This window comes from Sphingobacterium nematocida (assembly GCF_900168125.1).
GTDB classification, from domain to species: Bacteria; Bacteroidota; Bacteroidia; order Sphingobacteriales; family Sphingobacteriaceae; genus Sphingobacterium; species Sphingobacterium nematocida.
Genome location: NZ_FUZF01000019.1, coordinates 1 through 104,685 on the forward strand (window position 1 = coordinate 1; position 104,685 = coordinate 104,685).

Consider the following 104,685-nt stretch of genomic DNA (forward strand, 5'->3'; position numbering starts at 1 on the left):
CAGTAGAAGAAAGAAAAAGAAGTTGAATATCCCGTTTGTAGACAGTTCATTCAATGCTTCCGGACCAAATGCTATGGTGATCAACATCCCCAGAGCGACATAGATTACGATAATAAATAATCCGTAGAGAAAGGCCTGGGATATCGCTTTGGAGCGGCTGCCCGACTTCTTGGTAAAGAAGCTGACCGTAAGTGGTACCATAGGAAAGATACAGGGCATAAAGAATGCCGCAAATCCGCCTAAAAGACCGGCTATAAAGATTCCCCACATGGATTTGTCTTCGGTAGAAGCACCATTTGTAGGCACAGCACCGGCCGTTTCGCTCTGTACAGCGGTACTATCTAGCTGTGTAGTATCTTGTCCATCAGAGAATACTAGCTCTTCAGGCACTTCGCTCCCTTGAGAACTGTCCGATACACTACCATCGGTAAATGTAAGACCTGAAACATCAGCCAGACTATCCGCCTCTTGGCCGATAGCTACCCCTGAAAATAGCAGTAACAGAATAGAAAAAACATACAATAATGCTTTCATAATTTTAGCTTAAAGAGATTAGTTTTTATTAAACCAACTTAAGTGAGGACCACCGGGATCCGAAAACCCCGGTTTACCACACAAACACAAACAACACCTAAATAAATTTAGGTTGAAACAAATTCTTATAACATGTTCGATCCGAACAAAGGCTTTTCTAAACGCGCAATAGGTTGGAATCCAGAAAAATTCAATCCTGTAGAGATATAACCCTCTTTAACAGGCTGTTCTTTAACAAGATCAGTACTTAAATATTTTTTATTATCATCACACAAAAGTGTAACCACAACTGCGTCGTCACCCAATTCTTCTTTCAACTTGATCGCACCGATTACATTTGCACCCGAAGAAATACCAACAGCCAGTCCCAGCTGACCCGCTAATTTTTGAGCCATAATGATTGAATCTCCATCAGAGGCACAAACTACAGAATCTAACTCATCCAATTTAACAATGGCAGGTATAAATTCATCTGAAATACCTTGAATGCGGTGCGCTCCTACTTTATAACCAGTAGTCAAAGTAGGACTTTCCTGTGGTTCTAAAGGATGTATTTTAACAGCAGGATTATAGTTTTTCAATTGCTTACCCACTCCCATAACTGTACCTCCTGTACCTACACCGGCTACAAAAGCATCCGCCACCAATCCTTTGGAAGCTAATTGCAATGCAATTTCTTTACCAGTGGTAAGTTCATGTGCTTCTGCGTTGTATTCATTTTCAAATTGTCTAGGCAAGAACACTCCACCTTGAGCAGCAAGCTCTTCGCTAAGACTGATACTTCCAAGAAAACCACCTTCTTCTTTACTAATCAATTGAATCTCCGCCCCCATACTTTTGATAATATCGATACGCTCTTTACTCAACCAATTTGGCATAATGATTTTTACGTCATGCCCTAAAGCCTTACCAATAGCAGAGAACGCAATCCCTGTGTTACCACTAGTAGCTTCTACAATCATATCTGTCGATTTGATATCGCCATTCGTATATGCCTTATAAAGGATGTACAACGCCATACGATCTTTGATACTTCCAGTAAGATTATAATTCTCACACTTCACATAGATCTTACCCGGCTTACCTTTGTACACATATTGCAATTCTAGCATAGGTGTATTCCCAACTAAACACCACAAATGCTTAAAGCGACTTTCCAATTCTGGTGATAAACATTTACTGAAAGTAGTTTCCTCTATCATTATTTATTTAATAAATTATATTTTTAGATATTTTCGAATATAATATGGCCTTTCTACCAAACAGCACAAAATTCCAACAAAACAAAATAATATTCAACACAACACAATCAAATCGATAATTTTTATCGAATACAAAAACAAAACCAATAAAAAATACAGATTAAAATAGTAATTTAGCGGCGTCACCAAAAAAAATACGTAATGGAATTGGATCAAACGGATATGAAGCTCCTTAAGTTACTTCAAGAGGATGCGACCCTTAGCAACAAGGAATTATCACTAAAGCTACATAAATCTATAGCCGCCGTACATGAAAGAGTAAAAAAACTTAAAGCAGCGGGATATATCAGAAAAACTGTCGCTATACTAGATCGACACAAAATAGGAATTGGGCTAATTTCTTTCTCACAGGTATTTTTAAAAGCACACACCTATGAAGTTCTCAATGAGTTTGAACGGGAAGTAGCCAAATTTCCAGAAGTAATGGAATGTTACCAAATGGCTGGCTCGTACGACTTCATGTTACGTATAGCCACCAAAGATATGGATGCCTATCACTTATTTTTAAGACATAAACTAGCCGTACTCCCTCACGTAAGTACAGTACAAACCTATTTCGTACTCTCAGAAACAAAGAGTGAAACTGCTTACTCCTTCTAATAGCAAATGAAAGCAAAATCCACTATTAAGATATACCATAACGAAATGTGCAGTAAAAGCTGTGCTGCACTACAACTTTTGGACAAAAATGGAGTAAATCCCGAGATCGTATCTTATCTAGACGGAACACTGGATACAGAAGAACTAAAGAACATATTAACGTTGCTCAAACTAAAACCCTACGATCTCATCCGTACCAATGAACCCCTATTTCAGGAGCAATATAAGAACATGGTAGCAAGTGATGAACAATGGATTGAAATCATGCTGCAACACCCTATACTTATTGAACGTCCAATCGTCATCAGAGACAATCAGGCAATCATCGGTCGTCCTATCGAAAGATTAGTAGATCTTCTGAAAGAAACGTCTTAAATATAAAACAACAAGAGGATACTAATAATAGCATCCTCTTTACAAACATTATAAATCAAACAACCTTAATTTTTCTTAAACTCTTTTAAACTTCCGTCTGCATTAAAGTATCCTGAATATTGCCCCCGTGTCCCCTGCACACCCGTCATCCACTGTCCTTCTTGCTTCATCACATTCAGATTATAGTAAATATGACCATCAATCTTTGCTCCTTCTACATCTTTGGATTTTTCTTCCAATTGTTTATAAATATCAGCTACGGTCTCAAATTTCAGACTATTCAAAGAAAATACATTTGATTTCATATCTCCTCCACCAGAAATCTGAACCGGTTGGGGTTCCTGCCATTTGCCACCTTGGAACAGATAATCATCAATATTCTCCGGCTTCGTCGGGTCTTGAAGAGCCAACTGCACACGACCATCCTCGTAAAAATGAATATTTTGAAAAACCTGAATATCTTTACCTTTTAATTTAGCCATTTCTTTCAATTGTGTTTCGGCAGCCTTCAAAGCGTCACGATCCGTCAAGAAGTTCGCAGATTTTTCAGACTCACCTGTAGCAGGCCTGGATTCAGTTTTACCGTTCTCCTGCGTAGTCTGTGTATTATCAGTAGCCTTCTTGTTACTGTCACCACAGGCCGCAAATAATAAAGAGGAAAGTACGGCGATTGTCAATAGTTGCTTTTTCATTTTCTTATCATTTTAGTTTTTAATTCTTCATCAATAAATTACTAAAGCAAAACTAAGCAGACAACGCATCGAAAAGAATCCCCGAAACCAGTGGTTTTTATAGGAGGGCTAGGACCGCGGGGCTAATTGAACCCCAGATTCTCTTCCTTGCCCCTTGTAAACGAAAAAAGCCCTAACTTTTGTTAGAGCTTTTTGTGTCGGGGTGGCAGGATTCGAACCTACGACCTCCACATCCCAAATGTGGCGCGATACCGGGCTACGCTACACCCCGAAAAGGTATCACCTTTGAAAGTGATGCAAATATACATCGTTTTACAATTAAAACAAGTACTTTTTTTCATAAACAAACTAACATACTGATTTGGTGTAAGATATTTTTACAAACAACGGGTATCCAGTTGTGGAAAATAATCAAAGCCCTTTATCGTCTAGTTTATTTTTTTTTTATACCTTTGCACTCGCTCTGAGGATCGGAGTAGAAGATTTTTAAAAAAGATTTTTAAATTAAATAAAAAAGCTGTAATATTGCATTCCGATTTTTACAGGATATAAATCGTTTATAATTACTCAAAATCATGGATTTAGTAAAATTTGTAGAAGAACAAGCGGTCGTAAAGAATGAGATTCCCGCTTTCAAAGCAGGAGATACCATCAGCGTGCATTATAAAATTCGCGAAGGAAACAAAGAGCGTGTTCAGGTGTACCAAGGTGTAGTCATTCAATTAAACAGCGTAGGTGTTAACGCTACTTTTACCGTTCGTAAAATCTCTAACGGTATTGGGGTAGAACGTATTTTCCCTGCAAACTCTCCGAACATTGATAAAATTGAAATAAACAGCTACGGTAAAGTTCGTCGCGCTAAGTTATTTTACTTACGTGGACTTACTGGTAAAGCAGCTCGTATCAAATCTAAACGTATTTCTAAATAATTTAGATTTACGATATAGTAAAGCAAAAAAAGGATGCAAACAATGTTTGCATCCTTTTTTTGTTGCCCCTCGCCCAACAGTTTCGCTAAATTAATTCAACATTTTAATATTTAAAACAGGTTTATTACGTATATTCATACCGATTATTGATTATGCTAAAACCTTTTTATACACTCATCGCTTTCTTAACCATCGGAGCATATACCTATGGTCAGGAAAATCTTGCGCAAATCTTAAACATGCAGTCTTCTCCGAAGATATATGCAGCAAAAAAAACACAAGAACCTATTCTCATCGATGGCATAGCTAACGAAGCTGCCTGGGAAGAGGCTCTTTGGTCAGACGACTTTGTCGATATTGAAGGGAATATTAAACCTAAACCAAGATTCGACACCAAGGTAAAAATGCTATGGGATGACAAATACCTTTACATCTATGCACAATTAGAGGAACCTCATATATGGGGCACCTTGACAGAGCATGATGCTATTATCTACCACGATAATGATTTCGAGGTATTCATAAAACCGAGCGAACATCAGTCTTTATATTATGAGATTGAAGTGAATGCACTAAACACAATTATGGATCTCATGATGGCAAAACCCTACCGGCTAGGGGGCGAGGCTATCATGCACTGGGATGTCAAAAATCTAAAATCTGCGGTACATATAGAGGGCACCCTGAACAATCCCAATGACATAGACCAATATTGGAGTGTCGAGATGGCTATACCTTTTACATCTATAAGTTCATTCGGAAGAACCTCCACCCCAAAGGTTAATGACTTTTGGCATATCAATTTTTCAAGGGTACAATGGCAACACTCGATCCAAAATGGACAATACAAACGAAAAGTAGAAAACGGAAAACGATTAGCAGAAGATAACTGGGTGTGGTCTCCCATAGGAATAATCAATATGCATTATCCCGAAAAATGGGGATACATTCAGTTTACGGATAACGTGAAAACCAACGATCTAGCAAAATCACATCGAATCGAACAAGTCGCTTGGGATATTTATTATCTTCAACAACTATATTCCCAAAGCACCCGTGCAAAGTATAGTGGAAAATTAGAGTCATTACCTGGCTTCGACAAAGTTCTGAAAAGCAAGATGGCAGGCATTAAACACACTATAACCATCAATAAAAGCAAGACACTTTACAAAATAGAGTTAACGGATACAAATAATCACCTCAAAGTTACCATAGACAACTTTGGCAATTATACCATATCTGATGAAATATCCATGTAGCAGAATCTACAAAAACACAGATAAAAACACGTTGGACATTTTATCCCGACCAGTCGGAATAAGTTAATGTCAAATAAAAAACAGGTTATAAACATATGAATAGTAGAAGAAACTTCATTAAAGCTGCCGGCCTGGGGTTGGCTTCATTACAACTTACGCCACAGCAACTACTGGCAAAGGATCAGTCTACACCATTATTATTTGATTTTTGGTTATGGGCGCGCCCCAATGCGTCTGAATCAGAATCTGTACTAAAGAAAAGATATCAAAGTTACAAAGATGCTGGTGTACGTGGGATATTTTTCGAGAGCTATATTCCCAAACATTTTCAATTGGCAAAACAATACGGCTTAGAAACACATCGCTGGATGTGGACCATGAACCGCGGTGAAAAAGAATTACTAAATGCACATCCAGAATACTACGCTGTCAGTAGATCGGGTAAATCCTGCGCCACCAATCCTCCTTATGTGGATTACTATCGTTTTCTGTGCCCATCTCATCCCGATGTACCAAAATATCTCGAAGAGAAAGCCCGAGAACAGTTGGAGAAAGAAGATGTGGATGGACTACACCTTGACTATATTCGGTATCCGGACGTGGTACTTCCGGTCAACCTCTGGGGCAACTACAATCTAGACCAATCCACAGAACTGGCTGATTATGACTTTTGCTACAGCAAATTCAGCAAAGATGCTTTCCTGAAAGAAACCGGTATAGACATCGACAAAGTAGAACGTCCAGAACAGAGTCTTTCGTGGAGATCATTCCGATACAGGCAGATCAACAAAGTGGTAAATAGAATTTGTGACGCTGCTAAAGACTATAAGAAGCCCGTTACAGCTGCCGTATTCCCTACGCCAGATCTAGCTCGTCGCATTGTGAGACAAGACTGGACAAACTGGAACTTATCCGGGGTATTCCCTATGATCTACCATGGCTTCTACAAAGAACCTATACACTGGATAGGCACGGCAGTCGCTGAGGGCGTAGAAGGGCTCCATGGCAAATTCCCGCTTTATGCTGGCCTATATCTACCTGATTTCAAAAACTTAACGGAACTCAAACAAGGCATAGTTCTGGCTAAAGAAAACGGAGCTGCAGGTATCTCTCTATTTGGCGAGACGGATTTTGATGCGCAAACTATCGCTTTGTTACAATCTATTCGTTAAGAAACATTTTTATATTTCTGTGTATTGGCTTTGCCCCAATACACAGTCCATTCTTAGAACAGATAGCGTTAATAAATTTCAAGATTATTTTTTAAATAACTCCAATCCCGAAAAATATAGTATCTTTGTACCCCGTACATAAGGCAGATGTTTGGATACTAATTTCATTCATCTTTCGTAGAAAATTCCATTAATTGCTATGACTAAATACATCTTTGTTACGGGCGGCGTAACCTCGTCGTTAGGGAAAGGTATTATTGCAGCTTCCCTTGCTAAACTTTTACAAGCACGTGGCTTTAAAGTTACCATTCAAAAGTTCGACCCTTACATCAACATCGATCCAGGAACACTTAATCCCTATGAACATGGCGAGTGCTATGTTACAGAAGATGGTGCCGAGACCGATTTGGATTTAGGTCACTACGAGCGCTTTTTAAATGTCCCTACGTCTCAAGCAAACAATGTTACTACAGGCCGTATCTACAAGCACGTTATTGAAAAAGAAAGAGAAGGCGCTTACCTCGGAAAAACCGTCCAGGTCATCCCACATATTACAGATGAGATAAAACGTCGCATGCAGCTTTTGGGGCAAAATGGCGGGTATGATATCATCATTACAGAATTAGGTGGCACAGTTGGTGATATCGAGTCTCTTCCTTTTATAGAGGCTGTACGTCAGCTCCGTTGGGAATTAGGCAACAATGATTCTTTAGTTATCCATCTAACTCTAGTACCTTATCTTGCTGCAGCTGGTGAGTTAAAGACTAAACCTACACAGCATTCTGTAAAGACCTTATTAGAATATGGTGTACAACCTGATATTTTAGTATGTCGCACAGAACATAAACTGACACCGGAGATCCGCAAAAAACTGGCTCTATTTTGCAATGTAAACATAAATGCCGTAGTTGAATCGATCGATGCATCTACCATTTACGATGTACCATTATTGATGCTGAAAGAACAGTTGGACAAAACGGTATTGACTAAACTGAAGCTTTCAACTAAGAATGAACCAGATTTGGACAACTGGAAAACATTCCTTGGTCGTCTTAAAAACCCAACCACCGAAGTCAATATCGGTTTAGTCGGTAAATATGTTGAACTCCCTGATGCCTACAAATCAATCGTAGAAGGATTCATCCATGCAGGATCTGCAAATGAGACGAAGGTAAAAGTTAAATACATAGCTGCAGAAAGCGTGTCTCCTGAGAATGTGGTAGACAAATTAAAAGGTCTGGACGGTGTATTAGTCGCTCCAGGATTTGGCGAACGTGGACTAGAAGGAAAACTAACAACGATTAAATATGTTCGAGAGAACAAAATCCCTTTCTTCGGAATTTGCTTAGGTATGCAATGTGCCGTTATTGAATTTGGCCGTAATGTACTGGGATTGACGGGAGCGAACAGCTTCGAGATGGACGAGAACACACCATACCCTGTCATTAATTTGATGGAAGAACAAAAGAACATTACAAACATGGGTGGAACGATGCGCTTAGGAGCATACGACTGCGATATCAAAAAGGGGACAAAAGCTTTTGCCATATACGGTAAGACAAAGATCTCAGAACGTCACCGCCACCGCTATGAATTCAATAATGCCTATTTAAAAGACTATGAAAAGGCAGGAATGATAGCCTCTGGATTCAATCCAGAAACCGGATTGGTAGAAATAGTAGAACTTAAAGACCATCCATTCTTTGTTGCAGGACAATTTCATCCAGAATTAAAGTCAACTGTTGCAAATCCTCACCCACTTTTTGTTAGTTTTGTAGCCGCTTCTTTGGCAAACAAGAAAGTGGTTACGAAGTAATCCGCTTTATTCTAATTGACAAAAAGCAGAAAGAGAAAAATAGAAATGGAATAATTTATAATAGATGGATAGAAATAACATTATAGGACTAGTGCTGATTTTTGCAATTTTTGCAGGTTCATTTTATTTTTTAAAACCTACAGAACAAGAACTCAAAAACGAGCAAAAACTTCAGGATTCCCGAAAAAATGCAGAAAATGGCATAGCGCCGACCGACACGCTAGCTACTTCTAAAACAAACGAGCTACTCGATTCAGCGGCACTAAGTAAGCCTTTTGGCACAGCTAAAGTCGGACAAGAGCAATTAATCACCTTAGAAAATGAACAATTAATTGTTCATTTATCTTCTAAAGGAGGAAAAGTAAAATCGGTACAGCTCAAAGGCGAAAAGAATTTTGACGGTGCTCCACTTTATCTTCTTGAAGGCGATAATAATAATTTTGGTTTTCTTTTTAATGCAAGTGGTCAGAACATCAATACTAATGATCTGTATTTTGCGCTTAACGCATCTTCCCAAAATACGGCATCATTCCGTCTGAAATACAATGACAACCAATACCTTGAATATAGTTATTCGTTACAAAATGGATACAACTTAGCTCTACAGGTCAATGCTGTTGGTATTCAGAACCTAATTGATGTAAAACAAAAAACAATTCTTTTGGATTGGGAGACCAATCTGCTTCAAAAAGAGCAAAACATAAAATCTGAACGTGAAAAGTCTACGATCTTTTTCAAGGACACGGAAGGTACTATAGACCATCTATCTGAAACGGGTGATGAAGAAGAAAAAGTAGAAAAAACGAAAGTAGAATGGATTGCATTCAAACAGCACTTCTTCTCTTCTATCCTGTCCTCAAAGCAAGCTTTCGAAAACACGAATTTAAAGGTCACTTTCTCAGACCAAGAAAATGTTGTTAAAAATTATAAAACAACGGCTGAATTAGCTTTTAACACACAGTCAAACAATCATTTTGAATTTAGCTTCTTCTTCGGTCCTAATCAGTATAAAACATTAAAAGCTGAAGGCAACAATTACGAAAAGATTATCAATATGGGATGGGGGCCTATGGGCTGGATCAACAGATTCATTACTGTGCCGTTGTTTGATTTCTTAGACGGTTACCATATGAGCTATGGTATCGTGATCTTAATCTTAACCTTACTTTTAAAAGGTGCCATGTTCCCATTAACACGTAAGTCTTACCTTTCTATGGCTAAGATGCGTGTTTTAAAACCACAGTTAGACCAGATAAAAGAAAAAGTTGGAGAGGATAATCCGATGTTGTTACAACAGGAACAAATGAAACTGTATAAACAGGCGGGTGTTAATCCATTAGGAGGCTGTCTACCCATGTTATTGCAGATGCCTTTTACCCTCGCTTTCTTCTTCTTCTTCCCGAATTTATTCGAATTGCGAGGACAAAGTTTTCTTTGGATGAAGGATTTATCTACGTACGATACATTCATCACCTTTAGTCCTATCTTCGGAATCAATCACATTTCATTGATGTGTGTGTTGATGACCGCAGTAACCCTACTGACAACTTGGTATAACAATGCGACCTCTGGAGCAACTTCCGGTATGGGTAATCAAATGAAGTATATAGGCTACATCATGCCGTTGTTATTCTTCTTTATGTTGAATAGCTTCCCTTCAGGATTAAACTACTACTATTTCTTAGGAGCTGTTTTCACCTTCTTAACGCAATTCATTATTCGTCAATCCATCGATGATGAAAAGATATTAGCGAAGTTGGAAGAAAATCAGAAAAACCCTAAAGTAGCTAAAAAATCATCGTTCCAGACAAAAATGGAAGAAATGATGAGGCAACAACAAACAGCCCAACAAGCTAAGAAAAAATAACATAAAAAGAGAGGCATCTAAATTAGATGCCTCTCTTTTTTCAGCTAAACGCTGCGCTTATTTTTCTGGTTTTTTAAATCCATCTTTCTCTGCACGCTTGCCCATCTCTGCTACACGTTTTTCGGTATCTGGATGTGATGAGAACAATTTTTTAGTAAAGCTTTCTTTACCACCACCGGACAACTCAACCAATCGTTCAAATGCCATAGCCATGTACCATGGGTTGATATTATTTGCTTTCAAAAACTGATAGCCATACTCGTCGGCCATACTCTCCTGCTTGCGCGAAAAGCTCATGTTCGCGACCTGCTCCCCTACCTCGCCCAACTGCGAATCGGATAGCGCCGCTGCTGTACCACCTTGTGAAGAAACACCGTCTTTTAATGCTGAAGTAAGTAATGCTGTCCGAAATGCATCTTTGGAATCTTGATTCTTAACATGGCCTATCTCGTGTCCAATGACGCCCAAAACCTCATTATCTGTCATAGACTCCATTAATCCGGCACAGACCCTTACACTACCATCCGCACAAGCAAAGGCATTGACATCCCGTACCAAATAAACTTTAAAATTAAGATTTTGTCCATCGTAATTGGTTAATCCTGAAGTTAGTTTCACCAAACGCTGAGCCAACTCATTGTCCGCAGGTGCAACTGGATTATTAGCATCCATCCAATTAATATACTCTTTTGTATAGCTGATTACATCTTCATTGGATAATGTCGCTGCCTTTACAGCTTTTGCAGCAGATCCGATAGATTTCGTGTTAATCTTGATTTGAGCTTGAGCGGCATAAGTCCCTAGCCCAATAAGCGCCGCGGTCAACAATGTTTTAGTTACGTTCATATGTATTTAATTAGTTCTTCGATTGTCAGCGCTCCACAGAAGATGACAACCAAATTGATCTGTTATTAACAAATCTGTTACAATAAACATACCAAAAGACAACTGAAAATGAAACTCAGAGATCTAACAGCAATTACACAAAAGCACTATACCCGGTAATACTTCGTCCCACAATTAAGGAGTTGATTTCTTTTGTACCTTCATAGGAATAAATAGCTTCTGCATCCGCCAGAAAACGAGCAACATTATATTCCAGAAGAATCCCATTACCCCCCATGACCTCCCTAGCTCGTGACACAATATCACGGGTGCGCAGCGTACAGAACACCTTGGCCAAAGAAGCGTGCTCGTCTTTCAGTTTTCCTTCGTCCTGTAACTCCGAAAGACGAAAAACCAAAGTCTGCATAGCCGTTAAATTGGACAACATCTCTACCAGATGGTTTTGAATCAATTGAAAAGATGCAATAGGTTTGCCAAACTGCTCCCTCTCGAGCGTATAGGCCAATGCATTCTCGTAAGCACCACGAGCGCAGCCTACCGCCATCCATGCAACTCCTGCTCGTGTCATCTGCAATACCTTTGCAGTATCTTTGAAAGACTGTGCGTGAGGTAATCGATCCGACTCTGGAACCAAGCAATCCTTCATAGTAATTAATCCATTTTGTACGATCCGTAAAGCCATCTTCCCCTTTATTTTTTCAACGGAGAAACCAGGGTTATCCTTTCTTACAATAAATCCTTTGACTTGATTATCGTCCAAATCTCTAGCCCAGATGATGGTAATATCAGAGAATGTAGAATTTCCGATCCATTTTTTTTGTCCGTTCAACACCCACCCGTTAGCTGTACGTCTACAAGTCGTTGTTAAGCCTCCGGCGGTTCCAGAACCTACTTCTGGCTCTGTCAAGCCGAATGCACCGATAATTTTTAACTGTTGCATTTTAGGAAGCCATTCTTCTTTTTGGGCATCAGATCCGCACATATATATAGATCCCATGGCCAGTCCACTTTGAACACCTAGAAAAGTCGCTATGGAAGGGTCTATGCGGCCAAACTCACTAGCAATGATACCATCCATTAGGGATGTACCTCCCGCACATCCATATCCTTGGTATACATATCCACATACATTTAACTCAGCCAGTTTAGGAATTATTTCGAACGGAAACTCATCATGTAGCCAATACTTGTTTACTATAGGCTTTATTTCTGCTTCCAGAAAGGAACGAATCCGTAACTGAAGCGCACGATCTTCGGCTGACAATTTTTCGGATACGTCGTAAAAATCGGCATCAATAGGTGGCGGATCTTTCTTTTTCTTATTTCCGGTCAACAATTTCATCGCCATCTGCAGTTGCTTTTCATCCATTTTAGAAACGGCATTCATTACTTCCGAAAGATCTACTTTCTTAGAAATCTTCTCAATCTGCTCAAAATCAACTGTTTTTATGAGTTTAAATATATTCTTAATCTTTCCTAACATAAGCTCTATTTATAGAATAACAACATTTTTAAATTAAAATAGTTTTTTATTGTTGCATTTCAACAAAACAATACTATATTTGCATCCGAAATAAAAATTTAAACATTTTTAACAACTGTAAATCAAGGCGTTAATATTAAAATAAAAAATTTTTATTTTTTGGGTTACCTTTTCAGGTTACCGGTATTAAAGGATATAAAAACAATATTTGTTTCAATTAAATAGAAAATTAAAAAGATGAAAAATTTATTCGCATTCGGATTTTTAGCATTAGCTTTAACAGTAGCTTCATGTGGTAACAACGCTTCTAAAACTGAAGAAACTGCTGATTCTTTAAAAGGAATCGTTGATTCAACAGCTGGCGCTCTTACTGATTCAATCAACAATGTTGCTGATTCAGCTAACAAAGTAATCGATTCAACTGCACAAGTTATCGATTCTACTAAAAACGCTCAATAATCCGAAAAAGAGTTAAAATACTCCTACAAAGGCCTGTGTTCTTAATGACACAGGCTTTTTTGTTGGTCTATAATTCTAAAAAAACTTCTTCTTTTTGTATTTTTGCAAAACTGGGTTCGGCAAGACAATAACTTGCATTACTTTATGTAAAGTATAACACCCTAGCTTTAACCGATCCAACAACTGCGGGATCATCTTTGAAATATATTTGACTTTTTTAATTTTCACATATAATGACACTATCAGCACTAACAGCCGTCACTCCTATCGACGGACGATACCACAATAGCACCCAAGAACTTTCGAACTACTTCTCCGAATTTGCATTAATCAAATATCGTGTATTGGTCGAAGTAGAATATTTCATTGCTCTAACCCAATCGGGGATTCCTCAATTAGCACACTTTGATGGATCTCTTAATGAAAAGCTTCGTAGAATTTACCAAGAATTCACATTGGAGGATGCTCAATGGATCAAAGACACAGAGAAAGTAACAAATCATGACGTCAAAGCAGTTGAATATTTTCTAAAAAACGAATTTGAAAAATTAGGTCTACATGACTCGTTAGAATTCATTCACTTTGGGTTAACGTCTCAAGATATCAATAATACAGCAATCCCGTATTCCTGGAAAGAAGCCTTGAATAAGGTCTACCTACCGAGTATTGAAAATGTAGTCCGTGAATTAAGTAGTCTTGCAGAGCAATGGAAAGACATAGCTATGCTAGCCCGTACCCATGGACAACCGGCTTCACCCACTCGTCTAGGTAAGGAGATTAAAGTTTTCACCGAAAGAATAGAAAAGCAGATTGCCAATCTAAAAACAGTGTCCCATTCTGCAAAATTCGGAGGAGCAACGGGTAATTTTAACGCACATTTTGTAGCCTACCCAACACATGACTGGGTTGCCTTTGGAAATAGCTTTGTAAACGAACAACTTGGTTTAGACCGCTCTCAAACAACTACCCAAATCGAACATTACGACAACTTCGCTGCTAGCTGTGATGCATTAAAACGTATCAACAATATCCTGATCGACCTATGCCGTGATATTTGGACCTACATCTCGATGGATTATTTCAAACAAAAGATCACAGCGGGACAGATCGGCTCATCGGCGATGCCTCACAAAGTAAATCCAATAGACTTTGAAAATGCAGAAGGTAATCTTGGACTTGCAAATGCTTTATTCGAGCATTTAGCAGCGAAATTACCTATTTCGAGATTGCAACGCGACCTCACTGATTCTACAGTACTTCGGAATATCGGAGTTCCAATGGCACATACTTTAATAGCAATCAAATCCACGTTAAGAGGATTAGGCAAGTTAATTCTGAATGAAACAGCTCTTCAAAAAGATTTAGAAAACAATTGGGCTGTAGTAGCCGAGGCTATTCAAACAATCTTGCGTCGTGAAGGATACCCTAAGCCCTACGAGGCTCTAAAAGACCTTACTCGAACAAACACACAGGTCTCGCAAGATACTATCGCCACATTTGTCGACAATCTTAACGTATCTGAGGAGGTAAAGCAAGAAATTAAGAATATAAGCCCATCGAATTACACGGGAGTCTCGCTGTAACTGGGCTTAGATTATATATGCTTTTTAGGTTTTACGAAATAATGACGAGTATCAAACACATATACACTATCTTTGAAGCAATAAAATAGAAACAATGGCTACAATAAACGTATATACTGAAAGTACACCAAATCCAGCAACCATGAAGTTTTTGGTCAACAAATTACTTATCAATGGTAGTGTGGACTATCCAGATAGAGAAAAAGCTCAGGAGTCTCCATTCGCTAGAGAATTGTTCAAATTCAATTTTGTAAATGGCGTATTCTTCGCAAGTAATTTCGTTACGATCACAAAATCAGAAGATGCTGAATGGGAAGATATCGAAGCCCTATTGAAAGACTTTGTTAAAGGTGCTGTAGAATCCGAGCTGAAAGTACAGGAAGTTATCAGTGACGAAAATGTTTCCTTTGAGGGAACTGAAACTGAAATAAAAATCCAACAGGTACTACACGACTATGTCCGTCCAGCTGTAGAGCAAGACGGAGGTGCTATTGCATACAAATCCTTTCAAGAAGGTGTTGTCACCGTAGAATTAAGAGGTTCTTGCAGTGGTTGCCCTTCTTCAACTATCACACTGAAAGCTGGAATAGAAGGACTCCTCAAACGCATGGTACCAGAAGTACAGGAAGTTGTTGCGGAAGCATTATAATCTATCCTCAATATAAGATACGAAAGAGCTCAATGACATAAACATTGAGCTCTTTGTCTTTAGACTACTACTTTGCGAGCCATCAATTTTTATTATCACAAAAAAAGAGTATTTTTAAGAGAAAGTATCTAAAAACAACCAGTTATGAAATATCCATATTTTACAGACTACACAAATACGAATGACCGCGATGCAGCATGCACACCAAATACAACAATTCGTGCATAATAGTGTTTGGATATTCCATATGGCAATTGAAAATCAAACCGAGCTTGCGAGCTCATCGAAGATAATTATATACTTATGAAATATACCTTTTTTATTCTTTTAGTTGCGTTTTTATTCACACGTTGTACCAGTAATACGGAAGTAGATCTTATCGTATATAACGCTAAGATATATAGTGTAGACTCGACGTTTAGTATAAAAGAGGCATTTGCTGTAAAAAATGGCATTTTTATAGATATAGGCTCCTCAAAGGATATCCTGCGACGTTACAAAGCAAAAGAAACCATAGATGCCAACCTATCGCCTGTCTACCCTGGATTCTATGACGCACATGCGCACTACTTCGACCTTGCAAATCTGTTTCAGGAGGTCGATCTCAACGGTGCTAAATCTATGGATGAGATTGTAGATAGATTAAAGAAATACAGAAACACCCATCCAGATAAGAAGTGGATCGTGGGAGGAGGATGGGATCAAAACCTTTGGGCGAACAAAGCATTCCCAACAAAAGACAGTTTGGACAAATATTTCCCAGATATCCCAATTTACCTCTTGCGTGTTGACTATCATGCAGCCCTAGTCAATTCTGCTGCATTACGAACTGCACATCTGGACTCGGTGTACGACGTGCAAGGAGGGCTTATTTCCAAAGACACAAACGGCAAACCTGACGGATTACTTATTGATAATGCCATGACCTTAGTGAGTAAGCACCTTCCAAAGTACGACGAATCCAATACATTAAAAATTCTGCAACAGGCACAAGATTCTCTTTTTGCTGTAGGATTGACGAGCATTGTAGACGCAGGACTCACGGATGAGCAAATCGATTTTTTGAAGACTTTTTATTCGAAAAATTTATTAAAAATCAGAGATTATGCAATGATTCTTGCGGAACCTACTCAGGTCGATCGTTATATCAAAGAAGACCCATTTGATAGTGACCGGTTAACCATAAAATCCATAAAACTATTGGCAGATGGCGCATTAGGCTCGAGGGGAGCATGCCTTCTTGAAGATTATCATGACGCACAGACAAAAGGATTTCTCTTACACACAGCACAACAATTCGATGATGCTATCAAAAAGTTAGCCGACAGTAAGTTTCAGGTCAATATACACGCCATTGGCGACTCCGCAAACCGATTAATATTAGACTTATATGGCAAATACCTTAGCGATAATAAGGCAAGAAGGTGGCGTATTGAACATGCACAAATCATCGCAGCGAATGACTTCGCAAAATTCAACACATTCCAAATTATACCATCCATACAACCCACACACGCTACCTCAGATATGTATTGGGCAACACAAAGACTTGGTGAGGAACGAATTAAAGGTGCTTATGCCTATAAAGACTTGTTAAAGCAATATGGAAAGGTAGCGATAGGTTCGGATTTTCCAATAGAACATTTCAACCCTCTTTATGGATTCCATGCAGCTGTAGCGCGTGTGGATAAAGAGGGCTTTCCACTGGGGGGCTTTCAATTTGAAAATGCATTATCCAGAGAAGAGGCATTGCGTGGGATGACTATATGGGCAGCTTATTCTTGTTTTCAGGAGAAAAAGAGAGGTTCCATAGAGAAGGGCAAAGATGCCGACTTTGTAATTCTAGAAAAAGATATCATGGAAATTCCTGCCGAGGAGCTACGAAAAGTAAAAACTTTACGTACAGTCATTGCTGGTGAAACTGTGTTTACCAATATAAACAACAACAAAAAATGGAGATAACAAGTTCGTTATCTCCATTTTTTATATTCTGTACCATATAATTTTATTGCATATCGAACAGGTGCTTTTCAGCATGATAAGACGAACGGACTAATGGTCCGGACTCTACATATTTAAATCCCATTTTCAGACCAATCTCTTTATATTTATCAAATTGTGCAGGCGTAACCCAATCAACAACAGGATGGTGTGCTTTTGTAGGTTGTAGATACTGACCCAAAGTCAAAATATGCACGCCTACATTATACAAATCCTGCATAGCTTCAATAACATCTTCCTCGGTTTCACCTAAGCCTAGCATAATTCCTGATTTGGTTCTTAAGCCAGCTTCTGAAATACGACGTAGACATTCCAACGAACGATCATATTTAGCTTGGATACGTACCTCTCGAGTAAGACGACGAACAGTCTCTAGGTTGTGCGACACCACTTCTGGTCTCACTGCTATAACACGGTCTAAATTATCCCACTGCCCCTTAAAATCAGGCAATAATGTTTCCAATGTTGTCTCTGGACTTTCCTTACGAATGGCTAGGATTGTCTCTGCCCAAATTGTTGAACCACCGTCCTTCAAATCATCACGATCGACTGAAGTAATTACACAGTGTTTGACCCCCATCAGCTTCACCGAAGTAGCAACTCTATTTGGTTCATCTACATCTACCGGAAGAGGTCTTCCAGTTGCTACCGCACAAAACGAGCAGGAGCGTGTGCAGATATTACCCAAAATCATGAAAGTCGCCGTACCAGCTCCCCAACACTCTCCCATGTTCGGACAGTTCCCACTTTCACAAATTGTATGAAGCTTATGCTCATCGACTAAGCTACGCACATGTCTGTACTCTTTCCCTACTGGAAGTTTCACACGTAACCAATCGGGTTTACGCTGAGTTGGATTCACGGGTATAACAGGTAATTCTATCATAGCACAAAGATAAATATTATTCGCTTAATCTAACAGACAAGATTTGTTAGTCTTGTATCATATTCACTTTAAAACAAAAAGCCCCTTGGATTTTGTCCAAAGGGCTGCTGTTATACGTTTGTATAGATTAGAATTGGAAACCAACTCCAAATGATAACACGCGGTTTGATCTGCTATCGCCACTATTATTCAATGCTGTCAAGCCTAAACCATACCCTGCATTAATTAAAAATCCATTTGACAATTTATAACCGGCCATAAAGTTTGCTCCTGCTTCTACACGTTTCGTTTCATCGTCTGCAGAACCGAACTTAACGTCCGAGTCGCCTGATGCAGAGCCTATAGGTGTGGTACCATCCCACTTATCTTTACCAGAAACATTGAAACCTACATATGGGCCTGCTCCTAGGAATACCGAACCAGAAGAACCAGTAGGAATGTAATAAACAGCGTTAACCGGAATTTCAATTGACATCAAATTTGTACTTGAAGATCCATCTAGATTATTACCATCATATTTGAATTTCTCTCCCTTACCTTGTAACGAGATTCCAGGCTGAATAGAAAATTGTGACGCTACCGGTAAATCAGCAAACCCTGTCACATAGAACGAAGTGTTATTCTTTTGATAATCCTTAACTGCATCAGGAACATTACTAAACTTACCTAAGTTAACACCGGCTTTTAAACCATAACTAACTTGAGCTTGTGCTCCAACTGCTGTCAATAATGCTACTCCTAATGTTAGTAAAACTTTTTTCATAACGTTTATTTTAATACTCTTTTTAATATATGGGGTTGAACAGACAACCCTATCACGGACTATCTATTCAAATTTGATACCAAACTTAAATATTACTTAAGATAGAACCACCAGCCTATCCCAACTACCGTGCTCAATCTCTTCTTAGGAGCACTTAAAGCATAAAAAAAGTAAACATCTTTCTACAAAAAATTATACACCCTACCGACATGTACCAAAGCACGCGGTCTGGTTATCTTTTCGTTCTAAAGGTTTTTATAATTAATTTTGCTTTTTCAATTTTTAACATTACTTTTGCATGCCCAGTAAGGGTAAAAGGGTCGGATGGCCGAGTGGCTAGGCTGAGGTCTGCAAAACCTCCTACAGCGGTTCGAATCCGCTTCCGACCTCGTTTTCAACATACAATAAAATATTATAATAAAATGGGAGTTACACGTTTAAAAAGAAAAGATAGAAGAAACAAAACTGTTTCACGTGTTGAAGTTCAGTTTCTAAGTTTAGGTCGTAACATTGAACTAGGTTCACGTTCTAAAATGCCTAAGCATAGCCAAATTACTAAAAATGACGAGATCTTAAATAAATTAGCTACAGAAGCTAAATAAGCTCCATTTAAAGATAAAATAAAAGGGATACATCAATGATGTATCCCTTTTATTTTATCCCTTCATCATGGAAATAATAACATAAAAAAACGTCATTTCGATTAATCAGCATAGTTTAATCGAAATGACGTTAAGCAGAATATCTATTTTTTTCTTATCCGTTGATTGCAGCAACTCCTGGAAGTTCCTTCCCTTCCATATACTCCAGCAATGCTCCTCCACCTGTACTCACATAACTAACATGTTCGGTCATGCCAAATTTTGCTACCGCAGCAGCAGAATCTCCACCACCGATCAAAGAAAAAGCGCCGCGTTCCGTCGCTGCTACCACCGCATCAGCAACAGCTTTTGTACCTTTAGCGAAAGTATCAAATTCAAAAACCCCCATCGGTCCATTCCACAATAAGGTATTGGACGCAGAAATTACTTCTGCAAAATGTCTAGATGACTCGGCACCAATATCTAATCCTTCACGATCAGCCGGAATCTGATCATTAGGACCATCATATGTATTTGCGTCGTTAGAGAAGCCATCAGCAATCTGCGCGTCTGTTGGCAACACCAAATTAACCCCTTTCTCCTCTGCTTTTTTTATCAATTCATTAGCTAGATCTAATTTATCCAACTCCACTAGAGACTTACCGATCTCGCCACCTCTAGCTTTAACAAAGGTATAAGCCATACCACCACCGATGATAAGATTATCAACCTTGTCTAAAAGCGCTTCAATCAACTGTATTTTATCAGAAACCTTAGCTCCCCCCATGATTGCCGTAAAAGGTCTATTCGGATGATTAAGGACTTTCTCTGCATTATTTAATTCTCCAGCCATTAGATATCCAAAGTACTTGGCGGCAGGAAAAAACTGTGCGATGATGGCAGTAGATGCGTGTGCACGGTGCGCAGTACCAAATGCATCATTTACATATACATCTCCTAATTGAGCTAGTTTTTCAGCAAATGCTACATCTCCCTTTTCTTCCTCCTTGTAAAAGCGGAGATTCTCCAATAATAACACCTCTCCGGCTTTTAGGTTTGCAGCTTTTTCAACAGCTTCTGCTCCAATACAATCATTCGCAAATTGCACCTCCACGCCTAACACTTTAGAAAGATGAGACACAATATGCTTCAACGAGTATTTGTCGGCCGATCCCTCTTTTGGTCTACCCAAGTGGGACATTAATACAACAGATCCGCCATCGTTAAGAATTTTCTTAATTGTTGGCGTAGCGCCTTGTATCCTATTATCATCAGTAATATTAAAATTTTCATCAAAAGGAACATTAAAGTCAACGCGGATTAATGCCTTCTTACCAGAAAAATTTAAATCGTCAATTGTTTTCATTCGAATATTTTTTAGAATTAAGTTGATTTAAGACGTAAACTTAGAAAAAATGCTTTGCATTCACCAGTACGCCATTAAAAAAACAGATTAATAAATTTCTATACTATATGGCAATCTGGCTTGTATACCTGTATTTTTTAACACTTTGCTCACATCTAGTAAATATTTCTGGTACTCTCCCAGCTCTTCACCAAATAACCACATTTTAACCTTATCTTTTGAAGATGATAGTATACTTGCGAAGGGCTCTTCTTTTTCTGGAAGCTCTAGAATTTGGTAATCCTTCAGCTTCGCTTTACCCGCAGCAGCTGTAATGGCACGTTGTAAATTACCAATCGCATCCACCAATCCCAGTTCAAGCGCTTGCTTTCCTGTCCATACCCTACCTTGACCGATACTATCTACCTCAGCAACGGGCATCTTCCTTCCATTCGCAACCCGTTCCATAAACGTAGAATAAGTCCTGTTTACCTCCATTTGTATTATCGAACGCTCCTCGGCCGATAGAGGTTTATCTGGATTAGACATTAAACTTGAGAATTTACCTGTATTTACTTCATCGATGTGAATACCGAGCTTATTGTTTAATAAGCCTTTGAAATTAGGAATTAGACCAAAAACACCGATAGATCCGGTTAATGTATTTGACTCTGCAAAAATAGAATCTGCAGCAGCAGCAATATAATAACCTCCAGACGCAGCGTAGTCTCCCATAGATACAATAACAGGTTTCTCTTTTTTGGTAAGCTCGACCTCTCTCCATATGATATCCGACGCTAAAGCAGATCCTCCTCCGGAATTAACCCGTAGTACTACCGCTTTAATATCTTTATCACGTCGTAATTTGCGTATCTGCCGAGATAATTTATCCCCCCCAATCTGTCCGACAGTTCCTTCGCCGTCTACAATATCTCCATAAGCATATAGCACCGCTATCTTAGCTGCAGAAGAATTCACCTTCGAACTACCGCTATAATTCAATATTGATATCGAGGAGATATCTTTATCTTCAGCGACATCTAAACGTTTTTTCAGTTCACTAAGCAGTTCGTCTTTATACAACTTACCATCGACAAATTTATATCGAACAGCATCGTCTGCATTTCGAATACGGTATTCATCTGCAATACCTTTTAAAGAATCAACAGATTGCTTTCTTGAGTTTGCAATATCGACTAAAAAAGAATCGTATATACTACCCAAATACGAGGTAACTTGCTCCCGGTTGGCTGGACTCATTTCATTAAGCATGAACGGTTCCACAGCGGATTTATATGTACCGACTTTAATAACTTGCATTTCTACTCCCAACTTGTCCATTGCTTCCTTCATAAATACCACGGATGAACTAAGTCCTCGAAAATCCAACGATCCTTGTGGATTGATATAAATACTATCTGCAACTGTAGATAAATAATAGGCCTTCTGAGAATACCCCTCACTATAAGCTATGATAAACTTTTTAGATTCTTTAAAATCCAACAACGCATCCCTTATGGCCCTGAGACTGGCAAACCCCACACCTACCGAGGCTGGATTTAGATATATCCCTTTTATATTATCGTCTGTCTTAGCTGCCTTGATACGTGCAATTATGTCGTTTAGGCCGATTGACTTCTCTACATTATACAGCGGAAGATTTAAATCTCCAAGCGGGTTACTCTCTGTTTTCTCCACAATATTGTAATCTAGCGAAAGGTATAAAACCGATTTGGCCGGAGCAACAGTCGTAGTAGGCTGTGAAGATTGTTGAACCAAAACACCAATAAACACCAAAAACAGAAAGAATAAGATGATACTAGTAATTAGTATCCCCGTGATAGTGGCTAGCACTTGTTTAAAAAAATTCATACGTAAATAATTACTTTATGATCCGCCAGCTGGCGGATCGGTTTGTTCTTTAATTGTCATTAACTTGTCCCGACTGGTCGGGATGGAATATTCATGGGTGTTTGTGTTTTCCAAACATGGATATTTCATAAATAATCTTTTTACAGACTAAATTTAGTGTATTAAATTGATTTTGCAGAATATAAAGCATCAATATCGTATTTTAGTAGCGCATGAATAAAATCTACATTTTATTGGGGGCCAATTTAGGAAGTCCTATAGCTCAGCTCGCAAAGGCATCAATCCTTTTGAAGGATAAAATTGGTCCGGTAATTAGTGAATCTTCTATTTATGAATCACAGGGATGGGGTGTCGAAGACCAACCTCTATTCTATAACCAAGCTTTGATCATACAGACAAATCTTGACAAACAAGAGTCCCTTAGAATTTGCCAGGAAATAGAGATAGAATTGGGGCGGGTACGTCTAGAAAAATGGGGAGCTAGACTGATCGACATTGATATTATATATTTTAATGACGAGATCTATGAATCTGAAAATCTCAGCATCCCACATCCCCTATTACAATTTAGGAATTTCGTATTGATTCCCCTTTGCGAGATCGCTGAGGACTACCAGCACCCAGTCTTGTTAAAGACTACAAGACAATTATTAGCGATATCTGAAGACAGACTATCTGTCAATAGAGTGGGACAATAACATAAAAAAACTGTACTATGAACTACAAAATCATAAAACCAGAGACCATCCACAAATCAATGATGGGGAATTCCGAAATGATAAAACAGTTTATTGCAATTTATCTGCAACAAAGCCCTATCGATTTTCAAACATTAGAACTGAGCTTTACCAAGAACGACATACGAGCAATAGGCGACAATGCGCACCATATCAAACCAACGATGGAATACATTGGTGCATCTTCTCTACGAATGGCCTTCCAAGATTTAGAGAATATGAGTAAATCTAATCTTAACATTGAATTGATACAGGAAAAATTTGAGGAAATAAAACCTATTTTCCAATTGATGATTGAAGAATTAAATTCCTTTTCGAAAGAAATCGAAGACACTATAAAAGAATAAAGGGTAAAATTATAAGAATTTATAATTTTACCCTTTCATACCTACTTAGCTAAGTACAACTAGCTAAGATCAAACTTATATCCTACGCCTTTGACTGTTGACACATAATTGTCACCTATTTTCTCACGAAGTTTTCGGATATGAACATCGATAGTCCTGTTGGTGACTACGACAGAATCTTCCCAAATAGCTTTTAATATCTGTTCGCGGGTGTACACTTTATTCGGTTTTGAGGCCAGTAGATACAATAATTCAAATTCCTTCTTTGCTAGCACGATTTTATCTTCACCACGATACACCAAAAAAGAATCCCTGTCGATCACTAAATCTGCTATCTCTAATTTATCCGTAGGTTCGTCGATAGACTCTTGCGAATTTCGTCTTAAGATCGCATTAATTCTAGACATCAAAGCTCTAGGCTTGATCGGTTTGGCGATATAATCATCTGCTCCTACATGAAAACCAGCTATTTCAGAATACTCTTCACTTCTGGCTGTCAAGAACACCATAAAGGTATGTTTGAATTCAGGCAACGAACGCATGATTCTACAAGCCTCTATACCATCCATTACAGGCATCATTACATCTAAGATTATTAGATCAGGACTAACCTCTTTTGCTTTTTCAATTGCTAGTTTTCCATTAGATGCAGTGTAGACCTGGTAGCCTTCCTTATTTAAATTGTAGGAAATGAGATCTAAGATATCTTGCTCATCATCCACCACAAGTATTTTTTGCTTGGCGCTCATATTAGTTTTTTTGCTAAAGTATGTACTTTATGGTAAGATAAAGTTAATCAAATGTTATGAAATTATTAACTATTAAAAATAACTTAATAAATTAATAAACTTCGTCTAATTCAATGTCTGCTTCAAGAATGTTTCTAGATCTGTCCCTCTCAAATTTTTTCCTACGATATTACCAGCAGGATCTACGATAACGGAAGCAGGAATAGCTTTAATCCGATAATTTATCACGAGATCAGAACTCCAAGCTTTAAGATCAGAGATATTGGTCCATGTTAACTTATCATCTTCTACTGCGCGCATCCATGAGCCGGGGTTATTGTCAAGAGAAACCCCGAGAACTGTAAAGTTCTTATCCTTATAGCTATTGTAAACTCGTACAATATTTGGATTTTCCTTACGACAAGGCACACACCAGGAAGCCCAAAAATCTACGAGCACATACTTCCCTTTAAAATCCGAAAGCTTGACCGTCTTATTATCTGGGGTGTAGGCCACAATTTCAGGCGCCGGCTGACCTATAGCCAGTTTTCGCAGTTTAGCTACTTCTTCTTTAAATTGTGTCACTGTTCCATTATCCGAAAAGTTCTCCCCCAGCCCATCAACATAAGCAATCAATTCGTTCTCTGCAACATCTGGATCGAGGCTACTCATCGCGTAAAATCCCGCCAAATTATCCTTATTTACTTTAGCAAAAGCTGTTGCCTGTTGCGTGAAAGAAGCCATTTCATTACGGTACTGCGCCATATAATCTGCACGTAGGCTTTCAATTTCTGCCTCAGTCTTGTTGACCATCCGCTTTACAAAATCACCTTGTAATGAATCCTCAAGAAACTCTTTGCGTTGTTTTATAGGGGCAAAACCCCGTAATACTGTAGAAAGCTCCGAACCATCCACTTGATAAGTTTCAGGGCTATTCTGAAGATCCGAACTAAAAATCAGATTTTCCCCAGGAGAAATAATAACCGGATATCTATTTTTCCCCACTTCCAATGTCAATAGACGTGGTTGCGTTGCTGCTCTTTCAAACTTAAATTTATTTTGATCGCTCAAGAAAACAGAATCCAGCTTACGATCGCCTTCATAAAACGCTACAACTTTAACATTTCCTGGATTCAAAATTTCGCCTGAAATAGCGATAGTTTCCTTATTAGAGCAGCCCCATAGCCCAATTCCAACAATGGAAAATAGAAAAACGCAAAACTTGTTCATACGATATACTAAAACATTAAACGATAAAATCCTTAGCACGTGCTATAGCATTTGCTAAACCATTTGTATCCTTCCCTCCGGCAGTTGCGAAGAAAGGCTGTCCGCCTCCGCCGCCTTGGATATCTTTTGCCAGATCGCGCACGATGGCACCTGCATTCAAGCCCCTTTCTTTCACTAACTCTTCAGACACAACAACAGTCAAGCTAGGCTTACCATCAATATTCGCCCCTAAGACTAAGAAGAGGTTGTTCATTGCTCCCTTCAATGCGTATGCTAATGTCTTAACCGCGTCAGCACTAGGCAGATCTACCTGCGTAGCCAAAAAGTTAATACCATTTACGACCTCTAATTTTTCATTCAATTCATTCTTCAGAGATAGTGAGCGTTCCTTTAAGAAATTATCAATTTCCTTTTTCAATGAGCCGTTCTCTTCCATAATCTTGGTTACTGCAGACACAAAATCTTTAGGATTGTTTAAGATTTCCTTCATATGTTGGAAAAGCTCAAAGTGCTCCCGGATAACAGCAGCAGCTTTTGTACCTGTAATAGCTTCTATCCTTCTGACACCTGCAGCTACCGCAGACTCCGAAACAATTTTAAAGAACCCAATCTGACCTGTTGCCTTCACGTGCGTACCCCCACAAAGCTCTTTGGAGTACTGGTCATCAAAAGTTATAACACGCACATAGTCGCCATACTTCTCGCCAAAAAGAGCTGTAACACCAGAATTAACGGCCTGTTGATACGGTACTTCTCGTTCTTCCTTCAACGAAATATTAGCACGGATTTTAGCATTTACAATATCCTCAACCGCTTTTATTTCCTCATAAGTCATTTTCGCAAAATGCGAAATATCGAATCTCAAAATATCTGCGGACACCAATGATCCTTTTTGATTTACGTGATCACCCAAAACTTCTTTCAATGCAGCGTGCAACAAGTGAGTAGCCGAGTGATTGCTTTCTGTATCAATACGCTTAGCAACGTCAACTCTAGCCTCGAAAGTTGCATCTATTTCCTCAGGAAGCTGATCTACAAAATGCACAATAAGTCCATTCTCTTTCTTAGTATCGGTTACTTTTATTTTCTCCCCACGAACTGAAATTAAAAGTCCTGAATCTCCAACTTGACCTCCCCCCTCTGCGTAGAATGGCGTAACAGACAACACCAACTGAAACTGATCTTTCCCTTTAGCACTAACCTTACGATATTTTAAAATTTCAGTATTAGCCTGCAAACTGTCATACCCAACAAATTCAACATCATCCCCTTCATTTACTACAACCCAGTCGCCGGTATCTATAACGGTAGCCGCTCTTGACCTTTCTTTTTGAATTTGCAAAGCCTTGTCAAACGCTTCCATATCGACAGTCAGTCCTTTCTCCCGTGCCAAGAGCTCAGTCAAGTCAATTGGAAAACCATAGGTATCAAATAGTTCAAAAGCAAACTCACCATCTATAACCTGATGACCTTCGGTATAATTTTCAAAACGCTGTATACCCGTTGTCAAAGTCCGTAAAAATGAAACCTCTTCCTCTAGCACTACTTTTTCTACGAAGTCTTGTTGTTGGTACAACTCGTCAAAGACACCCTTAAATTGCGCAGCCAAAACAGGCACCAGTTCGTGAAAAAATGGTTGCTTAAAATTAAGGAACGTATACGCATAACGCACCGCTCTTCTCAGAATTCTACGAATAACATATCCTGCTTTATTATTTGAAGGCAACTGTCCATCTGCAATTGCAAAACTCACAGCCCGGATATGGTCAGACAACACCCGCATAGCAATGTCTGTTTTTTCATCCGCACCATAAGCGATCCCTGATTTCTCTGCAATAAAAGAAATCAACGGTTGGAATACGTCGGTATCATAGTTGGAAGTTTTGCCCTGGATAGCACGCACCAATCGTTCGAATCCCATTCCAGTATCCACATGTTTTGCAGGAAGCGGTTCTAATGTTCCGTTCTTTAAACGGTTGAACTGCATAAAAACCAGATTCCAGACCTCAATTACCTGAGGGTGATCGGCATTAACGAGTTCCTGTCCCTTTTGACGAGCACGTTCTTCGTCCGTCCGCATATCATAATGGATTTCTGAACAAGGTCCACAAGGCCCCATATCCCCCATTTCCCAAAAATTATCCTTTTTATTCCCCAATAAGATCCGATCTTCAGCAATAAATTCTTTCCAAAAATCATAAGCTTCTTGATCGCGGATCAACCCTTCAGAATCATCCCCTTCAAAAATGGTAACATACAATCTATCCTTATCAAGTTTATATACCGTTGTAAACAGTTCCCAAGCCCAAGCAATAGCATCTTTCTTGAAATAATCCCCAAAAGACCAATTCCCCAACATTTCAAATAAGGTATGGTGGTACGTATCGATTCCCACTTCCTCCAAATCATTATGTTTACCAGACACCCGCAAACAGCGTTGCGTATCCGCTATTCGCGAATATTTAACGACAGCCTCTCCTAAAAACAAATCTTTAAACTGATTCATTCCAGCATTAGTAAACATTAATGTGGGGTCATTTTTCACCACTACAGGTGCTGATGGAACGATATGATGTGATCTATTTTTGAAAAATTCTAAAAACGCCTCGCGTATTTCTCTACTGGTCATGAAATTTATTTTAAAGTTATAGTAGTTATAAAAGTGATGTAAGTGATGAAGGTGTATTTCATAACCGTCGTAACCTCTGTCACCATTGTAACTTTATTTTATAAACCGCCAAATTTACTCAAAATAGAGCGCTATTACAATTGATTTTTTTAGTGCATATGTAGCTTGACATCAAAACAACAAAACGCTTTAACTACAATAGACCACAACAAAAGATACACCCTATTTCAATGGTATTGCATTTTGTCAGATGTGATTAATATCTCTTTTAAAACTAACCCTAATCACTAAAAAGTCAATTTATATTAGTAAATTTATTCTTTCTTACGATGTAGATAGTTAGCAGAAATATGATAAAGAAAATAATAGTCCCTACAGACTTTTCAGACAACGCTTTAACCGCGACAAAATACGCGTGTAAGCTCGCGGTTCAAAACAATTATGCCATTCATCTTTTCCATTGTTACACGTCTAACTCTGCTCTTTTTGAGGAAGAAAAGGAAAATAATGAAACCAACATCCCTTTGTTGAAAGCAGACGTATTGATACTAGAACTAAAAGAGAGCTTACAAAAAGAGTATCCTTTGCTGAGGTTTGAAACCACCTGCACTAGTGGCCTTATAGCAGAAGTTCTACCGACCATCGCTGTGGCTCCTCAATATGCGTTAATAGTAATGGGCACTACCGGCACTGGAAAAGGAAAATCCATCGTATGGGGAAGCAACACAAGTAGTATTACGACCAGAGCAAAAGTGCCCGTGATTGCAATACCAAATAATACAGATAGCTTCGCTTTACAGAATGTAGGAATGCTAACTAATTTCAAGGCGGAGGAATTAGACACGTTAAAAGAATACCTCACATTAGTAGCCCCGATCGAGAACTTGGATATTATCCACGTTTTTAGAGACTCAAAAGATGCAAGCGAAATTGAGCAACATCTAGACACATGGTCATTTAATATCAAAAATCTCGATGGCACTGAAAACGTACGGAGTTTGGCTCAACCTATACACATCCAAGACGAAAATCTAGACAGCATCCCTGAGGTCATCAATCATATCATTAAAGAAAACAACTATGATATGCTTGTTGTTACTAAAACAAGAAAGTCGTTCTTTGAGCGACTTTTCAGAACATCGGTTTCTAAAGAAATCGTACTTGATTTAGAACGTCCTACTTTTTTTGACAATAATTAAATACGCAGATACCATGGTAAAAAAAATACTTATCCCAGTAGACTTTTCAGAATATTCGAATAAAGCGATTGACTATGCACGTCAGCTTTCTAAAATAACGAAACACGATCTCGTGTTAATCCATGTTTTTACTGACCACAGCAACATATACCACAATGCGACAGAGGACATAAATCTTGTCGATCCAAGAGTGGGCTCTGCCAAGAGAGAGATGGAAAAACTAATCACTGAATTAAACGAGAACGAACCAGATATTCTGGTGAGCAGTATCTTTACTGATGGCAACCTTTATGAGGAAATAGGGAAGCTAGTCACTCCTGAAGCCTATGACGCCATCATCATGGGGACCAAAGGTTCTTCTGGACTAGATGCTATGCTGATCGGCTCCAACATGTTCGACGTGTTTCTCAACACGAACACTCCTGTATTAGCCATACCATTTCAGGAAAAGAAATATAAAACTGACAAAATAGGACTATTGTGTAATTTCAAGGATGGCGAGATTGCCGTTCTAAAACAAGCAACGGCACTTTATGGTACAGATTTCGAGCTGATATTAATCCATATCAACTCCTCCGATGATAGCATCAAAAATCTTGACGTCAAATTCGATCAGTTTATTGAGCGCGTCATTGCTGAAACAGGTATTGACAACATCTCTTATATAATCAAAGCCCAAGCATTCTTTATCCAATACAAAGAAGACATTTCATCAGCGATAGATTCTGTAATTGCAGATGAGCTATTGGATGTTCTACTCGTCACCAAGAGCAAAAAAGGTTTTTTAAGAAAAATAGTTGAAGAAAACATCGTTAAACGGATGGCTTATCAGATCCAAATTCCAAAATTCTTCGCCCGCTCCACTACTTTGTAGATTTCAATCCACAATGTCGCTATTTTAAAAGTAGCGATTTGTTCTTTGTATGTGACAAAGCAGTAGTTTTGCCCGATCATCTTTTAAAAATTAAATATGGAAATTAAAAATTTACGCAATTTATCATTGGTTATCGCAGCTGGATTAATCAGTAGCACATCTTACGGACAGAGCTCCAACAACTCTAGCTCGACTCCATTTGCAGGTTCATCCGCCTACAAAACATGGTCTGTAGGTGTAAATGCAGGTCTTCTAAACCAGACCAACCTATTCCATTTCAACCGTGAAGGATTTGATAAAATGGACAACAATGTAGGATACAGCGTTTACATTAAGAAACATATCTCCCCATCTTTTGGCTTAAAAGCCCAATATCTAGGTGGTAAAGTTGGTGGGACTAATGAGATTGCATCGAGCAGTCAAATCTCCAAGTTTGAGACAAAGACACCTTGGTCAGCAGCATTATCTGCAGAGTGGACTATGGCAAACACGGATTGGATGTTTCTGAACAACATCATTAAACCTTATGCCGCTATAGGTTTAGGAGCTTTAAACTACGAAACAACAACTTTTGTTGGCTCCGCAAGCAATACAGCAGATTCTAAAACAAAATTATACGTACCTATAGATGCAGGGTTAAAATTTGCCGTTGCAAAAGGTATTAATCTAGACCTTGGTTACCAATTAAATTGGGCTAACAAAGATTTCAATGGTATCGTTTCAGGATCTATCAAAGAGGACCTGTTCACTTACATGCATGCAGGTATCGAGATCGCTCTTGGCGGAAGAGAAAAACCATTTTTAGCGCAGAGCAATCCTGTAGCGACACTTGTAAATGATTCAAACAAAAAGTACGATGCTTTAAAGGCAGAGAAAGATGCTCTAGCAGCTTCAAATGCGCAGTTAAAACTAAAACTAGATGAACTTTCTGCGGACCTAAGGGATGATGATGGTGATGGCGTAGCCAATAAATTTGACAAATGCCCGAACACACCTGCAGGAGTAAAAGTTGATGGTGCGGGATGTCCATTGCCAGAGATGAAAAATGAAACTAAGGTAATCGAAAAGATCATCGTTACCGAAGAAGACAAAAAGGTTGTTGATGAAGCGATCAAAAACCTAGAGTTTGACTTAGGTAAGGCAACAATCCGTTCTACATCTCACGCTTCCTTAAATCGCGTAGCTTCTTTATTAATCGAAAAGAACTTCAGTTTAAAATTAGCAGGTCACACCGATAATACAGGTTCTTTACAGACCAACTTACGCCTTTCTAAAGAACGTGCTGAATCGGTAAAAGCCTACTTGGTATCCAAAGGCGCAAATGCTTCACGTATTGAAGCTGTAGGTTACGGTCCTAACCAACCGATCGCAACCAATGCTACAGCTGAAGGACGTCAACAAAACCGTCGTGTAGAATTCACGTTATTCTAACAGCATAAAAGAGTAAAAGAAAAGAGGGAGCTTTATAAGCTCCCTCTTTTCTTTTACTCTTTTCCTGACTCAATCTCTTTCCGTAAAACAGAATGCCTTTTGCCATATATAAAATATATAACAACGCCTATCAACATCCATATACCTAAACGCTCCCAGCTTTCTAACGGCAAGGAAGCCATCATCAACACGCACACAATTATACCTAGAATTGGAATTAAAGGTACCAATGGTGTCTTAAATGGTCGATCCACATGTGGATTACGTTTACGCATCACAATAACACCTATACACACCAGCGTAAAGGCAAATAATGTCCCAATACTTACCATATGTCCCAATTCAGCTACCGGCACAAATCCCGCAAATAAACTAACAAAAACCATAAAAATAAGATTAGTCTTCCAAGGTGTCTGCCGTTTAGAAAGGTCTGAAAATACCTTTGGCAATAAACCATCTTTACTCATAGAATAGAACACTCTACTCTGTCCCAAAAGCATAACGAGAATAACAGATGTATATCCCGCAATGATAGTTACAATCATCGCAGTATTTAAAAATGTATATCCTGTTTTTGCAAAAGCTGTTGCAACAGGCTTCGCATCCCCTTTAAAGTCTGTATAATGAGCCAACCCTGTCATCACATAAGAAAATAACACGTACAGTAATGTACAGATGACTAGGGAGCCGATAATCCCGATAGGCATTCCCTTTTTCGGATTAATTGCTTCCTGAGCGGCTGTACTTACCGCATCAAAACCAACAAAAGCGAAAAACAGAACTCCAGCAGCACGCAATACCCCCGATATCCCGAAATGACCAAAATACCCTTCTTTGAAAAAATCAAAGACTCCTATCTTCCCTTCTTTTAATAACTCCTCCCCTTCATTCACAGGAATAAAAGGAGTATGATTTGCAGGATCGATAAATTGCCATCCTAGAGCAATAAACAACACAACAACGGCTACCTTCAATACCACCAAAACATTATTTACCATCGAAGACTCTTGTGTACCCCGAATCAAAAGCAAAGACAAAAGACAGACGATGATTATCGCAGGCAGATTAACAATACCACCAGAAAAGACTGTCCCGTCTGCCAAATGATGTTCTACCCAAGGAGAATACAGTAATTCATTGGGTAGAGCCATCCCAAATATCTTGAGTAATTCGTTAAAATACTGAGACCAACTGGCAGCAACGGTAGCTCCAGCTAAAGCGTACTCCAACACCAGATCCCAACCGATAATCCATGCCATAAACTCTCCCATCGTAGCATAAGAGTAAGTATAAGCACTACCAGCAACAGGAATCATGGAGGCGAACTCCGCATAGCATAACCCAGCGAAGGCACAACCAACGGCAGCGATAATAAAAGAGAGCATCACCGCAGGTCCTGCATTCTCTGCTGCTGCAATGCCGGTTAGCGAAAATAAGCCTGCACCAATTATTGCACCAACCCCCAAAGCGACGAGCCCTGAACTAGATAGCGTTCTTTTTAAAGTTCCCTCCCCGCTTTGCTCAGATTCAGCGACCAGTTTGGCTATTGATTTTTTATACCACATAATTTAGTAAGTTAGTTTAATATTAATCCAAACCTAAAAAAAAATCGGCTATTTTCAATACACCTTTATCATTTTATATTTAACAGGAAGATTCGCTTACATCAACACAAAAAAGGACAGCTCATTAAATTTCAATCAATTACACACTAGGATTTATCAATTATTAGTTGTACCTTTGCAGCGCCTTAGGCAATAGTGCCTATTGTATAATTTATTTCATGAACCCATTTTTAGAACTGGGAATCCGTGAGGAAGTTGTTAATGCCATCTCAGAATTAGGTTTCGAAAAACCTTCTGAAATTCAGGAAAAAGCCATTCCTGTATTATTGACTGGCAACGACGATTTTGTCGGATTAGCCCAAACCGGCACAGGTAAGACAGCGGCATTTGGTCTTCCATTATTAGAGCAATTAGACTTTTCTCAAAAACAACCGCAAGCCTTGGTACTTTGTCCAACGCGTGAGCTCTGTTTACAAATCTCTAAAGATTTAGAAAAATTTGCAAAATACATCGACAACGTACATGTTGTAGCTGTATACGGAGGTGCAAACATCTCTGATCAATTACGTCAGATCAGACGTGGTGTGCAAATTGTAGTGGCGACTCCAGGTCGTATGTTGGATATCATTGGCAGAAATGCGATTGATTTTTCGCAAGTAAAATATGTTGTATTGGATGAAGCGGATGAGATGTTGAATATGGGCTTCAAAGAAGACATTAACAACATTTTGTCGGAGACACCAGATGACAAAAAAACATGGTTATTTTCAGCAACCATGCCAAAAGAAGTGCGTCGTATAGCTCAAAACTATATGACAGATCCGGTAGAAATGACTGTCGGAACGAAAAACACAGGTAATGCAAACATTGAGCATCATTACTACCTGATCAGAGCAAAAGATAAATACGCAGCTTTTAAGCGCATCGTGGATTCCAATCCTGAAATTTTCGGTATTGTATTCTGTCGTACTAAAATCGAGACGCAAGAAATTGCTGAAGCTTTAATCAAGGATGGATACAACGCGGATTCACTACACGGGGATTTATCTCAACAACAACGTGACAAGGTAATGAAACGTTACCGTGACCGCAGCTTACAGTTATTGATTGCTACTGATGTTGCAGCGCGTGGTATAGATGTAAACAACATTACGCATGTTATCAACTTCTCTTTACCTGACGAAATCGAGAACTATACACACCGTTCTGGTCGTACAGCTCGCGCAGGTAAAACAGGTATTTCGATATCTTTGATTAACATCAAAGAACAAAGTAAAATCCGTCAACTTGAAAAAGTAATCGGAAAAACTTTCGAACGCAAACAGGTACCTCAAGGTCCAGAAGTTGTAGAAAAACAACTTTTGACAATCATCAACAAAGTTCAGAATGTTGAGGTAAATGAAGCACAAATCAATCAATTCTTACCAGCTATTATGGAAGGTTTTGAATCGTTATCAAAAGAAGATATCGTAAAAAGATTTGCTTCATTAGAGTTTAATCGATTCCTAGAATACTACAACAACGCACCTGATCTAAACATCGATGCTCGCGAGAGTAGAGACGGAAGAGACCGTGACCGTGGTGAGCGCGGAGAACGTGGCCCGCGTACAGGATCAAAAGGATACACCCGTTTATTTATGAACTTGGGTGCTGTTGACGAGTTCTCTCGTGGAGACATGTTAGGATTCATCTGTAACAATGCTAAGATCTCTGGAAAATCAATCGGCAAGATTGATATGAAAGGAGTATTTACATTCTTCGAAGTTCAAGACGAAGAAGTAAATAAGGTATTTGAAGGATTCAAAGCTGTTGATTTCAATGGTCGTCAAGTACGCATCGAAGTCTCAGGCGATAGCCAATCGGATAGAGGTGGTCGCTCAAGAGGTGGAGAGCGTCGCGGTGGCTACGGCGGCGGCGGTAGTGACAGAAGAGAGCGTGGAGGATATGGTGGCGGTGATCGTCGCAGCAGCGGTGGTTACGGTAGTGGTAGTGGAAGAGGTGATCGCGGTGGAAACAGCGGTGGCGGATTCCGTGATTTCTCTGGCAAACGTCGTGAATCAAAAGGTAAATATTAATCTTTAGGATTATCGTTAATAAAAAAAGCCTCATCTAATGATGAGGCTTTTTTTATTAACGACTAAACCGTCTTTTCAAATGTTCCCTACGTGACCTTCTTAACCGGGATCCCTTTACGGGATAGTGTCTATTTTTAGTAATATTATTAAACAGTAATGCTACTAAAAAAAGGATTAAAGCACCTGTAAATACTGGGCTCAACACATACCAATAACCTAGAGAAGCTATTTTCGTGCCTCCAGAAACTGCTATTAATGCAGTCGCTCCTCCTGGAGGATGCAATGTGCGTGTAATCTGCATGAAGACTATAGAAAAGGCAACAGCCAATGGAGCTGTCAGCCAAATGATATCCGGAGCCAATGTGGCCACTGTAACTCCAACCAGCGCCGACACCACATGCCCTCCTATCAAATTACGCGGTTGAGCCAATGGACTTTGGATCGCTCCATACACCAAAACACTGGATGCACCAAAAGAACCAATTAAAAAAACATTTTCCAACGATGGCAAATGCAAAGACTGAATATATGCAATGATTCCAATTCCAACGAATGCACCTACAAAAGACCAGAAATGTTCACGATGATCAATCAGTGTCTCCCGATACATGACATATCGGTATTTTCTAAACTGCCGCTCTATCTTCCTTTTTAACATCTATTGTTTAGCATTGCGTATTAGCGAATTCGCAAATTTACATTCTAACCTTTATTCCCTAACTCTCTTTGACGTATAGCCTCATAAATAACGACTGCTGCCGATACCGAAACATTCAACGAACCAATCTCCCCAAACATCGGGATCTTAGCAAGCTTATCTGAAATCCGGATTAATTCGTCCGACACACCAACGTCTTCAGCCCCCATAATGATACAGGTAGGCCCACTATAATCAACATCATACACAGAGTCTTTAGTTTTTTCTGTACTGACGACCAATTGTATTCCCGATTCAATTAAAAAACGTCCGGTTTTACCCAATGAGTCTTGTCTGCAGACAGGTATTTTGTATAGCGCTCCAGCAGATGTCTTAATCGCGTCGGGATTGATTTCAGCAGATCCCTTTTTGGGTACAATAATAGCATGTACACCGGCACATTCCGCTGTCCGTGCAATGGCCCCCATATTACGAACATCTGTCACACCATCCAACATCAATAACAAAGGAGTCTCTCCTCTCTCATAAATCTGTGGCAACAAATCTTCTATATTATGATATACTATCGGTGATATGACAGCGATCACCCCTTGATGATTCTTTCTGGTTATTCTATTCAACTTCTCGATCGGAACCTGTTGATAACCTAAACCGTGCTCTTTCAATATGGATTTCAATTCGAGGAAGAGGCTTCCGCTGATTCCGCGTTGTATAAAAAGAGATTCTATTTCCTTTCCACTGTCAATCGCTTCGATTACTGCACGAATACCAAAAACCATTTGGTTAGTCTCTCTTTTTTCGCCCCTATCGTGACGTTGGAAATTATTTTGCATGTTTTAAAGTATCTGAAGATGAGCTCGCTAAAGCTCGGTTAAAAAACCAAAATTAAAAATTAAAAACCATTCCAATCGAATGGCAAGAATATTACTTAACTAAGCCCTAGATTAAAAGTCTTTCTCAATACTTCCAGGGCAGGATTTTTGGTAGCCATTACCTGATATTTTTCTTGGGCGGTATAGGCTTTACGGATTACGGATTGTTCCAATTGAATGGTCACAATATCCAAGGAGAAGTTTTGAAGCTCCGGACGCAAGTAATTCAGCATATCGATCTTACCTTCACGAAGTTGATCACTTTGAATAGCATTCTCTACATCGATCTCAATAATATTTTCCTTCAGTCTTGGAGGTGTCGATGTCATCAATGTATAAATGGTAATACGATTATTGGCTTTCATTTTTTCAGCCAACTCATTCCATTTTCCGATGAACGTATTAAAGTTTACCTCCCTAAACTCAGTTCCCTGCACAAGGTCATTCTCCTGCTCTTCGTCAACTGCTTTTTCTTCAAAGACAGTATTCAAGTTAGGTACCTCTACAGCCGACTTAAAATTTCCCCAGCCTTTTCCGGATGCAAAACTTTTCTTTTCCTCGACGACAGGTTTAGTTACTGGCGTAGATGGTTTGGGAGTCTCTACTGCCTGTGGTGTATTCACCACAGGAGCAACAGGACTAGGTACATTTGCAGTCGATTGTACTTGTGATTTTACTGGCTCAGGTTGTTTTTTTTTTTGATCGACCTGAGTCGATACACCATTTATTCCGAGCTGTATAGCGGCGGCTAGGTGGCACATCTTCAATAGAGCCAATTCAACCTGTAGTCGTTGGTTCTTGCTACTTTTATAACTAATCTCACATTGATTGGCAATGTTCAGAGCTGACAGAAGCAATCCAGAACTAAGTGAAGAAGACTGTTCAAGGTATTTCTTTTTGATATTATCACTTACCTCCAACAACTTTAAGGTCTTTGGTTCTTTTGTGATCAATAAATTCCTAAAATGCCCCGATAACCCTGCGATAAAATGCCCACCGTCAAATCCACGGTTTAACACATTATCCAAGATCAATAGCGTTTCAGCGGCGTCCTCTTTAGCTATAGCGTCGACGATATTAAAATAATAATCGTAGTCTAGAATATTTAAATTCTCTATGACCGCTTGATAAGTCAGATTACGGTTTGAAAAACTAACAATCTGATCAAACATGGATAGCGCATCGCGCAACCCTCCATCAGCCTTTTGAGCAATAACATGAAGACCGTCTATTTCAAAAGTAATATCTTCCTTTGTCGCTATTGAGCCCAGATGGCTTGCCATATCATCGACACGGATTCTATTAAAGTCAAAAATCTGACACCGAGACAGAATAGTAGGAAGGATCTTATGCTTCTCTGTCGTAGCTAATATAAAAATAGCATACGAAGGAGGTTCTTCTAATGTTTTCAAGAAAGCATTAAATGCCGCCTGTGATAACATATGAACCTCATCAATGATGTAAATCTTGTATTTACCTGTCTGTGGCGGTATACGTACCTGATCGATCAGGTTACGGATATCGTCTACCGAATTATTAGAAGCAGCATCCAGTTCGTGGATACTAAAAGAAGTACCTCCTGCAAAGGATTTACAGCTTTCACATTCACCACATGCCTCTGTATTGGAAGAGATATTTTCACAGTTTATTGTTTTAGCTAATATACGTGCACAGGTCGTCTTTCCTACTCCCCTAGGACCACAAAACAAAAACGCCTGAGCCAGCTGATTACTATGAATCGCATTCTTTAGCGTATTTGTAATATGCAATTGTCCTACTACAGAGTCGAAGGTAACTGGGCGATATTTACGGGCTGAAACAATGAAATTATCCATTACTGCAAAGATATGGAATTAGAATTGAAAATCTATCTCCAAGGTTTGAAATTCGACACAACTGGCTTCGTCAAATCAAACTCGACCGAAAACAAGCGATCCGAACCTATACGCCTCAAATTGTACGTAAATTTCTTGGTATCAATAGTCACCCACCATACATTATACGCTGCATAATCTATAAGCTGCTCTGTCTCGGCATCTGCCGGAAACATCTGCATACCTGCCTGTCCTTCGTTGGGGGCGGTACCTCCGTAATAAGTTACTTTATCCGGTGTACCATCAGACATTCGATGGTCATGCTTCAACTCGACGCGATTATTACTCCATGAAAATATCCAAGTTCGGGATTTGTCTTCCCCAACAAAGAATGGCACTTTTACCGTTCTATCCTCCCAACTCATTACCTGCATCAATAAACGTTGCCCCGTAAAGCCGTCACCTTCCTTCCCTCCTGCGACAATAGTTCCCTCATAGTACTTACCAAGGTGCGGCTTAAAAGCTTCCATAAATGATTTAGAATTCGAAGTCTGCGCATTTGCCCAGCTCATCATTATGCTTAGCAGCAGAAATAAAATGCCCTTTCTCATAAAAATAACATAGTCTTAACCTATTACCCCAATATAAGATACTTTTTCGACTTTCTGTCTTAAAACTCCGATATCTACTACACATATTCTGATCCGCGAAGCCAAGACGCAGAATTATTTGTTCAAATGCCGCGAAAATTAATATTATTTTTTTACTAACTTTATATTAAGCAAATGTTAATAAATGAAATCCACTGTTCGCTATATTCTGTTATTTTGCATAGGTCTTACCTATAGCAATGTACTGTGGGCGCAACAACTAGATACTATAGATTTCTTCAAAGAACCATTTGTTTTTGACAAATCAGAAACCCCGCAGGTTCAGATTCAAGGAAAGACAACTGAAAAATCTATTCTGGAGTTTTACAGCGCGATTGATTCAGGTCACTACATCCGACTTATCAGTCAATTAGAAACCTTTAAAACTGAAAAACACTTAAACGACTGGCTGTACTACCAGCTCGTACGAAAAGTATCGGAATCGATCAGTCCGAAAGCAGAAAACTATCATCGTTACACTTTATACAAATGGTATCTGATGAACAAGTCGGGCTATGATGCGAGATTGGCAGTAGGAAATGATCAGATTATCTTCTACATTAAAAACAAAGAAGACATATCGGACATCCCATTCTTTCTTTTAGATGGAGAACAGTTTACCTGCCTTAATTACCATGATTATGGCAAACTATTCAGGCAATCTGATGCGTATACCCCCGTATCGATCACTATACCAGGTGCTACCAAAGACTTTAGCTACAAGATAGCCGCTATGCCCGAATTTAAAGATGCATCTTATGCAGTCAAGAATGTAAATTTTCAGTATAAGGACAAAGTCTACGAGTTTGATATCAAAGTGAATGACAATATCTCTAGTATTTTCAAAAACTACCCCGGTGTTGATTTCGAGACCTATTTCAACATTCCTCTAACCCAAGTGACTTATCAATCACTGATACCGGTACTCAAAGAGAACGTAAAAGGAATGCTCACGAAAGATGGTGTAGATTACTTAATGCGTTTTACACGATACGCATTTCTGTATGAGAATGATGATATCAACTTTGGAAAAGAAAAACGACTATCTCCGGAACAGACTCTCTTAAACAACTACAGCGACTGCGACGACAGGGCTGCCCTCTTTTTCTTTTTAGTCAAGGAGCTATACAACCTTCCTATGGTAGCAATATTGTATCCGACTCATATTACCATGGCAGTACAGTTCGAACAGAAAATAGGAACGGCTATCAAGTACGAAGGGCAATATTTTTCCATTTGTGAACCTACGCCTCAGGGACAAAACCTAAATATTGGCGAAGTAGCCGATAAGTACAAACACGAAAAATACGAGATCGTGTATCATTACAAACCGAGATAAGATTTCTTTGCCAACACTCTATTACTTTAATCTAGCTTTCCGAGCTATACCGAATCGGACAGCTCGCCAGTAATACCATGTCTTTCCTAATTTACACGCTTAAATTTTTCCCCACAACCTTCGAAACAGTTATAGTAAAGGGTTAGCTCATCCGACTTAATTTCAAAAGATATTTCAGTCTCACACTTTTCAACAATAATTTTATTCAATCCACCATACATTTCTTTGATTTTAAAATTAGAACTTTCATTAGCATTACTGTTTATATTGATTAAACATAAATCACCATTCGTTGATTTAACTTTGCCTTCTTTAGTAAACTCTAATATTTTTTTACCTTCTATTTTTCTGAACTTGCCTGACCCATCTCCAGGGTCTGCATAAATCTCTGTTAATTTCCATGTGCCAGCGAGTTCAAAAGGATCTGTCGAAGTCACATCTGACTTCTTGCAAGAGCAGAATAATACTATAAACGTAATGGCAAATACCGGGGAACATCTTTTCATATATAATTTGATTTTTATCCACTAAATAGCGGATTCTTTGGTTTTTGATTAATGTTTCAAGTTAAAACGAAACTACTCTCCAGTTTGCTACATCAATTAAATCGTCAAGAAAAAGTGACCACTTTATGTGATACTGCTACCACTATATACTAACAAGGGATCACTATCCAGCGAAAAGTGATCACAATTTATAAAAAAGTGATCACCGACTATCAATCTGCGGTCACTTTCTACCAATAACCGACCACATTGTCCAAACAAGTGATTACTATACTCAAACAGGTATCCCCCTCGCCAAAAAAAGTGACAACAATATACCAAGAAGTAACCACTCCAAAGCATATTGTAATCACCGAGCAGCAAGAAGTGAACAGTCGCCTACAATTTGTGATCACTAAATCGTACATTGTGGTCACTCCGCCTAAAAGAGTGAGCACTATTTCAGAAGTCGTAAACACTGAAACAGAAAGAGTGACCACCTTACATCAACAAAGGTACACAACTCAATAAAAGGTAGCCACTTTGTGCCAAATAGGTATCATTCTGTAGCAAATACCAGTCACCTTATTGCTAAAAGTAGTCACTGAATACCAACATGTATTCACTCATTCCAGAGAAGTATTCACTTTTTCCCAGCTTTTATTACCAAGTTGTTGTTTGATTCCTCTATTTCTCTTCCTTTTTTTGCGTAAAGTAGGCAATTGAAAAGTTAGAAAAACATAAACTTACTCACCTCAAAATGCCGAAATAAGATCGTAAAAATCATCCCCGCAAAAGATGGGCAAGTATGTCTTACAGAGAAGAGTTACAGCGATTATAAAGTAGATATTCCGTATCATCTGAGGCATTTTTTATGTACCGGTTTGTGCCTTGCCCTTCGGTCGTTCTTGCATGCCCCTTAAAGAGAAGTAGGAAACATGTTCGAGACTGTCTTGGGACATCCTCACCTGTTGTTCGCTTATTGTTCGAGTACCGTTTGCCTTGGTGACAAAGCTTAGTCGAAGAATTGGCAAAGGATAGTCGAAGCAGTCCCGAAGAAATCCCGAGGATGGCACGGAGCATTATCGAAGCATAGTCGAATCTATAATGGAGTTGAGGGGACTTGAGCCGACTTAAGGGGACTTGAAGGGACTTTGACCAATTCATTGATAGCATTCCTTGATTATTACCAAAAACTATACTAAACCTATTCATAAAACGGCTATGGAGCATTCACATCTACCCACACAACTAGCTCTTAACCACTTATCGCTATAAGATTTAGTATATTGCGTTCGACCATTAGTGAACCGAGTTTATAAAACCCTTTAACCTTTTCTTTCAATAATGCGGGGCCGCACTATCGAATGTATGAAGACATCGGGCGACTTACCAATCCCAGCTACAATAGCCCAATGGAAAACGGCTTAGGCAGCATATCGTGACACGGTCATACCAACTATCAATCTCCATTTAGTCGCCTAACCATATTGTAATACAGCATAACATTCGGTTCCTTTTCATCTCTAGAACTACCTCTAACAGCTCTGAGTGACCCATCGATATTATAATCAAAATGACTCCCCCAAATTTCACGAATTCGTCCATTCATATCGTAACTCACACGTTGCTTACCAAACTGCCGAACCTTATCATCCAAATTGTATTCTATATCTTCTCTTCCAAATCTCCGAACACGATCATGAATGTCATAGTCTATTTCAATATCTCCAATTCGACGTATCTTATTATTTAAGTTATAATCGACCCTCCTATCTCCAATCCGTCTTATTTGTTCATCTGAATTATAGTCGATATATACATCATCTATTTTTCTCACCTTCCCATCCATATTATAGTCAACATTAATTTCACCAAAACGAACCAACTTTCCATCAAAATTGTAAGAGATATCCACGTGCCCCACTTTTGATAAACGTCCATCAAAATTGTATAAAAAATCAAGATCGGATGCAAGCTTCGTCGTGACGTATAGCAGATCTCCCCTACTACTCAACATAAAAATCGCTGATCCTCTTTGTACGGTGACGAGTGCTTCCTTTTTGTATTTGGAAATAGATAATGCTTGGGCATAACCATTACCAGCTTGTAAGCTAACAAGCAGTAAGAGTAAAACGAGTTTAATCGAATCTTTCATTATATGACTTCAGTATAGCTAAAGATAAAAACAAAAAGGCTAACTCTAGGAGTCAGCCTTTTTGTTTTTATCTTAGTACGGCTAAGTTTTAAAAAGTGAACTTTGTCCAAGCAAACACTGAGGTGTTGGCTCCTTTTGACGTTGCATTTTTAGTTACCGTAGCACCTTCTGCCTTAATTTTTGAAGCATTGAATTTTGATTCTGGTTCAAATGAATAAGTAATTGTAGATGCTGGATTTCCGATACCTTTACCGTCAGTGAAATCAATGATATCAGAGAAAGCATATTGATTATCAGCAGGGGCTTTCAATAATAAATTTGTAATGGTAGCTTTAGCTCCTCTTCTAACCTTGATAAAGTCATCCATCAAATTAACAGTTTTGCCATCTTTATCCAAACCTCTATTTTTAGTACCATTGTTTACAATAGTAATATCTTCCATTTTGAAATCAGACTGTCCGACATGGTTGGAGCCGTTACCATCATGATTCCCATCCGCTTCTACACCGCGAGGGTCTCCCTCATCAGTAGAGAATGCTGCCGTCCAGATACCATAGGCATTTTTTAATGTCCCTGTGTAACCTTGTGTAAAGTCAAACATATCATCTTCTGAATTCACTACTAACAAATTAGTAACGTTTACAGAACCTCCAAAGAACTCTACTCCGTCATCAGCACCATCTTTAATATAGATATTTGATATTTTTGTACCATTACCTACACCATTAAGCGTTAACCCATTATGTTCTTTATCATCAGAGATATTTGCTCCTGTATATTCTAAAACAATATAATCTAACTCTCCAGAATTGTCGGCAACATCACTTCCTCCATAAAAAATATTATCATTGATTTCCGTACCGAATGAACTTGGATCTGATGCATTTGCTCTTGATAAAGGAGCCTTACCATTAATAACTAAACCTCCCCAAGCACCAGACTTAGCAGTTGCCGATGTAAATGTAATTGGGTTATCTGCAGTACCTTTTGCAATGATTTTAGCCCCTCTCTCTACCAATAAATAAGAGCTGTTATTTTTAGCTACAATTTTAGTACCTGCAGGAATCGTCAATGTAGCCCCTTCGCGAACAATAGTAGCCCCGTCTAAAGTAATTGTACCAGCTTTTACAGATTGATTAGTAGTTATGTTACCTTTTAGCTCTGTTAAACCTTCTGGTTGCGGTGTAACTGGTTCTTTTTTGTCGTCTGAACAAGCTGTAAAACCTAAAGCTGCAACAGCTAAAACTGCAAATAATTTTGTTCTCATTTTATTTAATTATTGTTTATTTTCTGTTAAATCTTCTATTATTTATTCCTCAAATATAACCCCACTATAAGAACAGAATGTTACATCCTGATTAAGAAATCATTAAAATTTATAAGATACTCCGACACTAAAATCCGCTCCTCTTTTTATTGACTTCAATGTAATATTCTCTCCTTTATCTGACTCTCTTTCTAAACGAATCGCAGGGTTCAAAATATTTCGAGCCTTTATATTTGCTCCCCAACGCTTATTAAACGCTACATTCGAAATAAAATCTAATGTCGGTATACTTTTCTCGATTACATTTTTGTACCCTTGAGTTCCTATTGCAAAAACTCGATCACTGAAATAGTTTAATACGACTGTTGAGGTCCAATTCCAATTTCTTCCATTTAATAAGTAACTAACATCTGCGTTTAACAACAATGGAGAAGCACCTTGCAATTTAGAAGTTCCATTAAATTCTGTGAAGTTAGCCGTAGGATTCTCTAATTTTTGACTACTGTACAGATATGAAACATTTGCTCCTGCAGACAATATATTCTCTCCATTCGCTGTAGTTGTACTCAATAAATTTTTCTTTAATTCAATTTCAACTCCTGCTACCTGTGCGGACGAACCTACATTTCGGTAGGTCAACACATTACCACTACTTTCGACACGAGCAATAGGGTTTTTCAAGTTTTTATAAAACGCTCCTACAGATAACAATTCACCTTTAGAGGGAAACAATTCCCATTTAATATCAAAATTTGTATTCTCTACGGGTTTTAAGCCTTGGTAACCTATTACAGATCCCGTAGAATATGTGTTTTTGAAATAAGCAGTTTCAATAAACTGAGGCAATGTATAACTCATACTAGCTGAAGCCCTCAAGTTACTCTTCTCGTTTAACTCATACTTCAAGTTAGCACTTGGCAAAACATAATTTTTCTTAATTTCGTTATCACCGTCTACATCAGAATTACCAATATTGGTATCGTATGTAATTTCCTGAAATACGTTATCATATCTTAGACCTAATAATGCCGTAAACTTTTCTGTAAATTGATAAGTACCGGAGACAATAGCCGAGTGAATATTTCTTGTTCCTTTATACCAGTAAGGTGTTAAATCAGTATCTCTACCGGTATATAATGTAAACTCTCCTTTGCTAAAAGGGTTATGACCAAAAATGCCATCCATGTCCTCAATGTCAATCCCTCCCAGTTCCATTGAACCAACTCTCTTATGGCCAAAGAAAACAGCATTAAAATCCCTACTTGTTAAATTACCATTGTAACCAAATTCTATTTTACGATCATAGTCATTATCATTTACGAATTTATAGGTTGCAATAGCCTTTGCAGAAAGACCATTCTCGTTCAAATCAGAAAAGTAACGCTCGTTAAAATTATATGTATCAAACAAACGATAAGAACCAGTTTGACCTACATCTAGCATTTCTAACGTACGACGATCAGGCTCGTCGCTTTTCACTACATTATACCCCAGTCCCAAGTCTAACTTCCAACTATCTGTAAGATCCAATTTCGACAACAATTGATTTACCAACAGATGATTATCAATTACATGACTTCGTCTGAAATAGCCATTATCTTTTACATCAAATAATTTATAACCGATGTTGCTTTCGAACTCTTGACTCTGATCATTTATGTATAATGAATTAAAAGCCAAATAGTGCTTTCCAAACGAATACTTCAGATTTGCCATAGCTGTTTTTGAAACATTATAATTTGAAAGTGTACTCTTTTGATCCAAAGAAATGGTGCCGTCATTTGTAGTTTGGCGGATAATACCCTCTGCATACTTATAATCTGATGTCATATTACCAATAAGTAGAACATTCAGATTATTCTCGCCAATCCTGAATCTCTTTCCGCCTATGATAGAAAAACTTGAGTTAATTGGAGTTTCCATGTTTTTGGGATTCCAATTATTACTAAAATCATAATTACTTAAGCTTGTAATCGGAGATTTCTTTTGATTTAAAGAACCGAACCAATTTGTACCATCAACCCTTTTAAAATTATCAGCATTGACAGCTTGTGTATTAATCCCTGAAGATAAGCTCAACTCCAAACTTGCGTCTTCGTTTAATTCCTTCGAAACAATATCAATATTAGCCCCTGCGACATCAGCAATAAGCAACGGATTGAATGTTTTATTTACTCCAACACTTTGAATAACATTTGTTCCAAAAAAATCTAAAGAAATATTTTTATTTAAAGGATCCTCTGATGGCAAAGCCAATCCATTTAATGTCGTACTATTATACCGATCACCCAATCCGCGGACAAACACATTCGCTCCCGAAGCCGATTTTGTAACACCACTCATCTTTGTCAATGCTCCTTCAGCATCGCTTACCCCTTTACGCGATAACTCCTGCGCCCCTATCTTCTCTACAAATAGATTGGAATTCTTACGTTCCTCTAATAAAGCAAACTCACTAGCTTGTACGCGTCTTCTGGTCACGACAACTTCATCTAGTGTAGATGATTCATTAACTAATACAACGCTGACCATCTCCCAGTTTTTAGCTTCCAAAACTACCGGCGTGATCTCTTTGTTATATCCTAAATAGCTACTTACAATACTATATTCTCCTTTTTTGTTTACGGGGATAATAAATTCACCGTTGGCATTAGTTGAAGTCACTTTACTATTGTCCGACAGGGAAATACTGACCCCTGCAATAGGTTTCATTGTCTCCACATCGATCACCTTACCGCGAATACCGAAAACAGATGAACTTGCTGAAACTCCATCTGATATCGAGGCGCTATTTTTTTGCTGTGCGTTCAATGTATTGACCGTATCTTTTTTATTCGCTTCTTTTCCCAAGACATTTCCTTTTGTATCTGTCTTTTGAGCGAAAACAACTGAGCCTGCTACTACACCTAATACTAGCAAACCTGCCTTTTTAATGTTTAAATTTAGTTTCAACTTGAATTAATTTTAATTTAACACAAAAGTATAATGGGCATATTAACTCAATGTTACCGACAAATTACCTTTACCTCAATCTAGCGTTAATTAATTATTAACTACCTCCCGATAAACGGCAAACAGACCTCATAACACACCAATAGACCTACATTTATTTACAACACATTAATTTTTCTTTAAGGCGAAGGGCTCTTAATCCTGTAATAATTTCATTAAGATTTTCTATTGTAAGCAATTTCCGATACCTTTAAGGTTGAAACTTTACACCGCAGGAATAACAAATTCATGATACGTTCAGAAAACCTTACGTTCAAATATTTCCCTTCGCACGAACTTCAGTTTCCTGATTTCAAAATAGAGAAACATCAACACAGCCTTTTGTTGGGCGATTCGGGCACAGGAAAAACAACCCTACTTCATTTACTAAGTGGACTATCGAAACCCTTTAATGGGAAAGTCTTTATCGACGGACAAGATATCTATCAATTGAGCGAAAGTCAGCTTGATCGATTTCGGGCAGATAACATCGGTTTCATATTTCAAGAGGCACATCTTTTAAAAAACCTCACTATCAGCGAGAACATCGAACTGGCGCAACACTTAGCAAAAAGACCAGTAGACAAAAAAGCTATTGCAACAATCTTAGATAAATTGCAATTGATAGAAAAAACAGATAGCTATCCATCTCAATTGAGTAGAGGGCAACTACAACGTGCCGCCATAGCTCGCGCTGTAATCAACGGCCCTAAACTCCTCGTTGCCGACGAACCTACCGCCGCACTGGATGACACCAATACCAAGCATGTACTAGATCTGTTATTGGATACCGCTACATCTTTTGGAGCAACATTACTGATAGCCACCCATGACAAAAGAATAAAGGACAACTTCTCCAATACCTATCAATTATAATATGAACACGTTTGCATTAGTCTGGAAGAACATAACTCAGCAATGGGGTGCCACCTTATTAAGTATAGTATTAACTGCTTTTGGCGTAGCTATACTTTTGGTGATCTATATATCGGGAGATACGTTTGAGAAACAACTGGAAAATAACAGTAAAAATGTGGACTTGGTCATCGGAGCTAAGGGCAGCCCCATGCAGCTCATACTAAGCAGTCTATACCATGTGGACAATCCAACTGGTAATATATCACTCGCGGAGGCAAATAAAATAGCCGAGAATCCATTTGTACAACTAGCTGTCCCCATCTCGTTGGGCGATAACTATAAGGGGCACCGTATAATAGGCACGGATACATCCTTCATGGGATTGTACGAGCTTAAGATGGCTGAGGGTAAGCTGTGGTCAAAAAGCTTTGAAATCGTGCTCGGAGCCGAGGTAGCACGCAAGCACCAATTAAAAATCGGTGATGAAATACACAGTGCACATGGTCTATCGGCCGATGCCCATGTACATGATGACCATCCTTTTAAGGTGGTGGGTATCCTATCTCCTGCGCGATCCGTGGTAGACAATCTGATTCTCTCCAATCTAGCAAGTGTATGGGAGGTACATGGTATAGCCCATGAAGGCGAGCATATACATGGTCCGGACTGTGACCATGACCACGACCATAATCATGATCACGGAGATGGGGATCACAACCATCAACATGCGACAGCACATGAGCATACGCATGACCATGTGGAAGCGGAAGAAGGATTGGTTAAAGAAAAACCAATAATGGAATCTCCTACTATGGTAAAAAGTATAGGTCAGGACATGATCGAAGATCACGGTGTTGAAATCACTGCATTATTAGTAAAATATAGTTCGCCTGCAGCCATTGGTGTCTTACCGAGGCTGGTCAATCAAAGTACACATATGCAGGCTGCATCGCCTGCTATAGAAAGCTCTAGAATATTTTCTCTTTTAGGCGTTGGTTTGGATTCACTAGCGATCTTGGCCTATGTGATCATGCTGATTGCAGCCCTCAGTGTATTTATCAGTCTATACAATGCGCTGAAGGATCGTCGTTACGACATGGCGATAATGCGGACAATGGGAGCTACTAAAGCTAAGTTATTCACTTTGGTCGTGGCTGAAGGCCTAGTTATCACTCTAATTGGCGGGGTGATAGGGCTCTTATTAGGGCATAGCATATTGTACTATATAAGTACACAAACCAGTCAGAGTGCTGATTTTATAGAGGCATTCAAGCTATATCCAAATGAGCTCCTGATCCTCGCTGCTGCAATTGCTTTGGGCGTAATAGCAGCCTTGATCCCTGCTTTTAAAGCATACAACACGACAATATCAAAAACTTTAGCGTCTAAATAGATAGCAATAAAACGACTACAAAAACAAAAAAATGAACAGAATACTTCTCATATTAAATTTTCTGATACTCGGCACAGCAATTAGCAATGCCCAAATTAAAGACTATCCCAACCTAAATGTACCGGATCATACCCCTATGATGAACAACACCTGGGAGGCTATTGACAAAATGATGTATCGAGTAAGCACTGAGGGAAACAAAAAAGTATATACCCCACACTATCCACCTGAACTGAAAAAATTGGAAAACAAAATTGTGGACCTACCAGGTTACATCGTCCCCTTGACTAGTGGACGTAATCACAGTACATTTATGTTATCGGTACTCCCTATCGCACAATGCCAGTTTTGTGGTACAAATGGTATTCCGCCTATGGTGGAGGTATTTATGAAAAAGGGCACTATCAAATACACCGAGGAGCCTATCAAAATAAAAGGTAAAATGAAATTCAATCCAGAACCGTTAAAGGGCAATGCAGAAATACAGATTATGGATGCAGAACTAATCCGCTAGCGGTTCAACAACGATATTTCGAGAACTGTAGCTAGAGCAGCTGTCTCCGTGCGTAATCTAGCATCTCCAAGAGAGATAGGAATAAAGCCAGCATCCAATGCCTGGCTTATTTCTTTTTCGGAAAAATCGCCTTCGGGACCGATGAGCAAAAGGTAGTTGCTTTGCTTTGTAAAAGCAGTCGATATATACTTCTTTTCCGAATCCACACAATGTGCAAGCCCCTTGAAGCCTCCAAAGTCTTCTACTTGGGAGATAAACTTGGAAAAAGAAATTGCTGGATTAATCTTAGGCAGATATGCTTTTAGTGATTGCTTCATAGCAGAGATAGCTACTTTCGCCAAGCGCTCTACCTTCACCTCTTTGCGTTCGGAGTGCTCGCAAATAATAGGTGTAAACTCTTGAATCCCTATTTCGGTAGCTTTCTCTAAAAACCATTCTAATCGATCCATATTCTTAGTCGGAGCGACAGCCATATGCAATCGGTAGGACGCCGTACCGTATGCAGTCTGCACCTCCAATACCCTAAGACTAGTACGCTTAGGATGCGCGTCGATAATTTCTGTTTTATAAAAGCCTCCTGTGCCGTCGACCAGGTAGATACAGTCTCCCGGTTGCAAACGGAGTACACGTACAGCATGCTTACTTTCCTCTTCGCTAAGCAAAAAAGAAACATGATGGGGTTCTATTTCAGGGGTATAAAAAAGATGCATTATTCGCTATCATCGTCTTCTGCTGTCTCCACTAGATCCAGCTTAACATACTCAATATTCTGTTGTGTTTTCTTCATAATCGTGAAAACATAACCAAATTCTTGTGTTGACTCGCCTACATCAGGTATTTTTTCAAATACATGGCTTACCAGACCGGCTATAGTATCGTAATCTGAACTCTCCGGAAGTTCTAGCGGAAGATATCCGTTAGAGTCATGTACAGAAGCTCCGGCATCGACCATATATTCCGTCTCAGAGATACGCTCCACGACAGGTGTTTCCTCATCGTATTCATCCTGTATTTCTCCAACCAACTCTTCAACGATATCTTCTAGTGTAACCATCCCTGCCGTTCCACCAAATTCATCCAGTACAAAAGCAATCTGAATGCGCTTTTGTTGAAACTCGGTCATCAAGTCATTGATTTTTTTTGTTTCAGGAATAAAATAAGGCTTACGCATGATGTTTTTTAATACCACCTCTTTTCCTTTGACAAGCAAAGGGAGGATATCTTTGGTATGTACAACACCTACGATCTTGTCAATATTATCGTCGTAAATAGGAATACGGGAGTAACCTTCTTCTGTAACGGTATTTATAAACTCTTCGGCAGTATCATCGACTTCCACAGCAATAATCTTGGTACGAGGTACCATGATATTTTTTACAATGCGCTCGTTAAAATCGAAAACATTTTTGATAAGCTCGTGCTCTGAGGTATTTAATGCACCAGACTCCTTACCTTTCTCCAACAGATATTGAAGCTCTTCGGAGGAGTGTGTAGAGTCATTAGGATGGGGATGTATACCTACCAGTTTTAACAGAAAATTGGCAAATCCATTAAACACATAAATCAAGGGCATTAACACCCATGAGAAAATGCGTAACGGAACAGCTACTTTCATCGTCGTAGCTACAGGCTTTTGTATTGCTATAGACTTGGGAGCAAGCTCACCCAGAACCACATGCAAGAACGTAATGGTACCAAAGGCAATAGCAAACCCTAACCACTTGGCCCAACCTTGTGATACGTCGACCTGCAGGTAACCAAACAGCTGGGATACAATCTGTGTCATCACAGCTTCACCTTTCCATCCCAGGCCTAGTGAAGCTAAAGTAATACCTAGCTGTGTTGCAGCTAGGTATTTGTCCAAATGCTCTGTAATATTTTTAGCAATTTTAGCGACATTGCTACCCGACTTTGCCTGAAGCTCAATCTGGGATGCCCTGACTTTTACAATTGCAAACTCTGCTGCAACGAAAAATCCATTCGCAAAAACTAAAAAAATTGTCCAAAAAATATCGAGGGCCATTAGGTTTTATTTGTTTCTAATTTCTTTGTTGTACAATTCGATACTCTCCATGATAACATTTTGAGCATAAGTACGTCCGTACAAGTTTTCTATTGTAACATTCTTTCCTTCCAACGCTTTGTAATCTTGGAAGAAACGAACGATTTCCTTCATCGTATGCGGAGGCAATTCAGAAAGATCATTAATATGATTAACTGACATGTCATTTTTCGCTACAGCAATAATCTTATCGTCTTGTTCGCCGCCGTCGATCATATGCATTACACCGATTACTTTGGCTTCAATAAGACTCATTGGAATCACATCAACAGAACAAAGAACCAAAATATCCAACGGATCTTTGTCATCACAGTAAGTTTGTGGAATGAAACCGTAATTTGCAGGGTACATCACAGACGAGAATAAAACCCGGTCCAATTTTAGTAAGCCACTGTCTTTGTCAATTTCATATTTCGCTTTCGAACCTTTTGGTATTTCAATAATAGCATTTACGGAATTTGGCAGGTCCTCTCCAGGAGAAACTTGATGCCAAGGGTGTTGTGTACTCATTAATTATAATTACTGTTTATTTTGTTTCTTTATTTTCTTTTTTTCCTTTTATCCAACGTTTTAACAGCGCAATAATAATCGGTAAGAATGCGATCACAATCATACCGACAATAATATACTCTACATAGTTAATAATAGAAGGGAAAAGCTCTCCTAAATAATAGCCCGAAAGCGTCAAAACAGACACCCAAATAATTGCGCCCAATACATTATAAAGCACAAATTTTTTAAAGTCTAACTTGACAACCCCGGCAAATATTGGCGCAAATGTACGAATAATTGGAACAAACCGTCCAATAACTAATGCTGTACCACCATATTTTTGATAAAACTCTTCGGCCATCACGACATATTTACGCTTAAAGATAAGCGAGTCCTTTCGCTTGAAGAGCATGGGCCCCGTTCGATACCCAAACCAATAGCCTGCAAAATTGCCCAATATCCCGGCAAATAAAATACCGAAATACATCGTCGTGATATCGACATCTATTTTGTTTAAAGCACAGAACAATCCTGCTAAAAACAACAAATAATCTCCTGGCAGAAAAAAACCAAAGAAAAGTCCCGTTTCTGCAAATACAATTAAACAAACAATGTAGAACCCGCCATGACTTAATAAGTACTCCGCGTCCATTATCTGTTGGAATGACACTAAAAATTCTTGCATATTAATTTGTTAGGGTATCAGAATGAGATCGTAGTTAATCACCATTTGTGATGGAGACTATAGCATGGCGAATCTCTTCCGCAATTCGAGTCATTTCCTCCGCAGGTAGAGACAATTTTGCTTTTTCAAAATTCATATCACTAACCTGATTCAAGGGAATAAGATGTATATGTGCATGCGCAACTTCTAGACCAACTACAGCAACTCCGACTTTTCTACAAGAAATCACTTTTTTTATACCTTGGGATACGATCTTAGCAAAAACCCACATCCCCATGTACTCGTCATCATTGATATCAAATATATAATCGGTTTCCTTCTTTGGTATCACCAACACATGGCCTGGTGTAAGAGGTGAAATATCTAGAAATGCCAAATAATCGTTACTCTCAGCAACTTTATAAGCAGGAATCTCTCCCGAAATAATCTTTGAAAATATTGTAGACATTTATCTTTCAAGTTGATCAATGAGCAAATATAACAAAACCTACAAGAAGTATTGGTATAAACTGCAATGAAAGTTGGTCAATCCCCATTTGTACCCACGTAAAATAAAACTTTCATGATTCCATTGAATCACCAACAGAAATGAACCGAACCCGATCGTGTCGGGTGAGCTCTTGAATGCCAACAATAAAGAACAATGTTATGAAAAAAGTTCTTGATGTCCATTAAATACGAACACTTTCAGAAAAAAAAGAGGACAATGGATTAATTGTCCTCTTTTCAAATAATAAAGTTATGAGAGCGGTTATGGCGAACCGCACATAACCTATATAAATATTATCTAGAAATATCCATTATCTCAAACTCGATCTCTCCTGCAGGTACGCTAACCTTTGCTACATCCCCTACAGACTTTCCTAACAAGCCCTGAGCGATTGGAGATTTAACAGATATTTTACCTGCTTTCAAATCAGCCTCAGTCTCTGACACCAACTGATAAGTCATCTCTGCTCCGTTTTTCTTATTCTTAATCTTGACAATGGAAAGTGCCAATACTTTGGAAAGATCCAATTTTGATTCATCGATCAATCGAGCACTAGCCAACACCTCTTCTAATTTAGCAATTTTTGCTTCGTGTAAGCCCTGCGCTTCTTTAGCTGCATCATACTCGGCATTTTCAGACAAATCTCCCTTGTCGCGCGCTTCTGCAATCGCATTGGCCATCTTAGCCCTTCCCTCAGTTTTTAGGTACTGTAGCTCTTCTTTTAACTTCGCTAACCCTTCCTCTGTGTAATAAGTTACTTCCGCCATAATTATTCAATTAACTTAAAATAGTAAACACTAAACTCTTAATAAAAAAGAAACAAGACCACTCTTTCGATATTTGAAAGAGTGGTCTTGCTCGATATTGACGAAGATAATTAAAACGATTTAATTATCCAAATCAAACACATTATTCTTCGTCAACAAATTTATAACCTAAGCCTCTGACCGTTTGGAGATAAGTAGGCTTATCGGGATTATTTTCTATTTTTTTCCGCAAGCGAACCACATGCATATCCAACGTACGGGTATTCACATTAGAACTATACCCCCACACGACTTCCATCAGTTCTTCGCGCGTAATCTCCCGCCCCATATTCTGGAGAAAATGCAGTAAAATCCTATTCTCTAAAATAGTCAGCTCGATCTTACGACCATCCCTAACTAAAGAGTGAATCTGTGGATGATGCTCCGTATTGCCAAAGACATGCACATCTTTATTGCTACTTTTCGGAACAAAGAAACGCACTTTATTCTCAATCATAGCGACAAGGACATCCATATTGAAAGGCTTCGTGATGTAATCCGTAATACCATAACTATAGGCATCTATTTTATCTACATCCTGAGATTTGGCCGTCATCATGATAATGATGTTTTCAAAGCCTTCTTTACGTACAGCCTCGCACACTTCGATGCCTTCCTTTCCTGGCAGCATCCAATCCAACAATACGATATCAGGTTGAAGTTCTAAAATCAACTTCTCCGCTTCCAACCCGTTGCCGACCTGTACAACTTTATAATTTTCAGTTTGCAAACGATGACTTACTAAAAACCGCAAGTTTTCGTCATCTTCAACAACTGCAACCGTAATATCTTTTTCCATAATTTATGTTTTTTTAACTTCAATTGGGAAACTAAGTGTAAAAACCGTACCAACATTTAACTGGCTATCTACTTTTATTTCCCCGTTCATAAACTCAGTAATCTCTTTACAAAATGCGAGTCCTAAACCAATACTGCCTTGTTGGTTAAACTGGTTCTTGACTCGGTAAAACTTTTTAAAAATACTATTAAATTCTTTCTTATCTATACCAATCCCTTGATCTTTGAATAAAATAACAAAATTTTTCTTGTTTTGTTGAACACGGATATCTAAAACCTTCCGATCCGGTGCAGAATACTTGTAAGCATTATCAATCAGATTCTGAAAAACACTGGTCAATAGAACAGGATCCGCATACATCTCCGTCTTGACATCGATCTCATAATTCAATGTCAAATCGGGATATTTTATATGAGTCGCATCAAACATATGCTGACAAAACTCATTCAACTCAATATACTCACCATTAAACTTGATGGATTTATTTTCGATCTGAGCAAACGACAGTAGCTTATTCATCAACGCATTAAGTTTATCTGCTTCCTGATCCAGAATGCGACCGTACATATTTCTCTCCACATCCGATAGCTTCTCCGCGCTCTTGATATTATTTCCTGCGATCTTGATCACGCTAACCGGTGTCTTAAACTCATGGGTCAGGTTATTAATAAAATCATATTGCAACTGGTACAACCGACTATTGATCATAACATTCCGATAGATGAGATAACCGACCGTCAAGAGTATCAAATAAACTAACAGGAGTCCAATCATAACAGGAAAAAAACGTCGATTAATATCACGTTGAATAAACTCTCGGGACGTATCAAACTGAAGCTTATAATCAGATAACGCACCCGGCAAGGCCAATTCTGTACGCAGATAAGCGACATGCTCCTCCACATATTGATCCACCACAGGTTTGATAACAATCTCTTCGTATAGATTTGGATACTTATTCGTAATAGCCATCTTGCGTGGTTCTATTGAAAAGACGAACAAATCTTGTTCATAGTCACTCTTAGGCAGATCACTAAAACGCATCATGGTTTTATAGGCCATGATATCCGACATACGTGGAATATTCAAGTAAGAGATCTTACCAGGCTGAAGTGTATAGAATACTTTATAAATATCATTATCTGTCAATTTGGTTGAATCGGAAACACGATCCAAAAACCCAGCTAGCTTGAGCATCATATTGTTAAAATCCTCGGCATGATTTTTATAATCATCCGAGCTTTGATGCACACCAATGAAGCGATTGTCCGTATTTAACTTAAAGCTATAGGAATTACGCAATGAAATGCCTAAATTATTAAATCGAAGACCTTTGCCCAAGGTATCTCTATTTGTAAATACAACATCAAAAAAATTAACATTACTTACGAAGGGATAACGTCGTAATACCGTGTTAGAGAATTCAGCAGCCTGTGCAGAGTCAATATAGCCCTGATAATAGGATATCTCAGGAACCTTGGAGGTAAAAAAATCATTAAATGGCTTGATAAACTCATCGAAAACTTCAACTTTCTTGTTATTGAACTCTGTCTCGACAAAATTGGTTGTCATCTTACGCGCAAAAAAAGCCGAAGTGACAAATAAGACAGTCACCAAGACCAAGAATGTTATTAGAAGGCCAAAATTCTTTCGATATCGTAAATCAAAGTTTCCCATTAGCTACATTTGTTCTTTAAGAAACTGTTCGATCATCTGGTAATACTCAATTACATTCTCATCTTTCTTAAAACGACGGCCTTCATCCTCTTTAAATACATAACGGACCGTTACATTATTATTTTTCACCTTCTGCACAAATTGATTAACATCAGTAAGGCTATTAAATCGGTCTTTCCCTCCGTGAAACATCAAAATAGGCATCCTTACTTTCTCTGCGTGAAACAAAGGTGATATAGCTCTAAATAGCTCATACTCCTTAGTCGGGTCTCCGATGATGTTATAATACAACTGCAAATAAGGCTGATAATATGGAGGGATCTCCTTTAGATAAGTAAATAAGTTAGTATATCCGGAAGAGGAAATAGCGCATTTATATAAGGTAGGGTTAAAACAGGCCGCATACAGTGCTGAATAACCTCCAAAACCTGTCCCCATGATGGCGACCCTACTTTTATCAGCTATACCTTGGTGGATAAGCCAAGCCACGCCATCACTGATATCATTCTGAATCTCTCCGCCCCATTGCTTAAAACCTGCTGTATAAAACTGCTTTCCATACCCCACAGATCCCCTATAGTTGATTTGAAAAACGGCATATCCCCGATTTGCTAAAAACTGGACTTCAGAATTAAACCCCCACACATCTCTCCTATTTGGCCCATCATGAATCAACACCACTACCGGATAAGATTTTTGCTTGACTAAAGGATAGGTTAGGTATCCTTTAATAGTCTTTCCATCCCTAGAGTTAAAACTAACTTCTTCCATCGGGGCCAAGCTCTTTCCTGTCAAAGCAGGATTAATAACAGACAGTTCAACGATTTTATCTTTCTTCTTAGAGTAATAATATATCCCTCCAGGATTGACATCCGTATAAGTTTTAAATAATACAGCATTAAACGCGCTATCCATGTCAAGAATGTCTATATTATAACCATCAAACTTATTGGTTATCTTAGAATATATCTTTTTAAAATCCTTATTGAGGATACGCGTCTCCTTTTTATTCGATAATCCTGCAGTATAAATAACCTCTTCTCTAGAAAACGAATAACCTTCTCTATTCATATCCACAGATTTATTCTCTGCGACAACCTCTTCTTTTCCAGTCTGCAGATCTAACTTCACCACAGCCAGTTTATCACGTCCAACGTTAGACATTGCATACACTGCAGTATGCTCCCCTTTAACAGGCCCCAACGGCAAAACCGTTGTTGCAAAATCTGTCTCTACTACTTTTTTATAAGCCGCTCCCTCTTCCTCTCGATACAACAACTGATCTTCAACACTATCGCTCGAAAGTGCAAGACGCACTTTTCCATCCGAAGAGGCATACCAGGAGCTTATCTTTCCTGAATTCTGCTCGACAAGTTTAGGCCCAGATCCATCAAGCGGGATCCTATACAAATCAAAAACAGAAGAATCGCGTATATTCATCTCAGCAAGAAGGTTGCCATTTTTAGATTTCATCGGCCCTAACCATGCTAAGGTATGCTTGGTTGGAGGAAACAATGGTTTCGCTACTTCGTGATGGATATCAATTGTAAAAAGACGCAAACTATCTTCTGGAGATTGACTGTTGGAAAACACAATACTATCTGAAGCACTCCAGAAAAAATATTGAACATTTATATTATTCTGATAGGTCAATTGCTTAGAAGAGTCTGGTTCCTCAATATCCAACACAAATATATTACGGCAGTGATCTTCCAATCCCAAGTAAGCAATGTATCGCCCATCCGGTGATACTCGAAAATTTAATCGTTCTGGTTTGCCAAAAAAATCCTGTACCGGAATACGTTCAACACTCCGGGGGCCATTACATCCCATAAAAATGAATGTAACCAATAGGAAACAAAAGACTGTTATTAAAAATCTCATCCAACTATTTCTCGTTCTCTCAAATATTATAATTTTCCTAGACTAAACCTATATTGCAACTTTTTTTTTACAGGTTCAAAAGCTACATTTCGTACCTTTGTGACATGTATCTATACAACATTTCTATCATCATCGAAGAAAGTCAGCATCATGCACTTTTTTCATGGGTCCAACAGTCTTGGATACCTACATTACCGGCGGACACCAAATTGCTCAAAATGGTTAATTCTCCGCATGAAGGATATACTTACTGTATACAGCTAATTGTCAATGACGAACAACAGATTCAACACTTTCAATCGGAACACATCAGTTCGCTGCAAGCGCATATAGCACAACACCATAGCGAAAAAGCTTTTATTTTCGATAGCGTGATGCAATACCTATAAAACAGAGATTAAGCTATACGGCCTGATTATCACGACTAGTGACGAGACAAGACTGCGGGTTTAGGGGATTTTATACGATATTTTTTATACCAAAGAATTCCTATACCCGCTCCTATTAAGAAAGGTGCACCTAATAAAAATAATATCCCATTGTTTAACCCCTTACCCTGGGTACTGCCATGTTGTGTACTATTTTCAGCATTCAAAGAACACATCGCACACTGGCCAAGAGTCACTGTTGAGGATAATATTGTTAATCCAAGGGACAATAATCCGATTGTAAGTATACGGCTAACTACTTTCATTTTACAAAGTTACAGAATTTAATATACATATTAACGTAACAAAACAATACAGACAAGACCAATAAACCAAGATATGGATTCAATAGTCCTATTTGTGCAAGATAATATTAAATTTTTCCCAGAAACCATCTTCTGGCAGAGGAGCTTCGATACACATGGGTTCCTCTTTGACTGGATGCACAAAGGCCAAAGACCGAGAGTGCAAACAGATGGTACGTCGCGTGGATCCTCTAGGGTATCCATACTTGTTATCCCCTACTATTGGACAGCCCATATAGGCAAGCTGACAACGAATCTGATGTGTACGCCCTGTCAGCGGTAGCACCTTTAATAAATAGAAACCATCTAACTGACCTAATACTTCATAATCTAGCTCTGCATAGCTACCATTCTTCACTTCCCTATCATAGGCTTTGGTTATCATTTTTTTGCGATCTCTCAACAACCAATTAGTAAGTTTTCCTTTCATCCTCGCTGGACGTTCCTTGACCACAGCCAGGTAAGTTTTTTCTACCGCTCTATCGTGAAACAATCGATTCATACGATCAAGTCCCTTACTCGTTTTGGCCATAAGGATCATTCCGCTAACGGGCCTATCCAAACGATGAATCACACCAACAAATGCCCGATTAGGCTTATTATATTTCTGTGCGAGATAATCTGCCAACATCTCTTCAAGAGATTTATCTCCTGAAGGGTCGACCTGCACGATATCTCCTCCTCTTTTATTAATAGCGATCAGGTGATTGTCTTCGTAGATAACATCCTTATCTGTAACTTCTCCCATATTATATTACCTGTTCAACGTTAGCCTTACTTTGCGGTAGAGTCAGTAGCTTCTTTCTCAGCCTCTTTCGCCTTCTTCTTAAAATACCCTCTTAATAAGAAATTACTCTGCAAAGCTTCCATATTGACATCCAACTTTTCTGTGCTTGTATTTAAGTTTTTTAATATTTGACGTATCTCATTTGCTGCCTCCGCATCATTGGTAAGAACCCCCAATGCATTATCTTTATCATTCAAACGAGCAGATGTCTTATTCAGATTTTCCATTAGCGCATTTGCCGTCTGAGTTACCCCTTGTAATTGTGCTGCAGACTCTCTTAAGCTAGCAAAAACCTCTGTGTCCGTTGTCAAGTCATGAATAAGACCTTGATTGTTATTCAACTTACCCGTCAAAGCGACCAAATTATCAACAGCCTTATTGGCATCCGTCATCACATTATTCAAAGAGACGACCGACGACTTCAAATTCGTGGCGATCGCGTCATCTGTCATCAATGCCCCGATTGTTCCTTTTCCATCGACCATCTGTTGTGATAGCTTAGCAAAATTCTGGGTAATAATGGTCAGATTCGCTCCATTCTCTTGTAGAAGCCCCATCATCTGCTCCATACCGCCACTAGGGCCTGATTTTAAAACGTCACCTTCTTCAATTTGGGGAGTCGCAGCACTACCGCCCACAAGACTAATAATCGAATTACCAATCAGTCCATCCGAGCCTAATGTAGCGACTATATCCTTACGAAGAAACTGGCTATCCTTTTCCTGTATGCTCATAACCACACGAACATTCTGCACGCTCTCGAATGCAATTTCCTTAACAATCCCTACCTTGACGCCGGAAAACCACACGTTATTACCAACTTTCAAGCCTTTCACATCGTGAAAATAAGTCTTAACAATAAGGTTTTTACTAAATTTATTCTGTTGGGTACCTAGGACTAAAATACCTGCCACCAAAATCACTAGACCTATTAATGCAAAAAGTCCAACAATTAATGATCTCTTATTTTCTGTTGCGCTCATTCTTAAACTATTATACTATAAAATTATAATCATAAAAAGGTTTTACTCTAGGATCTTCGGTATCGAAAATCTCTTCAAAAACACCTTGACGTTCAAATCTACCATCCAGTAACATCACCATTCTATCTCCAACCATCTTAGCACAGGCAAGATCATGGGTAATGATAATGGATGAGGTCTTATATCTTTCTTGCACCTCATTAATTAAACCATTGATATCTAAGCAAGTAATCGGATCCAACCCTGCAGTAGGCTCATCATACAACATGATATCCGGTCTCAAGATCAATGTACGCGCTATACCAATACGCTTCTTTTGACCTCCAGAGAGCTCTGAAGGCATCTGATTCAAAGCCTGAAGCAATCCTACACCATCCAATACATCTTCTATCTCTCGATTGATCTCCGCCCGTGTTAGATTTCGCTTATTCCGAATCAGCGGAAACTCCAGGTTTTCCTTTACTGTCATACTATCATACAAAGCCGAATTCTGAAAAGAAAAGCCTATACGCAAACGTAATTGCATCAGCTCCTTTTCCGTCAAATCGTTAACCTGATGTCCTAAAACATTAATATTTCCACTGTCAGGCTTTAATAAGCCTGATATCAACTTAATAAGCACCGATTTACCAGTCCCCGATCGACCTAACACCACTAGGTTTTCACCGTTATAAAGCTTCAGATCGACGTTGCGTAAAACATGTAAATCTCCAAAAGACTTACTGACGTTGTCCACATGAATCACACAGTCCTCATAGTTAATTGTACTTCCTGTCTTTGCCATGTCTTAAGAAATTAAAGATAATACCTGAACGATAAGTAGCTCCTCAATAAATACAATAAACATAGAGGCTACAACAGCGCTATTCGCTGCCTTTCCGACTCCTTCTGTACCTTTAGAGGAGAAATAACCGACATAGGTACTTACAAAACCAATGGTGAAACCAAACACGACAGCCCGAAGGACCATCGCAAAAATATCGATTAACTTTATGGACTCAAAAACTTGCGTAAAAAAGCTTAATATACTTAGATCATCCTTTGCTGCTAAACTGAGATAGCCCCCTAATAATCCTATACCAGCGACATAAAAACATAGAATAGGAATCATAATGGTCGTCGCAATTATACGGCTCACGACCAAAAACTTGAAAGGATTGGTTCCCGAAACCTCCATCGCATCAATTTGCTCCGTAACATTCATGGAGCTCAATTCGGCTCCAATCTGCGAACCTACTTTTCCGGACGCAATCAATGCTGTGACCAGAGGCGCCAAAGCCCTAACGATAGCTATCGAAATTAAATTAGGAAGCATAGAAGTCGCTCCAAAATCTTCAAGTGAAGGCCTAGACTGCTTCGTAAACACAAAGCCTACGATAAAGCCGGTTAACGAGATCAGGGGAAACGATTTCCAACCTATTTCGTAACATTGCCTTATTATCTCTTTGAATTCAAATGGTGGACTTACGACTTCACGGAAAAACCGCATCAAAAAGCGATGTAACCGGGCAAATTCAAGGAGTAGATTATTAAATTTCCTTCCCATTTATCTTTTTAGAAGTGAATAAAAAACAACAACGTGTTTATCAAAAAACTGGCCAAAGGTACAACTTTTTAACCTTTATCATCGGCACAAAACATGTAAAACACTAAATGTAGTAATAAAACTACCAAAAAAAATCTATTAAATATAGGTTCATCCTAAAGCGATTAAACCTTTTCCTACATTCTACCGTCCTACCAACAACAAGGAAACAAAATAATTAAGTTTAAAGAAACGAAGAGTATGAAAAGGAGTATAACAACATTAGTCGCAACATTGGTTTTCATTTTTGTAGGTGTCCTACAGATATCCAAAACGTATGCACAAGTTTATGGAAATGTTTCCTTGGATCTGTTCTATGATGAACTATCGCCGTACGGGTACTGGGATAACGACCCTTCCTATGGAGAAATATGGTATCCTAATGAAGGTCGAAATTTCCGCCCATACAATACCAATGGTTACTGGACCATGACAGAGTATGGTAATACCTGGGTATCGGGATATCCTTGGGGCTGGGGACCATTCCACTATGGCCGCTGGGTACACACAAACTATAGAGGATGGGGATGGATACCTGGTTATGAATGGGGACCGGCTTGGGTAGAATGGCGCTCTGGCAATGGTTACTACGGATGGGCCCCTATGGCACCCCGTATAGGTGTGCACGTATCTATTGGATTACCGATAGATGTATGGGTATTTGCCCCGACAAGACATATATACGCCCGCGATATACATAGACACAGTTACTATGATCATAGAAGTAGAAATATATACAACAACACTACGATTATAAACAATACGTACGTCGTCAATAACAACCACTACTACGGAGGCCCATCTCGAAGAGATATGGAACGTACCACCGGAAGAAGGATTGAAGTACGAGAAATTAGACAATCAAGTCGGCCTGGTGCATCGCAAAGCGACCGTAGATCTGTTTCCATTTATCGTCCAGACAAAGATAATAGTCGTAGAGAGACAACATCCAGCCGCACGGATCGTGGCAGCTCAAGCAATGCTAGCCGCAGAGGAGCCGAAGCAAGCCGAAACGAACGCGATGGGTCTAGAAATGGAAATGTATCAAATGGAAATGTATCAAACCGCGACCGCTCTAGTATGGGATCAAGAAATGCAGATAACGGTAACCGCGAAATGCACATCGATAGAAACGGTAATGTCTCTATGCGCAATGACGGAACGACTTCACAAAATCAACGAGCAGAAAGGAATGCAGAGAGAAGAACTGAAAGTGGCACGCAACGTCAAAATCAAAGAGAGCAAAGCAATCAATCACGGAGATCAAGAGAATCGGAGGTAACAACACGCCCTCAAAATAATGGAAGTATCGAACAACGTCAAGCCCCCAGGAGAGAGCCAACACAAACAGCACCACAACGTGAACAACGAGGACAATCAAGAGAAAGTCGATCGCCACAACGAGCAAATACACAGCCCGTCTTTCAGGCATCCAACAGGGAAAGCTCCAATGGTTCATCTTCTCGTTCTGGCAATGTTCGTGAGGAAGGAGCCTCAACTAGAAGCGGGGAATCAAGCGGCCGGAGTAGTAGACGATAATCTTTCAACATCGAACCTCCTTTCTTTTTTCTGAAAGGATATATTCCCACGGGCCATCAAGAACTATCATGATCCGCCGAAGAGCGTATCATGCTAATTTTAATTGAAACATAAATTGAGCGGGCAGCATATTTTGCTGTCCGCTTTTTTCTGATGCATAAAAACTCTCTATGCAATTAACAACCGATGTACCAAGGGCTCATCATTTTTTTTTGGTATTTTCGTTCACTTTACCCCAAAGTAGGCCTTAATAGTCGAGACTTTACTTTGGAATAATACAAAAACAGATTTCGTAATGGCAAGACTCGATTCTATACTAGACAATGACTTCTACAAGTTTACCATGCAATATGCAGTCGTAAAACTCTTTCCTAAAGCAAGGGCTAAATACCAGTTTATTAATAGAGGCAAGCACTCGTTTCCTCCCGGATTTGCAGAAAGGCTGAAAGTAGCAATAAACCATATGGCAACCTTAAAACTCAGCAAATCTGAAAAGACTTTTTTTTCTGACACCTGTTCTTATATCGATCCTACTTATTTTGATTTCTTACAGGGATATCGCTATGATCCAGAAGAAGTAAGCATCAGTCAAAATGAGGGAGAACTCTCGGTTAAAATTGAGGGTCTATGGTACCGTACGATACTATGGGAAGTACCGATCATGTCCTTGATATGTGAATTATACTACGAAATGCAGGATGAGAAGCGCGTAGATGATGTAGAAGTAATGAATATCGTAACAAAGAAAATGAATAAGTACGATAAGCTAAAAATTACAATTGCCGACTTTGGTACACGTCGCAGACATTCTTACGCTGTACACGATCTGGTCATTAAAACACTAAAAGAACATACGTCCAATACATTCATAGGTACAAGCAATGTACACCTAGCGATGAAATATGAGACCAAACCGATAGGCACGCATGCACATGAATGGTTTATGTTTCATGCTGCGAAATATGGCTATAAAATGGCGAACTTGTTAGGATTAGAAAACTGGTCTGATGTATATAGGGGAGACTTAGGCATCGCCCTATCTGACACTTATACAACCGAGGCTTTTTTCAGACAGTTTGACAAAAAACTCACTAAGTTGTTTGACGGGGTCCGGCATGATAGCGGTGATGCAATAGAGTTTGCAGATAAGACGATCAGACATTACCTAAGCAAAGGAATAGATCCACTATCCAAGACAATTATTTTTTCGGATGGTCTAGATTATGAGAAGGTCGAGAAAATATCAGACTACTGTAATGGAAAAATAGGCTTCTCTTTCGGGATAGGAACGGACTTTACCAATGATGTTGGTTTGGAACGCATGAATATTGTACTTAAAATGACGGAGACACTTCCTGAAGACGGCGAGTGGACTCCTGTGATAAAACTTTCGGACGAACCTCTTAAACATACAGGCGATCGCAGTGAAATAGAAATGGCGATACGATACCTTCAACTTGATGAACATGCATAGAGACATTTACGGCGAGGCTTTAAGCCAATTTCACCAAACAGGTACACTTAGTACCCCACTATTGTTGCACAGCACCTATGGCGACATCGAAGAAATGCCAGTTGAAGTATTTTTCCGAACAGAGGAGGACTTCCCCGAACTCGAATTCATAGCATTATCTCTTTGCGATGGTAAGGTATTGGATGTTGGAGCCGGAGTGGGGTCTCATGTACTCTACCTACAGGACAAAGGTTTTGATGTTGCTGCACTAGAAGTATCAACACCTGCCTGTAACATCATGCGCGCGCGCGGTGTCCGTCATATTATACAAGACAATTTCTGGACCTATGACCAAGAAAAGTACGACACCTTACTCTTCTTAATGAATGGTATCGGTCTAGCCGAAGATCTGCAGGGATTCCGACGTTTACTTGCGCATGCTAAAGATTTATTATCAGAAAAAGGTCAGTTGTTATTTGACAGCTCGGATATCTCCTATCTTTATGAGGAATACAAAATTCCTAGACCAGAATACTATTTTGGCGAGATCGGTTATCAATACGAGTTTGAAGGAAGCAAAGGGATGCCATTTAAATGGCTATACATAGACCAAAAAACACTCATCCAGATTGCACACGAAGAAAAATGGGTAGTCCAAGTGCTTTACGAAGATGATAACGATCAGTATCTGGTACGGATGGAACCTATGAAATAGAATTGAGCAATTTTCGGATTGTAGCCCGTCATCTTAAACACGAAATTTGTGTATGACTGAAAAAGAACAACACTGGAACTACGAGCGCATAGCCAAAGCTATAGCTTACATTAAGGACAACTTTGACAAACAACCCAGCCTTGAAGATATCGCTGCACATATCCATTTAAGTCCATACCATTGTCAACGTCTATTTAATGAATGGGCTGGCACTACACCAAAGAAGTTCTTGCAATACATCAGTTTGAGCCATGCGAAATCATTACTCCAAAAAGCTGATTCCATAGCAACGACAACATACAAAACCGGTCTGAGCAGCACGAGTAGGCTGCATGAGTTGTTTGTGAAATTAGAAGGGATGACTCCGAATGAATACAGAAATGGAGGTCAGAATCTAGCTATAACCTACAGCTACATCAACACCCAATTTGGAGAGATGATTATCGCTACGACAACAAAAGGCATCTGTCATCTCTCTTTTATCATAGATCGGGAGAGTGGATTAAAAGATCTAATCAAAGATTTCCCCAATGCCCACTTCAAATCAGAATTCGAACCTTTACACCAGCAGGTTGCCGACTTCATGCGTGGAGAGGTCGACTTATCTACGCCTATAAAACTTCACGTAAAGGGAACCGCCTTTCAGATGAAAGTATGGGAAGCACTGCTAAGAATCCCATTAGGAGATTTAAAGACTTACGGTAAAGTTGCCGAACATATCGGGAATCCCAAAGCATCCCGTGCGGTGGGCACTGCTATAGGAAGTAACCCTATTGCCTATCTTATCCCCTGCCACCGTGTGATCCAATCTTCAGGAATAATAGGTGGATATATGTGGAATCCTATCCGTAAAACTGCTATCATAGGCTGGGAAAATGCGCTGGCAAATCTCTAACGTGCTATAGATGAAACTATTTCCTTACGATAACCCAAATAAAAACTGGCTTCCCTATGATGGAATAGTCAACTATCATGGTGTCATCTTTTCAAATCCTGATCACTACTTCAAAATCTTGCGCGAAACTATTGCTTGGCGTCATGATGAGGCCGTCATTTTTGGGAAACATATTTATACGAAGCGAATGGTAGCATGGTATGGCGACAAACCTTTTGAATATACTTACTCTGGTATACAGAAAGTCGCCCTCCCCTGGACCGATAGTCTTTTGGAGTTGAAAACTATTGTAGAAAAACAGGCCAGCGAAACCTTTAATTCCTGCCTTCTTAACCTTTACAACGATGGTAGCGAAGGAATGGCTTGGCATAGTGACGGGGAGAAAGATTTAAAAAAGAATGGCGCTATTGCTTCGCTCACCTTTGGTGCGGAAAGAAAATTTTCTTTCAAACATAAAGAAAGTAAGGAAAAAATCGATCTATTATTGGAACATGGCTCCTTGCTCATGATGAAGGATACCACACAAACCTATTGGCAGCATAGGCTACCTCCAACAAAAAAAACACAACAAGCGCGAATAAACCTCACATTTAGAACAATAGAATTATAAATTCCTTATTTTTTCGTAACTTTCATTTTAAACAAAAAATGAATTCGCTATGCGCACGGCACTTTCCTTTATTTTCGCCACAATGAGTACTTTTTTAGTTTCAGGTCAACAAATCGACAGCACCTATGTTGGAGATCTCCTTAAAAAGCATTCTGATCTGTTCAAACAGGTGCTAGATCATCCCACACATAACGAAGTACAGATACTATATACACAGATCGACCGGGACAAAAACAATATACCTCATTTTAAATCTTATAGCTATCGTCTAGATCCCACTTGGTATTTTTACCCAGCGAGCACGGTGAAGCTACCCACTGCAATATTCGCGCTCGAAAAAATAAACGAACTTAAAATCAAAGGACTAAATAAAGACACCCCCCTTAAAATAGATTCAACCTATGAACGGCAAACATCCGTACAAACCGACACTTCTTCAGACAACAACTTACCCAGCATAGCGCATTACATCAAAAAGGTCCTTCTCACCTCGGATAATGATGCTCATAATCGCCTGTTTGAGTTTGTAGGGCGTGCAGAGATTAATCAAAAACTCAAGAAACACGGTAGCAAATATAGCCGTATTGTAAACCGGCTTGCAATCGGAGACAAAGGAATCTGGGCAAAGCATACCAATCCTTTCACTTTTTACAAAGACGGTAAGAACATTTACCAACAAGACGCCCAATACGACCCCGAAGACTATGCGATGCCTTGGTTAAAAAATACTGTTCAAGGGAAGGGCTATATGAATGCAAATGATGAGCTGATTAATGAACCGTGGTCTTTTGAGGGATTAAATGTGTATGCACTGGAGGACCAGCAGCTTTTACTGAGAAAACTACTCTTTCCAGAAGCATTTCCCGTGAAACAACGCTTCAACCTGACAGAAGATGATTACCGCTTTCTTTATCATTATATGTCTAGAGGGCCTCAGGAAGTAACTTCTCCAAAATATGACAGCAAAGAGTTTTGGCCAACCTACAGCAAGTTTGTCTATTTTGGTCGAGACAAATCTGTAAAATCATTTCAAAATGTGCGAAGCTTCAATAAATACGGTGACTCTTACGGTTATAATATAGACAACGCATATATCGTCGATTTTGAAAAGGGAATTGAGTTTTTGGTTGCTGTCGTTATTCAATCCAATGAAGATGGTATCTATAATGACGGTATCTATGAATATGAGACTATCACCTACCCTTTTTTAAAGAACCTAGGACAAGTGCTTTATCAAGAAGAATTAAAGCGCCCGAGGCCATACCGACCAAATCTGAAACGGTTTATATCCGAGCAAAAATAACCTTTCAAAAACAAACACCCCTGCTTTCAGCGTATTCTAAAAGCAAGGGTGCAAGGTATTAATAAGATTCAGTCTATTTTATAGCTGCTTCAATCAGCTCTGCATAAAAATCAGACTCTTTCATACCGTACGCTCTTACTTGCTGTGGGATAAAACTCTGAGCCGTCTGTCCTGGTATGGTATTGATTTCAATAAAGTAAAACTTATCTGTCGTATTTTCTAAGAAGAAATCTACACGAACCATCCCCTTGCAGTCCAATCGCACATAAATATCTTTAATGATACGAGCAGCACGTTCCTGTTGCTCCACAGTTAGATCTGCTGGAGTAATCTCTTCCGTCAGTCCAGGTATATATTTGGCCTCAAAATCAAAAAATTCGCGTGTAGTACGTACTTCGGTAGCTGGCAATACGATTAGTTCGCCTTTCGCATTTCTAAAGATACCTTGCGAAAACTCCCTCCCTTGAACAAATTCTTCTACAAGCACCTGCTTTCCTGTATTTTCGGCATCATAAGCCTTATCCAAAGCTTCCTGCAACTGCGATGCTTCTTTTACCTTTGTCATACCGATACTTGATCCACCCGCGTTAGGTTTCACGAAATAAGGTAACAACAGTTTTTCTTCGACGAGACGAACTGCATCCATCCGATGGCTATCAAATAGGAGTACCGACTTGGCAACATTAATCTCTGGAATATCGGCCAAAATAGATTTGGTATACCCTTTATTCATCGTCAGTGCTGAGGTGAGTGCCCCACAGGATGTATACGGTAGCCCAATCATGTCAAAATACCCTTGTAGACGCCCATCTTCTCCTGGTGTACCATGTAAAATGATCAACGCCACATCAAAACACAATTTATCTTGATCTAACTGTATAGAAAAATCACTTTTATCGACTTCAACTTTGCGGCCCTCCCCCACTGTAGCGTACCAACCATCGCTGGTAATGTCTATGATATATACCTCGTATTTATTTTTATCCAATTGACCATACACGAAAGCCGAGCTTTTGTAAGATACTTCGGCCTCCCCTGTAAATCCACCAGTAATTAATGCTACTTTTGTTTTCATATATTTAGTTTGTCCGTCACAAACCTAATTAAAATGCTTAGCATTCACGAATGCATATTGGAAAAACATTCTGGCTTTTTGTTTTACAAGAAATATAATTTGTGATACCCAGAAAATACAAATATTTTTGCTTCGTAAAACTACAATGTTAAAAAGGATTCTGCGTTTTAGTAGAATCATATAGGATTAATAAAAATTTCATTTCATGTCCAAACTATTGCTCTATCTACGAACTGATGTGTTCAGAAAAAATCTGATTTACGCTTTGATCACACTTTTCGTTTTATTCCTATTCGTGTACTTCGGCTTAAAATTCTACACCAAACACGGGGATGCTCAAGAAGTCCCTGTTTTAAAAGGATTAACCATATCCGAAGCGAAACAGATTCTTGATAAAGCTGGCTTAGAATACAAAATAGACTCCGTATACCAAATGGACGCCAAACCAGGCTTAGTAATTGAACAAGACCCAGAGGCTTCTGCGTTGGTAAAAGGAGGAAGAACAATCTACCTCACTATCATCACACAAGTAGCACCAGAGATTGCGTTGCCTGATATTATCGAGAGAAACTATATCGAAGCATCCGCAATATTAAAGAACCATAATCTTAAAATCGGTGACACGATCTACGTCAACGATATAGCCCGTGATGTCGTATTAGATATCCAATTTGGTGGTCAAAAAGTAAAAGCCGGACGAATGATATCCAAAGGATCTTCTATAACATTGGTACTCGGAAATGGTAAAGGAGCAAACGAAGTGGAAGTACCGCGGCTCATCAACCTGACATTATCCGAGGCAAAGTTCGCATTGCAAGGACTAGGACTACACATTGGTGTCATATCTGGAAATATTACAGATTCCACGTCTGCAAGAGTTATCGCGCAAACACCAGATTCTACATCGCGATTTATCAGTATCGGTACACCTATCAATTTGACATTATCTAACGAATAAATATGGCAGCAAAAAGAATTTTCCCGAATTGGTTAAAGGGAGTTATTATTGTAGTATTAGTTGTCGGTGCTTTTATAGGCTGGAAAGCGTATCAGATTTTTTGGGGCTCTTCGGTGACTGACGCTCAGAAATACCTTTATGTACACACGAATGATACTTACGAAAATGTATTACATCGTATAAAACAGGAAAAAATTGTTAACAACCCCGAATCTTTCGACTATGCTGCCAAAGCAATGAAATACCCGGAGAGTGTAAAAGCAGGTCGATACAAACTAACTCCTGGCATGGGCAACCGCGAATTAATCGGAAACCTGAGAGGAGGTTTTCAAGATGCTGTCAAACTGCGCTTTGCGAACATAAGACTCAAAGAAAATCTAGCGGGATTATTGGGCAAAAACTTTGAAGCGGACTCTGCACAATTTAGTGCCATATTGAACAACGAGGCTGTGGCTGAAAAATACGGTTTTACCGCTGATAATTTCTTCAGCATGTTCATTCCAAATACATATAACATCTATTGGAATACATCACCAGACAAAGTAATCGAACGTCTTAACGAAGAATATAAAAAGTTCTGGACAGATGAAAGAAAAGAAAAAGCTAAAAAGCAAAATCTTACCCCTATTGAAGTGTCTATTTTAGCTTCAATTGTACGAGGCGAAGCTTTACACAATGATGAGATGCCACAAATCGCTGAACTATATCTCAATAGGCTAAAAAAAGGCATGCTACTACAGGCAGACCCTACTGTTATTTTTGCCAACAATGATTTTACAATCCGAAGGGTACTAAATAGACATCTTACCATAGACAATCCTTACAACACCTACCGTTATAAGGGATTGCCTCCGGGCCCAATCACTATGGCCCCTGTCGTAGCAATTGATGCCGTATTAAATCCTGCAGAGCATGACTACATATACATGTGTGCCAAAGAGGATTTTTCGGGATACCATGCATTCGCGACGAATGAAGTGGAGCACCTAGTCAACGCACGTAAGTTTCAAAAAGCACTGGACGAACGGAATATTAAAAAGTAGACGAAAGATCTATCTATCTCACATCTAAAACATGTTTATATACGAACACCAACTACGGGTAAGATATGCGGAAACAGACCAAATGGGGTATGTTTACTACGGCAACTACGCCGCATTTTATGAGGTAGCACGTACCGAAATGTTACGTCAGACAGGTATGTCTTACAAAGAACTGGAAGAAATGGGAGTAATGATGCCAGTCCTCGAGATGCACACCAAGTATCTACAACCGGCTAAGTATGATGAACTAATCACGATAAAAACAACCATACGAGAGCGACCGAGTATCAGAATCACATTTGAATATGAGATTTTCAATGAAGCCGGAACCTTACTAAACACAGGTACGACACAACTTGTGTTTGTGGACATGAAAAAAAACAGGCCGTGCCGTCCACCTGAAGTATTTATGAAAAAAATGGCAGCCTACTTTTCGTAAAGAAAGATTTTGTCCGGATGAAAAAGCTACACAACAGTCTACTCCTATTAAAACCCTACGATAATTTTATCGAGTGGACTAAGACAGCTGTACTGCCCGGATTCAGCAACCTTCCACTATTTACTGTAGCGACATTCTTTTTTCAGGAAATCAAGCGAGAAGCTATCTTGAATAAGGCTTCATCACTGGCATACAACTTTATGCTAGCTATGTTTCCAGGAATTATCTTCCTATTTACGCTAATACCCTACATTCCTATTGATAATTTTCAACAAGGACTTATGGACTTTTTGGCGATTGTGATTCCGCTAGAGGCTTTCGTGGCCATTGAATCTACGTTGGAAGATATTATTAAAAATCAAAATGGCGGCCTATTGTCATTTGGTTTTCTTCTTGCCACATTTTTTTCCACCAACGGTGTTACAAATCTCATGATGGCATTTAATAAATCGTCCTTGACTCGAGAAAACAGAAGTTGGGGACAACGTAGACTTATTGCATTAGGTTTATCTATTGCAATCGTCTTAGCACTAACAGTGGGGATAGCTGTCTTTACAGGAGCAGGGATGGTTATCAGCTACTTAAAAAACCATATCGCTTACGACATATCTTGGCTTTGGACGTTCATTATTAAGGCTGCGCGATGGTTGATTCTTTTCGCTATTTATTTTATCACTGTAAGTCTACTTTATAAATTTGGCCCATCTGTATCTAAAAGATGGAAGCTTTTCAGCCCAGGAGCCACATTAGCTACCATACTAGCCATTCTTACGTTTTCAGGATTCGTATTCTATATCGACAACTTCAATGCTTACAATAAGCTCTATGGCTCCATTGGAACCATTATTGTGATTATGATTTGGATGTATTTAAACTCTTTGATACTTCTAATCGGTTTTGAGCTCAATGCAAGTATCACCCTGTCCAAGCAGAGTATTAAAATTGTCAAACCAAAGGTTTACAATTCATTCAAATCTTCTTCAAATTAATTCCTGAATCACATAATTTCAAAAGAATAAGAAGTGGAAGACATTTTTTTTCACTTAAAATATTGTAAATAAAAGTTTTTCGTATCTTTGCACTTCCTACAATGTAGGAAAAAGGAGATAATTAATTAATGGCAAAAAAACAAGAAGCAGAAAAAGAGTTAGCGGCGAAAAACGCAGAGCTACAAGGTGCTGACACTAAAGTAGTGAAAGACACTGAACAAATTGAGTCTGAAGCTGATTCAAACTTAATCGACGAAATCAAATCAAACACGTGGATCACTCCTGCTGGAGACTTTGATTGGGATGCTGACGAGAAAGCTTTCGGTAACTACAGCGAAGCTGAACGTACAAAATTGGAAGAGCAGTACGCTGGAACTTTCAATCAAATCAACCAAGGCGAAATCATTGAAGGCGTCGTGGTATCTATCAACAACAAAGACGTTGTTTTGAATGTTGGTTTCAAATCAGATGGTCTTGTAGCAAAAACTGAGTTTCGTGATCTTCCTGATTTGAAAATCGGGGATACTGTTGATGTATTTGTTGAATCTCAAGAGGATGCAAATGGTCAGTTGGTATTGTCACGTAAGCGTGCAAAAACTCAAAAATCGTGGGAAGCTATCAACGAGGCATTAGAAAACGATGCAATCATTGACGGTTTCGTTAAATCACGTACTAAAGGTGGTTTGATCGTTGACATCAAAGGTGTAGAAGCATTCTTACCTGGATCTCAAATTGACATCAAGCCTATCCGTGACTACGATGTATACGTAGGAAAAACTATGGAATTCAAAGTTGTAAAAATCAACCACGAATTCAAAAACGTAGTAGTTTCTCATAAAGTATTGATCGAAGACGATTTGGAAAACCAAAAATCAGAGATCGTTGCTAAATTAGAAAAAGGTCAAGTATTAGAAGGTACTGTTAAAAACATCACTGACTTCGGTGTATTCATCGACTTAGGTGGTGTAGATGGTTTACTTCACATTACAGATATCTCTTGGGGACGTATCGAGCATCCAAGAGAGGTATTGGCATTAGACCAGACTATCAACGTTGTTGTATTAGACTTTGACGACGAGAAAAAACGTATCGCTCTAGGTTTAAAACAACTTTCTCAACACCCTTGGGAATCTTTAGATACAGCGTTAGAAATTGGTTCTAAAGTAAAAGGTAAAATCGTTACTGTTGCTGATTACGGTGCTTTCTTAGAAATCATCCCAGGAGTAGAAGGTTTAATCCACGTATCTGAAATGTCATGGTCTCAAAACCTACGCTCTCCACAAGAGTTCTTAAAAGTAGGTGATGAAATCGAAGCTCAAATCTTAACGTTAGATCGTGAAGATCGTAAAATGAGCCTTGGTATCAAACAATTGACTCCAGATCCTTGGCAAAACATCACAGAGCGTTACCCAGTAGGTTCTAAACAAAAAGCTGTTGTTAAAAACATGACTAACTTCGGTGTATTTGTTGAATTAGAAGATGGTATCGATGGTTTAATCCATATCTCTGATCTTTCTTGGTCTAAGAAAATCAACCACCCTAACGAATTCACTAAAGTTGGTGAGACATTAGACGTAGTTGTATTAGAATTAGATGAAGAAAACCGTAAGTTATCTTTAGGTCACAAACAATTAGAAGAAAATCCTTGGGATACTTTTGAAACAATCTTTACTGAAGGTTCAATTCACGAAGGAACTGTTATCAAAGTAGGTGAAAAAGGAGATATCGTAGCTTTACAATACGGTGTTGAAGGATTCTGTCCATCTAAACACTCTGTAAAAGAAGACGGTGCTTCATTGAAAGTTGATGACGTTACTGAGTTCAAAATTATTGAATTCAATAAAGAGAACAAACGTTTAGTAATTTCTCACTCTCGTATCTGGGAAGATGCTAAAGAAGAAGTTCGCAAAGAAGAATCTAACAGCCGTAAAAAAGATGCTAAAGCTGCATCAACTGCTGTTAAAAAAGTAAAAGATTCTGTTGAGAAATCTACTTTAGGTGACCTAGACGTATTAGCTCAATTAAAAGAGCAAATGGAAGGTGACGAAAAAAAATCTAAATAATAACTATTAGATTTATATAAAGGCCCCATCATACGATGGGGCCTTTTTTATTTGTATACTAGCCTTTAATACGTTAATTTTAAACTCCGTAACCTAAAGCGACGTAGCCTACGGTTTTGTGTCTGTAAATTTACTCTTGTAATGAAGAATAACCTTCGAATTCTGTTATTGGTGTTAACGCTATTATTTATAGCAACAGCTTTTTCTATTCGAAAATCCATATCGGAAACAGACATATTGGATTTAGACACCAAATACCTTACAGAAAATCTTCGAAAGAGAGAGGCATTAATTGATAATATATTCACCGACTCGTTATACCTAAAAACATTCATAAATAGTGATCGGTATCCCCTGCAGATAAAAGAAATATCCCAACGCTACGAAGAGTACTTTATATACCTATATCTATACAAAAACAAAAAACCTATTTTCTGGAGCTCAAACATGTACGTTCCAGAGACTGAAGCTGGGTTAAAAAACGATGTCACGTTCATCAAACCGGACAACTTTTCCTTTGTGGTCAAACGCAAAAAAATAACAGATGAAATCAGTATTCTTGCCCTGATTCCGATCGAAAGGAGTTTCAATGCATCCAGTGGATACTTCAAGACAACGCAATTTTTTAGTTTTCTAAACACAGACAATCTTCGTCTAGCCAATTTTGGCGATTCTGAAAACATAAGAAATATATACGCTAAAGACAATACGTTCCTTTTCTCAGTCAAACTTAAAGAAGGAAAACACAACAGTATCTTCCTTAAAATACAGCTGATATGTTGGATTTTAGGAACCTTATGTTTCGTACTATGGGTAAATGGTGCCTGCTTGAATTTAGCGCGTCGAGGACGTCCATTATTATCTGTCATTATTCTTTCCCTCACCTTCTTCTTAGTCCGGATCATAGACATTGAGACCAACTGGTTTACCCAATATTCTAGTTTAGACATATTCGACCCTAGATATTATGCTTACAGCTACCTTTCGCCAAATTTATGGTCATTCTTAATTAACAACATTGCTATATTCTGGATCATCTGCTTTATCAAAAACATTAAAAAACAATGTCAGATACCATCGCGATTAATCCACACCAACTGGGGAGCATTCGTTTACTATATACTACTATCCGCACTTTATCTATCATTTTTTTGGAGTTTCGACCAAGTGACGACCTTGATTACCCATTCCCCAATAATGAATAAAGATTTTGTGCAGGTATTCTATCTTAATCCGCAAACGATATTCCATGTCCTGATCTATTGCTTGAGTATCCTTTCCCTCATTTACCTAACAGATCTCGTACTTGCATTTGGAAAAGCGGTTTGCAAAAAAGTAACCTTAAATCTAAATATACAACTAGTAACTATCGTTCAGTTTCTAGTTTTGGCGGCTATTACTCAAGATTTCAGTCTCTTCAATGTCCTCGTAGGTCTGCTTATAATGATTCGTTCTTTCGACTATGCAATGTTCAAAGATAATAACCTATCTACACATGTTGTATCTCTCGTCACTCTTGCACTGATATCTACCATCAAGTACGCAGAGGCCGTTAAAGAGACACAACAAGAACAGATGAAAGTAACGTTGATGACTTTAGAGTCGGATGATGATGTTGAAGCCATATCCCGCTTTTCAGAAATAGAAAACAGCTTACTAAACGATCAACAACTCAAACATTTAATCGAAATATCCTTGCCAAATACGGACACCAAGGTGATCAACGAATATCTAAAACAGAAATACCTAGACGGCTATTTATCTAAATATGAATTTAGAGGTTACTATTACTACAACGAAACACCTCTAGGTAAATACTCGGGCAATAAAATAGAAGAGTATAGAGAAAAAGTTATTAATAAATCTATCAAGGTCAACGAAACGAATTTATTTTATAAAGCACAGACTGAAATCGGCACCTATGAGTATTTCTGCATAGTTTCGATTCCGCTTGCTAATGAGCAAAGTATATCTCTCATACTAGACCTTAAAAGCAAGGCCTTTAATCCAAATTTCCCATTTCCTGTTCTCATAGAATCCCAATCAGTTGAAGGAAACAGCCCACAAAGAGTGATAAAAGATAGCTTTGCATTGTACAAAAATGGGAATCTGGTCACGCAGAACGGGAAATACACTTACCCAAATTCAGACAACAACTACCCCAAGACCACCCAAGAATTTGTATACCTAGATGACAATAACGGTTTTTACCATATCATTTATAAGCCCAATAGAGAAACAACCATAATTGTCAGTAAGCAACATCAATCGTATTGGCAATACATAGCTGTGGCGTCTTTGGCGTTTTTAACGCTCTATTTAGCGCTGTTAATATCGAATTTTGTTCTCGTTATCATCCCTAAGTATGCGCGTCACGACTTCAAACTACGTAATATCAGCTATCAAATACGCATCATACTATCCCGTATACGATACAGTACGCGAATACAGACATTGGTAATCTCTTCTGTATTGGTTGCAATCGTAATTTCTGGACTCATCACATTCTTCAGTATCAGTTATCAATCAAAAAAAAGCACAGAAGAACAGCGTCTTAATTATATTTCGGAGTTGGTAACTAAACTAGAGACACGCGCATTGATAGACACTGTTGGTGATGCTACTACAGATTTAAAATCTCTAATGACTTCTCTATCTGATCTGTTAATTTCTGATTTCAATCTGTATGACAAAAATGGAAAATTATTCTTCACAACCCAACCTAAAATATACGATCAGAAACTATTATCAGAATATATAAATCCTGATGCGTTCATTACGCTCAATGTGTTAAAGAAAACAGAAACACAGAATAGTGAATCGATAGCAGATTTCAGCTATGTGTCCTCCTACGCAACCATCCGAAACTCAAACTACCATACCATAGCCTATTTAGGTGTCCCCTACTTTGATTCGAATGCTAACGCTTCGGAAAGCCGAGGAATTCTGCTCAACACGATATTGAATGTTTACACCGTCATTCTGATCGTATTTGTTTTCTTATCGGTCTATATATCGAATAAGATTACCGAACCTCTACAGATCATCCGCAAGAAATTATCACAGACCAATCTGGGGGGGAAACAGAATGAGCCACTCTATTGGGAGAAAAACGATGAAATAGGTGTACTGGTCAAAGAATATAATTTCATGTTGGTAAAACTGGAAGAAAATGCGAAGCAACTTCGTAATGCTGAACGAGAAAGTGCTTGGAGGGAAATGGCCAAACAGGTGGCACATGAGATTAAAAACCCATTAACTCCAATGAAATTGGGGATACAACAACTCAGTCGTTCCTTTTATGAGAACGACCCCAGATTACAAGAACGGTTTCAGAAAGTATCAACCTCATTCATACAGCAGATTGATGCTTTGTCGCACATTGCATCTGAATTTTCAGCCTTTGCTAAATTACCAGATACTAATCTCGCTCCCATTGATTTGATTGCTAAAATAAACAAGTCAATAGACGTCTACAATAACAACCAAAACACTGCAATTGTATTCGAAAACCACACAAATATGCACCGCATCATCGTTTTGGGAGATAGGGATCAACTCTTGCGTTCTTTTAACAACCTATTGAAAAATGCCATTGAGGCAACTTCAAGACGCAGAAAACATAAGATAAACATACATGCACATCTATTAAATGAGGATTGGGTACAAATCATTGTAAACGACAACGGAGATGGAATTGCAGAAGAAGTGATCCCCAATATATTCAGACCAAACTTCACAACGAAAAGTTCCGGTACAGGTTTGGGGTTAGCTTTTGTAAAACAAACGATCGATGGTATGGGAGGAAAAATAACCTTTCAGACCAAGCTAAATGTGGGGACCTCCTTCGTAATGGAAATACCACTATACAAAGACCCTATCTAGCATCATAATATTTTTACAAGGTAAGTTTTTTATCAGACCTAATAAACCTCTATATTAGCATCAAATTAATATATCAATAATATGAATTGGAGAAAATCTCTATTTATCGCCGCTGCGATGTTTGCTACTACGCATACATTTGCACAAGATAACCTAATCAATGCCCTTAAAAATAATGTAAGTGACAAAAGTAAAGACGGATTTGTCTTTACCCAAGTGATTAATTTAGGAAATACGTCAATCAAAGATCAAGGTTCTTCAGGTACTTGCTGGTCTTATTCAGGTAACTCCTTCTTAGAGTCTGAAATGATTCGTATGGGAAAAAAACCTGTTGAAATTTCTCAGATATACACGGCATATTATACATACCTAGAAAAAGCAAAGACTTTTGTAAAACTACATGGTGATCAAGCTCAAGGTGAAGGAGGACAATTACATGATGTATTGACTATCTTCCGTAAATATGGTGCTGTACCGCGCGAAGTATATACGGGATTAAGAGACGGTCAGACACGCAATAATTTTTCAGAAATGTCTACACTTATCCAAGGCATGAACGAAAACATTGTAAAGAGCAAAAAACCAACTCCAGCTTGGCAAAAAGCGATAACGGGAGTAATGGATTCGTACCTAGGTGCACCTCCTCAATCTTTCCAATACAATGGTAAAGCGTACACACCTCGTACATGGGCTGATCAAGTCGTCGGTATCAATCCTGATGATTATGTCGGTATCAGTTCTTTCAAAGAGCATACCTACTACAAACCATTTGTACTTTTGATCCAGGATAACTGGTCGTTCGAAAGCTTTTATAATGTGCAAATGAATGACTTGACGAGTATCATAGACAATGCACTTCAGAACGGCTATACGGTAGCGTGGGCCAGTGATGTTTCAGAAAAATATTTCAGCTGGAAAAACGGTGTAGCTTTTGTTCCAGAAAAAGACAAGGACAAAATGAACAAAGAAGAGCTAGCAGACTTGTTTAATGGACCTAAAACAGAAGCAAAAACAACTGAAGATCAACGTCAAGAAGCTTTTGATGATTATTCGACTACAGATGATCACGGAATGCACATCGTAGGTTTGGTAAAAGACCAAAACGGTAAAGAATATTATATCGTGAAAAACTCTTGGGGCGAATCCAATGATTACAAAGGATATCTATATGTAACAAAAGAGTATGTGAAATTCAAAACCATCTCTATCTTACTGCATAAAAATGGTATTCAAAAAGAAATTAAATCAAAGTTAGGAATATAGTACCCATATATTTTTGTGAAAAGCCTACTAATCAACATTAGTAGGCTTTTTTAATTATTTACGACGGCTAAAACAATTCGCTACAAATTCTGTTTTCTCCGTATAACAAAAGATCCTACCTGTAGCGCTTTGTATACGCGCCTCGTTGTGATAGTAAAGTACATTAAAACATATAAATACAAGCATACATATGAGATTATCATTTATTACTCTAAAAAACAACATTTTTGTTTTTATGGCCATCATTTCTTTAGGAATCAGTAGCTGTGGTCTATCCAAAACCGGATCAAAAGAAAAACCTGACATGACTGCAGGCCTATATAATACAACCTGGAAACTAACAGAGCTAAATGGTAAGCCTGTGCCAGACAAGGTAAATGGTAAAGAACCTTTTATGTCCTTTGATAAAGAACAGAATAGATATAACGCTAGTGGCGGTTGTAATGGAATCGGTGGTACTTTTGAAGTGAAATCGAATAAAATCAAGTTTTCTCAAGGTATGTCAACAATGATGGCCTGTCCAGACATGAGCATAGAACAAGGAATAGGACAAATGGTTGGAAAAGTAGATAATTTTGAACTAAAAGAGGGCATGTTGATTTTAAATCAAGGAAAAACTGCACTAGCAAAAATGACTGTTAGCCAAACAATAGATAAAAAGGCTTCGCTGAAAGGAACTTGGGAATTGGACTATGTGCTAAACACAGGCGAGACTTTTCAAGCATTATATCCCGAAGGAAAACCTACCATAACCTTTGAACCCGCAGAAAACAAAGTAAACGGCAATAACAGCTGCAACAACTTTTTTGGTTCCTACACCAGCGGTGAAGGTAATCGTATCCAATTTGGAGCCTTAGGAAGTACAAGAAAGTTTTGTCCTGGTAACGGAGAGTCTGTATTCATGAAGAATATGGAGAAAGTAACGCGATATGCAATTGATGACAATGGTCTTACATTCATCAGTGATGACATTGTCGTCATGCATTTTAAGAAGAAATAAAAATTAGAACATCGAAGAGGCCTGTATCAAAATCACTTTGATACAGGCTTTTTTTATAAAGGCTTAACCAAATAAGGTTGAACTGAGGTAACGATCTCCACGATCACAGGCAACAAAAACAACGACACCACGTTGTAACCCATTTGCAACCTGCAGAGCAGCCTCCAGCGCTCCTCCGCTGCTCATCCCAGCAAATACACCTTCCAATCGAGCCAGCTCTCTAGATCTTCTTATTGCATCCTTTTCATCAATATCGATTACACGATCAACGCGACTAGGATCAAAAATCTTAGGCAGATAGGCGGCAGGCCAACGTCTTATACCTGGTATAGAAGAAGTTTCTGTCGGTTGACATCCTATAATCTGTATTTCCGGATTCATCTCCTTTAAATACATAGATGTCCCCATAATAGTACCTGTAGTCCCCATTGCACTCACAAAATGCGTGATCTGTCCATTTGTGTCACGCCAAATTTCGGGCCCCGTGGTCTTAACATGAGCCAAATAATTATCTGGATTAGCAAATTGATTTAGAATAAAAACACCTTCTTTAGCCGCCTTTTCTTCAGCATAATCACGACATATCTCCATCGACTCCAATAGTGTGACACGAGCACCAAACGCTTCCATCGTAAGTGTACGCTCTCTAGTTGAAGTAGACGGCATTACCAATTCTAAATCCAGTCCATACATGCTTGCAATCATTGCCAATGCAATCCCAGTATTACCGCTCGTCGCTTCGATCAATCGATCTCCTTGTTTGATTTCTCCACGCTCCATAGCTGAGCGAATCATATTCAACGCGGGTCTATCTTTAACAGACCCAGCAGGATTATTCCCTTCCAATTTCACATAAATCTTCACTTCAGGATTATTATGAAATCGCGTGATTTCAACCAAAGGAGTATTACCTATAGTATCAATTATATTTCCCATTATAAAGCTGGTTTCGTTTCTATAAACTTCGAGTTCGACTGATGATATACAGTCGTATAGGGTTCTATACTATTGGTTAACCAGACATTTCCGCCAATTATCGAATGATGCCCAACCCTAGTGTCTCCCCCAAGTATGGTAGCACCGGCGTAAATAATCACATAATCTTCAATAATTGGGTGACGCTGTACATTTGCCAAGGACTTTTCGACACTAAGGGCCCCTAAAGTAACCCCTTGATAAAGCTTAACGTGACTCCCTATAATACAGGTTTCACCAATTACCAAACCTGTCCCATGATCAATATAGAGGTAAGGACCAATCTGAGCTCCCGGGTGAATGTCAATACCTGTCTTGGAATGTGCATACTCTGTCAGAATTCTAGGAATCAGCGGTACCCCGTATTTTAAGAGTTGATTAGCTATGCGGTACATACTGATAGCCATGAACCCTGGGTAAGTACGAATTACCTCTCGTAGGCTTTGTGCTGCAGGGTCTCCATTCAATATGGCTTGAGCATCTGTATTCATCAACTCATAAATACCCGGTAGATCTTCAAAAAAATGTCTGGCGATTATTTTATTATCACAATGAGCGCAGGCCTTTGTTTTAAGTAAAAGCTCAAACAATTCGATTTCAGCCTGCCCGAAGGCAAGTTGCAACTCTTCTAGACTCCCAAAGCTTTTGGAATTACGCTCAGGATACAACAGATCCAATACATTCTTGGCCCAATTGGAAATACGTCCATTAGAAGGCATATCCTGAACCTCCAATTGTTTTAAATACAATTGTTGATAAAATTCTGCTAAATAATTATCCTCCATCAATTCAAATATACTATTAATACTACCAATATTATAGAATTAATTTCTCAAACAATTCTCCGTGTGTTTCTTCTGCAGAGACACACATGCCCGGATGAGTTACTGAACATTGAATTAATGTACTTCTATTGGCAGTAAGCCATCGAAAACGTTCGGCTTGTTCTAATCCGGCAATACGCCCTGCCGCTTTATCCCCAATACAAATACGACGGAAAGATTCTAAATGCTCCTGGATCATATCAATATCTACTTCTGAATGCAGTGCTCTCAACTTTACCTCATCGATATGCAATTTCACATCCGCATAACGCTGTCGCCTGCAATAGAGCGCTACTCCAACATTAACAAATTCTTCACGCTCGACACGAGGTACTACCCGCACTACTGCATACTCATATACCGTTCTTTCGCTCATGCTCTATTTGATTTATAAATATATCGGACTGACTCAATCTACCCATCAAAAACTTCAAGTATACATTACGCACTTCATCTGCGGATAATCCTCGTCCCTCCTCCTGCAACCACTCGTCTGGAATTACCTGTAAAACAGAGGCTATATTATCTTCATTAAACACAGTACGGTAGTGTTGATCTATAGTTCTGACCTGGCTTGCTTTATTCAACAACACATGATCTTTGATCTGCACAAAAGGCTTGGCTACAAGCTCCTCCCAATTGTCCCATGAATGATGGAAATATAGGGATGCGCCATGATCAATCAACCACAATTCCTTATGCCATATCAACATGTTAGTATTACGCGCTGTCCGGTCCACATTCATCAACAAAGCATCCAACCAAACTATTTTAGAAGCTTCTTCTTCGGATACGACATCCACATTAGCATCAAAAGTAATTGCCCCACTTAGAAAATGAACACCAAGATTTTTACCGACAGAGAAGCGCAATAGATCCTGGATCTCTTCATCGGGCTCCATACGGGCAAATGATTCGTCGAGTTCAGCAAAAACCATCTCAGGCATACGAAGACCTAACAACCGAGCCAGCTCTCCGCCGATCAGCTCCGCGACCAGGGCCTTTTTACCCTGACCAGCACCTCGGAACTTAATCACATAACTAAACCCATCATCCGCGTCCACCAACCCTGGCAAAGAGCCCCCCTCTCGAAAGGGCTGTATATAACGGATAATATTCACATCCCTTATTTCTATTTTTTTGGCCTTCATTTATTCTATCGTTTATCTACTATAAAAATAAAATTCACAACTCTAATCTAGCTTAAAAAACTGTAGCTATTGATAGAAAAAAGCAAATCATACAGTTTTGTGACTATCAAACAAACAGATTTCTAGCTATATTTGTCTTTCACCGAAAAGGAATACGAATTACATTATATGAATACAACCACAGAGTACAATGCTGTAATACACTATTGCAAAGATCTATTTATAAAAAAGACAAAAGACTATGGAACTGCCTGGCGAATAATGCGCCTACAATCCATTACCGATCAGCTCTATATTAAAGCAAAACGTATACGTACTTTAGAAATAAAACAGGTATCAATGGTAGGCGACGACATTTCAGATGAATATATCGGGATTGTCAACTATTGCGTAATGGCTCTTTTACAATTGGAACTGGGAGAAGATGGTGAAGAAAATCTTCCAACCGCTTTTGTTGATCAAAAATACACGGAAAAGGTGGACGAAACGCGTGACTTAATGTTTGCAAAAAACCATGATTATGGGGAGGCTTGGCGCGAGATGCGCATTTCTTCTATGACAGATCTTATACTTATGAAACTGCATCGTGTCAAACAAATCGAAGATAACGATGGACAAACACTTGTCTCCGAGGGTTTAAAAGCCAACTATCAAGACATGCTAAACTATGCCGTGTTTGCATTAATAAAATTAGGTTTTGCTGCTAAAAACAAATAAAATGTCTAATACTTCTTACTATGCACCATTAAAAAACGACAAATCTTCAGTTGATATCTTATTGTGGATATCGAGATTGTTCGTTGGGTTCCTATTTATATTCTCTGGACTAATCAAAGCTAATGACCCGATGGGATTTGGGTATAAATTGCAAGAGTACTTCCACGTCTTTAACCTCAATTTTCTGAATGACTATAGTACATGGATTGCTGTGGGTATTTGCGCTTTTGAGATTATCTTAGGCGCTCTGTTGGTACTGGGAATAGCTGGCCGCAAAGTAGCTTGGGGATTGTTACTACTGATTATATTCTTTACTTTTTTAACATTCTACTCCGCCTTTTTTGAAGTTGTAAGCTCCTGTGGATGTTTTGGAGATGCTATCCCATTAACGCCTTGGCAATCCTTTATAAAAGATCTAGTATTGCTTGCGTTCATATTGATCATATTTATAAAGAGAAAAAAAATAACACCTCTTATAGCTAGTTCGTTTACGAATAACTTATTGAGTTTCTTTGTCATTATCCTATCCTTTGGAATAGGTATTTACACCATCAGTTATCTACCATTTATTGACTTCTTGCCTTACAAAGAAGGAAATAATATCCCTAAATTGATGGAAATACCAGAAGGAGCTGCCCAAGATGAATACGAACATATCTATTCCTTAAAAAACAAATCTACGGGAGAGGAAAAGAAAATGACGGATAAGGAATATATGGACCAAAAAATCTGGGAGGATGAAAACTGGGAAGTTATTGGGGAGCCTGAATCAAGACTACTAAAGAAAGGTTATCAAGTACCCATCCCAGACTTGATCATATCCGATGCTGAAGGCAATGAAATTACGAAAGAAATCGTCGGTAATCCGTATTACAACTTTGTAGTGACCAGTTTGGACGTTACAAAATTATCTCCGACAGATTTAGTGGCTTTAGATAAAATCAACCAGACTATTCGTGATTTATCCAGCGAATATAATATTAGAGCAGTGTTACTAACTGCAAGTTCATCGGATGACGTTAATTATCTTAATGATCAACTAGACCTTGTGCTAGAAACCTTCTATGCAGATGCCGTCCCACTTAAAAGTATGGTACGCTCAAATCCTGGTGTGATGCTTTTACAAAATGGTATTGTTGTAAAAAAATGGTCTAAAAACGCCTTTCCTAGTAAAGAGGTGTTAATAGATACTTACTTAAAAACTCAATAATGAGAACACCAATCTTCATTGTTGGATTTATGGGCAGTGGTAAGACCACTGTCGGCAAAAAAATTGCTGCGGCAACTGGAAGACGGTTCGTCGATTTGGATCATGAAATAGCATCTTATATCGGCATGAGTATTCCTGAATATTTCAACAAGTTTGGAGAAGATAGTTTTCGTGATCTGGAACGTACTTTTCTAAGAAATCAGCAAGGAGTGGATGCTATAATTTCTACCGGAGGGGGTACACCTTGCTTTTATGACAATATGCAATGGATCACAGAAAATGGCATTGCACTCTACTTCCAACATACACCAAAGTCTCTGTGGTCTAGACTGAGTAAATCAGATGTAAACAAAAGACCTGTACTAAAGGGATTAAATGGAGATGAACTTTTAGCATTCATTGAAGGTAAACTCAAAGAACGTAGCCCTTATTATGAACAGTCTCAGTTAATAATTGACCAGCTCCACACTCCTGTTGAGGAGATCGTAAGATTGATAAACGATTATCAAAAAGAGGCTACACAATGAAAAGTAAAGCTCAATATGCCTTTATAGCGCTGCTGCTAATATTAGTTAGTGGTTGTTTTCGCAATACAGACAGTACACAAAAGTCATCCCTTAGGGAAAGCAGTACACAATTATTCAAAAATCAGACTTTTGAGCTAAATACTGTAGAGGACCTCTATCAACTATTGACCTATAGCGAAAACAGCTATCCACTGATCAGTGCACATCGTGGTGGTCCCAGCAAAGATTATCCTGAAAATTCTATTGAGACCTTTACCCGTATTGCGAATAAGATGCCAGGCATCATCGAATGTGATGTGAGGCTTTCAAAAGATTCTATCTTGGTATTGATGCATGATGAGACATTGGACAGAACGACTACCGGAAATGGAAAAGTGGTGGACTTCACCCTCTCTGAGTTAAAAAAACTGAAACTTAAAGACATTGAAGGAAAAGTCACCTCCTACCAGATCCCCACATTAGAAGAAGCCCTCAATTGGGGGAACGGAAAAGTAATCTTCACCTTGGATGCAAAAAACGATATTCCTTATAAATTATTGTCGAGTGTCATTACTAAAACTAATGCACAGCCCTATACGATTGTAATAACTTATAATGCCAAGCAAGCTAAGGCTCTATATCGGATTAATCCTGACCTGATGATTTCGACCAGTATAAAGTCTATGGAGGATCTCAGCCGGTTAGCAAGTCAAGGGATTCCTGATAATAGAATTGTCGCTTTTGTTGGCATACGCCAGCCGAAACCGGAATTAGTTCAGCTTTTACATCAACATGGTATAAAAATCATATTAGGCACTATTGGTAACCTAGATCGACAAGCTGATAGTAAGGGGTACCAAACCTACGCTGAGTATATTGAAAATGGAGCTGATATTCTGAGTACTGATCGTCCATTAGAAGCTCATAAAGCATTAGATTACTACATTCGAAAGCGAAACATCAGTTCCCCTTATATCCGCCATTAAACTATGTCAATTGAAGTCCAAAATCTCACAAAAACTTACAAGCAACAAAAGGCTTTAGACCAGATTTCGTTTGTGACAGGAAGCAATCATATTATAGGTTTCCTTGGTCCTAATGGTGCAGGCAAATCTACTACGATGAAGATTTTAACAGGCATATCACCTTTTGACCAAGGTCTCTGTATGGTTAATGGTATTGATATAAAACTGGATCCACTAACGACAAAGAGAATGATCGGCTATCTGCCCGAAAACAACCCGCTTTACCTCGATATGTATGTGCAAGAAATCCTGTCTTTTGAAGCACAAATTCATAAGCTCTCAAATCCTAGTAAACGAATAAAAGAAGTAATAGCACAAACGGGACTAAAACAGGAACAACATAAAAAAATAGCTCAGCTATCCAAAGGTTTTAAGCAACGTGTTGGCTTAGCGCTTGCTATCATCCATGACCCGGAAGTATTAATTCTTGATGAACCTACAACTGGACTCGATCCAAACCAGATTATTGAGATCAGAACCTTGATTCAACAGCTATCACAAAACAAGACAGTTTTTATTTCTACACATCTTATGCAAGAAGTCGAAGCCATCTGCGAGGAAGTTATTGTTATCCATAAAGGGCAAATAAAGGACCATTTTCTATTCAAAGATAGAGAGATGAAGTATCCTAACCTAAGTATGGAAGAAATTTTCGTGAAACTGACGCATTCGTAAAACAACATAGCGATTAGATTGTTATAAATACAATGAGAATATTTATAATTAAAAACTAATAGATATGAAGAAAAAACTACTTACAGCAGCCTTATTGCTTGGTACTTTTATGTATAGCAATGCCCAGGAAATTAAAACAGTACCTCAACATTCAGCCAATGTAGGTCTTGCGCCGATTAAGGCAGGTAACTGGATGGTCGGTGGGTCGATCGGAGGTTTAGGATACAGCTTTGAATCCGAAGCATTTAACATAGGGGTAAGTCCACGTGCCGGATATTTTATCGCTGATGGTCTTGCATTAGGAGCCCAAGCTTCATTGGGACTCAGAACAGTAAAAGATGCCGACAACCAGTGGAACTATGGTATAGCACCATTTGTTCGTTACTACATACCTCGTGGAGCCAGTGCTACAGGGCGCTTCTTTGGTCATGGTGATGTTGGTATTACAGGTAGCAATGCAGGTAAGGGAACATCCTTTGCTTTCGGTGTTAATGCGGGGTACGCACACTTCATCACGCAAACTGTTGCACTTGAAGTAATGGCGGGATACAACTACTCAAAAGCAAATGTCAATGTCGGAGAAAAAGCAACTGGATTAGGTGTGAGCCTTGGGTTTCAAATCTACTTACCAGGTAAAAATAGATAAACGCTATGATAACACAAACAGCATGAGTTATAGACTCGTGCTGTCTTGCTTTCTAACGTACATTTTCCTAATTTCGGAACAAATTAATCGAAAGCAAGTTGTTTAGCATATACAAAAAAGAAATAGCAGGTTATTTTAATTCCTTAATCGGCTATCTGGCAATCGGGATTTTTCTCTTAATAACAGGCCTACTACTATGGGTTTTTCCCGACACCTCCTTATTAGAAGCTGGATACGCATCGTTAGATAGCTTCTTTAACCTCGCTCCATACTTATTACTATTTTTAGTACCAGCCATTGGCATGCGCAGTATAGCTGGCGAAAAATCAGACGGTACATACGAGTTGCTATTAAGTCGGCCTATCAGCTTAGGACAAATCATCCTGGGAAAGTTTTTAGGAATCCTGACTATTGTCCTACTCGCTATCATCCCTACAATAGTATACGCGATAACGACTTATTTACTAGCTTTCCCTACAGGAAATATAGATATCGGAGCCACTATTGGCTCCTATTTAGGTCTTCTGTTATTGGGAGCCACATTTGCTTCTATAGCATTATTCTGTTCATCGCTAACGGATAATCCTATTATAGCTTTCCTAATGGCGGTCTTAGTCTGTTTCTTATTCTTTTATGGGTTTGATGCTATCGGCCAGATTACCTTTTTATTTGACTACGAAGATCTTATTAAAAAAATTGGAATCATCGAACACTACGATGCTATAAGTAGAGGTGTTCTTAGTTTCAGTGACCTCATGTATTTTTTAAGCGTACAGACCCTATTTTTAATATTTTCAATAGGTCATTTAGGACGTCGATTCAGACCTAGAAAAAAAACCTTAATCGTATACTCTACTTCTCTATTAATAGCTTTTACGCTAAATCATCCTATTTTTCAACAATTATATGGAAGGTGGGATTTTACATCCGACCAACGATTTACCTTAAACGATACATCTAAGTCGATCGTTGCTGACCTTAAGAAAGAGACTTATATTACCATCTTTCTAGATGGTAAACTGCCCGCTGGATTCAAGAGACTGCGACAAGCAGCCATAGACATGGCCCATGATTTAAGGTCATACTCCAACGGTAAGTTAAAAGTCAATATCATTGACCCTACTGCAGGGAGCCAAGAAGAACAAAAACAATATACCGAAGCCCTTATAAGTCGTGGGCTGTATCCGACCAACTTAAGTATCAAGTCAGGAAGTGGCTTCAATCAGACATTAATCTTTCCTGCTGCTATTATTAGTCACGGTGACCAAGAAATAAATGTCAACCTATTACAAAACAAAATAGGACAATCCCCAGAGCAAGTGCTAAACAACTCTATTCAAAACTTAGAGTATGCTTTTGTTTCCGCTATTACAAAAATTAACACGGACAAACTTCCATATATCGCTTTTACCGAAGGACACGGCGAACCATCTGATTTAGAACTATATGACGCCATGCAATCTTTAGGTGTCTCTAATCAGGTTGGTCGGTTAAATCTCGACTCTATATCCCTAAATAATCTCAAAGAAATTGCTATTCTTATCATTGCTAAGCCTGAAAAGGCTTTTTCTGAACGGGAAAAATATAAACTGGATTATTACGTAAGAAATGGAGGTTCAATCATTTGGGCGATAGATCAAATAGATGCGAGCTTGGAGCATCTAAAAAAAACAGGCAGTCAACCATTGATTGGAAAAGAACTAAATCTTGATGATCAATTATTCCTTTATGGAGCAAGGCTAAACTACAATCTACTTGCTGATTTGAACTGTTCGCAAATCCCATTATCTGTAGGCAATGTAGGTACTCAAACACAGATAGAACTTGTCCCGTGGTATTTTTTTCCAATTCTAATGCCTACCAGTCATAATCCCATTCTAAAAAATCTAGACGGTATACGTGCTGAATTCGTAGGAACTGTTGATACCATCGCTGTAAAAGGCATCAAGAAAGAGCTTCTGTTGTACTCATCCCCATTCAGTCGTATAGTTAATACTCCAGGCCCTATTTCTTTGCAAATGGTCGAAGAGCAACCCGACCCCAATAAGTTCCGAACGGAACCTAAGGCAGTAGCAGCCCTTTTAAGCGGTAAATTTCCATACCTATTTCAAAATCGGCCTATTCCCCCCGGAGTTACAGAAAAAATTGATTTGACCAATACATCAGAAGAGGCCAAAATGTTAATCATTGCAGATGGAGACTGGCTTATTAATCAAGTAAATTACAAAGATCAATCCCCATATCCCCTAGGTTGGGACCGCTTTACAGAACAACAATATGCAAATAGGACATTTCTAGAAAATATTGTTGACTACTTCATGAATGATGAACGCCTGATTTCCCTGCGAAACCGAGAAGTAAAACTACGACTACTGGATCAATCGGCAGTGAAAAATGAGAAGTTAAAATGGCAGTTAATTAATGTGGTACTCCCTATTTTAATACTAGGCATAGCTGCGGGGTGTCAAAATTATATGCGCATACGTCGTTACACAAGGGAAAATTAAGACTACAAGAGGTTAAATCCCCCTCTTGTAGTCTTTTTATTATTTTTTCATCGTACCACTTTCAGCCAATCTCAAATGCCAGCTAAAGGCCTCTTCTAGCAAATGTGGTGTATGTCCACCTCGTTCGCAAGCTCGGTCAAAATAAGACTGTAATTCCGCTCTATAATCCGGATGTACACAATTGTTTATTATCTGTTGAGCTCTCTCTCGAGGAGCCAATCCTCTTAAATCAGCCAATCCAATATCGGTAACCAAGATATCAACATCATGCTCTGTATGATCTACGTGAGACACCATCGGCAATACGTGCGAGATTGCATTCTCTTTGGAAGCCGCTTGTGTCACAAAAATACTGAGGTAAGCATTACGGGCAAAGTCTCCAGACCCGCCTATACCATTCATAATCTTTGTTCCGGAAACATGTGTCGAATTGACATTTCCATAAATATCGAACTCTATCGCAGTATTAATCGCGATTATGCCGAGACGTCTTATCAAACCGGGTGTATTCGATATATTTTGAGGTCGTAACACAAATTTATCCCTATAACGCTGTAAATTATCAAAAACGCGATGATAACAATCTTCCGATACCGTTATCGAAGAGGCAGAAGCAAAACTCAGCTTTCCAGAATCAATGAGGTCGAATGTACTATCCTGCAACACTTCTGAAAACATCGTCAAGTCATAAAAGTTGCTATCTTTAAATCCCATCAATACCGCATTGGCGACTTTGCCAATTCCTGCTTGAATAGGAAGTAAACGATCCGTCAAATGTCCAAGTTTAACCTCATTTTCAAAAAACTCTAAGATATGTTTTGCAATAGAGGTAGTCTTCTTATCAGGTGCTGCGATATCCGCGGGACTATCCGTAATATTGGTAAAGACGATACCTATCACCTTTTCGGGATCCAAAGGAATTGTCTTTCTTCCGATTTTATTCCAGGGCGCTACAATTGGGATAACGTTACGATGCGGATAATTCTCAGCCTGATAGATGTCATGTATTCCATATACCTCTTCAGGTACTGCGGTATTGATCTCCAAAATAACTTGTTTGGCCAACGCCGCAAAAGTGACCGAATTACCCACAGAGGTAGTCGGCACAATGCTTCCATCTCGATCGATATAGGCGACCTCCAGTATCGCAATATCAACAGGAGGAAGATTTTTATTGTGCAACAACTCAGCACTCTCACTCAAATGCTGATCAATAAACAGTACTTCGCCTGCATTAATTTTGTTTCGCAGTATCCGATCTACCTGAAATGGCATTCGCTTACTAAGAGCACCAGCTTCGGCCAACTTGCCGTCCGTATCATGGCCGAGAGAAGCCCCTGTCATTAATGTTATTTTTACTCCTTCCTTCTTCGCCCTTTCGGCAAATGCCGGTAGGACTACTTTACTGTCACCTGCCTTTGTAAAACCGCTAGAGCCGACTACCATACCGTCTTGGATAAATGCGGCTGCCTGTTCTGCAGTTATCACTTTATCCTGCAAAGTTTTTAAACGTATTCTTTCAATGCTCATTATTTTAAAATCTGGCTATTTGTATCTTTCTATTAATCAAACAATTTACAATATTATAAATTAATAATATAGCTAAATTATTATATTCTGCCAGTAAATTATTGATTCCAATCAAAAAAAACATAACAGACTAATAATCAAACAAAAAACAGAATAAAAAAACGAAAGAAAACAACAGCCAAACATATTAACCCTCTAAAAATCAAATAGCTATAAATGTTACTAGATAAAGACATGAACACTGTTTTACCACCTACTGTCTATTTTTTGAGTAAGCTAACACTTACTTTTTGGTATTGTAAGCAAAAAACAAGAAATTTAGGCCTCAAATAATAAGCTATGGAAAAGGAATATGTAAATAAGTATTACATGACCGATGTAGACGCATTTGAAGATAGTATTTATTGTCATCACGCGTTGATGGGCAATAATCACATCGAAGAGCATCTGCACAAAAAGGGACAATTTTTGTATACCGAAGGTGGTGTAGTATTCCTTAAAACCGCGGACAAGTCCTATTTTTTACCCGCGCGTCATTACATTTGGATTCCTGCCGGCATTAAGCACAGCATTCACCCTAGCTCTTCTCATGTCGTCATGAGAAACCTATATTTTCCAAAATATGAGACAGACACTGATTTCTTCGATAAAATAAACATCTATCCCGTTAATGATTTGCTTATCGAGCTAATCATGTTTACAAATCGTTGGAACGGTAATATATTTCCTGTCGAAGAACCTAAATATTCTATAGCAAAAGCTTTCAAATTAATTTTGCCTGAATTATCCCAGTCTGAGCTACCACTAGCACTACCTTATCCTCAGCACGACAAACTAAAAGACATCGTTTCATTCTTAGAAAAGAATATTTCTGAAAATATTAGTTTCAAAGACCTATCCCAAAAATTTGATGTTAGTGAGCGTACACTAGCCCGTCTTTTTCAAAAAGAGCTAAATATGTCGTTTATCCAGTACTATACAATACTCCGAATGCTTACAGCCCTTCGTCTTCTATTAGACGAAAGAATAAGTGTCAATGAAGCCGCTTTGAGAGTAGGATACAGCAGTCTTCCAACTTTTAGTAATACATTTAATAAGGTAATAGGTATACGTCCAAGTGACTATGTAAAACATCAAAACACATTATTATAAACAACATACAATAATCATATGAACCTAAAACCTTTTTTTACAGCGGTACTAACTACCGCGACTTTATTATCTTGTAACACGGTCAAGAGTACGTCCAATCCAGTTGCTAAAGTCCCCAATCCCATACAACTATTTAATGGCAAAGACATAAAAGACTGGACTGTTAAAATTCGATCACACGAAGTTGGAGAAAATTACCAGAATACATTTCGTGTAGAAGATGGCTTATTAAAAGTACGCTATGATGGATATGAGAACTTTGACCAACAATATGGACATCTAGGTTACAATAAACCCTATGGCTATTATGTACTCCGTCTTGAATACCGATTTGTAGGAGATCAGGCAAAAGGAGGTGAAGGCTGGGCTTGGCGCAATAGTGGAGCGATGCTACACAGTCAATCGCCTAATACGATGTTAAAAAACCAAGATTTCCCAATTTCTATCGAAGCTCAATTACTAGGTGGAGATAACACCCCTACTTCTATACGTACCACTTCTAATCTATGTACCCCTGGCACAAACGTTGTGTATCGCAATGAACTATTCACTCCACATTGTGTCAATTCAAATTCGAAGACCTATCATGGAGATCAATGGGTCACAGCAGATTTTATTGTATTAGGAGATTCTGTAATACGACATGTACTTGAAGGTGAGACTGTCCTTGAATATTATAAACCTCAAATCGGGGGAGGAAATGTAAGTAATTACGACAAAACACAGAAGAAAGATGGCGAGCTACTTAAATCGGGTTTTATTTACTTACAATCAGAAAGTCATCCGATTGATTTTAGAAAAGTCGAACTGTATGACTTAGAAGTTTACAAAAACAACCCGGGACAGCTAAAAACAGTCACAGAGGCTATAATCAATACGAAGAGGCATTAATTAAAGCCTCTTCTACAAATAAAAAAAGGATGCCTAAGCATCCTTTTTTATATTCTTTCGTAAAAGACTACGCTAATTTGTTAACAAATTTTGTCAACTTAGATTTGTTGTTTGAAGCCTTTTTCTTGTGGATAACATTTTTCTTAGCCAAACGATCTAACATAGAAACTACGCGTGGTAATAACGCTTTAGCTTCTTCAGCAGAAGTTGTAGTACGTAATTTTTTAATCGCGTTACGTGTAGTTTTTGCTTGGTAACGGTTTCTTAGACGCTTCGCAGCGTTAGCTCTAATTCTTTTAATCGCTGATTTATGATTTGCCATTTCTCTTAGCTATATTTTATTATACTTTTTATACTAAATTCGGATTGCAAAAATAACCAGTATTATCCAATATTCAAAATCTATTTTAAAGTTTTATTTTAAGATGCCTACAAACACGATACAAATTACCAGATATCTTCCTTTTTACATTTTTACTATTTAATTTTGTACATGCAAAAACTTTCAATGGATCAGTTGAATCGCGCCGATGTACCCTCATTTAAAGCGCAGGAAAAAACTCCTATCGTATTAGTATTAGACAATGTTCGCAGTATGCATAACGTTGGTTCGACATTTAGAACGGCCGACGGCTTTGGTCTAACAAAAATTATATTGTGTGGTATTACAGCTCAACCACCACATCGCGAAATAGAAAAAACTGCATTAGGTGCTACACAATCTGTAGAATGGAAACATTACGATAATAATATAGAAGCCATTCAAGAACTAAAAAATGAGGGCTATAAAATTTATGCAATAGAACAAGTATCTAATTCGATATCTCTGCCAGACTTTGTCCCATCTCTTGATCACAAATATGCGCTAATATTTGGAAACGAAGTAAACGGAGTTGATGAAAAACTCTTGCCCTTAGTAGATGGCTGTATCGAAGTGCCACAGTTTGGCACCAAACATTCCTTCAATGTCTCGGTTACAGTGGGGGTCGTATCTTGGGATTTGCTATCCAAGATGAAGTTTTCTAACAAAAAGTCCGATTAGCATCCCCATAATTTCCAGAAGTCATTACAAAATAGTAGATTTGCTCTGCAAAAAAATAGAACAATGAGTGTATTAGTAAATAAAGATTCAAAAGTTATCGTTCAGGGTTTTACTGGAACAGAAGGCACTTACCATGCTTCTCAAATGATTGAGTATGGTACTCAGGTTGTAGGTGGTGTAACACCAGGTAAAGGTGGTCAGTCCCACTTGGATCGTCCAGTATTCAACACTGTACAAGATGCAGTAGATAATACCGGAGCTAATGTTTCCATCATTTTTGTACCTCCAGCATTTGCAGCAGATGCTATTATGGAAGCAGCAGCGGCAGGAATCGCTTTAATCGTTTGTATTACGGAAGGTATTCCTACTAAAGATATGATTCAAGTAAAATCTTACTTGAGTGACAAAAACTCTCGTTTAATCGGCCCTAACTGTCCTGGAATCATCACTGCTGAAGAAGCTAAAATAGGTATCATGCCAGGATTTATCTTCAAAAAAGGTAAGGTAGGAGTTGTTTCTAAATCAGGAACATTAACATATGAAGCAGTAGATCAAACCGTTAAAGCTGGCTTAGGAATTACAACGGCAATCGGAATCGGTGGAGACCCTATCATTGGAACAACTACTAAAGAAGCTGTTGAATTATTAATGAACGATCCAGAAACTGAAGCAATCATCATGATTGGTGAAATCGGTGGAGGAATGGAAGCTGAAGCAGCTCATTGGATCAAAGAAAACGGAACTAAACCTGTTGTTGGCTTTATCGCTGGACAAACAGCGCCTCCAGGACGTCGTATGGGACACGCAGGAGCAATTGTTGGTGGAGCAGATGATACAGCAGAAGCTAAGATGAAAATCATGCGTGAGTGCGGTATCCGCGTTGTAGAATCACCTGCTGAAATTGGAAAAGCTATTGCAGAAGAATTAGCTAAATAAGCTATCTCAATTTATATAATAAAAAAGGCTTCATTTAAAATGAAGCCTTTTTTATTACTAGCCTTTATTCATATCGTCCGCAGATGGACCGTATATCCCTGGTACAGGAATATCTAATAACCGTAAATATAGTGATAGCTGCCCCCTATGATGAATAAGATGATTCTGAATTATAAAACGCATTGCACCGATTTTGGGCATCTCTGCTATAACATGATCTCCCGCGCGTAAACGCCACATTGAAGACCAATCCTCCTCTGTTAACGAATTGATCATTGCAACATTCTTATCATACCCTTGATCAAGCACTTCCTTTATTGCGTTTATACTTGTCGCTTTAAGTGGGACATAATGCTTTTTAAAATCAAACTCAGCCATCCCTAAGGCGGCATACACCCAATTATGCAACTCGACAACATGAGCTGCTAATTCTCCAACTGTCATTGATTTGGTATGCGGCCTCCAATCCAAATGCTCATCTTTCAATCTACCTATAATACGTCTTGTATTCTCTGTTTCTCGTTCTAACTCGACTAAAAATCCTTGCTTTAACCCCATGACATTTTAAAATTTGTGTAGCCCAATTTAGAAAAATTAGTATAATTCGCTATATTCAATTGTAATTTGAATACCATTTTATTTATGAAAAAATTATTTACCCTAAGCCTGCTCCTTTTACTCATTAATTTTCTTCGGGCGCAGGAGGTTAATGAAACTTACATTAAGGCACATTATGACAAAATAGAAGAATATATCCCTATGCGAGATGGAACCAAACTATTCACATCTATTTATGTTCCTAAAAACAACAGCACGAAATACCCCATATTATTAAACAGAACCCCCTATACTGTAGCTCCATATGGCATTGACAAATACAAGAAAAGCTTGGGCAATTTTGACGAAATGGCGATAGCTTCCTATATTTTTGTATATCAAGATGTGCGGGGCAAATGGATGAGCGAAGGCACATTTGAAGACATCAGACCCACACGAACAAAAGAAAACAAGCATAAAATAGACGAAAGTACAGACACCTATGACACCATAGATTGGCTCATAAAAAATGTTAAGAATAACAACGGAAAGGTAGGAATGTATGGCATCTCTTACCCCGGATTCTATTCTACAGTGTCACTTATTGGTTCACACCCGGCTCTAAAAGCAGTCTCCCCGCAAGCACCGGTTACCGATTGGTTTATTGGAGATGATTTTCATCATGGAGGTGCGTTATTTCTTATTGATGCCTTTCGGTTCATGTACACCTTTGACGCTCCCAGACCTGCACCTATCACTAACGAGCAAGGTCCAAAAGGGTTTAATCTACCTTCAAAAGATTGGTACAAGTTCTTTCTAGATAATCCTACACTCAGCGAATTAAAAACGAAGTACTTAAATCATACAGTCAAATTCTGGGATAACCTTGCCAAGCACAGCACCCTAGATACTTTCTGGAACAATCGTACCATTACACAGCATCTGAATGCTGTGAAACCAGCCGTGATGGTAGTAGGTGGTCTTTTTGATGCCGAGGACACTTATGGTGCTTTTGAAACCTATAAACAGATTGAACAAAGAAATACCAAGAACAACAACATCTTAGTTATGGGGCCTTGGTTTCATGGTGGCTGGGTACGTACAAAGGGAGATTCTTTTGGTGACATTAAGTTTAATCAAGAAACCAGCACGTATTATCAAGAGAACTTTGAACTTCCTTTCTTTGAATACTACCTTAAAGGAAAAGGCAATTTTGATCCTGCAGAAGCTAATATATTTATAACAGGTGCTAATAAATGGCATCAATTTTCGCAATGGCCACCCAAAGAAGCCAAAATGACTTCACTCTACCTTAATGAAGACAAAAAATTGACAGAAAAGGCAAATGATCAACAAAACAAATATATCGAATACACGAGTGATCCCAAAAAACCTATTCCTTCTCAAGATCGAATATTCACAAATCGTACCAGGGAATATATGATAGCAGATCAACGCTTTGCGGCAAACAGACCTGACGTAATGGTGTTTGAAACAGAAGTTCTAACACAAGATCTGACCATGGTAGGTCCTATACAAGCCGACCTCTATGTCTCCATGACAGGTACGGATGCTGATTTCATCGTAAAGGTGATCGATGTGTATCCAGATACCTCGAGTGCTATTTCTCCATTGAATACAGAAACAGTTATGCAGAATTATCAAATGTTGGTTCGAGGTGAAATATTGCGTGGTAAATTTAGAAATAGTTTCAGTTTACCAGAACCATTCAAACCCAATGAAATCACCAATGTAAAAGTAAATCTACCTGACGTAGCTCATACTTTTAAAAAAGGTCATAAAATAATGGTTCAAGTACAACACAGTTGGTTTCCTTTGGCAGATAGAAATCCCAATCAATTTATGGATATATACAAAGCAAAGGCTGAAGACTACATCAAAAACTCACACCGCATATACTTTGATAAATCAGCAGCCAGCAAAATAAACTTCTCTATTTTATAAACAGTAAGGGCGCATTTACACGCGCCCTTACTGTTTATTATGAGTTAACAATTTTCTTAACTTCATCGAATTCATCTTGAATTTCCTTGTTAACAGGTTTGCTAAATAAAGAAACAACAATTATTGTTAAAAAACTTAAAACAAAGCCTGGTATGATTTCATATACTGCTTTATAATTGTGCGGCACATATACCCATAGTAAGACCACAACTCCTCCAACCAACATTCCTAACAAACCTGCCAATGCTGTAGTACGCTTCGACAATAGTGAAAGAACGATCAACGGTCCGAAAGCTGCACCAAAGCCAGCCCAGGCATTCCCGACAAGATTCAGAATGCTATCCTTCGGATTCAAAGACAATAACAGCGCGACTACAGCTACGATAAGCACAGAAAGACGACTTACCACCAACATGCTCTTAGCAGAGGCCTTTCTGTTGAAAAATGCCTTATAGATATCTTCCGTCATAGAACTCGAGGTAACCAACAACTGAGAAGAAATCGTACTCATTACTGCTGCTAATATTGCAGAAAGTAAAAATCCTCCAATCAACGGATGGAACAATACCCTAGACAAATGTATAAAGATAGTCTCCGCCATTTCTTTCGACCCATCAAAACTAGCCATTTTAACCTGGTCAAACTTATACAAATAGGCTATCCCAAAAAGTCCCACCAACATCGCTCCGCCAACGGTAAAAATCATCCAACTAATACCTATCCGTCTAGCTTTAGTTATATCTTTAATATTTCCTATAGCCATGAAGCGAACAAGGATATGCGGCTGTCCAAAATACCCCAGCCCCCAAGCCAACAGAGACACTACAGAAACCGCTGTCGTGCCCTTTAGAAGGTCAAGGTAATTGACATCCTTTTGTTTAATAATATCCAAGGTAGTACCTAAGCCACCAATTTGGGCAACTACGACAATAGGAATAATTACTAAAGCTGTAACCATTATAGTTCCTTGAACAAAATCTGTTAAACTCACAGCTAAAAAGCCTCCTAAAAAGGTATAGAGTACCACGACAAAAGTTGTCAAAAAAAGTCCTGTATAATAATCTATTCCAAATGCTGATTCAAAAAGTCTCCCCCCAGAAACCATACCTGCTGACGTATAAAGCGTAAAAAAGACCAAAATCAATATCGAAGAACAGATCTTAAGTAACTGTGTTTTATCACGAAAACGATTCTCAAAGAAAACTGGCAAAGTTATAGCGTTATTAGCTACCTCCGTATAAACACGAAGACGGGGTGCAACGATTACATAGTTCAAAAAAGCACCAGTTGTTAATCCAATAGCGATCCATGCACTTGACAAACCGGAGAGATACATAGCGCCCGGTAAACCCATCAACAGCCATCCACTCATATCTGCCGCACCAGCAGAAAGCGCCGTCACCGCGGCCCCCATTTTTCGGCCTCCGATTAAAAACTCCTCAGAGTTACTCGTCGACTTTCTCCAAGAATAAACGCCTATTCCTATCATCAGCAACATGTACAATCCGATAGAGATTAGTTCATATACATTCATACACTAAATTTCTAAGCCATAAAGATGCTATTAAATTGCCTTAACATCCAAAATTTTTATATAATCCAATAAATAAACTATCTATATAATTCAAAGTAAGCTCTCTTAATACTTGGCCGCTTGATCAGTTGCCGGAATAGATTTCTTAATAAATTCTCGAATATCATTATTAGCCTTTATCAGGTCCTCCTTCCGTAGGTACATCATATGCCCACTGCGGTAGCCAAAGAAACTCATCCTTCCCGACAATTTACCTGAAGGATCCATCTGCCATAGGTTATACTTTGCATTAAAATAATCTGTCGCCCCATCATAATAACCAGACTGAACCATAACGTGTAAAAAAGGATTCGCAGCCATGGCCTGTCTCAGACTAAAACCGGTATTATCGTTCGATCGGTCCCATGGATGCACAGGCCCAAACATATTATATTTCACATCTGTCTTATACTTAAGCTCATTTAAATAGTAATAATTTATCGCTGGCGTGAAAGAATGTAACCATGAAGTTAACTCAGCGTTGTAATCAGGTCGTTCACCACCATCTTTAATGTCTATTCCTAAATATCTAGAATCTAATCGTCCTATCGTCATTCCTCTATCCCTCAGGAGTTCTTTCCAATAAAGGGAGGTAGAAATATCCAAATTATTTTGCTCGATCACTAATTCGGTTAGACCAGAATATCTAGACATCTTTTTCACCACAATTGCTCTATCGGAAGCAGGCAAACTACTCCCTCGTGCTATTGCAGGAAGCAACTCATCCAGTGTAAAAGCTTCCACTTCTGGCAAAAGCTCTTCTAGATCTCTATTTTGCAGTTCGGGAGACAATCGTTTATGATACCATGATGTTGCTAAAAAATAGGGTAAACGGTTAGCTTTATCCACAGCACCTTCACGTTTTATGCCTAGATCAGTAGGAGAAACCAAAATAACACCGTTAAGATACATCCATTGTGCATTTTGCAACTCCAAAGCCAACCCAGACACACGTGTCGTACCATAGCTTTCTCCGATAAGGTACTTCGGAGAACTCCAGCGATTGTTTCTCGTAACAAATGTATTTATCCATTCCGCTAAATACTTAATATCTGCATTAACCCCAAAAAACAATGCTCGATCAGCCTTTTCATCTAGAATCCGCGAATATCCTGTATTAATAGGATCCACATACACGATATCCGCTACATCCAATATTGTATAGGGATTCTCCTTAACACCGTAAGGCTGTAAGGGGTACCCTTCGTCATCAATATTTAATAACCTTGGCCCTGTATAAGCCAAATGCATCCAAACAGAGCCTGAGCCAGGCCCACCGTTAAAAGATATTACTAAAGGTCTCTTATTGCGATCTGATACATCGTCTCTCGTGTAATACGTGAAATGAACAGTCGCTAGCACCTTTCCATTCGCATCCCAGACTGGTTGAGTTCCTGTCTTTGCAGTGTAAGCAAACTTTTGTCCATTTGCAGCAATTTGATGCTTTGTTGTGATCACACTGTCCACTTGAGGAACACGCTGTGCCATTAAAAAATTAGAAAAGAGGAAAAAAATTAAACATATACTTGCTCTCATACTTTTGGTTATTAATCTCTTTATAAAATACAGGGGTAGTGCTATCGACACAAACTGGTATGAAAATACAAAATATGATAGAGAAAAGAGTATACTTTACCTATCTGGTCAGGTAACATCTTTATAACAACAAAAAGCCCCTCCAGTTACCTGAAGGGGCTTTGTATAAAAAAAGGCACCGACCTACTCTCCCACCTGTTACGGCAATACCATCGGCTCTGGCGGGCTTGACTTCTCTGTTCGGAATGGGAAGAGGTAGACACCGCCGATATAGGCACCTGAAATA

93 protein-coding genes, 2 tRNA genes, 1 rRNA gene and 1 pseudogene are annotated in these 104,685 nt (G+C 38.7%); 51 read left to right on the forward strand and 46 right to left on the reverse strand.

Annotated features, from left to right (window positions below; all coding sequences use genetic code 11):
* A pseudogene (locus B5X76_RS22305) lies at positions 1-534 on the reverse strand (cytochrome c biogenesis protein CcdA); the annotation flags it as partial.
* A gap of 125 nt (positions 535-659) precedes the next feature.
* Entirely contained in the window at positions 660-1,736 is a 1,077-nt protein-coding gene (locus B5X76_RS17330; protein WP_176141120.1) for a PLP-dependent cysteine synthase family protein, read from the reverse strand.
* A gap of 201 nt (positions 1,737-1,937) precedes the next feature.
* Here B5X76_RS17330 and B5X76_RS17335 point away from each other — a divergent pair, with 201 nt between their 5' ends.
* Together B5X76_RS17335 and arsC are read left to right on the forward strand one after the other, a co-directional pair.
* Positions 1,938-2,396 (forward strand): Lrp/AsnC family transcriptional regulator, encoded by a 459-nt coding sequence (locus B5X76_RS17335; RefSeq protein WP_079645104.1) that lies wholly within the window; start codon positions 1,938-1,940, stop codon positions 2,394-2,396.
* Positions 2,397-2,402: 6 nt separating this feature from the next.
* Positions 2,403-2,771, forward strand: coding sequence for an arsenate reductase (glutaredoxin) (gene arsC, locus B5X76_RS17340; protein WP_079645106.1), 369 nt, complete (start codon positions 2,403-2,405; stop codon positions 2,769-2,771).
* 65 nt (positions 2,772-2,836) lie between these two features.
* Here the strand turns inward: arsC and B5X76_RS17345 are convergent, their stop codons facing one another.
* Both B5X76_RS17345 and B5X76_RS17350 read right to left on the reverse strand, forming a co-directional pair.
* Positions 2,837-3,463, reverse strand: coding sequence for a hypothetical protein (locus tag B5X76_RS17345; protein ID WP_079645107.1), 627 nt, complete (start codon positions 3,461-3,463; stop codon positions 2,837-2,839).
* Positions 3,464-3,660: 197 nt separating this feature from the next.
* A tRNA-Pro gene (locus B5X76_RS17350) sits at positions 3,661-3,734 on the reverse strand.
* Between the two features lie 304 nt (positions 3,735-4,038).
* On the opposite strand from B5X76_RS17350, the gene rplS reads away from it, so the two are divergent.
* The 5 genes from rplS (at position 4,039) to yidC (ending at position 10,506) form a co-directional block, all read left to right on the forward strand.
* The gene (rplS, locus tag B5X76_RS17355; RefSeq protein ID WP_079645109.1) at positions 4,039-4,392 is read left to right on the forward strand and encodes a 50S ribosomal protein L19; all 354 of its coding nucleotides are present in this window, start codon (positions 4,039-4,041) and stop codon (positions 4,390-4,392) included.
* A gap of 152 nt (positions 4,393-4,544) precedes the next feature.
* Positions 4,545-5,651 carry a carbohydrate-binding family 9-like protein gene (locus tag B5X76_RS17360; RefSeq protein ID WP_079645111.1) on the forward strand — a complete coding sequence of 369 codons (1,107 nt, stop codon included), beginning with the start codon at positions 4,545-4,547 and terminating at the stop codon, positions 5,649-5,651.
* Between the two features lie 95 nt (positions 5,652-5,746).
* Positions 5,747-6,823 carry a family 10 glycosylhydrolase gene (locus B5X76_RS17365; RefSeq protein WP_079645113.1) on the forward strand — a complete coding sequence of 359 codons (1,077 nt, stop codon included), beginning with the start codon at positions 5,747-5,749 and terminating at the stop codon, positions 6,821-6,823.
* Positions 6,824-7,022: 199 nt separating this feature from the next.
* Entirely contained in the window at positions 7,023-8,639 is a 1,617-nt protein-coding gene (locus tag B5X76_RS17370) for a CTP synthase (protein WP_079645115.1), read from the forward strand.
* Between the two features lie 64 nt (positions 8,640-8,703).
* Positions 8,704-10,506, forward strand: a complete 1,803-nt coding sequence (gene yidC, locus B5X76_RS17375; RefSeq protein ID WP_079645117.1) for a membrane protein insertase YidC — start codon at positions 8,704-8,706, stop codon at positions 10,504-10,506.
* A gap of 57 nt (positions 10,507-10,563) precedes the next feature.
* On the opposite strand, the gene B5X76_RS17380 is transcribed toward yidC, so the two are convergent.
* Both B5X76_RS17380 and B5X76_RS17385 read right to left on the reverse strand, forming a co-directional pair.
* Positions 10,564-11,352, reverse strand: a complete 789-nt coding sequence (locus tag B5X76_RS17380; protein WP_079645119.1) for a M48 family metallopeptidase — start codon at positions 11,350-11,352, stop codon at positions 10,564-10,566.
* A 133-nt stretch (positions 11,353-11,485) separates the two neighbouring features.
* Positions 11,486-12,835, reverse strand: coding sequence for an acyl-CoA dehydrogenase family protein (locus tag B5X76_RS17385; protein WP_079645121.1), 1,350 nt, complete (start codon positions 12,833-12,835; stop codon positions 11,486-11,488).
* 237 nt (positions 12,836-13,072) lie between these two features.
* Here B5X76_RS17385 and B5X76_RS17390 point away from each other — a divergent pair, with 237 nt between their 5' ends.
* The 4 genes from B5X76_RS17390 to B5X76_RS17405 all read left to right on the forward strand — a co-directional run bounded on the left by B5X76_RS17390 (position 13,073) and on the right by B5X76_RS17405 (position 17,488).
* Positions 13,073-13,294: a hypothetical protein gene (locus B5X76_RS17390; protein ID WP_079645123.1), complete on the forward strand. Its 222-nt coding sequence runs from the start codon at positions 13,073-13,075 to the stop codon at positions 13,292-13,294.
* Positions 13,295-13,527: 233 nt separating this feature from the next.
* On the forward strand, positions 13,528-14,877 hold the full coding sequence (gene purB, locus B5X76_RS17395; protein WP_079645124.1) for an adenylosuccinate lyase: 1,350 nt from the start codon (positions 13,528-13,530) through the stop codon (positions 14,875-14,877).
* A gap of 94 nt (positions 14,878-14,971) precedes the next feature.
* A complete protein-coding gene (locus B5X76_RS17400) occupies positions 14,972-15,526 on the forward strand; it encodes a NifU family protein (protein ID WP_079645126.1) in 555 nt (184 codons plus the stop codon).
* Positions 15,527-15,829: 303 nt separating this feature from the next.
* Positions 15,830-17,488: an amidohydrolase gene (locus tag B5X76_RS17405; protein ID WP_079645128.1), complete on the forward strand. Its 1,659-nt coding sequence runs from the start codon at positions 15,830-15,832 to the stop codon at positions 17,486-17,488.
* 43 nt (positions 17,489-17,531) lie between these two features.
* On the opposite strand, the gene lipA is transcribed toward B5X76_RS17405, so the two are convergent.
* Both lipA and B5X76_RS17415 read right to left on the reverse strand, forming a co-directional pair.
* Positions 17,532-18,413 carry a lipoyl synthase gene (gene lipA / locus B5X76_RS17410; protein ID WP_079645129.1) on the reverse strand — a complete coding sequence of 294 codons (882 nt, stop codon included), beginning with the start codon at positions 18,411-18,413 and terminating at the stop codon, positions 17,532-17,534.
* A gap of 127 nt (positions 18,414-18,540) precedes the next feature.
* Positions 18,541-19,176, reverse strand: coding sequence for a porin family protein (locus B5X76_RS17415; RefSeq protein ID WP_079645131.1), 636 nt, complete (start codon positions 19,174-19,176; stop codon positions 18,541-18,543).
* 318 nt (positions 19,177-19,494) lie between these two features.
* Between B5X76_RS17415 and B5X76_RS17420 the strand changes: the two genes are divergently transcribed.
* Both B5X76_RS17420 and B5X76_RS17425 read left to right on the forward strand, forming a co-directional pair.
* A tRNA-Cys gene (locus B5X76_RS17420) sits at positions 19,495-19,565 on the forward strand.
* Between the two features lie 33 nt (positions 19,566-19,598).
* Positions 19,599-19,778, forward strand: a complete 180-nt coding sequence (locus tag B5X76_RS17425) for a spore protein (RefSeq protein ID WP_079645132.1) — start codon at positions 19,599-19,601, stop codon at positions 19,776-19,778.
* A gap of 154 nt (positions 19,779-19,932) precedes the next feature.
* Here B5X76_RS17425 and B5X76_RS17430 read toward each other — a convergent pair whose 3' ends face one another.
* Both B5X76_RS17430 and sppA read right to left on the reverse strand, forming a co-directional pair.
* Entirely contained in the window at positions 19,933-21,123 is a 1,191-nt protein-coding gene (locus B5X76_RS17430) for a phosphoglycerate kinase (RefSeq protein ID WP_079645133.1), read from the reverse strand.
* Positions 21,124-21,210: 87 nt separating this feature from the next.
* On the reverse strand, positions 21,211-22,974 hold the full coding sequence (gene sppA, locus B5X76_RS17435; protein ID WP_079645134.1) for a signal peptide peptidase SppA: 1,764 nt from the start codon (positions 22,972-22,974) through the stop codon (positions 21,211-21,213).
* A 212-nt stretch (positions 22,975-23,186) separates the two neighbouring features.
* Here sppA and folK point away from each other — a divergent pair, with 212 nt between their 5' ends.
* Positions 23,187-23,672: a 2-amino-4-hydroxy-6-hydroxymethyldihydropteridine diphosphokinase gene (gene folK / locus B5X76_RS17440; protein ID WP_079645135.1), complete on the forward strand. Its 486-nt coding sequence runs from the start codon at positions 23,187-23,189 to the stop codon at positions 23,670-23,672.
* Positions 23,673-23,689: 17 nt separating this feature from the next.
* Positions 23,690-24,058: an Hpt domain-containing protein gene (locus B5X76_RS17445; RefSeq protein ID WP_079645136.1), complete on the forward strand. Its 369-nt coding sequence runs from the start codon at positions 23,690-23,692 to the stop codon at positions 24,056-24,058.
* A gap of 59 nt (positions 24,059-24,117) precedes the next feature.
* Here B5X76_RS17445 and B5X76_RS17450 read toward each other — a convergent pair whose 3' ends face one another.
* The 3 genes from B5X76_RS17450 to alaS form a co-directional block, all read right to left on the reverse strand.
* Positions 24,118-24,807 (reverse strand): response regulator transcription factor, encoded by a 690-nt coding sequence (locus tag B5X76_RS17450; RefSeq protein ID WP_079645137.1) that lies wholly within the window; start codon positions 24,805-24,807, stop codon positions 24,118-24,120.
* Between the two features lie 105 nt (positions 24,808-24,912).
* Positions 24,913-26,016 carry a TlpA disulfide reductase family protein gene (locus tag B5X76_RS17455; protein WP_079645138.1) on the reverse strand — a complete coding sequence of 368 codons (1,104 nt, stop codon included), beginning with the start codon at positions 26,014-26,016 and terminating at the stop codon, positions 24,913-24,915.
* A 16-nt stretch (positions 26,017-26,032) separates the two neighbouring features.
* Positions 26,033-28,645, reverse strand: a complete 2,613-nt coding sequence (gene alaS, locus B5X76_RS17460) for an alanine--tRNA ligase (RefSeq protein ID WP_079645139.1) — start codon at positions 28,643-28,645, stop codon at positions 26,033-26,035.
* A 350-nt stretch (positions 28,646-28,995) separates the two neighbouring features.
* Here alaS and B5X76_RS17465 point away from each other — a divergent pair, with 350 nt between their 5' ends.
* The 3 genes from B5X76_RS17465 (at position 28,996) to B5X76_RS17475 (ending at position 32,149) form a co-directional block, all read left to right on the forward strand.
* Positions 28,996-29,844 (forward strand): universal stress protein, encoded by an 849-nt coding sequence (locus B5X76_RS17465; RefSeq protein ID WP_079645140.1) that lies wholly within the window; start codon positions 28,996-28,998, stop codon positions 29,842-29,844.
* A gap of 13 nt (positions 29,845-29,857) precedes the next feature.
* Positions 29,858-30,718: a universal stress protein gene (locus B5X76_RS17470; RefSeq protein ID WP_079645141.1), complete on the forward strand. Its 861-nt coding sequence runs from the start codon at positions 29,858-29,860 to the stop codon at positions 30,716-30,718.
* Between the two features lie 96 nt (positions 30,719-30,814).
* Positions 30,815-32,149: an OmpA family protein gene (locus B5X76_RS17475; protein WP_079645142.1), complete on the forward strand. Its 1,335-nt coding sequence runs from the start codon at positions 30,815-30,817 to the stop codon at positions 32,147-32,149.
* A 53-nt stretch (positions 32,150-32,202) separates the two neighbouring features.
* On the opposite strand, the gene B5X76_RS17480 is transcribed toward B5X76_RS17475, so the two are convergent.
* Positions 32,203-33,714, reverse strand: coding sequence for an amino acid permease (locus B5X76_RS17480; RefSeq protein ID WP_079645143.1), 1,512 nt, complete (start codon positions 33,712-33,714; stop codon positions 32,203-32,205).
* Between the two features lie 218 nt (positions 33,715-33,932).
* Here B5X76_RS17480 and B5X76_RS17485 point away from each other — a divergent pair, with 218 nt between their 5' ends.
* Positions 33,933-35,789 (forward strand): DEAD/DEAH box helicase, encoded by a 1,857-nt coding sequence (locus B5X76_RS17485; protein ID WP_079645144.1) that lies wholly within the window; start codon positions 33,933-33,935, stop codon positions 35,787-35,789.
* 55 nt (positions 35,790-35,844) lie between these two features.
* On the opposite strand, the gene B5X76_RS17490 is transcribed toward B5X76_RS17485, so the two are convergent.
* The 4 genes from B5X76_RS17490 to B5X76_RS17505 all read right to left on the reverse strand — a co-directional run bounded on the left by B5X76_RS17490 (position 35,845) and on the right by B5X76_RS17505 (position 39,744).
* Positions 35,845-36,447, reverse strand: a complete 603-nt coding sequence (locus tag B5X76_RS17490) for an HPP family protein (RefSeq protein WP_079645145.1) — start codon at positions 36,445-36,447, stop codon at positions 35,845-35,847.
* Positions 36,448-36,491: 44 nt separating this feature from the next.
* Entirely contained in the window at positions 36,492-37,280 is a 789-nt protein-coding gene (gene rlmB / locus B5X76_RS17495) for a 23S rRNA (guanosine(2251)-2'-O)-methyltransferase RlmB (protein ID WP_079645146.1), read from the reverse strand.
* Positions 37,281-37,375: 95 nt separating this feature from the next.
* Positions 37,376-39,154, reverse strand: coding sequence for a DNA polymerase III subunit gamma/tau (locus B5X76_RS17500; protein WP_079645148.1), 1,779 nt, complete (start codon positions 39,152-39,154; stop codon positions 37,376-37,378).
* Between the two features lie 32 nt (positions 39,155-39,186).
* A complete protein-coding gene (locus B5X76_RS17505) occupies positions 39,187-39,744 on the reverse strand; it encodes a hypothetical protein (RefSeq protein ID WP_079645150.1) in 558 nt (185 codons plus the stop codon).
* Positions 39,745-39,928: 184 nt separating this feature from the next.
* Between B5X76_RS17505 and B5X76_RS17510 the strand changes: the two genes are divergently transcribed.
* Positions 39,929-41,122, forward strand: coding sequence for a hypothetical protein (locus B5X76_RS17510; RefSeq protein WP_079645152.1), 1,194 nt, complete (start codon positions 39,929-39,931; stop codon positions 41,120-41,122).
* Positions 41,123-41,208: 86 nt separating this feature from the next.
* On the opposite strand, the gene B5X76_RS17515 is transcribed toward B5X76_RS17510, so the two are convergent.
* A complete protein-coding gene (locus tag B5X76_RS17515; protein WP_139375372.1) occupies positions 41,209-41,628 on the reverse strand; it encodes a hypothetical protein in 420 nt (139 codons plus the stop codon).
* Between the two features lie 303 nt (positions 41,629-41,931).
* Here B5X76_RS17515 and B5X76_RS21775 point away from each other — a divergent pair, with 303 nt between their 5' ends.
* Entirely contained in the window at positions 41,932-42,138 is a 207-nt protein-coding gene (locus tag B5X76_RS21775) for a hypothetical protein (protein WP_139375373.1), read from the forward strand.
* Positions 42,139-43,069: 931 nt separating this feature from the next.
* Here the strand turns inward: B5X76_RS21775 and B5X76_RS17520 are convergent.
* The 3 genes from B5X76_RS17520 to B5X76_RS17530 form a co-directional block, all read right to left on the reverse strand.
* A complete protein-coding gene (locus B5X76_RS17520; RefSeq protein ID WP_079645155.1) occupies positions 43,070-43,765 on the reverse strand; it encodes a hypothetical protein in 696 nt (231 codons plus the stop codon).
* Between the two features lie 88 nt (positions 43,766-43,853).
* The gene (locus B5X76_RS17525) at positions 43,854-45,032 is read right to left on the reverse strand and encodes a hypothetical protein (RefSeq protein ID WP_079645157.1); all 1,179 of its coding nucleotides are present in this window, start codon (positions 45,030-45,032) and stop codon (positions 43,854-43,856) included.
* Positions 45,033-45,134: 102 nt separating this feature from the next.
* Positions 45,135-47,984 (reverse strand): TonB-dependent receptor, encoded by a 2,850-nt coding sequence (locus tag B5X76_RS17530; protein ID WP_079645159.1) that lies wholly within the window; start codon positions 47,982-47,984, stop codon positions 45,135-45,137.
* 288 nt (positions 47,985-48,272) lie between these two features.
* On the opposite strand from B5X76_RS17530, the gene B5X76_RS17535 reads away from it, so the two are divergent.
* Genes B5X76_RS17535 through B5X76_RS17545 form a run of 3 tightly spaced genes read left to right on the forward strand, consistent with a single transcriptional unit; the run spans position 48,273 to position 50,788 of the window.
* Entirely contained in the window at positions 48,273-48,899 is a 627-nt protein-coding gene (locus B5X76_RS17535) for an ABC transporter ATP-binding protein (protein WP_079645161.1), read from the forward strand.
* A gap of 1 nt (position 48,900) precedes the next feature.
* Entirely contained in the window at positions 48,901-50,274 is a 1,374-nt protein-coding gene (locus B5X76_RS17540) for an ABC transporter permease (protein WP_079645162.1), read from the forward strand.
* 31 nt (positions 50,275-50,305) lie between these two features.
* Positions 50,306-50,788 (forward strand): hypothetical protein, encoded by a 483-nt coding sequence (locus tag B5X76_RS17545; protein WP_079645164.1) that lies wholly within the window; start codon positions 50,306-50,308, stop codon positions 50,786-50,788.
* On the opposite strand, the gene B5X76_RS17550 is transcribed toward B5X76_RS17545, so the two are convergent.
* The 9 genes from B5X76_RS17550 to B5X76_RS17590 form a co-directional block, all read right to left on the reverse strand.
* The gene (locus B5X76_RS17550) at positions 50,785-51,498 is read right to left on the reverse strand and encodes a 16S rRNA (uracil(1498)-N(3))-methyltransferase (protein ID WP_079645166.1); all 714 of its coding nucleotides are present in this window, start codon (positions 51,496-51,498) and stop codon (positions 50,785-50,787) included. The genes B5X76_RS17545 and B5X76_RS17550 overlap by 4 nt on opposite strands.
* The gene (locus B5X76_RS17555; protein WP_079645168.1) at positions 51,498-52,811 is read right to left on the reverse strand and encodes a hemolysin family protein; all 1,314 of its coding nucleotides are present in this window, start codon (positions 52,809-52,811) and stop codon (positions 51,498-51,500) included. Before B5X76_RS17555 ends, B5X76_RS17550 begins: the two co-directional genes overlap by 1 nt.
* 6 nt (positions 52,812-52,817) lie before the next feature.
* Positions 52,818-53,360 carry an inorganic diphosphatase gene (locus B5X76_RS17560; protein ID WP_079645170.1) on the reverse strand — a complete coding sequence of 181 codons (543 nt, stop codon included), beginning with the start codon at positions 53,358-53,360 and terminating at the stop codon, positions 52,818-52,820.
* A 16-nt stretch (positions 53,361-53,376) separates the two neighbouring features.
* On the reverse strand, positions 53,377-54,027 hold the full coding sequence (locus B5X76_RS17565) for a DedA family protein (protein ID WP_079645171.1): 651 nt from the start codon (positions 54,025-54,027) through the stop codon (positions 53,377-53,379).
* A 34-nt stretch (positions 54,028-54,061) separates the two neighbouring features.
* A complete protein-coding gene (locus tag B5X76_RS17570; RefSeq protein ID WP_079645173.1) occupies positions 54,062-54,475 on the reverse strand; it encodes an HIT family protein in 414 nt (137 codons plus the stop codon).
* A 335-nt stretch (positions 54,476-54,810) separates the two neighbouring features.
* On the reverse strand, positions 54,811-55,284 hold the full coding sequence (greA, locus tag B5X76_RS17575; protein ID WP_079645175.1) for a transcription elongation factor GreA: 474 nt from the start codon (positions 55,282-55,284) through the stop codon (positions 54,811-54,813).
* Between the two features lie 142 nt (positions 55,285-55,426).
* The gene (locus B5X76_RS17580) at positions 55,427-56,122 is read right to left on the reverse strand and encodes a response regulator transcription factor (protein ID WP_079645176.1); all 696 of its coding nucleotides are present in this window, start codon (positions 56,120-56,122) and stop codon (positions 55,427-55,429) included.
* A gap of 3 nt (positions 56,123-56,125) precedes the next feature.
* A complete protein-coding gene (locus B5X76_RS17585; protein WP_079645178.1) occupies positions 56,126-57,799 on the reverse strand; it encodes a sensor histidine kinase in 1,674 nt (557 codons plus the stop codon).
* Between the two features lie 3 nt (positions 57,800-57,802).
* Positions 57,803-59,683: a S9 family peptidase gene (locus B5X76_RS17590; RefSeq protein WP_079645179.1), complete on the reverse strand. Its 1,881-nt coding sequence runs from the start codon at positions 59,681-59,683 to the stop codon at positions 57,803-57,805.
* Between the two features lie 104 nt (positions 59,684-59,787).
* Between B5X76_RS17590 and B5X76_RS17595 the strand changes: the two genes are divergently transcribed.
* Positions 59,788-60,072 carry a DUF4286 family protein gene (locus B5X76_RS17595; protein WP_079645181.1) on the forward strand — a complete coding sequence of 95 codons (285 nt, stop codon included), beginning with the start codon at positions 59,788-59,790 and terminating at the stop codon, positions 60,070-60,072.
* Positions 60,073-60,465: 393 nt separating this feature from the next.
* Here B5X76_RS17595 and B5X76_RS17605 read toward each other — a convergent pair whose 3' ends face one another.
* The 4 genes from B5X76_RS17605 to B5X76_RS17620 are packed head-to-tail and all read right to left on the reverse strand — an operon-like array spanning position 60,466 to position 63,732.
* A complete protein-coding gene (locus B5X76_RS17605) occupies positions 60,466-61,164 on the reverse strand; it encodes an RluA family pseudouridine synthase (protein ID WP_079645185.1) in 699 nt (232 codons plus the stop codon).
* 26 nt (positions 61,165-61,190) lie between these two features.
* Positions 61,191-62,186: an MlaD family protein gene (locus B5X76_RS17610; RefSeq protein WP_079645187.1), complete on the reverse strand. Its 996-nt coding sequence runs from the start codon at positions 62,184-62,186 to the stop codon at positions 61,191-61,193.
* Between the two features lie 10 nt (positions 62,187-62,196).
* Positions 62,197-62,970 carry an ABC transporter ATP-binding protein gene (locus B5X76_RS17615; protein ID WP_079645189.1) on the reverse strand — a complete coding sequence of 258 codons (774 nt, stop codon included), beginning with the start codon at positions 62,968-62,970 and terminating at the stop codon, positions 62,197-62,199.
* A 3-nt stretch (positions 62,971-62,973) separates the two neighbouring features.
* Entirely contained in the window at positions 62,974-63,732 is a 759-nt protein-coding gene (locus B5X76_RS17620) for an MlaE family ABC transporter permease (protein ID WP_079645190.1), read from the reverse strand.
* Positions 63,733-63,972: 240 nt separating this feature from the next.
* Between B5X76_RS17620 and B5X76_RS17625 the strand changes: the two genes are divergently transcribed.
* The 6 genes from B5X76_RS17625 (at position 63,973) to B5X76_RS17650 (ending at position 70,286) form a co-directional block, all read left to right on the forward strand.
* Complete coding sequence (locus tag B5X76_RS17625; RefSeq protein WP_079645192.1) at positions 63,973-65,310, forward strand: DUF6600 domain-containing protein; 1,338 nt, start codon at positions 63,973-63,975, stop codon at positions 65,308-65,310.
* Between the two features lie 295 nt (positions 65,311-65,605).
* Positions 65,606-66,784 (forward strand): nicotinate phosphoribosyltransferase, encoded by a 1,179-nt coding sequence (gene pncB / locus B5X76_RS17630; RefSeq protein ID WP_079645194.1) that lies wholly within the window; start codon positions 65,606-65,608, stop codon positions 66,782-66,784.
* Positions 66,777-67,478 carry a class I SAM-dependent methyltransferase gene (locus B5X76_RS17635; RefSeq protein ID WP_079645196.1) on the forward strand — a complete coding sequence of 234 codons (702 nt, stop codon included), beginning with the start codon at positions 66,777-66,779 and terminating at the stop codon, positions 67,476-67,478. Before pncB ends, B5X76_RS17635 begins: the two co-directional genes overlap by 8 nt.
* 52 nt (positions 67,479-67,530) lie before the next feature.
* Positions 67,531-68,373 (forward strand): bifunctional transcriptional activator/DNA repair enzyme AdaA, encoded by an 843-nt coding sequence (locus B5X76_RS17640; protein ID WP_176141121.1) that lies wholly within the window; start codon positions 67,531-67,533, stop codon positions 68,371-68,373.
* A 10-nt stretch (positions 68,374-68,383) separates the two neighbouring features.
* On the forward strand, positions 68,384-68,983 hold the full coding sequence (locus B5X76_RS17645; protein ID WP_079645200.1) for an alpha-ketoglutarate-dependent dioxygenase AlkB family protein: 600 nt from the start codon (positions 68,384-68,386) through the stop codon (positions 68,981-68,983).
* Positions 68,984-69,065: 82 nt separating this feature from the next.
* A complete protein-coding gene (locus tag B5X76_RS17650; protein WP_139375374.1) occupies positions 69,066-70,286 on the forward strand; it encodes a serine hydrolase in 1,221 nt (406 codons plus the stop codon).
* A 73-nt stretch (positions 70,287-70,359) separates the two neighbouring features.
* On the opposite strand, the gene B5X76_RS17655 is transcribed toward B5X76_RS17650, so the two are convergent.
* The gene (locus B5X76_RS17655; RefSeq protein ID WP_079645204.1) at positions 70,360-71,361 is read right to left on the reverse strand and encodes a D-alanine--D-alanine ligase family protein; all 1,002 of its coding nucleotides are present in this window, start codon (positions 71,359-71,361) and stop codon (positions 70,360-70,362) included.
* Between the two features lie 205 nt (positions 71,362-71,566).
* Here B5X76_RS17655 and B5X76_RS17660 point away from each other — a divergent pair, with 205 nt between their 5' ends.
* The 8 genes from B5X76_RS17660 (at position 71,567) to B5X76_RS21780 (ending at position 83,001) form a co-directional block, all read left to right on the forward strand.
* Positions 71,567-72,319, forward strand: coding sequence for a PASTA domain-containing protein (locus tag B5X76_RS17660; protein ID WP_079645206.1), 753 nt, complete (start codon positions 71,567-71,569; stop codon positions 72,317-72,319).
* Between the two features lie 2 nt (positions 72,320-72,321).
* A complete protein-coding gene (gene mltG / locus B5X76_RS17665; protein ID WP_079645208.1) occupies positions 72,322-73,362 on the forward strand; it encodes an endolytic transglycosylase MltG in 1,041 nt (346 codons plus the stop codon).
* Positions 73,363-73,393: 31 nt separating this feature from the next.
* Positions 73,394-73,801 carry an acyl-CoA thioesterase gene (locus B5X76_RS17670; protein WP_079645210.1) on the forward strand — a complete coding sequence of 136 codons (408 nt, stop codon included), beginning with the start codon at positions 73,394-73,396 and terminating at the stop codon, positions 73,799-73,801.
* A gap of 17 nt (positions 73,802-73,818) precedes the next feature.
* Positions 73,819-74,790 carry a YihY/virulence factor BrkB family protein gene (locus B5X76_RS17675; protein WP_079645212.1) on the forward strand — a complete coding sequence of 324 codons (972 nt, stop codon included), beginning with the start codon at positions 73,819-73,821 and terminating at the stop codon, positions 74,788-74,790.
* A gap of 128 nt (positions 74,791-74,918) precedes the next feature.
* Complete coding sequence (gene rpsA, locus B5X76_RS17680) at positions 74,919-76,853, forward strand: 30S ribosomal protein S1 (RefSeq protein ID WP_079645214.1); 1,935 nt, start codon at positions 74,919-74,921, stop codon at positions 76,851-76,853.
* A gap of 141 nt (positions 76,854-76,994) precedes the next feature.
* A complete protein-coding gene (locus B5X76_RS17685) occupies positions 76,995-80,738 on the forward strand; it encodes an ATP-binding protein (RefSeq protein ID WP_079645216.1) in 3,744 nt (1,247 codons plus the stop codon).
* Between the two features lie 81 nt (positions 80,739-80,819).
* Positions 80,820-82,001: a C1 family peptidase gene (locus tag B5X76_RS17690; protein WP_139375375.1), complete on the forward strand. Its 1,182-nt coding sequence runs from the start codon at positions 80,820-80,822 to the stop codon at positions 81,999-82,001.
* 190 nt (positions 82,002-82,191) lie between these two features.
* Positions 82,192-83,001: an META domain-containing protein gene (locus tag B5X76_RS21780; protein WP_139375376.1), complete on the forward strand. Its 810-nt coding sequence runs from the start codon at positions 82,192-82,194 to the stop codon at positions 82,999-83,001.
* Positions 83,002-83,064: 63 nt separating this feature from the next.
* On the opposite strand, the gene cysM is transcribed toward B5X76_RS21780, so the two are convergent.
* From cysM to B5X76_RS17715, 4 genes are read right to left on the reverse strand one after another with little or no spacing between them, the layout of a single operon-like run.
* Entirely contained in the window at positions 83,065-83,937 is an 873-nt protein-coding gene (cysM, locus tag B5X76_RS17700) for a cysteine synthase CysM (RefSeq protein ID WP_079645219.1), read from the reverse strand.
* Positions 83,937-84,761, reverse strand: coding sequence for a serine O-acetyltransferase (locus B5X76_RS17705; protein WP_079645222.1), 825 nt, complete (start codon positions 84,759-84,761; stop codon positions 83,937-83,939). The genes cysM and B5X76_RS17705 overlap by 1 nt, the downstream gene beginning before the upstream one ends.
* 31 nt (positions 84,762-84,792) lie before the next feature.
* Complete coding sequence (locus B5X76_RS17710; protein ID WP_079645225.1) at positions 84,793-85,176, reverse strand: DUF3037 domain-containing protein; 384 nt, start codon at positions 85,174-85,176, stop codon at positions 84,793-84,795.
* Positions 85,154-85,951 (reverse strand): HipA family kinase, encoded by a 798-nt coding sequence (locus tag B5X76_RS17715; RefSeq protein WP_079645227.1) that lies wholly within the window; start codon positions 85,949-85,951, stop codon positions 85,154-85,156. The genes B5X76_RS17710 and B5X76_RS17715 overlap by 23 nt, the downstream gene beginning before the upstream one ends.
* Positions 85,952-86,119: 168 nt before the next feature.
* Here B5X76_RS17715 and B5X76_RS17720 point away from each other — a divergent pair, with 168 nt between their 5' ends.
* The 7 genes from B5X76_RS17720 (at position 86,120) to gldG (ending at position 93,237) form a co-directional block, all read left to right on the forward strand.
* Positions 86,120-86,668, forward strand: coding sequence for a DUF1599 domain-containing protein (locus B5X76_RS17720; RefSeq protein WP_079645229.1), 549 nt, complete (start codon positions 86,120-86,122; stop codon positions 86,666-86,668).
* A gap of 1 nt (position 86,669) precedes the next feature.
* Complete coding sequence (locus B5X76_RS17725) at positions 86,670-87,878, forward strand: BT_3928 family protein (RefSeq protein ID WP_079645231.1); 1,209 nt, start codon at positions 86,670-86,672, stop codon at positions 87,876-87,878.
* Complete coding sequence (locus B5X76_RS17730; RefSeq protein WP_079645233.1) at positions 87,878-88,405, forward strand: shikimate kinase; 528 nt, start codon at positions 87,878-87,880, stop codon at positions 88,403-88,405. Before B5X76_RS17725 ends, B5X76_RS17730 begins: the two co-directional genes overlap by 1 nt.
* A complete protein-coding gene (locus B5X76_RS17735) occupies positions 88,402-89,370 on the forward strand; it encodes a glycerophosphodiester phosphodiesterase family protein (RefSeq protein ID WP_079645234.1) in 969 nt (322 codons plus the stop codon). The genes B5X76_RS17730 and B5X76_RS17735 overlap by 4 nt, the downstream gene beginning before the upstream one ends.
* Before the next feature lie 3 nt (positions 89,371-89,373).
* On the forward strand, positions 89,374-90,084 hold the full coding sequence (locus tag B5X76_RS17740; RefSeq protein WP_079645236.1) for an ATP-binding cassette domain-containing protein: 711 nt from the start codon (positions 89,374-89,376) through the stop codon (positions 90,082-90,084).
* 64 nt (positions 90,085-90,148) lie between these two features.
* On the forward strand, positions 90,149-90,730 hold the full coding sequence (locus B5X76_RS17745; protein WP_079645238.1) for a hypothetical protein: 582 nt from the start codon (positions 90,149-90,151) through the stop codon (positions 90,728-90,730).
* Positions 90,731-90,828: 98 nt separating this feature from the next.
* On the forward strand, positions 90,829-93,237 hold the full coding sequence (gene gldG / locus B5X76_RS17750; protein WP_079645240.1) for a gliding motility-associated ABC transporter substrate-binding protein GldG: 2,409 nt from the start codon (positions 90,829-90,831) through the stop codon (positions 93,235-93,237).
* A 39-nt stretch (positions 93,238-93,276) separates the two neighbouring features.
* On the opposite strand, the gene B5X76_RS17755 is transcribed toward gldG, so the two are convergent.
* Positions 93,277-94,767 (reverse strand): succinate CoA transferase, encoded by a 1,491-nt coding sequence (locus B5X76_RS17755; RefSeq protein ID WP_079645243.1) that lies wholly within the window; start codon positions 94,765-94,767, stop codon positions 93,277-93,279.
* 339 nt (positions 94,768-95,106) lie between these two features.
* Between B5X76_RS17755 and B5X76_RS17760 the strand changes: the two genes are divergently transcribed.
* Both B5X76_RS17760 and B5X76_RS17765 read left to right on the forward strand, forming a co-directional pair.
* Positions 95,107-95,919: a helix-turn-helix transcriptional regulator gene (locus B5X76_RS17760; protein WP_079645246.1), complete on the forward strand. Its 813-nt coding sequence runs from the start codon at positions 95,107-95,109 to the stop codon at positions 95,917-95,919.
* Between the two features lie 18 nt (positions 95,920-95,937).
* Positions 95,938-96,810 (forward strand): 3-keto-disaccharide hydrolase, encoded by an 873-nt coding sequence (locus B5X76_RS17765; protein WP_079645248.1) that lies wholly within the window; start codon positions 95,938-95,940, stop codon positions 96,808-96,810.
* A 67-nt stretch (positions 96,811-96,877) separates the two neighbouring features.
* On the opposite strand, the gene rpsT is transcribed toward B5X76_RS17765, so the two are convergent.
* The gene (rpsT, locus tag B5X76_RS17770) at positions 96,878-97,132 is read right to left on the reverse strand and encodes a 30S ribosomal protein S20 (RefSeq protein ID WP_079645251.1); all 255 of its coding nucleotides are present in this window, start codon (positions 97,130-97,132) and stop codon (positions 96,878-96,880) included.
* A gap of 171 nt (positions 97,133-97,303) precedes the next feature.
* Here rpsT and B5X76_RS17775 point away from each other — a divergent pair, with 171 nt between their 5' ends.
* A complete protein-coding gene (locus B5X76_RS17775) occupies positions 97,304-97,852 on the forward strand; it encodes an RNA methyltransferase (RefSeq protein ID WP_079645252.1) in 549 nt (182 codons plus the stop codon).
* 63 nt (positions 97,853-97,915) lie between these two features.
* Complete coding sequence (gene sucD, locus B5X76_RS17780) at positions 97,916-98,788, forward strand: succinate--CoA ligase subunit alpha (RefSeq protein WP_079645253.1); 873 nt, start codon at positions 97,916-97,918, stop codon at positions 98,786-98,788.
* A gap of 57 nt (positions 98,789-98,845) precedes the next feature.
* On the opposite strand, the gene B5X76_RS17785 is transcribed toward sucD, so the two are convergent.
* Positions 98,846-99,346: a DinB family protein gene (locus B5X76_RS17785; RefSeq protein ID WP_079645254.1), complete on the reverse strand. Its 501-nt coding sequence runs from the start codon at positions 99,344-99,346 to the stop codon at positions 98,846-98,848.
* An 84-nt stretch (positions 99,347-99,430) separates the two neighbouring features.
* Between B5X76_RS17785 and B5X76_RS17790 the strand changes: the two genes are divergently transcribed.
* The gene (locus tag B5X76_RS17790) at positions 99,431-101,290 is read left to right on the forward strand and encodes a CocE/NonD family hydrolase (RefSeq protein WP_079645255.1); all 1,860 of its coding nucleotides are present in this window, start codon (positions 99,431-99,433) and stop codon (positions 101,288-101,290) included.
* A gap of 37 nt (positions 101,291-101,327) precedes the next feature.
* Here B5X76_RS17790 and putP read toward each other — a convergent pair whose 3' ends face one another.
* From putP to rrf, 3 genes are all read right to left on the reverse strand, one after another.
* The gene (putP, locus tag B5X76_RS17795) at positions 101,328-102,824 is read right to left on the reverse strand and encodes a sodium/proline symporter PutP (RefSeq protein WP_079645256.1); all 1,497 of its coding nucleotides are present in this window, start codon (positions 102,822-102,824) and stop codon (positions 101,328-101,330) included.
* A gap of 105 nt (positions 102,825-102,929) precedes the next feature.
* Entirely contained in the window at positions 102,930-104,351 is a 1,422-nt protein-coding gene (locus B5X76_RS17800) for a S10 family peptidase (RefSeq protein WP_245801083.1), read from the reverse strand.
* A gap of 218 nt (positions 104,352-104,569) precedes the next feature.
* Positions 104,570-104,681, reverse strand: a 5S ribosomal RNA gene (gene rrf / locus B5X76_RS17805).
* Between the last annotated feature and the right edge of the window lie 4 nt (positions 104,682-104,685).

What these genes read in the sequence shown, in the direction of transcription:
- B5X76_RS17330 (WP_176141120.1), bottom strand. Translation starts at nt 1,736, where the DNA reads ATGATAGAGGAAACTACTTTCAGTAAATGTTTATCACCAGAATTGGAA.
- B5X76_RS17335 (WP_079645104.1), top strand. Translation starts at nt 1,938, where the DNA reads ATGGAATTGGATCAAACGGATATGAAGCTCCTTAAGTTACTTCAAGAG.
- arsC (WP_079645106.1), top strand. Translation starts at nt 2,403, where the DNA reads ATGAAAGCAAAATCCACTATTAAGATATACCATAACGAAATGTGCAGT.
- B5X76_RS17345 (WP_079645107.1), bottom strand. Translation starts at nt 3,463, where the DNA reads ATGAAAAAGCAACTATTGACAATCGCCGTACTTTCCTCTTTATTATTT.
- rplS (WP_079645109.1), top strand. Translation starts at nt 4,039, where the DNA reads ATGGATTTAGTAAAATTTGTAGAAGAACAAGCGGTCGTAAAGAATGAG.
- B5X76_RS17360 (WP_079645111.1), top strand. Translation starts at nt 4,545, where the DNA reads ATGCTAAAACCTTTTTATACACTCATCGCTTTCTTAACCATCGGAGCA.
- B5X76_RS17365 (WP_079645113.1), top strand. Translation starts at nt 5,747, where the DNA reads ATGAATAGTAGAAGAAACTTCATTAAAGCTGCCGGCCTGGGGTTGGCT.
- B5X76_RS17370 (WP_079645115.1), top strand. Translation starts at nt 7,023, where the DNA reads ATGACTAAATACATCTTTGTTACGGGCGGCGTAACCTCGTCGTTAGGG.
- yidC (WP_079645117.1), top strand. Translation starts at nt 8,704, where the DNA reads ATGGATAGAAATAACATTATAGGACTAGTGCTGATTTTTGCAATTTTT.
- B5X76_RS17380 (WP_079645119.1), bottom strand. Translation starts at nt 11,352, where the DNA reads ATGAACGTAACTAAAACATTGTTGACCGCGGCGCTTATTGGGCTAGGG.
- B5X76_RS17385 (WP_079645121.1), bottom strand. Translation starts at nt 12,835, where the DNA reads ATGTTAGGAAAGATTAAGAATATATTTAAACTCATAAAAACAGTTGAT.
- B5X76_RS17390 (WP_079645123.1), top strand. Translation starts at nt 13,073, where the DNA reads ATGAAAAATTTATTCGCATTCGGATTTTTAGCATTAGCTTTAACAGTA.
- purB (WP_079645124.1), top strand. Translation starts at nt 13,528, where the DNA reads ATGACACTATCAGCACTAACAGCCGTCACTCCTATCGACGGACGATAC.
- B5X76_RS17400 (WP_079645126.1), top strand. Translation starts at nt 14,972, where the DNA reads ATGGCTACAATAAACGTATATACTGAAAGTACACCAAATCCAGCAACC.
- B5X76_RS17405 (WP_079645128.1), top strand. Translation starts at nt 15,830, where the DNA reads ATGAAATATACCTTTTTTATTCTTTTAGTTGCGTTTTTATTCACACGT.
- lipA (WP_079645129.1), bottom strand. Translation starts at nt 18,413, where the DNA reads ATGATAGAATTACCTGTTATACCCGTGAATCCAACTCAGCGTAAACCC.
- B5X76_RS17415 (WP_079645131.1), bottom strand. Translation starts at nt 19,176, where the DNA reads ATGAAAAAAGTTTTACTAACATTAGGAGTAGCATTATTGACAGCAGTT.
- B5X76_RS17425 (WP_079645132.1), top strand. Translation starts at nt 19,599, where the DNA reads ATGGGAGTTACACGTTTAAAAAGAAAAGATAGAAGAAACAAAACTGTT.
- B5X76_RS17430 (WP_079645133.1), bottom strand. Translation starts at nt 21,123, where the DNA reads ATGAAAACAATTGACGATTTAAATTTTTCTGGTAAGAAGGCATTAATC.
- sppA (WP_079645134.1), bottom strand. Translation starts at nt 22,974, where the DNA reads ATGAATTTTTTTAAACAAGTGCTAGCCACTATCACGGGGATACTAATT.
- folK (WP_079645135.1), top strand. Translation starts at nt 23,187, where the DNA reads ATGAATAAAATCTACATTTTATTGGGGGCCAATTTAGGAAGTCCTATA.
- B5X76_RS17445 (WP_079645136.1), top strand. Translation starts at nt 23,690, where the DNA reads ATGAACTACAAAATCATAAAACCAGAGACCATCCACAAATCAATGATG.
- B5X76_RS17450 (WP_079645137.1), bottom strand. Translation starts at nt 24,807, where the DNA reads ATGAGCGCCAAGCAAAAAATACTTGTGGTGGATGATGAGCAAGATATC.
- B5X76_RS17455 (WP_079645138.1), bottom strand. Translation starts at nt 26,016, where the DNA reads ATGAACAAGTTTTGCGTTTTTCTATTTTCCATTGTTGGAATTGGGCTA.
- alaS (WP_079645139.1), bottom strand. Translation starts at nt 28,645, where the DNA reads ATGACCAGTAGAGAAATACGCGAGGCGTTTTTAGAATTTTTCAAAAAT.
- B5X76_RS17465 (WP_079645140.1), top strand. Translation starts at nt 28,996, where the DNA reads ATGATAAAGAAAATAATAGTCCCTACAGACTTTTCAGACAACGCTTTA.
- B5X76_RS17470 (WP_079645141.1), top strand. Translation starts at nt 29,858, where the DNA reads ATGGTAAAAAAAATACTTATCCCAGTAGACTTTTCAGAATATTCGAAT.
- B5X76_RS17475 (WP_079645142.1), top strand. Translation starts at nt 30,815, where the DNA reads ATGGAAATTAAAAATTTACGCAATTTATCATTGGTTATCGCAGCTGGA.
- B5X76_RS17480 (WP_079645143.1), bottom strand. Translation starts at nt 33,714, where the DNA reads ATGTGGTATAAAAAATCAATAGCCAAACTGGTCGCTGAATCTGAGCAA.
- B5X76_RS17485 (WP_079645144.1), top strand. Translation starts at nt 33,933, where the DNA reads ATGAACCCATTTTTAGAACTGGGAATCCGTGAGGAAGTTGTTAATGCC.
- B5X76_RS17490 (WP_079645145.1), bottom strand. Translation starts at nt 36,447, where the DNA reads ATGTTAAAAAGGAAGATAGAGCGGCAGTTTAGAAAATACCGATATGTC.
- rlmB (WP_079645146.1), bottom strand. Translation starts at nt 37,280, where the DNA reads ATGCAAAATAATTTCCAACGTCACGATAGGGGCGAAAAAAGAGAGACT.
- B5X76_RS17500 (WP_079645148.1), bottom strand. Translation starts at nt 39,154, where the DNA reads ATGGATAATTTCATTGTTTCAGCCCGTAAATATCGCCCAGTTACCTTC.
- B5X76_RS17505 (WP_079645150.1), bottom strand. Translation starts at nt 39,744, where the DNA reads ATGAGAAAGGGCATTTTATTTCTGCTGCTAAGCATAATGATGAGCTGG.
- B5X76_RS17510 (WP_079645152.1), top strand. Translation starts at nt 39,929, where the DNA reads ATGAAATCCACTGTTCGCTATATTCTGTTATTTTGCATAGGTCTTACC.
- B5X76_RS17515 (WP_139375372.1), bottom strand. Translation starts at nt 41,628, where the DNA reads ATGAAAAGATGTTCCCCGGTATTTGCCATTACGTTTATAGTATTATTC.
- B5X76_RS17520 (WP_079645155.1), bottom strand. Translation starts at nt 43,765, where the DNA reads ATGAAAGATTCGATTAAACTCGTTTTACTCTTACTGCTTGTTAGCTTA.
- B5X76_RS17525 (WP_079645157.1), bottom strand. Translation starts at nt 45,032, where the DNA reads ATGAGAACAAAATTATTTGCAGTTTTAGCTGTTGCAGCTTTAGGTTTT.
- B5X76_RS17535 (WP_079645161.1), top strand. Translation starts at nt 48,273, where the DNA reads ATGATACGTTCAGAAAACCTTACGTTCAAATATTTCCCTTCGCACGAA.
- B5X76_RS17540 (WP_079645162.1), top strand. Translation starts at nt 48,901, where the DNA reads ATGAACACGTTTGCATTAGTCTGGAAGAACATAACTCAGCAATGGGGT.
- B5X76_RS17545 (WP_079645164.1), top strand. Translation starts at nt 50,306, where the DNA reads ATGAACAGAATACTTCTCATATTAAATTTTCTGATACTCGGCACAGCA.
- B5X76_RS17550 (WP_079645166.1), bottom strand. Translation starts at nt 51,498, where the DNA reads ATGCATCTTTTTTATACCCCTGAAATAGAACCCCATCATGTTTCTTTT.
- B5X76_RS17555 (WP_079645168.1), bottom strand. Translation starts at nt 52,811, where the DNA reads ATGGCCCTCGATATTTTTTGGACAATTTTTTTAGTTTTTGCGAATGGA.
- B5X76_RS17560 (WP_079645170.1), bottom strand. Translation starts at nt 53,360, where the DNA reads ATGAGTACACAACACCCTTGGCATCAAGTTTCTCCTGGAGAGGACCTG.
- B5X76_RS17565 (WP_079645171.1), bottom strand. Translation starts at nt 54,027, where the DNA reads ATGCAAGAATTTTTAGTGTCATTCCAACAGATAATGGACGCGGAGTAC.
- B5X76_RS17570 (WP_079645173.1), bottom strand. Translation starts at nt 54,475, where the DNA reads ATGTCTACAATATTTTCAAAGATTATTTCGGGAGAGATTCCTGCTTAT.
- greA (WP_079645175.1), bottom strand. Translation starts at nt 55,284, where the DNA reads ATGGCGGAAGTAACTTATTACACAGAGGAAGGGTTAGCGAAGTTAAAA.
- B5X76_RS17580 (WP_079645176.1), bottom strand. Translation starts at nt 56,122, where the DNA reads ATGGAAAAAGATATTACGGTTGCAGTTGTTGAAGATGACGAAAACTTG.
- B5X76_RS17585 (WP_079645178.1), bottom strand. Translation starts at nt 57,799, where the DNA reads ATGGGAAACTTTGATTTACGATATCGAAAGAATTTTGGCCTTCTAATA.
- B5X76_RS17590 (WP_079645179.1), bottom strand. Translation starts at nt 59,683, where the DNA reads ATGAGATTTTTAATAACAGTCTTTTGTTTCCTATTGGTTACATTCATT.
- B5X76_RS17595 (WP_079645181.1), top strand. Translation starts at nt 59,788, where the DNA reads ATGTATCTATACAACATTTCTATCATCATCGAAGAAAGTCAGCATCAT.
- B5X76_RS17605 (WP_079645185.1), bottom strand. Translation starts at nt 61,164, where the DNA reads ATGGGAGAAGTTACAGATAAGGATGTTATCTACGAAGACAATCACCTG.
- B5X76_RS17610 (WP_079645187.1), bottom strand. Translation starts at nt 62,186, where the DNA reads ATGAGCGCAACAGAAAATAAGAGATCATTAATTGTTGGACTTTTTGCA.
- B5X76_RS17615 (WP_079645189.1), bottom strand. Translation starts at nt 62,970, where the DNA reads ATGGCAAAGACAGGAAGTACAATTAACTATGAGGACTGTGTGATTCAT.
- B5X76_RS17620 (WP_079645190.1), bottom strand. Translation starts at nt 63,732, where the DNA reads ATGGGAAGGAAATTTAATAATCTACTCCTTGAATTTGCCCGGTTACAT.
- B5X76_RS17625 (WP_079645192.1), top strand. Translation starts at nt 63,973, where the DNA reads ATGAAAAGGAGTATAACAACATTAGTCGCAACATTGGTTTTCATTTTT.
- pncB (WP_079645194.1), top strand. Translation starts at nt 65,606, where the DNA reads ATGGCAAGACTCGATTCTATACTAGACAATGACTTCTACAAGTTTACC.
- B5X76_RS17635 (WP_079645196.1), top strand. Translation starts at nt 66,777, where the DNA reads ATGCATAGAGACATTTACGGCGAGGCTTTAAGCCAATTTCACCAAACA.
- B5X76_RS17640 (WP_176141121.1), top strand. Translation starts at nt 67,531, where the DNA reads ATGACTGAAAAAGAACAACACTGGAACTACGAGCGCATAGCCAAAGCT.
- B5X76_RS17645 (WP_079645200.1), top strand. Translation starts at nt 68,384, where the DNA reads ATGAAACTATTTCCTTACGATAACCCAAATAAAAACTGGCTTCCCTAT.
- B5X76_RS17650 (WP_139375374.1), top strand. Translation starts at nt 69,066, where the DNA reads ATGAGTACTTTTTTAGTTTCAGGTCAACAAATCGACAGCACCTATGTT.
- B5X76_RS17655 (WP_079645204.1), bottom strand. Translation starts at nt 71,361, where the DNA reads ATGAAAACAAAAGTAGCATTAATTACTGGTGGATTTACAGGGGAGGCC.
- B5X76_RS17660 (WP_079645206.1), top strand. Translation starts at nt 71,567, where the DNA reads ATGTCCAAACTATTGCTCTATCTACGAACTGATGTGTTCAGAAAAAAT.
- mltG (WP_079645208.1), top strand. Translation starts at nt 72,322, where the DNA reads ATGGCAGCAAAAAGAATTTTCCCGAATTGGTTAAAGGGAGTTATTATT.
- B5X76_RS17670 (WP_079645210.1), top strand. Translation starts at nt 73,394, where the DNA reads ATGTTTATATACGAACACCAACTACGGGTAAGATATGCGGAAACAGAC.
- B5X76_RS17675 (WP_079645212.1), top strand. Translation starts at nt 73,819, where the DNA reads ATGAAAAAGCTACACAACAGTCTACTCCTATTAAAACCCTACGATAAT.
- rpsA (WP_079645214.1), top strand. Translation starts at nt 74,919, where the DNA reads ATGGCAAAAAAACAAGAAGCAGAAAAAGAGTTAGCGGCGAAAAACGCA.
- B5X76_RS17685 (WP_079645216.1), top strand. Translation starts at nt 76,995, where the DNA reads ATGAAGAATAACCTTCGAATTCTGTTATTGGTGTTAACGCTATTATTT.
- B5X76_RS17690 (WP_139375375.1), top strand. Translation starts at nt 80,820, where the DNA reads ATGAATTGGAGAAAATCTCTATTTATCGCCGCTGCGATGTTTGCTACT.
- B5X76_RS21780 (WP_139375376.1), top strand. Translation starts at nt 82,192, where the DNA reads ATGAGATTATCATTTATTACTCTAAAAAACAACATTTTTGTTTTTATG.
- cysM (WP_079645219.1), bottom strand. Translation starts at nt 83,937, where the DNA reads ATGGGAAATATAATTGATACTATAGGTAATACTCCTTTGGTTGAAATC.
- B5X76_RS17705 (WP_079645222.1), bottom strand. Translation starts at nt 84,761, where the DNA reads ATGGAGGATAATTATTTAGCAGAATTTTATCAACAATTGTATTTAAAA.
- B5X76_RS17710 (WP_079645225.1), bottom strand. Translation starts at nt 85,176, where the DNA reads ATGAGCGAAAGAACGGTATATGAGTATGCAGTAGTGCGGGTAGTACCT.
- B5X76_RS17715 (WP_079645227.1), bottom strand. Translation starts at nt 85,951, where the DNA reads ATGAAGGCCAAAAAAATAGAAATAAGGGATGTGAATATTATCCGTTAT.
- B5X76_RS17720 (WP_079645229.1), top strand. Translation starts at nt 86,120, where the DNA reads ATGAATACAACCACAGAGTACAATGCTGTAATACACTATTGCAAAGAT.
- B5X76_RS17725 (WP_079645231.1), top strand. Translation starts at nt 86,670, where the DNA reads ATGTCTAATACTTCTTACTATGCACCATTAAAAAACGACAAATCTTCA.
- B5X76_RS17730 (WP_079645233.1), top strand. Translation starts at nt 87,878, where the DNA reads ATGAGAACACCAATCTTCATTGTTGGATTTATGGGCAGTGGTAAGACC.
- B5X76_RS17735 (WP_079645234.1), top strand. Translation starts at nt 88,402, where the DNA reads ATGAAAAGTAAAGCTCAATATGCCTTTATAGCGCTGCTGCTAATATTA.
- B5X76_RS17740 (WP_079645236.1), top strand. Translation starts at nt 89,374, where the DNA reads ATGTCAATTGAAGTCCAAAATCTCACAAAAACTTACAAGCAACAAAAG.
- B5X76_RS17745 (WP_079645238.1), top strand. Translation starts at nt 90,149, where the DNA reads ATGAAGAAAAAACTACTTACAGCAGCCTTATTGCTTGGTACTTTTATG.
- B5X76_RS17755 (WP_079645243.1), bottom strand. Translation starts at nt 94,767, where the DNA reads ATGAGCATTGAAAGAATACGTTTAAAAACTTTGCAGGATAAAGTGATA.
- B5X76_RS17760 (WP_079645246.1), top strand. Translation starts at nt 95,107, where the DNA reads ATGGAAAAGGAATATGTAAATAAGTATTACATGACCGATGTAGACGCA.
- B5X76_RS17765 (WP_079645248.1), top strand. Translation starts at nt 95,938, where the DNA reads ATGAACCTAAAACCTTTTTTTACAGCGGTACTAACTACCGCGACTTTA.
- rpsT (WP_079645251.1), bottom strand. Translation starts at nt 97,132, where the DNA reads ATGGCAAATCATAAATCAGCGATTAAAAGAATTAGAGCTAACGCTGCG.
- B5X76_RS17775 (WP_079645252.1), top strand. Translation starts at nt 97,304, where the DNA reads ATGCAAAAACTTTCAATGGATCAGTTGAATCGCGCCGATGTACCCTCA.
- sucD (WP_079645253.1), top strand. Translation starts at nt 97,916, where the DNA reads ATGAGTGTATTAGTAAATAAAGATTCAAAAGTTATCGTTCAGGGTTTT.
- B5X76_RS17785 (WP_079645254.1), bottom strand. Translation starts at nt 99,346, where the DNA reads ATGGGGTTAAAGCAAGGATTTTTAGTCGAGTTAGAACGAGAAACAGAG.
- B5X76_RS17790 (WP_079645255.1), top strand. Translation starts at nt 99,431, where the DNA reads ATGAAAAAATTATTTACCCTAAGCCTGCTCCTTTTACTCATTAATTTT.
- putP (WP_079645256.1), bottom strand. Translation starts at nt 102,824, where the DNA reads ATGAATGTATATGAACTAATCTCTATCGGATTGTACATGTTGCTGATG.
- B5X76_RS17800 (WP_245801083.1), bottom strand. Translation starts at nt 104,351, where the DNA reads ATGGCACAGCGTGTTCCTCAAGTGGACAGTGTGATCACAACAAAGCAT.